Source organism: Roseburia sp. TF10-5 (assembly GCF_003462365.1).
Taxonomy (GTDB): Bacteria; Bacillota; Clostridia; order Lachnospirales; family Lachnospiraceae; genus Roseburia; species Roseburia faecis.
This window is the reverse complement of record NZ_QTYW01000001.1, coordinates 1-115,343: the sequence shown is the minus strand read 5'-3', so window position 1 is coordinate 115,343 and position 115,343 is coordinate 1. Positions and strand designations below refer to the sequence as shown.

The window sequence follows — 115,343 nt, the reverse complement described above, 5'->3', positions numbered from 1 at the left end:
TTATACCCACAAATGCTGGTATCCTCCGTGGTATTTTCCGAAACCGCTTCTTTTGTCTGCGTATCTTCGATTCCCTGTGCAACCATCTGCTTTTCATTCGCAGCCACCGCAACATCTGTTTTATCATACAGCTGACTGGTTACTCCTGCCGTCACATCCAGCGCCTCCACTTCGCTTGCATTCAAAGATGCGGAAACACCGGCTGTGAGCGATCCGGCCGCCTCTGTTTTATCTGTATTTCCCTGCTGTATCCCGATATAGGCTGCCGCACCGGTCAATGTCAGAGAAAAAGCAAGTACCATTCCAACTCTCTTTTTTGTCATACGATTCATTTCACAGATTCCTCCCTCATGTCTCATGAAATCTCATAACAAAACGAGTATAACAACAAATAATTACAATGTCAACATATTTTTGTAATATTTATGTAATATATTTACATGTCGCCGTTTATCGACATCATACGGCTGCGGCTCGTTTCAATGTCTCTTTCCATCTGTTCTTTTAACATCTCTACAGACGAGAATCTCTGTTCCGGACGTATAAAAGAATAAAAGCTGACCTTTAGTTCATATCCGTACAGATCACCGGAAAAATCCAGTATATGCGTCTCCACATTTACTTTATTGGAGTGATTAACGGTCGGTTTGCATCCGACATTTGTCACACCTGTGTAATATTTTCCACCAATCTCTACCGCAGTTGCATATACACCTTTCGGCGGAAGAAGTTTTTCGGCCACAAGTTCCATATTGATCGTCGGGATTCCGAGCGTTCTTCCAAGCTGCCTTCCATGAATCACTTCACTCTTTACAAAAAACGGATACCCAAGCAGATCATTTGCCTTTTCAATATTGCCTTTTATGATCTGTTCCCGCACAAACGTACTGCTGATGTCCCGTCCCTCATACTGGATCTTGTCTACCACCCTAAGGGTATAGCCATATGTCGCGGACAATTTTTCCAGCAGAATATGATCCCCTTTCCGGTTATGGCCAAACCGGAAATCCGATCCGACTACCATGCTCTTTACATGCAGACTTTTTACAATCCATGCAACAAAAGCCTCCGGCTCCATGCACATGACTTCTTTGGTAAACGGACATTCCAACAGGTAATCAATTCCACGTTCTTTGAGAATTTCCTGCTTTTCTTTATTGGTCGAAAGGACACGGTAATTATTATTCTCCGTAAGTTTTTTCGGTGGAATATCAAACGTAAAAACAACGGCCTTTAACCCTTCTTTTTTCTTTTCCAGAAGGTGTTCAATCAGTGCTTCGTGTCCACGGTGTACTCCGTCAAATTTTCCCAGCGACAATGCCGTTGGTTCTTCTATATGAAAATCTTCTATCTTATTCCAGCAAATCATATTTATGCACCAAACATTTTCCGGACTTTATAGTCCTTTGTTTCTCTCTCATACTGATATACAGCGTAAAAATGTCCCATCGGATCATAAACCAGTACCTGCTCACCATCCGCAATTTTTTCCGGAACATCCGTAAAATTTCCATCGTTTAAACGGTTTCCATTCTGAAGAAAACGAAACGCTTCCAGTACAACCGTCAGTTTCGTCTTTCCCTCAAACACGCGGTCCACCGGAAGAATCAGTTCTTCCAGCGTTCCTTCATCCCTTATCTTTTCAATTTCTGCCAACGTGTGTGCCTCTTCCAGAGGAAAAACACTCACTCTTGTCCGGACCAGGGATTCCATACACGCGCCTACGCCAAGCACCTCTCCGATATCCGCACACAGCGTACGGATATAAGTTCCCTTGGAACAGTGCACCTGCATCGTCACATAAGGAAGATTGATTTTTTCAATTTCTATGGAAAAAATTTTAACCGTGCGGGCTTTCCGTTCTACCTCAATTCCGGCGCGGGCCAGATCACATAACTTCTTTCCGTTGACTTTGAGTGCCGAGTACATTGGCGGAATCTGCTCATAATCTCCAACGAACTGCGAAATAGCCGCTTCCACGGTCTGTTCTTTCAGCAATGCAGCCTCTCTGGAACGATCTTCTTTCACCGTTCCGGTCATATCCTGTGTATCGGTTGTAATGCCAAGATGCATCACCGTACGATACACTTTATCCTTATCCGTCAGAAGTTCACATACCTTTGTTGCATTTCCGATGCATACGGGAAGTACTCCGGTCGCTTCCGGATCGAGCGTTCCGGTATGTCCAATTTTACGCTCATGTAAAATGCCGCGGAGCTTTGCTACCACGTCAAAGGAAGTAAAGCCCCGCTCTTTATAAACATTTATAATTCCGTTTATCATATTATAATCTCTTCTCAACCTCGGCAAGAATACTCTCAATTGCCTCTTCTGCCGGTCCTTCCACGGTACATCCGGCAGCCTTGACATGTCCGCCGCCGCCAAAATGCATCGCAAGCGATGCCGCATCAAACGCACCGTTTACACGAAAACTTACTTTAAACGTATGATCCTCATTCTCATAAAGGAATACTGCAAGTTCCACATCTTTGGTATTGCGCATCTGCTCCACGATTCCTTCCATATGTTTTGGAAGAACTTCCAGTGCATGCATCTCTTCGAGCGTCAGAAAAGAAGTCACTACTCTGCCACCCAGACGAAGTCTGCTGGAAAGCAGCGCCTGTCCCATGGCACGGTTCTGGTTGTATGTTTTCTGATTAAAAGCTTCATCCACAATTTTTGTGAAATCAATTCCTTTATCCATCAGCATGCCCGCCATATTCATCGTGGAGGAAGACGTGCAGGAATACTGAAACACTCCGGTATCGGTAACCATTCCGGTATACAGACATTCCGCGATTTCTTTTGTGATCTTCTCCGTATCTAACAGTTCACAGATCAGCTCACAAGTGGAACTTGCATCCGGGAAAATATAATTTTCCTCTGCAAAACTCTGGTTACTGACATGGTGGTCAATACAGGCTGTATGCTTTGCTTCCTGAAAATAACGTGCAGCATTCCCCAGACGTTTCTCATCCCCGCAGTCCATGGCGATAAACAAATCAAACACCACGGATTCCTCATAGTCACTGCGGATTTCCGATGAAAAATTCAGGAATTTAAAGATATTGGGAATCGGCTCAAGATACAATCGCACATCCACATCCGGATAATATTTCCGGATATAGTTGTAAACTCCGAGTGTGGAGCCCACACAATCCCCATCCGGACGTACATGTCCGGCAAGACCTACCGATTTTTTCCCTGCAAGAATCTCATCAAGCTTCTTCATCCGGTTTCTCCTTTATATCTTTGGTCACTTCATCAATCATTTTTGACATATGGATTCCATATTCAATGGACTGGTCCAATACAAATTTGATCTCCGGTGTATTGCGCAGATTTACGGACTTTGCCAGGCTCCTGCGAATAAATCCTTCTGCGGAGCGAAGTCCTGCAATCGTATCCTGCTGTGATTTTTCATCCCCAAGCACACTGATATAGGCCTTTGCCGTTTTCAGATCCGGAGCGACCTCCACTGCAACTACACTGGTCATCGGATTGATCCGCGGGTCTTTGATTTCCCCGCGGATAATATTGGAAAGCTCACGCATCACTTCCTCATTGATCCGAATATTTTTAATACTGTTTTTTCTCATATTCTATCCTATCTTGGTACTTCTACCATCTTATAAGCTTCTACCTGATCAAGTTCCTGAATGTCATTAAAGCCTTCGAATACAAGACCACATTCATATCCGGCCTTAACTTCCTTGACATCATCCTTGAAACGCTTCAGGGATGCTAAATCTCCCTCGAAGATCTGCTCGCCTTCTCTGGAAATACGAACTTTACATCCGCGTTCCATCACACCGTCAAGTACATAAGAACCGGCAATATTACCGACACCGGATGCCTTAAAGATCTGACGGATTTCTGCATGACCGATAACTTTCTCCTCAAATACAGGATCAAGCATACCCTTCATGGCAGCCTCTACATCCTCGATCGCATTGTAAATAACCTTGTACAGACGGATATCTACACCCTCATTGTCTGCGGTAACTTTTGCAATCGGGTCCGGACGGACATTAAATCCGATGATGATCGCATTGGATGCGGAAGCAAGAATAACATCAGATTCGTTGATTGCGCCGACACCACCATGGATCACTTTTACAACCACTTCTTCATTGGACAGTTTCACAAGTGACTGTTTCACTGCCTCAACAGAACCCTGTACATCCGCTTTTACAATAATATCAAGTTCCTTCATATTTCCGGACTGGATCTGGGAGAACAGATCATCCAGTGACATCTTTGCCTTGGTATCTTCGATCAGGCGGTTCTTTTCCTCTGAAATATAAGTATCTGCAAATGATTTTGCTTCCTTATCGGAATCGCAGACAACAAATGTCTCTCCGGCTGCCGGTACACTGTTTAATCCAAGGATCTCTACCGGTGTGGAAGGAGTTGCCTTCTTCACGCGCTGTCCCTTGTCGTCGATCATGGCACGGACTTTACCGTAGCTGCTTCCACAGGCAATGGAATCTCCGACATGAAGTGTTCCTTTCTGAACCAGAACCGTTGCTACCGCACCGCGTCCCTTATCCAGCTGTGCCTCAATGACCAGACCTCTTGCATTACGGTTTGGATTTGCTTTCAGTTCCATCACTTCTGCAGTCAGAAGGATCATTTCCAGAAGATTGTCGATACCTTCCTTAGTATGTGCAGAAACCGGACAGAAAATCGTACTTCCACCCCAGTCTTCCGGAATCAGTTCGTATTCGGAAAGCTCCTGCTTTACTTTTTCAATGTTTGCACTCGGCTTATCAATCTTGTTGACAGCAACGATGATTTCTACACCGGCAGCCTTTGCATGGTTGATTGCCTCGATGGTCTGTGGCATAACACCATCATCTGCAGCGACAACCAGGATTGCAATATCGGTAGAATTTGCACCACGCATACGCATTGCGGTAAATGCCTCATGACCAGGAGTATCCAAAAATGTGATCTTCTGTCCATTGATGGACACCACAGATGCACCGATATGCTGGGTAATACCACCGGCCTCGCGGTCTGTCACACGTGTGGAACGGATCGCATCCAGCAGGGATGTTTTACCATGATCGACATGACCCATAACACAGACAACCGGTGGACGTGGAACCAGATTCTTCGGATCTTCTTCATCCTCTTTTAAGAGTTCCGCGATGACATCAATCTTCTCCTCCGGCTCGCAGATAAAGTTAAACTCCAGTGCGATTTCTTCCGCTGTCTCAAAATCTACTTCCTGATTTACCGTTACCATTTCACCCTTCATAAAGAGTTTCTTTACAATGGCAGATGGCTGCAGTTTCATCTTGTCTGCCAGATCACGGATTGTCATCTTTTCCGGAAGTGTGATCGTCTTGATTACATTTTCATCTTCCTTCGGCTTCGGCTGCTGCTGTGGTTTCTTTCTGCCGCCGTGCTTCTCAAGGTTTACATAATTTTCCTGTTTCTTTCCGCCGAGTTTATCATGATCTTTCCGATGATTATTGTTGTTATTGCGGCGGTCATTATTTCCACGGGAGTCCTTTCCGCGGATTTCTTCCGGTGCTGCAACTGCTGCCGGCTCTTTACTGAAACGGTTCTTTCTGCCGTTATTGTTTCTGTCGTTTTGTGGACGGCTGTTGTTTCTGTCTCCGTTCGGACGATTGTTATTGTTTCTATCTCCCTGATGACGGTTATTATTTCTCTCCCCGCCTCTGTCATTGTTTCTGTCATTCTGCGGTCTGTTGTTTCTCTCGCCACCGGAATGATTGTTGTTTCCGCGGTTTTCCTGGCTGTTGCGGGTATTTGTGTTTTCTACCGGTTTATTGTTTGCCGGCTTACTTACTTCAAGATCCGCTGTCGGCGAAGGCGTACGCTCACTGATCGGACGCATAGCACGCTCCCCGACAGGACGCGGACGAATGATGCTGTGCTGTGCCGGACGCTTATTGTCCTCCCGTCTTCTGTTATTACCGTTTCCATTTCCGTTTCCACGGTTGTTGTTATTTCCGTTTGCCGGCTTTCTGGACTGTTTGCTGTACTGTGCATTAAATACGGCTGTGATGCTGGATTTCTTCTTTGGACGTTCCTTTCCATCCGCTGGTTTTCCTGCACCAGTCTTTGCAGCTTCCGGTTTTTTTGCATCTGCTGCCGATTTTGTCTCTTTTGCAAAAGCTCCGCGGATCAGTGCCTGTGCTTCATCTTCCATATTGCTGGATGCACTTTTTCCGTCAAACTTTGTATTTTTTAATTTATCCAAAATATCCTGTGATTTTATATTTAACTCTTTCGCGAGTTCATGAACTCTCATTTTTGCCATAAATGAATTTACCTCCGTTATTCAGTTTTATATTTTTATACGGTGTGCTCTTTGAGCTTCTTTTCTACGGCCTTCGCCAGATTTTCATCTGTCACGGCAAGTGATGCACGGAATTCTTTTCCGATGCAGCGTCCAAGTGCTTCCTTACTTCCGTAACAGTAGCATGGCACATGGTAAAAATCCGTCATATTACAAAAACTCTTTTTTGTGTTCCCGGATGCCTCCGCAGAGACAATCACGAGATATGCATGACCTGTTTTTACTGCTTTTTCTGTAGAAAACTCACCGCTTACAACATTTCCAGACTTTGCTGCTATTCCAAGCATGGATAATACGGGATCATTATGCAAGTGTACTCATCTCCTTTTCCAGACTTTCATACACATCCTGCGGAATTGCAGTCTTTAAGGAGCGCTCAAGTCCCTTGTTTTTTCTTGCCAGGCGAAGACACCCAGGATCTGCACAGATGTATGCTCCACGGCCGTTTTTGCGACCGGTGGCATCCAGCATAATCTCATTTTCCGGTGTTTTGATTACCCGGATCATTTCCTTCTTTTCTTTCATTTCATTACAGGCGACACACTTGCGCAATGGAATTTTTTTATTTGCCATAATTACTCCTCAGAGGAAGTTTCTTCTACCGGTATTTCTTCTACAGGTGCTTCTTCTGCCGGCTCTTCATCGGAAGAAGTCTCCTCTGCTGCATCCGGATCTTTGTAATAGCCTTCCTCATCATACTCATAATTATCGTCATATTCATCGTCTTCATAATCGTTCTCATAATCAAGGAAATCCCCGGACTCTCTTGCCTGTGTCTCACTCTTGATATCGATCTTGAATCCGGTCAGACGGGCAGCCAGACGGGCATTCTGTCCTTCTTTGCCGATTGCAAGAGATAACTGGTAGTCCGGAACAACAACCTTTGCTGCTTTTTCATCCGCATCTGCAATAACGGAAATCACCTTTGCAGGACTTAATGCATTCTGGATCAGGATGGCAGGATTCTCATCCCAGGTAATAATATCGATTTTCTCTCCGCGCAGCTCATTGACGATCGCGTTAACACGTGCACCGTTTAATCCGACACAGGCACCAACCGGATCAACATCCGGATCATTGGACCATACAGCAATCTTGGTACGGCTTCCTGCCTCACGTGAAATTGCCTTGATCTCAACAATGCCATCACGTACTTCGGAAACTTCGGACTCAAACAGTCTCTTGACCAATTCCGGATGGGTTCTTGATACAAGAATCTTCGGTCCCTTGGAAGTAGCCTTTACTTCCAGAATATACACTTTGATACGTTCGGTCGGCTGGAATGTTTCGCCCTTGATCTGCTCGCTTTCGGTCAGAAGTGCATCTGCTTTTCCCAGATTAATGCTGACATTGCGTCCGACATAACGCTGAACAACACCTGTTACGACTTCTTTTTCCATGCTGAAATACTCATCGTAAATCACTTTTCGTTCTTCTTCACGAATCTTCTGTAAGATCACGTTCTTAGCATTCTGTGTTGCAATACGGCCAAATTCCTTGGATTTTACTTCTACCTGAACGATATCGCCCAATGTATATTTTCCATTGATCATCTGGGCATTCTGCAAAGAGATCTGCTCAATCGGATCTTCCACGGTCTCTACCACTGTTTTTTCCTGATAACAATGATATTCGCAGGTATCCGGATCAATCACAACTTTTACGTTGTCAGCCTTTCCAAAGTGATTTTTGCAGGCAGTTAAAAGGGAATTTTCAATTGCCTCCAGCAGCGTTTCTTTACTGATGTTTTTCTCCTTCTCCAGTATCGTTAACGCATCCAATAACTCATTATTCATGATTTTTATCCTCCATATATATTTATCGTGTTTTCCACATATGAGGTATCGCATAAGCGATATCTCCTGCGCAGTTTACCTCCGCAAAACGGGCTTTTCTATAAACTGCTCTATAAGTCATTGTCCTAAAAATCAATTGCCTGTCGGATCAGTGCAATATCTGTCTTTAAAAAGGTGGTCTCTTTGTCGTTCTCATCTGCAATCGTCACAGATGTATCATCATACGCTTTTAAAATTCCTGTGAATTCCTTGCAGCGGTCGATTGCACGGTAGGTACGGATCTCAATTTCTTTGCCCATATTTCGGACATAATCTTTTTCTTTCTTTAAAGGTCTGCCAAGTCCCGGAGAACTTACCTCAAATGTATAGGAATCCGGAATAAAATCTTCACGGTCGAGCAGTTCATTCATCTCACGTGCCACCGCCTCACAATCGTTGATTGTAATGCCCCCTTCTTTGTCAATATACGCCCGCAGATAATACGTGCTGCCTTCCTTGACATATTCTACATCTACCAGTTCAAACTGCATACGCTCCAGAATCGGAAGAATCAGTTGTTCTGTCTTTGCCTCATAAGTACTTGCCTTTGACATATTACCACCTCTTTTCTTTGACATAAAACACATTTTCACAAAAATTTGAGAGAGGACATCTGCCCTCTCTCAACCTTAGTTTCTATGTTACTTTTGTTATCATATCACTCTTTTTCCCTGATTTCAAGGGATTTTGTGTATTTCTTTCATAAAACAAAAAGTTCTTACCCAATCAGGTAAGAACTTCAGCAGTCCGTACGGGAATCGAACCCGTGTTTCCGCCGTGAGAGGGCGGCGTCTTAACCGCTTGACCAACGAACCGTGTATTATACTATCATAGCACAGGCCATGCGTCAAGTACTTTTTTCAGAAGCCTGGTTATTGTTCCCCGGTTCCCCTGCAAGCAGTAACAAGACTTGTACTTTCTTTCCCATATGTATATAATTTGTATAAAAGCAACTCAGGAGGACATCAGAAATGAAACTTATCTCATGGAACGTTAACGGGCTGCGCGCCTGTGTACAAAAAGGATTTCTCGATTATTTTCATGCCGCAGATGCCGATTTTTTCTGCATCCAGGAATCCAAGCTGCAGGAAGGACAGATCGCACTTGATCTGCCGGGCTACCACCAGTACTGGAATTACGCCGAGAAAAAAGGCTACTCCGGCACGGCAATCTTTGCAAAACACGAACCTCTTCAGGTCACACGCGGCATCGGCACCGCAATCTGCGATACCGAAGGCCGGGTGATCACCCTCGAATATGACAGCTTCTACCTTGTCACCTGTTACACTCCAAACTCCCAGAACGAACTGGCGCGGCTTCCCTACCGCATGGAATGGGAAGATGCTTTCCGCGCTTATCTTCTTCAGCTCGACAGCAAAAAGCCGGTCATTCTCTGCGGCGATTTAAATGTTGCACACACGGAGATCGATCTGAAAAATCCAAAGACCAACCGCAAAAATGCCGGTTTTTCCGATGAAGAACGAGAAAAAATGACCGAACTTTTAAGCGCCGGTTTTACGGATACCTTCCGTTACTTTTATCCGGATGCCGAGGGCATTTATTCCTGGTGGTCCTACCGCTTTAAAGCCCGCGAGAAAAACGCCGGATGGCGGATCGATTATTTCATCACTTCAAAGCGGTTAGATTCCAGTCTCACCGGAGCAGCTATCCATACCGATGTGTTCGGTTCGGATCACTGTCCGGTAGAACTGACCATTGAATTGTAAAGAAGTTCATTTCGTAAAAAATCCAGTGTTTTCACGGACGATTCCATGAAAACACTGGATTTTTCATTATGCGTACATCAATTTTCCTTTTGGCACTAGAATTTCCCGCCCAATAGCCTTTGCCGTCTCTATCCATTCGGAAATAACTGTTTCCACATTTTCCAAAGCCTCTGCCGCCGTTTCTCCGTCCGCCATACAACCAGCCAACTCTGGTACTTCAACAATAAATTTTTGATCCTGTTCTGACCAGTATATTATCCTCTCATATTTATGCATTTATCTACACCTCCAATCCATATTTTAATATTAAATTTCTAATCTGTTTCACCTGATAAGGCTTAGCTTTACTTCCATCTGGCTGAATATTTATAATTTGTAAAAAAAAAATGTTGTCGTATGACAACATTTTCTCGGGTTGGGCTATTATATTTATAATAGAGCAGTCCGTACGGGAATCGAACCCGTGTTTCCGCCGTGAGAGGGCGGCGTCTTAACCGCTTGACCAACGAACCGTGTATTATATTATCATACGCAATACCCTTTGTCAAATACTTTTTTCATGTTTTTAACTTTATACTGTACATTAGTCAATGATGCAACTCCAACCCCGACTAACGTACACATATTGTATGATCGTATAAAAAACAAAAATCCAGTGTCTACAACAGTTTCGCAAGAATCTGTATAAACACTGGATTTATATCTCAGCAGTCCGTACGGGAATCGAACCCGTGTTTCCGCCGTGAGAGGGCGGCGTCTTAACCGCTTGACCAACGAACCGTGTATTATAATAGCATACACCCCACGCTTCGTCAAGCATATTTTTCATATTTTTCAAAAATATTCAAACAAATTCGAAAATAAGACTTTTCCCTCTTTTTTAATTAATCCTCATAACCGTTTGGATTGTTCTTCTGCCATCTCCAGGAATCCGCACACATTTCCTTAATTCCATACTGCGCTTTCCAGCCAAGTTCACGTTCTGCCTTACCCGGGTCACAGTAACAGGTTGCAATATCGCCAGGACGGCGAGGCTTGATGCTGTATGGAATCTTAATGCCGTTTGCTTCCTCAAAATTCTTTACGATATCAAGCACGCTGTAGCCGTGTCCGGTACCAAGGTTGTAAATGCAAAGTCCGGCGTTCTCTTCGATCTTCTTTAATGCCTTTACATGTCCGTTTGCCAGATCAACAACGTGGATATAATCGCGCACACCGGTTCCATCCGGAGTATCATAATCGTTTCCGAATACACCAAGTTCTTTTAACTTGCCAACTGCAACCTGTGTAATGTAAGGCATCAGGTTGTTCGGGATGCCGTTTGGATTCTCCCCCATGGTTCCGCTTGGATGTGCTCCGATTGGATTGAAGTAGCGAAGCAGGATCACATTCCACTCATTATCTGCCTTGTAGATATCTGATAAAATCTGCTCCAGCATGGACTTTGTCCATCCGTAAGGATTGGTACACTGTCCCTTCGGGCAGTTCTCGGTAATCGGAATTTCTGCCGGATCGCCGTATACGGTTGCAGATGAAGAGAAAATGATGTTCTTGCATCCGTTCTGACGCATAACATCAACCAGTGTTAAAGTTCCTGCAATGTTGTTGTTGTAATACTCCCAAGGCTTTGCCACAGACTCTCCGACAGCCTTCAGTCCTGCAAAATGAATACAGCTGTCAATCTTCTGCTCTGCAAAAATTTTATTTAAGATGTCACGATCAAGGATATCTCCTTTATAAAATGTAACTTTCTTTCCGGTCAGTGCCTCCACACGATCCAGTGACTTTTCTGAAGCGTTTGACAGATTATCCAGAACAACGACATCATATCCCGCATTCTGCAGTTCCACACAGGTATGACTTCCGATATAGCCTGCTCCACCAGTAACTAAAATTGCCATAATTCCACTCTCCCTTTCTGTGCTTTTGTTTTCTTCTGATACCCCTATTCTATCGCTCCCGGCTCTTAATGTACAGAACCAAATGTAGAAAAAACATGTAAAAATGTTGCATGTGCATAAAAAAACGTATAAACTCAATACTAGAATCGTGTAAGGAGCATTTCCAATGAATGATCAATATAAAAATTCCTACAAAGCAACTGCAAAAGAACTTGTTTCCCTGTCTGTCTATAATGTCGGATACCAGCTATGCGATGCCGGCTATCAGTGGGGACCCGGAATCCGCGACCACTACCTGATTCACTATGTGATCTCGGGAAAAGGCACATACGAAGTCAACAACGAAACCCATTTTCTTTCTGCCGAAGATGCCTTTCTTGTGTATCCGAATACGGAGATCATCTACCGTGCCGATGCAAAAACGCCATGGGAATATGCATGGGTCGGATTTACCGGAAGTGACGCTGCCACAATTCTGCAGGCAACCGATTTTTCCCGCAAACATCCATGTATTCATGCAGTTCCCAACGGCGAAGAAGTCAAACGTCAGCTTCTGCATATCTATGATGCCAGAGGAAACGGATTTGAACATGCCGTTGAAATGACCGGCCGGCTCTATACCACGCTGGCGCTCTTTCTAAAATCTTCCACCCAAAAAGAAACGCAGCTGACAGCCGCAACCTACGTCCAGAAAAGTATCGAATATATCAGCGCCAATTACTCCTACCCGATCACAGTGGAAGATATTGCCGCCTACGTCGGTTTAAGCCGCAGCCATCTGTTCCGTTCCTTTGAACTGGTGCTGCAGCAGTCCCCAAAAGAATACCTCACGGATTTTCGCATGAAACAGGCATGCTATCTGTTGGAACACTCAAATCTTTCGATCACCGCCATTGCAAATTCCGTCGGATTTGATAATGGGCTGTATTTTTCAAAAACCTTTCATAAGAAAAAAGGGGCCTCTCCCAAAGCTTATCGCATAAAAATAAGAGGGACAGAATAATTTTTGCCCCTCTTTTCTTCTAATGCCACGGAAACGTGAACATTCCATAAATATAAATAAATAAAATCCCTACAGGCACAAAATAACAGAACAGCGGTTTCATCCATGCCTTGATTTTTAAGCCTTTTCCCGCATTGGCCTCCTGCAGGAAATTGTTCCACCCCCATCCCCGGCGTGTACAGCAAAACAGCGCCAGTATCAGTGAGCCGAGCGGCATCGCATTGTTAGACACAATAAAATCCCACAAATCCAGCCATGCCGTGCCTTTTGCAAACGGCTGAAAACGAATCAGACTGTACCCCAGCGCCGTTGGCAATGCCACAAGAAACGTCCCAATCCCGCAGACAATACATCCCACCGGACGTGACCAGCCCGTCAGTTCCCGGATCATGGCAAGCAGATTCTCACATACTCCAAATACCGTTGACATGGCGGCAAACACCATGAACAGGAAAAACAGCGCACCCCACCAGCGTCCGCCCTGCATATGGTTAAACACACTCGCCATCGTATCAAACAAAAGGCTTGGTCCCGCAGTCACTTCAAGATTATAGGTATCGCAGGCAGGAAACATAATCATGCCTGCAACAACTGCTACAAACGTATCTAAAACAATGATATTTACGGATTCTCCCAAAAGGGAACGCTCTTTCCCGATGTAGCTTCCAAAGATCGCCATGCCACCCATACCGACCGACAACGTGAAAAACGCCTGATTCATTGCTTTTACAATCATTGTACCTGATATTTTGGAAAGGTCCGGAATCAGATAAAAAGCCAGCCCATCCTTTGCGCCGGAAAGCGTAAAACTGTGGATCGCCAACACCAGCATCAGCACCAGAAGCGCCGACATCATATATTTGGTAATGCGTTCAAGGCCTCCCTGCAGCCGGAAACTCAAAATCACAAATGTAATCACAACCGTGATCAACAGGTAACCAACATTTACGGATGGTGTTGTGATCATTTTTTCAAATCCCAAATCCGCATTCTGACCGGTAAGAAACTTCACAAAATAATAAATAATCCAGCCTGCAACAACGGAATAAAACGCGATCAGTGCAATATTTCCAATCAGACACACAATCCCCGGAATTTTCCATTTGCGTTTTCCGGAAAGTTTCTCATACATATACAAGGGACTTGTCTGTGCCGCACGTCCTACGGAAAGTTCCATCACCATTGCCGGAAGCCCTAAAATGAGCAGACAGATCACATAGACAAGCATGAAACTGCCACCGCCGTTTTGTCCGCACATCCAGGGAAACTTCCATACATTTCCGCATCCGATTGCACATCCTGCCGAGAGCATAATAAACCCAAGTCTGCTTCCGAGCTGTTCTCTTTTTTCCATTGTTTCCAATACCTTTCCCCGTATATTTTTCAAAAAACTCCGGACAAACAACTTGTCCGGAGTTTTCTACCCAACATTTTTCCGATGACTAAGCTAATGCTTTCTTTGCAACTTCTGCAAGCTTTGCAAAACCTGCTGCATCTGTAACAGCCATGTCAGCTAATACCTTACGGTTTAAATCAGCTCCAGCTACCTTTAATCCGTGCATGAACTGGCTGTAAGAAAGTCCGTTCATACGAGCTGCTGCGTTGATACGAGCAATCCATAACTGACGGAACTGTCTCTTTCTCTCTTTACGTCCAGAATAAGAACTTGTTAAGGCTCTCATTACGGACTGCTTAGCTACACGATACTGCTTGGAACGAGCTCCTCTGTATCCCTTTGCTAACTTTAAAGTTCTGTTATGTCTTTTCTTAGCGCCTAATCCGCCTTTAACTCTTGCCATTTCCTATATCCTCCTTAACAAATCTTAGATGTATGGTAAAATCTTCTTCATGTTCTTGATGTTTGTCTGATCCATCATTGCTGCTTTTCTGAGATTTCTCTTATTCTTTGTTGTTTTCTTTGTTAAGATATGTCTTCTGTAAGCCTTGTTTCTCTTTAACTTTCCGGTTCCGGTTGCTTTGAAACGCTTTGCTGCTGCTCTGTTTGTCTTAATTTTTGGCATTGTGTATTCCTCCTTAATAAATGTTATCTTTTCTCTGCCAACACCATACCGATGCTTCTTCCCTCGATCTTCGGTGCTTTTTCCACTACTGCAATATCGGAAAGCTGCTCAGCAAGATCATCTAAGATGTGCTTACTGCTGTTCATATGTGCCATCTCGCGACCACGGAAACGAAGTGTGATCTTGACTTTATTGCCTTTTGCGAGGAACTTCTTTGCAGCGTTCATCTTGGTGTTCAAATCATTGGTGTCAATGTTTGGTGACAGGCGGATTTCTTTTAATTCCACTGTCTTCTGCTTCTTCTTTGCATCCTTTTCCTTACGTGCAAGATCATAACGATACTTACCGTAATCAATTACCTTGCATACAGGCGGCTTTGCATTCGGAGCAATCTTGACAAGGTCAAGACCGGCTTCATCTGCAATTTTCTGTGCCTCTCTGGATGAGACAACACCAATCTGCTCGCCATCCGGTCCGATCAGACGAACCTCTCTGTCTCTGATCTGTTCGTTAATCATTAATTCGCTAATGGTTTTGTACCTCCAATAAAAAATAGTGGATAGGCAGACTATCCACTATTACATCTAACATTCATATAACATGCTAAAAGTATGAACACTAAGTCGCCCGATTGCGCTTAGGTGAGAGTGGATACTCTACTTGTTTCTTAACAACCATTTGACTATACCACCTGATTACGGTATTGTCAACTGTTTTCTGTAAATTTATTCCGCCGGTTCTGCCGGAATAAACAGCCGCTGGTTGTTTCCCGGATTCTGATCCGGCACTGCTGCTTTTGCCTCCGCACAAAACTGCTCCTGTGAGTTTATCAGGACCTTGCCCCGCTTGTCAAGTTTTTCATACGTACCATCCGGCTGCATCACACGCGCTTTCACATTATCTTCCAGTTCCACATGCAGAATATGCAGTGCTTTTTCTTTGAGTTCCTCCTCAATCACCGGGAAAACAATCTCTACACGCCGGTCAAGATTTCGCGGCATCCAGTCCGCACTTCCCATAAATACTTCCGGATTGCCGTCATTATAAAAATAGAAAATACGGCTGTGCTCCAGAAAATTTCCCACAATGGAACGCACGGAAATATTCTCACTCACTTCTGGAATTCCAACGCGCAGACAGCAGATTCCGCGCACGATCAGATCAATCTTTACACCGCTTGCAGATGCCTCATACAGTGCCGCAATAATGCCCGGATCACAGAGGGAATTCATTTTTGCCACGATACGGGCTTCCCTTCCCTGCTGCGCGTTTTTTGTTTCCCTTCCAATCAGCCGCAAAAACTTATCCCGCAGCCAGTATGGTGCCAGCACCAGCTCATTCCATGCCAGCGGCTCGGAATATCCGGATAACATATTAAACACCGCTGTGGCATCCTCCCCGATCGACTCTTTGCAGGTAAAGATTCCGCAGTCCGTATATAACTTTGCCGTCGAATCGTTATAATTTCCGGTTCCCAGATGAACATAGCGGCGGATTCCGTCCTCCTCCCGGCGGACCACCAGTGCGATCTTGCTGTGTGTTTTAAGGCCAACGAGACCATAGATCACATGACAGCCTGCCTGTTCCAGTTTTTTCGCCCATACAATGTTGTGCTCCTCATCGAAACGGGCTTTCAGCTCAACCAGAACCGACACCTGCTTGCCGTTTTCCGCTGCCTGTGCCAGACTGCTGATAATCGGGGAATTTCCACTGACTCGATACAGTGTCTGTTTAATCGCCAGGACATCCGGATCTTTGGATGCCTGCCGGATGAAATCCACAACCGGATCAAAGGTTTCGTATGGATGATGCAGAAAAATATCCCCTTTGCGGATTGCGGCAAAAATGTCACTTCCCGGTGTAATTTCCGGCACCTGCTGCGGCGTATACGGTTTATAGCGGAGATGGTCATATCCGTCAATCCCATACATTTTCATTAAAAAAGTCAGATCAATCGGTCCTGCAATCTGAAAAATATCCTCATCCGATACTTTCAGCTCCGTCTTTAAAAATTTCAGAAGTTTTTTGTCTACCTTCTCTTCAATTTCCAGACGGATAACTTCTCCCCACTGACGCATCTTTAATTTGTTTTCAATCTCTTTCAGCAAATCTGATGCCTCATCCTCATCAATTGTCAGATCTGCGTTTCGCATGATCCGGTACGGATATGCACACAATACGTTGTAATTGGAAAACAATATGCCGATGTTGCGTTCTATGATCTGCTCAAGGAGAATAAACGATTTTGTCTCCCCTTCGCTTGGAATCTGTACCAGACGCGGCAGAACACTTGGCACCTGCACGGTCGCAAACACGGTCTCATCCTCCGTTTTCTTTCCGGTCAAAAGTGCTGCAATATTCAGTGTTTTATTGCGGATCAGCGGGAACGGACGCGATGCATCCACCGCCATCGGGGTGAGTACCGGATATACATTTTCCATAAAATAGCGATCCACAAAACGCGCCTGTTCCTCATTCAGATCCTCATGTGCATCCAGAAGATATATTCCTTCTTTGCGCAGAAGCGGCATCAGGGAACGACTGAATGTACTGTACTGGATATTGACCAGTTCCCGCGCCTGTTTATTGATGGCGGAAAGCTGCTCCGTTGCGGTCATTCCGGCGATATCACGCTTTTTATATTTTGCATGTACCATATCCTTTAAGGATGCCACCCTTACCATAAAAAATTCATCCAGATTGGAAGAAGTAATACTGACAAATTTCAACCGCTCCAAAAGCGGAATGGATTTATCTCTTGCTTCACTTAATACACGCTGGTCAAACTTAATCCAGCTGAGCTCACGGTTTTCATAATATGCCGGATCTTTAAAATCTATTTTTGTGTCCATAAAAGCCCTCCGATCTAATAGTTATAAATACGCTTCTCTTTTAAAACAGGTTTCATGCTGTATACATTTTCAAAATAAGAGGTCTTTGCGTCAAACAATGCCTGTTCCAGTGCAATATCCTCAAATGCCTCGACCGTAATCACGAGTTTTCTCTCCCTTACCGCGATCCGGATATTTTTAAACTTCTGTTTATGACTCTGATCCAGCGCATTTGCCACACGAAGAATTGCCGAAAGTTTTGCCACGCAAAGATACTCTTCCTGACTCAGCACATCGGCGACTTCCTCATACGGGTCCAGAGGAAGGGTATTGTAACGCACGATCTGTGCAACAATCTCCCGCTCCTGATGGGTCAGACCGATAATCTCTGAGGACATGATAATATGATACGTACTCTCCGACGCTTCCGCAAAGCTGACATACTTTCCACAGTCATGCAGGATTGTAGCCACCTGAAGCAGCAGACGCGCTCGCTTTCCAAGTCCGTGTTCCTGTTTCATCGCATCAAAAATCTTAATGGATAGCTTGGAAAGTGTCTGAATGTGTGGAGAAAAACTGTGGTAATGCTCCGATAAAAATGTGGCCGCCGAAATGACATCCGCATCAAAATCATGTGTCGATGCCAGCAGTTTATTGTGCTGTGCATAATCAAATGCCATACCATCCTGAATATTTGCGCCCGGAACCCATACCTCTTTCGGATTCACATTCTGTGCCATCATTTTATACAGCACAAGTGCCGGAATAATTAACGGTTCCCTCTCATCCGAAAGATTCAGTTCCGCTGTAATTTCCTCCAGTGTTTTTTTGAGCAGTTTATCGATAAATTTAGAGAATTTATCCAGCTTTACCTGCCGGCTTTTTCCGCCTTTTTCCTCAATCTTTTTGACCAGGCCGTCGGCATAGTCACTGATCAGGATCAGATAATCCACCGGCGTATTCATATACATGGCACGGAATCCCTCGAGTTTTTTATTGACATATTCCTCAATCTGGTTTTCATACATTTTCAGGGAATATCCGCGGTCTCCAAGCAGATTCCGCAAGCGCATGATGCCCGCTTCCATGTGCTGTGTCGTGATCATCTTTCCGTTGCGGAATAACGTAATCTGTACGCTCGCTCCGCCGACATCCACGACTGCTGCACTCGTCTTTATCATCTCCTCAAACACCGGACTTCCCGCCACCGCTTTATAACTGATAAAACGGTGTTCCGAATTGCTGAGCACCTTTACCCGGAATCCGGTTCTAAGATAAATCTGGTCGAGAACAAATATCTCATTCGTGGTATCCCGGAGTGCGGCTGCGGCACAGACTTCATAAATGTCTACCTTGTAGCTTTCCATAATCTCTTTAAACTGCGCCAGTGTTTCACAGAGTTCTTCCACCTGCTCATATCCGATTGTCCCGGTGCCGTAAGCACCTTTCCCCAGTTCCTGCCGGGACCGGATGTGATCCACCTCATGAAACTTTTTTCTGTTTGTAAACTCAAATACCTTCAGGCTCACATCGTATGTGCCAATATAAATTGCTGCAAATGTGTGAATTGCCATACGCCCACCTTCTTTCACCAATTCTGACTAATACGTACCAAGAATCCGGAATGCAATTGTTTCCTCCCGAAGTCCGCGCAGCGCATTCTGCACTGCATGATCCTCAAATCTTCCCTCAAAATCAACAAAGAAACGATATTCCCAGTTTTTATTTTGTAACGGACGTGACTGGATATTTGTCATATTCAGTCCATTATAAATAAAATGCGACAGTGCATGATATAAAGCACCGCTTTCGTGATTGATCTCAAAACAGATGCTGATCCGGTCTGCCTGATCGGTATATACTTTTTTCCCTGTCACAACAATAAACCGGGTCGAATTATTTTTATTATTCTGAATGGAATTGCGTAATACTTTCAACCCATAAATCTGGGCATTTTTTGCACTGGCAATCGCCGCATGGGAAATCTCCCCATCCTCTTTGACCTTCTTGGCTGCAACGGCATTATTGCTGACACTGAATTTTTCCCAGTCCGCATGACTGTCCAGAAATTCACTGCACTGCATCAGTGACTGTTTGTGCGAATACACGGTACGGATATCTCTCTCATCCGCATCTTCCAGTCCTAAAAGTGCATGATCAATACGGATGATCTGCTCCCCGACAATATAATTATCATATTCCACCAGAAGATCATAATTTTCCGAGACAATTCCTGCCGAAGAATTCTCGATCGGGAGTACCGCATAATCCGCTTCCCCGTTCTTAATGGCCTCCATGGCATCTTTCCAGCTCTCCACATGGAAATTATTGCAGTTTTCTCCAAAAAACTGTTCCATGGCAAGCTGGCTGTAGGCACCTTCGAGTCCCTGAAAAACAATCCTTGCATTGGAATAATCCAGCGTGTGAATCGGCTCAAACTCCTGCGGAGGCATAATTCCATGCTCCGTCAGCAGTTTATACTGTTTCTTACGGCTCATTGCCATGATCTGCTCAAAAAGTTCACGGATTCCGTGTCTGGTAAAATCACTTTCCGCTTTTTTCTGCAGCGTTGCCAGCTTGGATTCCTCCCTCTCTTTGTCAAAAACCTGCTTGCCGGTATTTATTTTGTATTCAGCCACATCCGAGGTCAGTTTCATCCGTTCCTCATAGAGTTTTACGATCTGTTCGTCAATTTTATCAATATCTTTTCGGATATCTAGTAAATCTTTCATATAGCGCTCCTTCATGATTTATGATAAAATTTTATAACACAAAGGTATAAAAGGCAAGATACAACTTACCAAGGAGGACTCGATATTATGAAAAAACGTTTGCCCATAATTATAATTGCTGTTCTGGTCGTAGTATTTGCAGGACTTGGCTTTTACAGCCATCAGAAAAGTAAGATCAAATACAACACAAGCTATGTCAACGGAAATACTGCCGGAAACCTTTACAATGCCGGCTTGTTTTGTGAGAAAAACGGAACCGTTTATTTTGCCAATCCGGATGACGATTACCGGCTGTATTCCATGGATACAAACGGCAATCATCTGAAAAAACTCAGTTATGACCGTGTCATGTATATCAACGCCGATGACCATTATGTATACTATGTACGCAATAATGAAAATAATGGAACCGGATTTGATTTCTTCTCCTACGCAAGAAACAGTCTGTGCAGAATTGACCAGAATGGAGAAAACACTAAAATTTTAGACAAAGATCCCTGCCTGTATGCCTCGCTTGTCGGAAACTACATTTATTATCTGCACTATGATGACAAGGATGCTACAACGCTTTACAAGATCGGAATCGATGGCGAAGGACGCAAAAAAGTATATTCGCCTTACATTTTTACATGCAGCACGCTGGGTCAGTATATTTATACCAGCGGAACCGAAAGTGACGGTGCCATCTATCAGCTGGATACCGCCAGTGACAGTTTAAGCAAAGTCTATGAATGTAATTCTTTCAAACCGATCGTAACCAGTGATGACAATGTTTATTATATGGATGTGGATCAGAACAACGCCCTGGTACATACCAATATGAAATCCGGTCATCCGGTTACACTTACCAAGGACAGTCTGGATCTCTACAATGTATACGGAAGCAGTATTTTTTATCAGCGCTATTCCGAAGACCATCCGGCCCTTTGTATGATCAAAAATGACGGCAGTGGATATCAGGAACTGGCACAGGGCAATTACTCCAATATCAACGTCACTTCCAGTTACATCTATTTTACCGATTTTAAGACAAAAGAAATGTTCTGTACACCGACCGATCATCCGGGAACACTCACCGCTTTCCATCCCGGCGTTATCAAAAAATAAATGTATAAGACTGTAAAAGAGGAGGAACCCAAACATGCGGTTCCTCCTCTTTTGTTTTTCAAAACTTCCATAACATTACGCGCCAAAATCAAACAGGGAAAGCTGATTGGATTCCGGCATATCGCCAAACAATCCCAGATCACTCATCAGTTCTATGGTTGTCTTTGATACTTTTGTCCGTTCCCTAAAATCATCCTTGGAAAGAAAAATTCCGTCTTTTGCCGCTTCTGCAATCGCAACTGCCGCATTATCGCCAAGTCCGTCAATCGTATTGAGCGCCGGCAGCAGTTTTCCATCCACAATCTGAAAATGATGCGGTTCTGACTTATAGATATCCAGCGGAAGAAATTCAAATCCTCTGGCATACATTTCCTGTACCAGACGCATATCTTTGTAGGTATCCTGCTCTTTTTTGGAGAGCTCGTCCTTGCGCTTTTCGTACTCATGCATATATCCTTCCAGTTTTTCTTTTCCCTGACACATCAGCTCATAACTGAACGCGGTCGCACGGATAGAAAAATATGCTGCATAGTAAGCCAGCGGATAAAACACTTTACAGTAGGCAATGCGCCATGCCATCATAACATACGCGGCTGCATGGGCTTTCGGGAACATGTACTTAATCTTCTCACAGGACCAGATATACCAGTCCGGTACATTGTGATCGATCATATCCTGCTTCCATTCCGGCCATTTGTCACATTTTCCTTTTGCCACAATTCCCTTCCGGACATTCTCCATAATCTTAAACGATTCCTCGGAATCCAGTCCCATACTGATCAGATAGATCATGATATCATCCCTTGTACAGATGGCGGTAGAAATCGTTGCCTTCTTTTCCTGAATCAGTGTCTGTGCATTGCCAAGCCATACGTCCGTACCATGGGACAGCCCTGCAATACGCACCAGATCCGAAAATTCTTTTGGCTGTGTGTCTATTAACATGCCCATGGCAAAGTCTGTACCAAACTCCGGGATACCCAATGCCCCCAGCTGGCAGTTCACCAGATCGTCCGGCGTGATGCCAAGTGCGGAAGTATCCTGAAACAGCGACATGACAGCCTTATCATCCAGTGGAATCTGCGTCGGATCTACGCCCGTCAGATCCTGCAGCATACGGATCATGGTAGGATCATCGTGCCCGAGAATGTCAAGTTTTAAAAGATTATGGTCAATCGAGTGATAATCAAAATGTGTGGTCGTAATATCGACCGTCATATCATTTGCTGGATGCTGAACCGGGGTAAATGTATAAATCTGTTCCCCCATCGGAAGAACAACGATACCACCCGGATGCTGTCCCGTAGTACGACGCACCCCGACACATCCAAGCACGATCCGGTCAATTTCACAGTTTCTCTTATGTACGCCGCGCTCTTCATAATAATTTTTGACATAACCGAATGCCGTCTTATCCGCCAGCGTACCGATCGTTCCTGCCTTAAAGGTCTGTCCCTCCCCGAAGATAACTTCGGTGTATTTATGTGCCTTACTCTGGTACTCTCCGGAAAAGTTCAAGTCGATATCCGGCTCTTTATTTCCCTTAAATCCCAGGAACGTCTCAAACGGAATATCAAACCCTTCTTTGGAAAGCGGTTTTCCGCAGCGCGGACAGAGCTTATCCGGCATATCACATCCGCTTCGGCCGGAAAAAGATTTTACCAGATCCGAATCAAAATCGCTGTACTGGCAATGTTTGCACAGATAATGCGCATGCAGCGGGTTCACCTCCGTAATACCGGACATTGTCGCAACGAAAGAACTTCCGACCGATCCACGCGATCCGACCAGGTAGCCGTCTTCGTTGGATTTCCAAACCAGCTTCTGCGCAATGATATACATCACAGCATACCCATTGCTGATAATGGAATTTAATTCCCGGTCTAAACGTTCCTGCACAATTTCCGGCAGTGGATCTCCATACATTTTATGTGCTTTGTTGTAACAGATGTCACGCAGCATCTGGTCCGAATTTTCAATGACCGGCGGACACTTATCCGGACGAACGGGAGAAATTTTTTCGCACATATCCGCAATCCGGTTTGTATTTGTAATAACAACCTCTTCTGCTTTTTCACTTCCAAGATAGGCAAATTCTTTCAGCATCTCTTCCGTCGTCCGCAGAAAAAGGGGAGCCTGCTCATCCGCATCTTTAAATCCCTGCCCTGCCATGATAATTCTCCGGTAAATTTCATCCTCCGGATCTAAAAAATGCACATCACAGGTTGCCACCACCGGCTTATGGAACTGTTCCCCGAGCCGGACAATCTTTTTATTGATCTCAATCAGATCGTCATTGGACGCAACCGGAGAATCTTCATCTCTTACAAGGAATGCATTGTTTCCGAGCGGCTGGATTTCCAGATAATCATAAAAGTTTACCAGTCTAGAAATTTCTTCCTCCGGACGGCCATTTAAAATTGCCCGGTACAACTCTCCCGCTTCGCAGGCAGACCCGATCAGAAGTCCATCCCGGTACCTGATAAATTCACTCTTCGGAATCCTCGGACGCCGGTGATAATATTTGATATGCGCCAGCGAAATCAGCTTATAGAGGTTTGTCCGCCCCTGATCGCAGGTGGCAAGAATGATCGCATGATAAGTCGGCATCTTTTGTACATTCTGCACCGATGAGGTTCCCATTGCATTCACTTCGTCTAAGGTAGACATACCGCGCTCCCGGAGCATCTCAATAAACTTCACAAAAATCTCTGCCGTACATCCGGCATCATCCACTGCACGATGGTGATTTTCCAGGGATACTCCCAGCGCTTTTGCAACCGTATCCAGCTTAAAACGGTTCAGATTCGGAAGCAGGACACGCGCCAGGGCAACCGTATCCACAATCGTCGGCTTGCATGGAATATCCAGCCTCTGGCAGTTTTTCTTGATAAAACTCATATCGAAATCGGCATTATGGGCAACCATAACACATCCCTCGCAGAATTTCATAAATTCCGGAAGAATGTCTGCAATGACAGGTGCATCAATCACCATGGAATCATTGATCGACGTCAGCTGCTCAATCCGAAACGGAATCGGCACTTGTGGATTGACAAACGTTGAGAATTTGTCCACGATCTTTCCGTTCTGCACCTTCACCGCCCCGATCTCTATAATGCGGTTGGTCTCCGGACTAAATCCGGTTGTCTCCAAATCAAATACCACATAATCTGCATCCAGATCCTGGTTCTGGCTGTCCGTCACCATCCCCTTTAAATCATCGACCAGATATGCCTCCACGCCGTAAATGACTTTAAAATCCGAATCGGACGGTACGGTATGATTGGCATCCGGGAACGCCTGCACATCCCCGTGATCGGTAATGGCAATCGCCTTATGCCCCCATTTCATTGCACGCTTGACAATATCCTTGACATCTGAAACGCCATCCATATCACTCATTTTGGTATGGCAGTGCAGCTCTACGCGTTTTTCTACGCTGGTATCCATACGGACCGTTGTAAAATCGGCGCATTTCTTGATTCCGACGATAGAACCGATGGTAAGTTCACTGTCGAACTTATCAATGGTTGCAACACCTTTGACACGCACAAACTTTCCCCCGCTGATTTCTTTTAACAGCTCCGGTACATCATCATTTCTCGCAAAAATTTTAAGAACAATCGTATCGGTAAAATCCGTCACGGAAAAAATAATGATGGTCTTTTCATTGCGGATCTCACGGGTATCTACCGACAGAATCTTTCCGCGGATCACAACCTCTCCGATCGGTCCGTCAATCTTCTCAATCTCCATGCTCTCTTCTTCGAAGTCTCTTCCGTATATTACATCCGGATTCATGGATTTTTTGCCGTTATCCGACTCGAATTTCCGGCGGAACTCTCCCCGCTTTTCAAACTTCTGCTTTGGTTTTGCATAATTTGTACCATTTTTTGAAGTGTCTGCACGATTTCCTGCCGTTTTTGCAATTGTCTTTGTTTTTTCTTCTGTTTCGACAGTTTTCTCTTTTTCTTCCGTTTCCTGGGATTTTCCTTCCATAACCAGCTTCGTCCGCGCAACAATTCCTGCCACTTCCTGCCGGATCTGTTCTTCGGAATTTTTCCGGTATTTGCTCTCCTGCGGTTTCCGGTATTGTGGAAATATTTTCAGATTCATTCCACAGCGCTCACAGATCACTTTCTCTAAAAATTCGATAATCTCATCCGTACGGGTTTTGGCAATAATAGTCTCATCCATCGTCAGAATCAGACGGTCCTCTTCCGGAAATTCCATGTCCGCCGTCCGCAACAGATTGTATTCGAGCACACTGTAGGCATTCAGTTCATCTAAAATACTGTCCTTATACACCTCTATCAGAGACTTCGGGGTATACTGTTCGGAAAGCTCATAAGACTCTATGATCTTTACCTGTATGGCCCGGTTCTGAAAAATCTGTTCGGTAATCGCTTTTTCAAGTTTCCATATGTTTTTTTTGAAAATAAGTCTTTTTGCACGCAAATAAATGCGAATATGAGTATGTTCATGATTCGCACTTATTTTTGTCACTTCAGTTGTATCTAACAGCCCTTCGAGTTCTTCCTCCAGTTTCAGTGTCGGAAAGGCTTCACGAAATGCTTTTGACATCAGTCTTCACTCCAATGTTCCAATTCATAACGCAGTGCCGGCAGAAGTTCTGCTTCCGGTACCTTTTTGTAAATTTCTCCATGTTTGATAATCAGACCCTCGCCGACACCTCCGGCAATCCCGATATCGGCTTCCTTTGCCTCTCCCGGTCCGTTTACCACACATCCCATTACCGCCACTTTGATATCAAGCGGAAATTCCGAAACCATCGTTTCTACCTGATTGGCAAGCCCGATCAGATCAATGCGGGTTCTTCCGCAGGTCGGACAGGAAACCACTTCCACGCCCCCTTTGCGAAGTCCGAGGGTACGAAGAATCAGTTTTGCGGATTTAATCTCTTCCAACGGGTCCCCGGTCAGAGAAACACGGATGGTATCCCCGATTCCCTGGTTTAAAATCAGTCCCAGACCGATTGCGGATTTGATATTCCCGCTGATCAGTGTTCCCGCCTCTGTGATTCCCACATGCAGCGGATGATCCGTCTGTTTTGCGATCAGCTCATGTGCTTTGACACACATCATGACATCCGAGGATTTGATACTGATCACAAGATTATCATAGCCCATATCTTCGATCAGTTTCACTTTATCCATTGCGCTCTCCACAATTCCCTCTGCGGTCACACCATGGTATTTTTCCACGAGACCCTTCTCTAAAGATCCGCTGTTGACGCCCACACGGATAGGAATCCGGCGCTCTTTTGCCACATCCACAACCGCTTTTACACGCTCACGACTTCCAATGTTTCCGGGATTGATACGAATTTTATCCGCACCGTGCTCCATGGCTGCAATCGCAAGCCGGTAATCAAAATGGATATCCGCAACCAGCGGGATGGTAATCTGTTTTTTGATTTCCGTCAGCGCCGCAGCTGCCTCCTGGGTGGGAACCGCGCAGCGGATAATTTCACAACCGACTTTTGTCAGCTGCTTAATCTGTGCCACCGTTGCCGCAACATCCTCTGTCTTTGTATTTGTCATAGACTGAATCGCAATCGGATGATTTCCGCCAATCCATCTGTTTCCAATCTGTACTTCCTTTGTGATATGTCTCTCCATCATAACGCCTCTAGCCTCTTAGATAAATAGTTTTCGAATGTCATTGAACATAACAATAAACATCAGTCCAAACAACAATACAATACCAACCAGATTTACCATGCCTTCTTTGTTTGGATCAATCCGCTTTCTGCGGATCGCCTCAATAATCAGAAATAACAGCCGGCCTCCGTCTAGTGCCGGAAGCGGCAGCAGATTCATAACGCCCAGATTCGCAGATAAAAGAATCGTCCAGTTGAGCATATTCAAAAGTGCATAGTAATACCCGTCATTTTTTACAGACTGCTGATAGGTGTCTCCGATTGATTTTACGATACCGACCGGTCCGCTCAGTTCGTTTGGAGATACCTGACGTGTCACAAGCATTTTCAGACTCTGGATAGTGGTATAAATCCAGTATCGCACCTCATAAAAACTGTTTTTTAGGTTTGTGAGCACGTTTCCCTTTACCCGGACATTTCCCATGGTCTGAAATCCGTACAGATATCTTCCGGTCTCTTTATCCAGTTTCGGAACCAGTGTTGTCGTATGTTTCTGCCCATCCCTTGCATAAGTGACTTTAATGGTTTCCCCGGAATGAAATGTTCCGTATGCAGTGATTTCTCTGCTGAAATGAACCGAAAAATGATTCATCCGGATAATCTCATCCCCTTCCTGAAGACCTGCCTCTTCTGCGGCATATCCTTCCATTACCCCGGAAAGAACCGGCTTATCATATCCCACACAGCTCATCAGGATAAACGCGAAAATAAATGCAAGAATAAAATTAAAAAAAGGTCCTGCAAATACGACGCTCATACGTCCCCATACCGGCTTTTTACCAAATGCACGATTGTCCGTCGAATCTTCGTCTTCCCCTTCCATCATGCAGGCTCCTCCAAACGGAAATGCCTTAATGCAGTATTTGGTTTCGCCTTTTTGTATCCCACAGATAGTCGGTCCAAGGCCGAAACAAAATTCATTTACCCGGATTCCGTTTGCCTTTGCAAGCAAAAAATGCCCCAGTTCATGAAATAAAATTACAATACTAAATATTACAAATGCGATAAGAAATGATACAATTTTCATTTTTTTTACCACCTGCCCCCTATATATTCATATGTTGCCTGCTCTGTCTCTAAGATCTGCTCTAAATCCGGATGTGCGATATAGCTGACTTCTTCCATTGCAGCTTCAATCATTTCCGTAATTTCCGGATAAGCGATTTTTCTGTCCAGAAACATTGCCACTGCCTTTTCATTTGCGGCATTAAAAACCGTTGGGATATTTCCTCCCCGTCTGGCAGCATCATATGCCAGGGAAAGCCCACGGAAGGTATCCGTATCCGGGCGCTCAAACGTAAGGTCACGAAGAGCAAAAAGATCCAGACGCTTCCCGGATAAATGTTTCCGCTTTGGGTAATACAGTGCATACTGAATCGGCAGACGCATATCCGGCGTTCCAAGCTGCGCAATCACTGCACCATCCTCATATTCTACAGCAGAATGAATGACACTCTGCGGATGCACGACAACTTCAATCTGTTCGAGTTCCACACCAAACAGCCATTTTGCTTCCATAACCTCAAGCCCTTTGTTCACAAGTGTCGAAGAATCAATGGTCACCTTGTGTCCCATGGACCAATTCGGATGCTTTAATGCATCTTCCACCTGTATATGGAGCAGATCCTGCTTCTTTCTGCCCCGGAACGGTCCTCCGGATGCGGTAAGAAGGATTTTACTGATCGGATTTTCTTCGTTTCCCTGCAAAGACTGGAAAATGGCACTATGTTCACTGTCTACCGGAAGAATAGACACTCCATACTCCGCTGCAAGCGGAATAATGAGATGTCCTGCCGTAACTAACGTTTCTTTGTTTGCCAGGGCAATCGTTTTCTTTGCCTTTATGGCTGCAATGGTCGGCCGGATTCCGAGCATCCCGACAATCGCCGTTACCAAAATTTCCGACTCTTCATAAGTTGCAACCGCAAGTAATCCATCCATTCCGGTTTCCACAGGAATGCCCAGATCCGCCGTGCGGACCCGAAGGGAAGCTGCTGCCTCTTTGCTCCACACAGCAACAAGCTTTGGGCGAAATTTCCGCATTTGTTCTTCCAGCAGACGGATATTGTTTCCACAGGCAAGTGCGGTCACTTCAAAATCATCTGCATGTTCTTCAATCACAGAAAGTGTCTGTGTTCCAATGGACCCTGTCGATCCCAAAATTGCTATCTTTTTCATCGTTCACCTCTTACAGCATATGAAGCGCCAGGAAATAAATGATTGGTGCAGTAATAATCATGCTGTCAAACCGGTCGAGAATTCCTCCATGACCGGGAATCAGCTTTCCGTAATCCTTGATATCATAATTTCTTTTGATGGCAGAAGCTGTCAGATCCCCTACCATGGAAATCAGTCCGGCAATTGCCGCAATCACAGCAAGAATTACAATTTCTCCACGTTCCAGATGCATCGGGCTACGGAAAATAAAACAATATAAAGCGGTCAGAAGCGCAGCACCTGCCACCCCTCCCACTGCACCCTCTACCGATTTTTTCGGACTGAGTTTCGGCGACATCTTGTGCTTTCCGATCAGCATTCCGACGCAATATGCACAGGTATCGCATCCCCACGAACATAAAAATACAAGAAAGGCAAGATATAACCCTCTCTCCAGCGTACGGATCTGATATACATAAGAAAGCATGACCGCTACATAGAAGAATCCAAAAAATGCTGCCATCACCTGATCTGCATGAAATTTCGGATATGCAAATACAAATACAAACATTAACAGAATCAAAAATGCCATAAATAAAATCATAAGATCCGGCAGAAACTTCCACTGTAAATTACAGTAATAAACGATTGCCGCCAGATATCCAACGCCTGCCAGAACGGTCTTTTCCATCTTGAACACTCGATATAATTCAAACATTCCGATACAGGAAATGGCAAGTGTTGCAAATAATAAAATTTCATGGCCTGAAATAATCAAAAACAGAGCCAGAATTACCAGCACGATTCCGCTTAACAGTCTCGTTTTAAACATCCTATTCTTCCTCCTTAAGTCCGCCAAAGCGTCTGTCTCGTTTATTATACGCTTCCACAGCTAATTCCAATTCTTTTTTATGAAAATCCGGCCACGGAACATCCGTAAAATAAAATTCGCTATACGCAAGCTGCCACAGCAGATAATTGGAAAGCCGCTGCTCTCCACTTGTACGAATCAGTAAATCCGGGTCTGGAAGTTCCCTTGTATCCAGATATCCGGAAAAGGTTTTCTCATTGATTTCCTCCTCCGTGATTCTGCCATTCTTTATATCAGTAAACATATGCTTCATGGCCCGAAGCATCTCATCCCGGCTTCCATAATTGATGGCAATGGTCAGATTCAGTCCCGTATTTGCCGCGGAAACTTCTTCCAGTTCCTGAATCTTTTTCTGAAAACTTTCGGATAATCTGGAAAGTTCCCCAATCACACGTACCCGCATATTATTTTTATTTGCCGTGCGGATACAGTTTTTCAAATAACTCTCCAGCAGTTTCATCAGTGCAGCCACTTCGCTGTCCGGACGATTCCAGTTTTCCGTGGAAAATGCATACAGTGTCAGGTACTCAATTCCAAGCTCATCTGCAGCCTGACAAACCGTTTCTACATTCTTTGCGCCAACGGTATGTCCGTAATTGCGTGGCATACCCTTGCTTTTTGCCCATCTTCCATTCCCATCGAGTATAATCGCCACATGTTTTGGAATTTTCATCAATCTTGTTCCCCTCTTTCCTGCAAGTGAAAAAGGGACATAGCCACAGGCTTATGTCCCTTAAACATCTTATACTGTAAGAATTTCATCCGACTTGGCATCCACAGCCTTGTCAATCTGTGCAACATACTGATCGGTCAGTTTCTGGATTCCGTCTTCGAGATCCTTGATCTCGTCCTCGGAAATATCCTCCGCCTTGCCTACTTTTTTGAAATGATCCATCGCATCTCTGCGGATATTTCTCACAGCGACCTTGGCACCCTCACCTTTTTTCTTAATATCTTTTGCCAGCTCTTTTCTTCGCTCTTCGGTCAGTTCCGGAAATACCAGACGAATCAGTTTTCCGTCATTCGTCGGGTTAATTCCCAGATCCGAACTGAGAATGGCTTTTTCAATTTCTTTTACCATAGATGCTTCCCATGGCTGAATCTGAATCATTCTCGGCTCCGGAACACTGACATTTGCAACGCTCTGAATCGGAGACGGTGTTCCGTAATAATCAACACGAAGTTTGTCCAACACATGCGGATTCGCACGTCCTGCACGGATTCCCGCGAACTCCTCATTTAAATTGGCAAGGGATTTCTCCATTTTATCCTGAAAAATCTGTAATCTCTCGTCCATATACTATATCCTCCTAGTCCACAGTAACGACGGTTCCGTTGAACTGGCCGTTTACCGCGTTTACAATGCTGTTCGTTTCACCAAGTCCGAATACATACATTGGAATGTGGTTTTCCATGCACATTACGGATGCTGTCAGATCAACGACCGCAAGTTTTTTATCAATGACTTCCTGAATGGAAACCTGATCATATTTTTTAGCGGATGGATTTACTTTCGGATCGCTGTCATATACACCATCGATTGCCTTGGCAAGATAAATTCCATCTGCTTCAATCTCTACCGCACGAAGTACCGTTGCCGTATCTGTTGAGAAATATGGATGTCCGGTACCACCTGCAAAAAATACAACCATGTTATGTGCAAAATATTTATTTGCACGATCCTTGGAATATAACTTTGTGATAGATCCGCACTCAAACGGAGTAAGCACGGAAGTCATCATTCCAACGGAACGGAAAATTTCTGACACATAAATACAGTTCATAACCGTAGCAAGCATACCGATCTGATCGGCTTTTGTACGGTCGATCGTCTCACTGGTACGTCCTCTCCAGAAGTTGCCTCCTCCGATGACAATACCAACCTGTACACCTGCATCTACCAATTGCTTTACCTGCTTTGCAACAACCGTAACTGTCGGCTCATCAAATCCATGATGCTTGTCCCCGGCCAATGCCTCTCCACTGAGTTTTAATAAAATACGTTTCATCGTATCTGTCTCCTATGATTGATTTTACTTTCCGTCAAAAAGTCCCTGCACATCAATATCAGCATAGCACTGAGAGCAGAAACCTTCGATTACTGCACCGTTATTAATCTGTACGGAACGGGATTTGATATTTCCCATTACCACTGCAGATGTATCAACAACAACAGGTCCCTGTACATCAATATCACCCTTGATCGCACCAGCAATAACTGCAGAAGCTGCTGAAATATTACCAATGATCACAGAACCGGCTCCGATCTTAACCGTACCGGAACTTACAACTTCTCCCTCTACTTTTGCCACATCAGCAAAAAACTCTGAAGCTGCACTATTTCCGTTAATCGTTCCGGTTACAACCAGCTTACCATTGCAGGTTACATTTCCATTGATGGTTCCCTGAATATCAAATGATCCGTCAGACGCGATATCACCGGTCAGAACGGTTCCTGCTGTTATAACAGATGTCTCATCTGAGATTGCATCCGGATTCACTTTGCTTTCCATTACTGGTGCTACTGGTGCTGTTGGCTTTGGGGTTTCCATTGTTGTGTCGCTCATAATTTTTTTCTCCTCATTAAATGTATTGATTACCGGATCCACAGTTGGTGTGATCACCGGTTTTTTATCCTCTTTGTGAATTGGTGGAAGCTCCGACTCTAACTTTTGTGTATCAGACCCGTCATCCTTTTGTACCTGCTCCAGTAAACCATCCAGTTTGGATAATTCGGATTTTACATCCACATCTTCTCCCAGAGTGTTAACTACCAGATCTTCTGTCTTGTTTTCTTTTCCCGGAACGTCTGCTCCCGGCATCATTTCATTGACTGCCTGGGAAAAATCATCCTTAAAATCTTTAAATAATCCCATCGTGCTTCCTCCACTCATATTTATTCAACACTATCTGCCTTGATATATTGAATGACTTTTGTATTTTCATCAATCGGCAGAATTTCTGTTTTCATCTGCTGCAGTTTCTGAATCAAAGGTTCCAGAGCCTCTACCGTTGTTGACTTGTCATCCCCGTCGTGCAATAACACGACTGAGGTTTTGTATCTTTTTACTCCTTCTGTCACATTTGTCACAACATCATCCACCGTATAATCCGATGAAGAATCTCCTGCAGAAACATTCCAGTCAAAGTATGTAATTCCCTTTTCATTTAAGACACGAACGAATTCAGCCATATTTACATTGCTGATCTCATTGCTGCTTCCTCCTGGAAAACGATAATAGAGACTATTGACTCCCGTAACGTCTTTCAGATATGAGGAAATCTTATCAAAATCCTGTTCAAATGCCTCTGTGGAGGCATATATTGTACTGTATTTGTTGGAAAAGGAATGCATTCCAAGTGTATGTCCGTCTTTTACAATCCTCTTATAGACCTCCTGCATATCCTTGGAATCATCCCCTACTACGAAAAAAGTTGCTTTTACTCCGTATTTACCCAATACGTCGAGAATCTTGTCCGTATTTTCATCCGGTCCGCCGTCAAAAGTAAGATATACTTTATGTGCATCTCCCTCTTTTGCCATATTGTCCTCGGAATCAATCCCCGTCACAACTTTATCGTAAGCAGATTTCTGTGTCTCCTGCCCACTGCTTTCTGTATCCGCAGCCTGCACATTTTCAGAATCCGGAATATTTTGCGAAACGGTTGTCTGTCCCGCTTTCTCCAGTCTCTTTACATGGCTGCTCAAACGTGCTACCTGCACCGTCAGAAGGATAATTGCCAACAGTGAGACAAGCATCCATACCGTAATCGTCACAATGATTCCCGTTTTCATACGGTTGATGCGATTTCTCCTCTGGCGCTGCTGCTCCAGAGCTTCTGAATCTTTTGTACTCATCCTGTTCCTCCACCGGGAAATATCCTTTTCTATTTTAACATATTTTGAAAACTTGTAAAGATTTAATTCCCTGTTGTTGTAAAATTGTTATAAAAAAGGAGCCACGGTTTCTTTATTTTTCCAAAACCACGACTCCTTTTGTGTTTTCACACAGCTTGACTCTGTGAACGGATTATGCGTTCATCTGTGCAGCAACTTCTGCTGCGAAATCTTCCTGTTTCTTTTCCATACCCTCGCCAACTTCGAAACGAATCATCTTGGTGATTTTAAGATCCTTGGAAACAGACTCAAGATACTTAGCTACGGACTGCTTGCCATCTTCCGCCTTAACGTATGTCTGATCAAGAAGGCAGATCTCCTTTAACTGCTTAGATACACGACCTTCTACAAGACCGCCGAACATCTTCTCAGCAGTGATAGATGCCTTATCTGCCATAGCCAGCTCACCCAGCTGAACCTTTGCAGCATCGGAAAGGAAATTCCAGACATAATTCATATTGCTCTTATGCTCTTCGAAGTTATTGATATCCTCATCACTCCATACCTTCTCGCCGATTGCCTTGTCCAGTAATTTGTTTAAGATAGGCTTTGGAAGAGTTGTTGCATCATTTAATGCGCTGTCAATTGTGATCTCTTTGATCTTTGCAAGTTCCTCAGCGGAAATATCGTTTCTGCTGATATACTGTGGGTTCATTGCAGCAACCTGCATAGCAATGTTTGTAAGAGCCTCTTTTGCAGCATCATCAGATGCACCGTCTGCAGCGATAACAACACCGATTCTTCCGCCACCGTGAATATAAGAAGCAACAGCATCACCGGTTACCTTTGCGAATCTGCGCACAGATAACTTCTCTCCGATTGTTGCTGTCTTCTCAACAAGCAGATCACTGAGTCCGTTTGTTGCAAGAAGTGCCTCGATATCTTCGCCGTTTGCTCCACCGTTTAAATCAGAAGCAAGTGCTGTATCTGCAACTGTCTGAACAAACTCCTGGAATGTTTCATTTTTAGCAACGAAATCTGTCTCTGAGTTAACCTCAGCTACAACAGCAACATTTCCGTTTACTGCAACTCTTGCGATACCTTCCGCAGCGATTCTGCTCTGCTTCTTTTCCATCTTGGCTGCACCGCTTTTTTTCAAAACGTCAACAGCGGCATCCATATCTCCGTTTGTCTCTGTCAGAGCTTTCTTACAATCCATCATGCCTGCGCCTGTCATCTCACGCAGTTCCTTAACCATAGCAGCAGTAATTGCCATCTTTTTTTCCTCCAATTCTCGAATGATTATGCAAAAATTATTCTTCTACTGTCTCCTCAGCAGCTTCTGCAGCAACTTCCTCAGTTCCCTGCTTTGCCTCGATAACAGCATCTGCCATCTTGGAAACGATAAGCTTAACGGCTCTGATTGCATCATCATTACCTGGGATTACATAATCTAACTCGTCCGGATCACAGTTTGTATCAGCGATACCGATCAGTGTGATTCCTAAAGACTGTGCTTCCTGTACGCAGATTCTCTCCTTCTTAGGATCTACGATAAAGATAGCGTCAGGAATTCTCTTCATATCCTTGATTCCGCCAAGGTTCTTCTCTAACTTATCCCACTCTTTTTTCAGTGCAATAACTTCCTTCTTTGGCAGAACATCAAATGTTCCATCTTCAGACATGGTCTCGATTTCTTTCAGACGTGCAATACGGCTCTGGATGGTTCTGAAGTTTGTAAGCATTCCACCTAACCATCTCTCATTTACATAGTACATTCCGCAACGCTCTGCCTCAGTCTTAATAGCATCCTGTGCCTGCTTCTTTGTACCAACGAAAAGAATGGTACCTCCCTGAGCAGCGATATCGGAAATTGCATCATATGCCTCATCTACCTTGCCAACAGACTTCTGTAAGTCAATGATGTAGATACCGTTACGCTCTGTGTAGATGTATGGAGCCATTTTAGGGTTCCATCTTCTTGTCTGATGTCCGAAATGAACACCTGCCTCAAGTAACTGTTTCATAGAAATTACGCTCATTTTAATTACCTCCGTTTGGTTGATTTCTTCCATGTACTTCCTATTAGTCTGCCACCGGAAAAGCGTAGATCCGGCACCGGCAGCTTCCATACATGTGTTTAATAAAATTTAAAGCCTTTGGCATTATATCATACCAAAGGCTTTCATGCAAGCTTTATTATACTATTTTTTTGTCAGTACTTTCGCAATCTCGCTATAGTTCATTCCCTTTTCCAGCGTAAATGTCCCCACACGGATATATCTTGCATAATTGTGATCCTGCATATATTTGCGGAAATCTTCCGCATCCTTGACAAGTCCTTTCTCCTGCAGATCCTGTGCAATCTCCCTGCACACTTCTCCGCCTTTTATTGTAATGGAGACTTTTTCCTTTTTTGTTTCTTCCTTCTCGGTCTCCTGCGCTTTTTTCTTCTCTTCTTCTTTCTTTTGAGAGTCCTGTGTTTTTTTCTTTTCTTCCGCCTTTTTCTCCGACTCTTTTGGTGTGTCATTCTGTTCCGAAGAAGTATCACGCTCCGTCTGTTTTTGTGTATCGTTCTGCGGAACCTTCTGTGTCACTGCCTGTGTCGTTCTTTGTGTATCCGGAAGATTCGTTTCCTTTACCGGAAGTTCTGTTGTCTGCGTTTCTGCTTCCTGCGTCTGTGTGTCATCCGGCATGATCATTCCAAGTTCCGAAGCTCTCTGCATAGCTTTTTCATCCGACATTGCTCCGCCGTGTGCATGTAACGATACAATAAATACCAGCGAGGCAACCAGAATTCCAAGTCCGCAGCCACGTAAATAATATTTAAATCTCACTGACATCTTCCCCTTTGTATAATCCGATCACCAGCTTCACTTCTCCAAGCCCCCGTCCCAGCTTACGGGCAATTTCCACATCAGACACTCCGTTTTGATGAAGTGCAAGTACCTGATCGTTGAAGCTTCCGTTATCGGTTTCCTCTGCCACAGATGCTTTTGGTGAAATCTGCTGCGGCTGTTCCTCCACAGGCTCTGACACTTCCGTTCTTGCCGGTTCAGGCTCTTTTACTGTTTCCGTCAGATGTGTCATCATTTCATCCTGTGTATGTTTTACCTGCTCCGAAAACTGTTGTAGCTGCGATGCAAGCCCGGTCAGTTCCGTATGCTTGTCATTGAGCATATTATATAAAAAGAGAATTTCATTATGCGTTTTATTCATTGATTCAATCACCGTATTGGAATATTCGTTGATTGCCATAATTTTCTCATTCGTTTCTTTTTCCATCAGACGCTTGGCATTCTCCTGGGACTGTTCTACCACTGCATCGATTGCATCTTCTACCTTGTCATTTGCATTTTTCAGTTCCCGCTCGACAATAATCTTTAATTCCTTCTCACTTAATCTGGTTATCTCCTGTACATCTTTCGGGGTAAGTTTTTCCTGAACAAAAAAGCTTACGAGAACAAAAATGATTCCAACCAGAATCAGTGTAATTTCCACACCCGTCATATATTTTCCCTCAGATTTTCATATCAAAACTGCCGCCAACCGGATTGCCACCCGTCCGCTTCGTTTCTTTGTTTGTTTTTTTTCTCACAGATCCCTGTTTTTTATATTTGTTTTTTCCTTCTTCCCTGGCATCTGTGTGATTATCCAGCTGCTCATTTTCTTCCGGATGGATGACCTGATGATGCAGAACATCCTCCCTGTGATCCACCTGCACCTGAATATTCTGCTGATCCACCATCGGTTTTGTATCCTGCTGGTTTTTAAATGTCTCGATGTCTGCGGTACGCTGTATCGTAGCATAATTGATTGGTGCAATTGCCATAGATCCGCTCCTACTCCGTCAGAATATTCATATAAACACCCATTTTTTTACGCATCTTGTTTAATGCTTTGGTATGTAACTGGGAAATACGTGATTCTGACACTTCCAATATTTTACTGATTTCTTTTAGGGTCATATCTTCATAATAATAAAGTTCAATAACGCGCCGCTCTTTCTCCGTCAGAAGTTCCAGGGATTCCGCCAGTTTTTCTTTTAATTCTGCTTCCTCCACCACTTCTTCCGGCTGTGAAAACCGGACCGGATGCGCCGAATCAATCATTGGCTCCGGACCGTTTTCTTCAAATTCATTCAAAGACACAACATTGGTCACCTTAAGCTGTGTCTGCCAGCTGCACAGTTCCTCATCCGTCAGCCCCAGCTGCTTTGCAAGTTCTTCATCCGAAGCTGTTTTACCGGTCCTCATCTCGATCTGTTTCATCGCTTCATCAATTTTGCGCTGTCGCTGTCTTACGCTTCTTGGAATCCAGTCCATTTTACGAATCTGGTCTAAAATAGCACCACGAATCCGCAAACTCGCATATGTTTCAAATTTTACATTTTTTTCCAGATCAAATTTATCAATTGCGTCAATCAGTCCGAAAATCCCATAACTGACCAAATCATCATATTCCACATTGTGTCCAAGATACATGCTGAGTCTTCCCGCTACGAGTTTTACAAGCTGCGCATATTCAATTATCAGCTGTTCTCTAGTCTCCTGCGTTTTCTTCTGACGATACGCATCCCAGAGTTTTTCTTTATCCGCAGTTTTCATCTACATCATTCCGCCCCGGTTAATTACTTTGTTTGTTGTTCCTCCTGAACCTCCGGCTGCTCCTGCGACTGCTCCTGTGCATCTTGGGCCTGTTCAGTATTTTCCTGTTCCTCAGAGCCTTCCGCTTCCTGCTCCTCTTTAGACTCTTCCGTTTCTTCCCCGTTCTGGTCATCTTCCATATCCTTGAAGTTTCGGTCAATGATCATTTTTACCACACAACCGATCACATAAAACAGGACAAGTACCAGTAACAGCTGTCTTGTAAAATTCCAAAGTGACATGTGCGTAAGAATTGCAATCACACAGTCAATAAACCCTGCCGCCAACATAATAATAGCCGGTACACCATTGGTTTTCATCTTCTGCCCCTCTATATTACTTTAATTTCTTTTCCCACCGATTTAATTCTGAAATCTCCGGTCTCACAATCCAGTTCTACCGTACGTCCGTAATTTAAACCGGTATCCTCCGCGATCAGCGGGATCCTTAATTCTTTCAAAATAATTTTTGCTTCTTCCGCATTGCGTGCGCCTACATTTCCCACAGACGAAAGTCCGCTCATTTCAAACATGCATGCGCCCCCCGCGATCTTTGCCACAAGTCTTCTCTGATTTGCTCCCAAAGCCAGAACCTGTCTTAAAAGTTCACGGATTCCGGTATCCCCGAATTTTGCAATATTGGTATTATTTTTTAATTTTGTGCTGTCTGGCAGCATATAATGTACCAATCCACCGATTTTCGTCACCGGATCATAAAGTGTTAATCCGATACAAGAGCCCAACCCCAGTGTCGTGAGTGTATTCGGAGCTTTTGCGGTTTTCAGGTCTGCCATTCCAACCTTGATCACTTCTCCCATATTCTACGATCTCCTCTATAGCTGAATTCCAAGAGAGGATAAAATCTTTGCATAGGACTCTTCCTCAGGCATCAGGATAAAATATCCATTAATCATACGTTCATCGCCAAATTCTGTTTCAATCAGCAGCGCATTATTTCCGTACTGTCCAAACTGAATTGCCGGAACACTAAGAATCGCTCCCGCCATATCCACCGCAATATATGGAACGGATGGTAAAATCGTAAGATTTGTCATACTTGAAAGTGCAGACAGATACGAAGCCGTAATAATATTTCCGATTTCCTTCATGGCAGATAAATCCATCTCATCAAAAGGTGCATCGTTTTCCGGGTCTCTTCCCATCAGTTTGTTCACAAGATAATGGGCGGAATCCATGCGCATTAAAAACATCATGCTTCCTGTAATATCATGTGTTACTTCCAGAAAAATTCCGACAATAATCTCGTCTTCCGGACAAATTGCGGAACTCAGCTTAGAAGCTTCCATCAATTCTACTTTCGGAACATTCATATCAATCTGTTCATTGATCATGCTTGCCAGAGAAGTTGTTGCATTTCCCGCTCCGATATTTCCAATTTCGCGCAGTACGTCAATATACATTTCATTTACATTATCCAATGTAAAATCGTTCATCTTTTTCCTCCAATAACCATGTATAGTGAGGCATAGCCTCACTATACTCAGTTGTCTTATGTGTTATCTTTTTCGTCTACAATCGCATTGATTTCAAACAGGGAAATCAGCTGATCTCCGCTTGTTCCAATACCATTGATAAAAGTATCTTTTACATGATTTGAATTGATATTGTTATTTTCGATCTGATCCTCAGAAAGATTTACAACCTCACAAACCTCATCTACAATCACACCTAAAGACCCTTTATCTTCGATCTTTAAAATAATGATCCGGGATGCCGAAGTAAAGGTATCATCCTCAAGTCCCATTTTCAGACGGATACTCATAACCGGCACAATTTCGCCTCGAAGATTGATGATTCCCTTGAAATACTCCTGTGCCTTTGGCACACGGGTAATTTTCTGCATACGCACAATATTATCGACATAGCTGATATCAATTCCGTACTTTTCAGAACCGATCTGAACTACGATATACTGCTTTACTTCTTTTTCTTTATTTTTATTCTCATTTGTTTCAATCTGATTGTTTGCAATAGCCATCGTCATTCACCCCCATTACATCAGTGTGTTTGCATCCAGAATCAACGCAACTTCACCATCACCGAGGATTGTTGCACCGCTGATCAGCTTATTTCCATTGATATACTTGCCTAAAGACTTAATAACGATCTCCTGCTGTCCCATCAGATCGTCAACAACAAGTCCTACCTGACTGTCGCCTTTCTTTACAATAACAACGGTAAGGCTTTCCGGTTCTTCTTCTCTTGGTTCAATATCCAGAAGTTTGTCCAGACGAACAAGCGGAATAACGCTTCCACGCAGATGAATAACCTCTTTTGCTTCCACATACTTGATGCTGCTGACCGGTACACTCTCAATATTTGCAATGGACCCAAGGGCAATGGCATATTTTTCATCGCGGACTTCAACCATCAATGCCTGAATAATGGCAAGTGTCAGAGGAAGACGAACGGTAAATGTTGTTCCTTCCCCAAGTTTTGTCTTAACTTCCACATCACCGCCAAGCTGCTCAATGTTAGATTTTACAACGTCAAGGCCAACGCCTCTTCCGGAAATATCCGTAATCTTCTTTGCCATGGAAAAACTTGGCATAAACAGGAGATTTATGATCTCTTTCTGTGTCATGACTTCGGCCTGTTCCGGTGTAATAATATTTCGCTCGATTGCCTTTGCTTTTACCGCTTCGGTATCAATTCCGTTACCGTCATCACCCACCTGGATAATAACGTTATTTCCTTCCTGATATGCATTCAGGAAAATATTTCCGACTTCCGGCTTTCCTCTCTGGATACGAAGCTCGGTGTCTTCCAGACCATGATCCGCAGAATTACGAAGCAAATGCTGTAATGGATCACCGATCTGATCCACTACGGTACGATCCAGCTCGGTATCTTCACCGGTCATAACCAGTTCCATCTTCTTATTCAATGTACGGGACAGATCACGAATCATACGTGGGAATTTATTTACAACGCTCTCAATTGGCACCATCCGGACTTTCATAACAGATTCATGAAGGCTTGTGGTGATTCGCTCCAGATATTCAATCTGTTCATGGAATCCCTGATTGGTAAATCCTCCCTCTTCCGTTGAGCTGATGGATACCAGACTGTTCTTTGCAATGATAAGCTCGGATACCTGGTTCATAAGAGCATCCAGCTTTTCAATATCCACACGGACCGTACGGCTTGTCGCCGGTTTTCCTACACCGTTTTTCTTTGCCGGAGCCTTTTTCTTTTCCGGCGCTTTCTTTGGTGCAGCCTGTACTTCCGGTTTTGTCTCTGCCGGTTTTTCTTCTTTCTTTTCTTCCGTCTCAGTTTCTGTTACGCGTGGTGAAAAATCAGTCAGTTCTTCTCCAACGGCATCTTCAATCTCGGAAACATTCTTTGCAGCGTTCTGGATCTTGTCAAAGCTTTCCGGTGATGCGACATAAAAGCTGAATTCCTGTTCAAACTTTTCATCTTCAATATCCTGAGAGCTCGGACGATATACAAGAATCTCTCCAAAAGCCTCCACTTCGCGGAATACCAAAAAAGCTCTGGCCGCTTTTAAAAGGCACTCTTTCTGGATCATAACCGTCATGCCGTAAATATGCATTCCACTGTCTTTTGCAGTCATAACGGCATCCCGCTCCTGATCCGTCAGATCAATCTGAAGATACAGTTTGTGGTCTCCATTGTCTGTCGGCGCCGCTGCTTCTTTTTCTGTTTCTGCAGGTGCTGCCTCTGCGGCAGCAGCCTCTCCGTTTGCTTTTGCGAGGAAATTGTTCAGTTCCTTGATAATGACTTCATTGTCTTCCTCACCTTCATCAGAGGTTGCCTTAATATTTTCAAGATATCCGTCAATTGCATCCAGACACTTGAACAGCAGATCAATCATCTGACTGTCTACCTGGATTTTCTCGCTGCGGACTTCCTGGAACACATTTTCCATATCATGTGTCAGGTGCTGCATTCTCTTAAATCCCATTGTACCGGCCATTCCTTTTAAAGAATGGGCTGCACGGAAGATTTCATTGATAACGTCCTTGTTATCCGGTTCTTTTTCCAGTTCCATGATGCAGTCACTTAACGTCTGTAAATGTTCTGCACTTTCATCGATAAAGATTTCAAGGTATTGGCTTACATCCATGTTATTTTACCCCCACATTTTTTGTGATTGTCTGTGCAACTTCATCCAGTGGTACAACTTCATCTACCACACCTGCTTCATAGATTGCCTTCGGCATTCCGTATACCACACAGGTTTCTTCGTTTTGTGCAATTACGCGAATCGGTTTTGATCTTCCCAGCGAAAGAATTCCATTGGTTCCATCCGCTCCCATTCCTGTCAGGACAACACATACGATTTCATCATAGCTGCTTCCCGTCAGTGAATCATACATAAGATTTGCACACGGCTTCAGTCCTCCGATTGCCGGTGTTGCATCATCGAGTACAATGCTGTTGTTTCCGTCTGCGGTTTTTGCAACTTTCAAATGTTTTCCGCCCGGAGCAATATAAACACATCCCTTTTGCAGCCGCTCTCCATGTTCTGCTTCCTTCACCCTGATTTTGCTCAGATCATCAAGTCTGTCAGCCATGGATTTGGTAAATCCCGGCGGCATATGCTGTACAAGTACAACCGGGGCATCCAGTTCTTTCGGAAGAAACGGAATCACACTCTGTAACGCTTTCGGTCCGCCTGTGGAACAAGCCAGTGCAACCAGTTTGTTCTTTCCGCCTGTCGCTTTGCGCATCATCGGTGCTTTTGCAGCCGGTTTTACTGCCGGACGGACACTTTCTGCTGCCTTTTGTGTTGCAAGAACAGCATTCAATACGCCAAGAAGCTGTCTTTTGAATGCCTCTCCTTTTGCCTCTATGATGTTTGTCGGTTTCGCCACAAAATCAATTGCTCCGCGCTCCATGGCTAAAATGGTAACATCTGCTTCCCTGCTGTCGGTAAGTGTACTTACCATAACCACATTTGCACGTATGCCTTCTTTTTGTAACTTTTCGAGTAACTGCAGTCCATCCATGCGTGGCATATTCACATCCAGAACCACACCGTCATAGCTGGTATGCTTCAGTTTCTCATATGCCTCAAGACCATCTCTGCAATAGTCCGTTGCCTGAAATTTACTGTCTGAATTGATTATATCACACATGACCCTTCTCATGAGTGCAGAATCATCAACTACTAAAATGTTTTTTTTCATATGAGTCACCCAACTTCTTTCCTGCGAATTCTTCTCTCTTCCTCAAAAACGAAGCGTACGATTTTTTCACGGTCCCGGAGATCCCGGAACAGAAATTTTACCCGGTGAATGTACATTTCCTCTATCGCTGGATGTTTTTCTGTTGCAATCACCTGTCCCGGAAGATAAAAAGTTTCATCCGAATATTCATTTGTCAGTCTGATCACCAGAAGAATATTTTGGTTCTGTTTTATCCATTGTCCAGAGACAAAGCGGATTCCACCGCCACTGATATTCTGAATCGTTCCCTCACGTACCTGATCAATATATTCCGGCTTTTGAATTTCCGTAAACAATTCTTCCGTTGTCTGCATCTGTGCCGTCTGTTCCGATATTTCGTAATATTTTAACGGTGTCGTATAAGGAATCCGGAAAAATTCCCGGCGCTGAAATTTCTGTAATCCGGAAGTAATCACAATTTTGAGCAGATACAGATTTTCTTTGCGATAACGTTTCTTCACAACTGCTGTGCAGTTATACATACCGCCTTTTGTATAAAAAACAATGCTGCACTCCCTCTCCAGTTGAAATAACACCATTCTTCCACCACTTGTCGGCATAGAAATTTCCAATTCCTGATCCGAAAAAATGTCGCTGACCGCACTTTGATAGATTTTCGCGATCTCTCCTCCATTATCTTCCTGGTTCGCTTCATGCAGCATTTTAATATCAATTTTGTCTCCCGGAGTAATCACATCTGAAAGTTTCATAATTATTCATCTCCCTATTTTCGGTTTGATAAAAAACTGGAAAACATCTGTGCTATTCCCCACCGTACCGGTGTCTTCTGCCGGGTGCCGTTTAACAGATGATCTGCAAGTTCTGAAATCGCCCTGGCAGATTTTGCATTCGGGTCACTCATGGTAACTGTCTTTTGCTGCCTTACCGCCCGTTCCAAAGCAGCATCCTGTGGAATCATCCCCAGATAATTCAGACTTCCATGTAAAAACTTAGACACTACGGAATTCACTTTCTCATAAATTGCCTGTCCCTCGTCCCGGGAATTTACCCGGTTGGTTACTATGTGGATGGTTGTCTCTTCCTCCACAAAATCGGGATTGCGGTACAATGCTTTCAAAAGCGAATACGCATCCGTCAGGGAACTTGGTTCCGGTGTGGATACCAGTAATACCTCCGGACTTGCCATGACAAATTCCAGAACCTGATCCGAGATTCCTGCCCCCGTATCAATCAGGATAAAATCTGCCAGTTCATTCAATGTGTCAATCGAATTTACGATATATAAAATCTGTTCTTTTGTAAGATTGTTCAATCCGATAATTCCTGAGCCACCGGATATAAACCCGATATCCATGGGTCCAGGTGTGATTATTTCACGAATTGACTTTCCACGGTATATAAAATCAGACAAATTATACTGTGGGATTGCACCAAACATTACCTCAACGTTTGCGAGACCAAAATCAGCATCAAAAATAATCACCCTCTTGCCTGCTTTTCTGAGACATACCGCAAGATTTACTGCGAGATTCGACTTTCCGACCCCGCCTTTTCCGCTGGTAATCGTCACCACCCGTGCATTATTCTGATTATTCTGATTGTGCAGTTTTATTACATTTCGCAATTGTTCTGCCTGATCCATTACGAATTGCCCCCTAATAATTGTTTCACGATCTTTTGTGTATCAAATAATTCAATATCATCCGGTACATTCTGTCCATTTGTCGTATAAGACAGTTCCGCATCTGAATACAGCTTAATATTGAGCAAATTTCCATACGTTGATGTCTCATCCAGTTTTGTAAAAATCAGTTTAAACTCAGATATTGTGTGATAGGTATCTACAATATCAAGCAAATCTCTGTATTTCGTTGTAGCGCTGAGAACTAAATATACTTCACTTGTATATTCAGGGTCAACTCCCTGAATCAGGTTTCTGATATCCTCTTTCTGTTCCTCATTTTTATGGGAAAATCCGGCAGTATCAACGAAAACAAGATCGTATTCCGCATATTTTCCAATTGCTTCATTCAGTTCCTCTTTAGAATACACGATAGACATAGGTGCGTCAAGAATATTTGCATACACCTGTAGCTGTTCTGTTGCTGCGATCCGGTAGGTATCTGCAGTAATAAACGCTACTTTTTTTTCATAATCCACCTTATATTTGGACGCAATTTTAGCGATTGTTGTGGTTTTGCCAACACCGGTAGGTCCGATAAAAAATACAACATGCGGTTTTGCCCCACTTAAATCCAGTGATTTTGGCTGACCGAAACGCAAAATCAGCTTCTGGTAAACATTGGAAAGAATTGTATCCACACTGTGTCCCGGACGGATAAATTTTTCAATTTCACCAAGAATCTGATTGACATACTGTTCGCTCACCTCGTTTTTTAACAGCGTACTGTAGAGAATCCGGACAAAATTAAGTTCTTCCGAAGACGGTCCCTTTGGTGCTTCCGGCTCCTTTGGATTTTTCCCACCAAGGGATTTTTCCAGACGGTCAGATAAAACCTCAAGCCTTTCTTCTAATTTTTTTTCATCATTATCCTGTGTCATGTTCTGTGATTGTGGCATACGTGCTGGCTCCTGTCTGGTCGCTTGTGCGTTACCTTCCTGTTCCTGCAGTTTCGGAATGGTAATCGGTTCATCCGCCGCAAGATTGATCATGTCGTGCAGTTTTCCTTCTTTTGCCATACTCTGTGTCATCTGTGCTGCCTGCATGGCATTGGAAAAATGTTCTTTTTCCTCCATTGCCGCAGTCACTTCAAATGTTGAATTCTTAAACGCACGAAACAGCCCCTTCGGTTTTACCTCACGGATGTTCATAATGACCGCACGTTCTCCAAATTCTTCTTTTGCCTTTGCAATGGCTTCTTCCTGTGTTTTTCCCTGAAATTTATTAATTGTCATTTATGCTGTCACCATCCCTACCGATTGCAGCTCCACATCAGATTCTACTTCATTATAAGAGACAACAATCAGATCTTTGAAATAATCTTCTGTAAGTTTTTTAAAATACATACGCACAATTGGCGATGTAATAATGATCGGATTCTTTCCGAGGCTTTCGAGTTTCTCGGTTTCTGTCCGCACGGAATCCATAATTGCTTTTGTTTTCTCCGGGTCCATCGTCAGATATGCACCCTGCTCTGTCTGCTTGACCGAAGACATGATTTCCTGTTCCACTTTCGGATCAAGCGTAATGACACTGGTCGTTTCGTTCGACGGGAAATATTTGCTCGAAATTGCACGCTTCAGGCTCTGCCTTACATATTCCGTCAGCACATCCGTATCCCTCGATGTCTGTGCATGGTCTGCCAGCGATTCGAAAATAGACAAAAGATCCCGGATCGAAATGCCTTCCCGCAAAAGATTCTGCAGTACTTTCTGAATCTCTCCAAGGCCAAGAAGTTTCGGCGTGAGTTCGTCCACAAGAACCGGATTGGATTCTTTTAAGTTGTTGACCAGGTTTTGTACATCCTGTCTGGTCAGAAGCTCTGCGATGTGGCTTCGGATTACTTCTGTCAAATGCGTCGCAATGATAGACGGTGCATCAACTACCGTATATCCAAGACTCTCTGCACGTTCCCTCTGTGCTTCCGTAATCCAGATGGCCGGAAGATGGAAAGACGGTTCAAATGTAGGAATACCCGTAATTTCTTCCTCCACATATCCCGGATTCATTGCCATATAATGGTCAAAAAGGATTTCTCCTTCCGTTACCTGTACGCCTTTGATCTTGATAATATACTGATTCGGATTTAACTGGATATTATCCCTCAGACGGATAATCGGAACAACCGTACCAAGTTCCAGTGCAATCTGCCGCCGGATCATTACCACACGATCCAGAAGATCTCCACCCTGGTTTACATCTGCCAGCGGAATAATACCATATCCGAATTCGAGTTCGATCGGATCGACCTGAAGCAGGGAAACCACATTCTCCGGTTTCCGGATCTCTTCCGCCTCCGTCTCCGCCTGCTGTACTTCTTCCTCAATATTTTCTTCGCCGATATTCTTGCTGATATTTTTGCCGGCGATGATAAACACCAGACCAAGTGCAATAAATAAAACCGGATTTAACGGAGTAAAAATTCCGAGGAAAACCAGCACGGAACCTACAATATAAAGTACCCTCGGAATTCCAAAAAGCTGCTTGACCAGAATTCCGGAAAAGTCTGCCTCGTTTGATCCCTTGGTAACAAGTATACCGGTTGCAAGAGAAATCAGAAGAGACGGAATCTGGGACACCAGACCATCACCGATTGTCAGCAGACCATACTGCTGGATGGCATCTGCAAATCCAAGTCCCTGATTCATAACTCCCATAATGGTTCCGCCGATCAGGTTAATAAAGGTGATGATCAGACCTGCCGTAGCATCTCCCTTTACATACTTTGTGGCACCATCCATCGCGCCGAAGAAACTGGATTCTCTCTGAATCTTTTCCCGTCGTTCCTTTGCCTCCGCATCGGTGATCGCACCGGTATTTAAGTCCGCATCAATCGCCATCTGTTTACCAGGCATGGCATCGAGTGTAAATCTGGCGGTTACTTCGGATACACGTTCCGAACCTTTATTGATAACAATAAACTGAATCAATACGAGGACAATAAATACAATGGAACCGACCACCATATTTCCTCCGCCGACGAACGAACCGAATGTCTTAACAACGTTACCAGGATCTCCCGTCAGAAGAATCAGACGGGTGGAAGATACGTTCAGAGAAATTCGAAAAATAGTCGTAAACAAAAGTAATGTCGGGAAGAAAGACATATCCAGTACTTCCCGAACAAACAATACATTAAATACAATGATTAAGGCGATGGAAATGTTAAATGCAAGCATCACATCCAGCAATACAGATGGAATTGGAACAATGAAGAAAACTACTGCCGCCAAAAGATATAAACCTACACCGATATCCGCTTTCTTCAGCATCCTGCACAACCTCCTTTCGCACCTGTTTGTTGTATAACTGCACTACTGTATATTTTTGGCCTTGTATACGGCAGCAAGAACTTCTGCCACAGCCTGGTAAAGCTCCGGCGGAATTTCTGCTCCCACATCAACATTGTGATAGAGCATACGTGCCAGAGGCTTATTTTCAACAATTTCAATTTTATTCTCCCTCGCCACTTCCTTAATCTTTTGCGCAAGGTAATCTTCTCCTTTTGCAAGGACAACCGGGGCAGAACTGACTTTTGCCTCATATTTCAATGCTACGGCAAAATGCGTCGGGTTTGTGATGACCACATCCGCCTTGGGCACATCCTGCATCATTCGCTTCTGGGATACCTCCTGCATTTTACGGCGCTGCCGTCCTTTGATCTGCGGATCTCCCTCTGTATTTTTGTATTCATCTTTTACTTCCTGCTTGGTCATCTTCATATCTTCATTAAACTTATGTTTCTGATATATAAAGTCAGCCAGACCAATCACAAGATAAACAATACTGATTTTTATTCCCGTATTGATAATCAGAGTCCCCACAAGCGCAACCGCCTGATTCAGTCCCAGATCATACAACGCAAACAGATCATTTGCATTATCTTTTATGGAAGTATACGCGATATATATGATGATCACAATCTTTAAAATGGATTTCACCAATTCAAAGAGCGAATCTTTCGAAAAGATACGTTTGAATCCGTTCAATGGATTCAGCTTGGAAAGTTCCGGTTTCATGGGTTTTGTGGAAACTTTCCATCCTACCTGCACAATGCTGACCAGAAGCGTAACAACAAATCCAAACGCCATAAACGGAAGCATAATGAGCAGGCTTTTCAAGGTGACGGAGGCAATCAGGCCTGCCACAGCCTGTACCGACAATCCGCCCTCATTTATTTTAACAAAATCCGGCATATTTTCATAGATATAAGAAAAAATATCTATGAATTTCCCTCCCACAAAGGAAACAAAAATTTTCAGGCATAGAAACAAAACGATCAGGTCAAATGCCGAATTCAGTTCGCGGCTTTTTGCAACCTTACCTTCATCTCTGGCATCTTTTAATTTCTTGGCGGTTGCAGGTTCTGTCTTCTCGCCGCCTTCGCCGTCTTTTGCAAACCATTGCAGATTATAATGCAATATTCGATTCTGATTTTTTTCGTCAATACAAACCTTCTGCAACAAGCTTCACCATCGTCTTTATTTCATCAAAAATATAATTTGCCACATTCGGCAACAGGAACACGATCAGATACAAAACAACAAATCCAACCAGAATCTTCAGCTGCATACCGATCGAAAACATATTCATCTGCGGTGCCACACGTGCCATAATTCCAAGTACACAGTTCAAAACCATAATGCAGGCAAAAAACGGAAGAAAAATCCGAAACCCTATGATGAATGAATCTCCCATATAGCGTGTGATTGCAGATAACAGATGATCCCATGCAAATTTCTGGTGGGCAATCGGAATTACGGAAAAAGAATCCGTAACCGCACGTACCAGATAGGTATAAAAATCAGATGTAATCAAAAGAAGCAGAACCAGATAATAATACAGATTTCCTGTCAGTGTGGTTTCTGTTCCCATGTCCTGATTAAATTCGGTAGACATGGACAGACCAATATCCATATCTATAATATTTCCTGCAAACAAAACAATGGAATTACAGATGCTTGCCGCATACCCAATCAGCAGTCCCGTAATTCCCTCTTTGATCACAACTACCGCATACCCGACAACACTTGCGTATGTCAGCTCCGGCCGATCTACTACATTGTATAAAAGCAATGAGACAAAAAATGAAAATCCGATTTTAATCTGATTGGGAATTCCCTGCTGCCCCAATAACGGGGCCACATACACAAAACAGGTAACTCTTACCAGAATCAGCAGAAAATATTCAAAATTTTCAAGTGTAAATACATAATTAACCATATCTTTTTATCAAATCACATACTCAGATAGGTACTGAAATTCGACCACAGACGCTCCACCAGTTCGGTCATGTTATTTAACATCCAGGAGCCGCAAAGGATCATTGCAGCAAATACCGCAATAATCTTTGGAACAAACGTAAGTGTCTGCTCCTGAATGGATGTAACCGTCTGAAAAATACTGATAATCAGACCAACCACCAGGGAAACCAGAAGCAGCGGTGCCGACGTGATCAGAATGGTATAAATTGCATCTCTTGCAATATCAAGAACTGCACCCTGTGAAATCATACGGTATCCTCCTAATAAAATGTCTGGACGAGGGATTTTATGACAAGATCCCATCCATCCGCCAGAACAAACAACAAAATCTTAAACGGCAACGAAATGGTTGTCGGAGGAAGCATCATCATACCCATGGACATCAGTACGGATGACACCACCATATCAATTACAATAAACGGAATATAAATCAAAAATCCCATAATGAATGCTTTCCGAAGCTCGCTCAGAATGAATGCCGGAACCAGTGTGGTAAACGGAACATCCGACAATTCCTTTGTATCTTTATACGTTTCTCCGGAAATCTCCGCAAAAAGATTCACATCCCTTATCTGGATCTTTGCATCTTTGATCATAAATTCACGAATCGGTCCTTCTGCTTTTTCAAAAAATTCCGACTGTGTGATTTCTCCCTTATCGAGCGGCTGAATTGCCTCTTTGTTGATCTGCTGGAACGTTGGCCACATGATAAAAAATGTCAGAAACAATGCCAGACCGATCAAAACCTGGTTGGGTGGTGTCGTCTGCGTTCCGATCGCAGTCCTAAGGAAATGAAGTACAATGATAATTCGTGTAAACGAAGTCATCATAATCAGAATCGATGGTGCAAGTGATAGAATTGTCAACACCAGAAGCATCTTGATCGGTGTGGAAACCGATCCGGAATCATTGTTATATGTAATTGACAATCCATTGGCATTGTCTGTATTATGATCTGCTCCCTGTGTATCTTTCTGTGTAATCTTTGTAATACTGTCCGGGTCCATGGAACTTGCATAGACACGTCCCGGATGCATCATGCATAATGTAATTGTAAGTATTAAAACCGCACACGCAAACGCAAAACTTGCAATGCAGTATATCTTTTTCCCTTTGCTCATCTTTATCCTTGCTTCTTTGGTAACTTGTCTTTTAACTGGTTGAGAATTTCCGCAAAAGAATCCTGCTTTTTCCCACTCTGTTCCAGCTCAAAAGAGAAATCTTTTAATTGATCCCTCGTAAGCTGTGCCAGAAGATGTACTTCCTCTTTTCCAACAGAAACAACCAGATAGACACTGCCGGCTTCCACAATACTGATCGTCTTGTTATTGCCGACACTGATTGTCTCTATCACATGCAGATTCTTATTATTCTGGCGTCCACGCTGCATACCTCCCATCCATCTGGTGGTAAGATATGTAGCAGCCAGAACAACAGCAAAAATAAACAGTGCACCCAAAAGTTGTATAAAGCTTTCCAGAGAACCTGTCAGTAACACATTTGTCATGTCTGTTTCTACTTTCCGCCTGTTCTTGAAGCATTGACAATTTCCGTGATTCGAACACCGAAACTTTCTTCAATGACAACAACTTCGCCCTTTGCGACATATTTTCCATTGACAAGCACATCAATCGGCTCGCCTGCCAGTTTATTCAACTCAATAATTTTTCCCGGTCCCAGATCCAGAATATCTGAAATGGATTTTGTTGTCCTTCCAAGCTCAACTGTCACCTGAAGCGGAACATCCATAATCAGATCAATATTTTCCGGCTGGTAATTTCCAAGATTTCCACCCGCAAATGCGCTAAATTGTGCCGGCTGAACATTAACCGGCTGTCCCATGTTCTGATTCATCATAGTATTTCCCATCATCGCCTGTCCCATTGGCTGCCCCATTGGCTGCCCCATTTGTGCTGTATTCTGTGAAGCCATCTGCTGTGACTGCTGTGCTGCGGCAGCTGCTGCTGGCTGTGCCCCTGCCGGATTGCCGGAATTTGCTGCTGAGGAATCGGCCGTCACACTCTGACTGTCCATTTCCATCGTTTTTGCCACTCCATCACACATATCCTTTGCAAATGAAATCGGATACAGCTGCATAATTGTACTGTCAACCAGATCCCCGATTTCCATACGGAAAGAGATCTTAACAAACTTTCCGGTAAGGAAGGAATCAATCTCCGCTTCATCGATGTCTTCCTGCAGATTGATCACCGTTGCATTTGGCGGACTGATATCAATCTTGCGGTTTAACATGGAAGAAAGAGAAGTTGCCGCGGAACCCATCATCTGATTCATGGCTTCACTGATTGCGGACAAATGCAGTTCTCCAAGTTCGCCATCTGTATTGGTTCCGTCTCCTCCCATCATCAGATCCGTGATGACTTTTACATCATGTTCTCTTAAGACAAGAATATTGCTTCCATCCAGTCCTACGGTATATGCAATCCGGATAAACACACAGGGTTTTTCATACTCCTGTACAATGTCATCCCATGTGCCGTAAGAAACAACCGGAGTTGAAATTTCCACCTTATGATTAACGAGCGAAAACAACGTTGTCGCCGCAGTTCCCATACTTATATTGGCAATCTCTCCGATCGCGTCTTTTTGTGCATCAGACAGTTCATTTTCCGCAGAATCACTCGCTTCTGCTCCAGGTTCATTCAGCAGTGCGTTAATTTCTTCCTGCGATAATACTCCATCCATAGTTTATTGCTCCTCTCTGATCACCGAAGTGACCCTGACTGCATATTTATCCCCCGATGATCCGGGAAGTGCAGTAAATTTACGAATATTTCCAACATAAATATCCAATTCATCTTCTACCTTGCGATTCAGCCGGATAATATCTCCCGGTTGCAGCATGGCAAAATCATTTACCGATATCATACTGTTTCCAAGAACAGCTTTGATCGGTATCTGTGCGCGCCGAATCAAGGTCTCAATGGATTCCGTGTAATCGGTATTGTCCTGATTCTGCAAATTTGAATACCAGTATTTCGTATTCAGTTTATCAATCACATCCTCAAGAGTCAGGTACGGAAGACAGACATTCATCAGGCCTTCCACTTCCCCGATCTTAAGGTTAATTGTCACAATCGCAATCATTTCACTCGGAGAAATAATCTGTGCATACTGGGAATTGGTTTCAATTCTCTCTAACCGGGGATGAATATCCGCCACGTTTTCCCATGGTTCCCGTAAAAGGTTGACGCACACAATCATTATCCGCTCGATAATCAGAAGTTCAATTTCTGAGAACTCACGAACCTTGTCCATAGGATCTCCTCTGCCACCGAGCATACGGTCAACAATCGTATACCCCAGATTTGATGCCATTTCCAAAATAATATTTCCCTTGAGGGGTGCAAAATTCACAATTCCCAAAAGAACCGGATTCGACAGCGCATTGGAAAATTCAGAATACGTAACCGCTTCTGAATTCACCACCTCTACCTGAACATTTTTCCGTAAATACACGGGCAGGTTCGTAGATAAAAGTCTGCCATAATGTTCGAATATCATTTCCATGGTACGCAGATGTTCCTTGGAAAATTTGGAAGGACGGGCAAAATCGTACTCTTTTACCTTTTTTTCATTATTGTCTTTTATTTCATCCACATCCAGCTCACCGGTACTAAGTGCTGCCAGCAAGTTGTCTATCTCATTTTGGGATAATACGTCACCCATCAGTCTTTCACCACCTGTAAAAATCCTATTGTGCTGTCAGTTTGGAGAAGTTTACTCCGATCACATAATCTTTGCCGAATAAATTCTGCATATCTTCAAGGATCGTGTCCTTAATTACATCTGAATTCTGGTTAAACTGCTCAAATGTATATCCGCTTACCACTTTGATAATATCATCTTTGATTGTATCATCCTGATTTGTCAGGAAATCCTGTGTGTATTTCTTGTAATTATCGCTCTTCTTGTTCAGAACAAGTGATACATTCAGTACTGCATAATGAGTCTTTCCATCTTTTCCTTCTGCAAGGTTTGTTGTCAGGTCTTCCCCTGTGCTGACTTTATAAATTTCCTGATCATCAATGGAAACATTGCTGGTTCCGGTAGCCGCACCACTGTTTAAATCCAGATCAATTGCGGAACACACTTTTTCGATCAGGGTGTTCGCTTTTTTTGTCTCCGGTAATACCGAAAACATCAAAAGTGCTGTCAAAACAAAATTTGCAAATACAAGTGCCAGAATGACAACTGAAATTAAATTCTTCTTCATTGCTTACTCCTCTTAGTTATTTTCTTTCACATCTGAATTGAATGAGTTATAAATTTTTATCTCTACGCGTCGGTTTTGTGCACGCCCCTCTGCCGTACTGTTGTCAGCAACCGGTATGTAATCTCCTCTTCCCGCAAACTTAATGTACTTGGGATTTAAGTTTTTATTTTTTCTGAGCTGATCCGTGACAGCAAGTGCACGGTACACCGAAAGAACCTCGTTATTTTCATATTTTGCAGAATAGCGGATCGGAACATTATCGGTATGTCCTTCTACCTCTATCACATTCTTGTTATATTTTTCAAGAATCTTTCCAAGCTTGTTTACAATCGGGACTGCCTGTTTAACGAGATCAGCCTTACCGGATGCAAACAAAATAGAACCATTCAGATTCAGTTTTACATACTCTGCATTGAAATCCACATCCACCTTTCCGGACAGCTGTGAATTATCAAGTTCCTGTTGGATTTCATCTGCCATCTTTTCAGATTCCGCAAGTTCCTGCTGTTCGTACTGTTCCTGTGCAGACAGTTTGCCATCTGTCTGCTCATCGGTATTCTCTGCTTTGGAATTTGCCATCTCATTGTAGTAGGAATCCAGAAATTCCAGCTGGCGGACACCGGCAGAAATCATCTCTCCCTCTCCAATGCTTGTGCCGCCGGTCGGAAGGATGCTGATGGCGTTCTGCAGTGATGCAACAACCGCCTCTAACTTGTCAGTATCTACTGTCGACATGGAAAACAATAGTACGAAGAAGCAGAGCAAAAGATTCATCAGATCCGAGAAAGTATTCATCCATGCCGGCGCTCCTTTTGGCGGATCTTCCTGTTTCTTTTTTGCCACTACTCTTCACCTCCTCCGCCGTTTTCAAGAACACCCTCTCTTACAGACGGTGAAAGGAATGACTTTAATTTTTCCTCAATAACGCGTGGATTTTCTCCTGCCTGAATGGACAACAAACCTTCAATGGTGATCTGACGGTTTACCACTTCCATATCATTGTTTACGGAAAGTTTTCCGGCAATCGGGGTACATAACCAGTTTGCAATCAGAGAACCGTACAGTGTCGTAACCAGTGCTACAGACATCTGTGGTCCGATCGCAGACGGATCGGAAAGTTTATTTAACATGGCGATCAGTCCGAGCAGGGTACCAATCATACCCCAGGCAGGACCCATCTCGCCCCATTTTTCCCAAAACTTAATCACATCCTTGTGACGGGTTTCCAGACACATCATATCCGTTTCCAGAATCCCACGGACCAGCTCCGGATCGGTACCATCTACTACAAGCATGATTCCTTTTTTCAGGAATTCGTCTTCAATTCCGTTTGCAGCTTCTTCAAGTGCAAGCAGACCTTCTTTTCTTCCGACATTTGACATGTCAATAATTGTCCGGATGGTCTGTGACGGATCATATGTTTTATCCTTGAACGGGAGTGAAATTGACTTGAATCCGTTGATTCCATCTGCAAGTTTGAAACACCCGAGTGTACTGCAGATTGATCCGCCAAACGTGATAACAACCGACGCTGGATCAATGTACATCTGCATCGCAGTGATGTCAAAACTGTTACTACTGAGGACGCCAAAGATAACCATGGCAATTCCGCCGATAATTGAAAGCAGTGATGCTATATCCATGAACTACACCTTCCATTTTCTAAAATTAGGAATTCCGATGGATCTTCCGACAAAATCCATCAAAATACCCTTTTATATGATTTTACTAAACTTTCTCTCTCTTGTCTACTTCCTTTTTGTTAAAAAGGGTGTAAAATCACAAAAAAATGTTGGGAAACAGTCAAAAAACCATTTCCCAACTATTTTTCAAACTATCTCTTTAAGTTGATTAATTCTTCCAATAATGTGTCGGAAACTGTGATAACACGCGAATTTGCCTGAAATCCACGCTGCGTAATGATCATATCGGTAAACTGTCCAGAAAGGTCAACGTTTGACATTTCCAGCTGTCCGGAATTGATCTTGCTTCCATCCGCATCCACAGCTACACCCACACCATCAAACTCGCCGGAGTTTAAGGTTGTCTGATAGCAGTTATCACCAATTTTTTCAAGACCGGAAGCATTGGCAAACTGTGCCACTGCGATCTGTCCGAGAAGTTCGGTGTTACCATTGTCATAGCTTGCATAAATCTTACCGCTCTGGTCTACGGCAAGTCCGATCATTGCACCATTCTTCTTACCGGTTTCTTTTCCGACAGAAGTTCCTTTTTCTACTTTCAGTGTTGACTTTCCGCCATGGCCTACATTGGTGGAAGTAGAAAAATCTACATTGATGTCCTTAAAATTGGATGTCTGTTTTGTACCATCTGCATTATTTGTTGTAAACTTTGTTCCAAGAGCAGAAAGTTTTAAGGACTGCGCTGTTACTGCATTCGCACCAGCTGCTGGCACTGCTCCGTCTGCGCTGATATTTACAAATGTACCTTTATTGGCATCGTATTTCATATAATAGCCCTTTGGTGCATTTGTCGCCGTATCATCTGCCTTTCCGTCAGCCCCCCAGATTTCATCTAACTTTTTTCGTTTTGCATCATCTGACAGTGCTTTCCCGGCATCATCCGTAATAATGGACTTACCATCGGAATCAAGAATATCCGTCAGGCTGATAAAATAGTTATTTCCAGCACCAAGCCCGTTCGCTTTCGGTGTCGATACCGCAAACTTTGCTGTATAAGAATATCCCAGATCATCATAAAATCCAAGAGTCATAACATAGCCGTCTTTTCCGGTGACATCGGTATCTTGCTTATCCAGAATTCCATGCACATGAGCCTTTGTCGTTGCCTCCGGAGCGGATGTCGTGTTGGACGGTGACATCACCTGCAAGGGAGAAACCGTATCTTTGTGGATCTCACCTGTCGTTTTGTCTACCTGCCATCCCTGTACCGTATATCCGGTAGAACTCATACACAGATAGCCGTTTCCATCTACATAGAACGAACCTGCACGGGTAAACATGGTATTTGTTCCATCGCTGACAATAAAGAAGTTTGTGGTCTGGCTGTCGCTGAGTTTTAAATCAAACGGGTTTCCGGTTGTCTCGGAAGAACCTGCCCCGGTAATATTGATCATGGTAGATGCCGTGCTTACACCAAGACCAACCTGCTTGGCATTGACACCACCCGTTCCGGTTGACGCATCCCCACCGGATGCGGTGGACATGGTCTGGTACATCAGTTCACTGAATCTTACGTTGGAAGCTTTGAACGCTTCGGTATTTACATTGGCAATATTGTTACCAATTACATCCATTCTCGTCTGGTGTGTCTTAAGACCTGACACAGCAGAGAATAATGATCTCATCATAGTACATTGACCTCCTTAGATGGCAATATGGTTTTGAAATCCTTCTGTCATTCGGGATTCCTGTAACCTCCATAAGGTCCGGTTACATAATAACTGCGCCATCTATATTTGTAAAAGTATTTGATTGTGTTTCCGTCTGATCCATTGCGGTAACAACGGTTTTGCTTGGCACATTCACAATAAAAGCAAGCGAATCTACCAAAACAAGGGTATCCTTAATCCCCTTGGCATGTGCCTGTTCCACTCCGTCTTCGAGTCTGGCATTCTGTTCCTCGGATAGGCTGATATTTCTGCTTTCTAACCGCTGCGAGGCATGCTTTGAAAACTTTAACTGTTGCTGTTGCCGTAAGACATCTTCGAATGAAACATCCGACGTCTTTGACGGACTGGTTACATTTTTCTGTTTTAAATACTGACCGGTTACCTGTTCGATCGACGAAAACTGTTTGCTGATCGGGTTCATCTCTTTTCTCCCCTTTCCTATGCACCTGTTGTCTCGTCACTCTTCTGACCGGAACCATTCTCTGTCTTCGAGTCATCCGTTTTTGTGTCATCGGTCTTGGTATCCGTATCCGTCTTGGTATCATCGGTTTTTGTATCCGTATCTGTTTTGGTATCATCCGTCTTTTTATCGTCTGCGGCATCTTTACCCAGATCTTTGATCTTCTGCTCATACTTTTTAAGTTTTGCAAGATCGTCCTCGCTCACAAAGCGCTTCTGATAATCCGTCATTCCATCATATACCTTGCGGATCTCGCCTATGGCACCGGAAAACTTGGTCGTAATATTTTCAATATCCGGAAGCTGATCCAACATATTTGTGATGGTTTTTGCATATCCTATTGCTTCGTAATATGCACTGTCAGCCACCGTATCGAGTGTATCAATGGAATACAGTTTATTGTTTACACTAAGCATCTGTGATCCGTCTTCCTGATACATGACATAATCTACTTTACCATCTACATAAGAAGTTTTTCCGGTTGTTTCATCCGAAACCTTTAAGATTACATACTTTCCAACCAGATTGTTTGCCATCTCATTTTTCTGTGTATCCTGCATGCCAAGCATTGCCTCTAACTGTGAGAACGTTGCAAGCTGTGCCACATATTCGGTATTGCTGGTAGGTTCAAGTGGATCCTGGTACTGCATTTCCGCACAAAGTAATGTAAGGAACTGGTCGTATCCCATGGTTCCGTTGTTGGACTCATCGCTTTTTTTCGATGTTGTTGTTTTTACTTTTCCGTTTTCCACACTCGCCCAATTCAGTGCGGAAGTTGTCGTATCTGCCATTTTTTCTCCTTTCTATGCGGTTACATCCATGGAGTTTCCATTCTCCCGCATCATCTGTGCCGCAAGAGTTTCTTCTTCTGTCATCAATCCTGACACTCCATCCAGTGAGGAAAGATTTAAATTTCTTCTTCTGCCTCCGGACTGCTCCTGCTGCCGTTCTCCCTGCTGCTTTTCATTCTCCTGGTTCTGTTCCAGATTCTTTTCGAATTCATGGGAAGCAACGGTTACTTCTATGGCGTCAACTTTGACACCTGCCTGATTTAAATTCTGCCGCAGATCTGCCACCTGCGTTTCAAGGGCTGCGCGGACTGCTTCATTAGAAGCTGCCAGCTGTGCATGGATCATGCCTTCTTTCGAAGAAATATTTACATACACTTTCCCGAGATTTTCCGGATTCAGCTGCATCTCCATCGATGAAGTTCCTTGCGAAACATTCACACGGATCTGCTCTGCCACCTGTTCCAGCAACTCCATGGTATCCACAGAAATATACGATGTCTCGGATGTTACATCCGCCGCATGCGCCATCGTCTGTACCCCGGCGGTATCCTGCATCTGCACGGCAGTCTGTGTCTTTGCCACATCAGAGTTGTTCCGGTCTGCCGTCATTTTTTCCGGCTGCGCCGACTTCACCTGATCCCCTGTCTGCGAATCTGCATCTGCATCTCCGGCATCCGTCTGCTGTTCCATCGTCTGTTGTTCTGCTGTCTGCTTTGTCTCCTTTGTCTGTGGCTGCTGTGTGCGTACTTCATCCGATTTTGGTTCTTTCTGAAATACATCCGCCTGTTCATCCATCGGCTGTACCTCATCGGTCTGTGCAAGCTCCGGCATCACATCTGCCGAAACAGTATCTGCTGTTGTCTGCTGTCCTGCCACATCGGTCAATACCTGCATTTCTTCATCGGTCAGAGTTTCCGGTGTCTGCAGAATATCCATCTGCGCAATCAGTTCCTCCATCTGTGCCGGCTGAAGATTTAGTTCATTTGCAAGCTGCCCTCCCAGCTGGTCCATTTGCTGCATCAGCCCCTGAAACTGGTCATTCATCAGTAAATCCATTGGAGAAGTTTCTCCTGTCAGCTGCATTGCAAGCTGTGCAAGTTTTTCCGGATTCAGGAGATCAAAAGCTGTAAGTCCCAGCGACTCCATCATATCTTTTACAGAATCTTCCGAAACACCCAATTGTTCGGCCACCGTCCTGACAACATCGCCCTGGAACTGATCCAGAGTATCTGTCGAATTGTCGATCACGTCTGTGACAACATCTCTGGCTGCCTGACGGATGGTATTATCCTGATACTGATACCGGTCGTAATTATCTGCCGCATTTGTCTGCTGTAATACATTGTTGTTTATTTTTGTATTCACGGACGGCATATTAAAATTTGTAGAGTAGTTACTGCCCATCAGTGAAGCAAACACGCCTGCCGCATCCGGATTTTCAGCTTTTGATCTGCCTTTTGCAGCATTTGCATTTAATACCTGACCCTGCTTTACAGAATTCAAATTAAATACATTTGCACTTGTCAAACACGTTCCTCCTTTCTGTTATTTACAGATTTCCTACTTTTTCTTGGTAGGTTCCATGATCTCTGTCAGCTTCGCCGCAGTCGTTGCATCCATCTTGCCAAGAATATCCGCCCTCTGCTGTGTTCCCATATTCATGAGAATGTCAGCCACAAGCCCCAGATTGTCCGTCATCGTATCAAAGATGCTGGCCGCCTCCTGAGGCTTCATGTTGGAATATGTCTTTGCGTAATCTTCAACCTGACTATCGTAGGTAATCTGTTCAACCACTTGTTTGTATAAGACTTCGGCATTTTCTGGATCAATGCTCTCATAATATGTCTTATACTGCTGTATATCGGGTGCCTGATCGGAAAAAACAACCTCCTCGTAGTATTTTTCCTTCTCCTTTTCAAAGGCAGCCTCATCCTCTTTGTATTTTGAAAGATCCTTGATCTGTGCCTTCAGATCCTTGATCTTTTTTTTGTCATTTTTATTTGTACTGCTGGCTTCATCGAGTTCTTTTTCCAGTTCTTTAATCTGGCTGATGGCCTCGCTTAAAGACCCATACTGATGCTCTGTGCCCTCGGTCTGCTCCACCGTTTCTTCCGGCTGTGGGAGGATTTTATTAACATAAGGGACATCTTTCAAAAGCGGATATAACACCGTTGATCCAAATCCTCCGACATCGGTTTTAATCAAAATTCCTATAATTCCCATCCATATCGCAATGATTAAAATGGTTGTAAGGACAAGAATCAGCCTGCCGCCTCCCTTTTCATCCTCATCTTCTTCCGGTTCCGATGCGTTTCCTTTGGCATTCTTTTTTTCTTTTTTTTCTTTCTTTTCCCGTTTTTTCTTTTCTCTTTGATTTTTTGTGCTGTTTTCCTTTACCGCGTCTTCCTCGTCGACAAGGTTTCTTTCGTCTGCCATATCATTCTCCCTGTTCACCCTTGTTATAGGTATAACTTACAAGTTCATCGATTTCTTTCGTTTCTGCTTCTGCAAGTTCCTGCTTAAATTCTTCAAATGCCTTTTCCCTCAATTTTTCCTGAACCTTTCGTTCCTGCATCACGGTTTTTAAGCGGTTTCTGGCATCTTCCAGTTCTTTTTCCGCCTTGTGGACTTCTACCATCTGTCGTCTGACAATCGTTTTCATGGCATTTACATCTGCCCGCGCATGTTCGACTTCCTGCAGATTTAAATTTCCCTGCATCAGTTTCTTCCAGTGCTGCTCATATCCGACTCTGCGCACCATATATTCCTGCAGAATCTTCTGCTGCTCCAGATATTTCTGGTTTGCCAGGCTGTATGTCATTTTCGCCTGTGTCTCCAGTTTCTGTTTAATGTTCAGTATGTTCTGCATACGATAAACAAATTTTGCCATTTAAAACCTCTGTCCATTGATCAGTCGTCAAACACCTTTTTTAAGAGTTCCACTTCTTCATCAAAAGCAAACTTTTCTTCCGTATCCTGACACAGAAATTCATTTACTTCTTTATTCTTTCGGATTGCATAATCGATATCCGGATTCGATCCGTTTTTGTAGGCTCCGATATTAATCAGATCCTCTGCTTCACTGTATGTGGCAAGCACCTGTTTTAATTTTCCAGCAAGTGCCTTATGTTCCTTTGTTACGATGGAATTCATAACACGGGAAATACTCTGTAAAATATCAATTGCCGGATAATGATTTTTATGTCCCAGCTTACGGTCGAGAACAATATGTCCATCCAGAATGCCCCGCGCCGTATCCGTGATTGGCTCATTAAAATCATCTCCATCTACCAGAACCGTATATAGTCCGGTGATCGATCCTTTTTCATTTGTACCGGCACGTTCCAGAAGTTTTGGCATCTGTGCGTACACACTCGGCGGATACCCTCTGGTAACCGGTGGTTCCCCGGATGCAAGTCCGATTTCTCTTTGTGCCTGGGAAAATCGTGTCATGGAATCCATCATAAGCAGTACATCTTTTCCCTGATCACGGAAATATTCCGCCACAGCCGTTGCAGTCTTTGCACACTTATTACGGATCAGTGCCGGTTTATCTGACGTTGCGACCACGACAACAGACCGTGCCATTCCCTCCGGACCAAGGTCACGTTCAATAAATTCCCGGACCTCCCTACCGCGCTCACCGATCAGTGCGATTACATTGATGTCTGCCTTCGTATTTCTTGCAAACATGCCAAGCAGGGTACTTTTCCCGACACCGGAACCGGCAAACACACCGATACGCTGTCCTTTTCCAACCGTAATCAGTCCGTCCACCGCTTTTACGCCAAGCGGCAGTACCTCGCTGATAATCCGGCGATCCATCGGATCCGGCGGCGTATTTTCCAACGGATAATACGAACCGTGAATTTCTTCCGTTCCATCCGTCATGCGTCCGATTCCATCCAGCGTATGCCCAAGCAGTTCTTCTCCAACCAGAACTGACAGGGGATGTCCGGTATTTTCCACAATGCATCCGGTTCCAACCCCTTCCACGCTGTCAACCGGCATCAGTATCAGTCTGGAATCCTGAAAACCGACCACTTCCGCGATAACATATTCCTCTTCCTTCTCGTTCGGGTAAATTTTACACAAATCTCCCATACGTGCCTTTGGTCCGACAGATTCAATGGTAAGACCTACTACCTTGACTACTTTTCCATAACTCTTATAATACTGGCGGTCCATCAGCTGTAAATACTTTTCCGCTTCTTTAACCAAATTCGTCTCCCGTTTATACCAGTGAACGTATATCCTTCAGCAGTGCAGACAACTGTGTGTCTACCCCACAGTCAACCACGCCATACGGTGTTTCTATTTTGCACTGTCCATCCGATAATTTATTATCCTTTACAAATTCAATGGCAACATCTTTTCCTACAATATCCTGCATCTGTGCAAGATGTTCTTTAAGGATTCCCTCATCGCTCCGGTTCGTGTGAATCCGTATTTTATCTCCCGGGTCAATGTCAAGTAATGCTCCATTTACCAGCTGAAGTAAAAGTTCACGTTTCTCTTCAAACTGAATCTTAAACACTTTATCAAATACCTGAATCACAGCGTCCACAATGTCTTTTTCCATCACCGACATTTTTTCATGATACTGTTCTTCCAGTTGTTTTTTCTGTGCATGAAGAGACTCCATCGCCTTCTCATGTTCCCTGTTTAATTCTTCTTCCCGGCATCTGGCACCCTCTTCGTATCCGAGTTTCTTTTGTTCTTCATACAGGGTACGGGCTTTTTCTTCCGCTTCCCCACGGATACGTTCTGCATCTTCTTTTGCCGTGGAAGTAATCTCATCTGCCTCCACAGCTGCCTTTTCAAGTGCTTCCCTGCGCAGGGCTTCCACATCAATCTGCACGGCTTTTGCCTGAATCCCCTGCGAGAAACCAGCCGATGCATTCTCCTGTCCGTCCCCTGCTGATACATCTACCTGTTCCGGAGCCTGTTCCTGTTGCAGTTCTTTTAATTTCTGGCGTACCCCGTCATTGGAATTGATAATTCTTGTACCAGTTCCCGAACTGACGACATAACATTGTTTCAGTAAATTAGACAACGATATCGTCACCTCCGCCACGTGAAATTACAATCTCTCCGGCATCTTCGAGCTTACGGATCACAGCAACAATCTTCTGCTGTGCCTCCTCAACATCCTTCATACGAACAGGACCCATAAAGTCCATATCCTCCTTGATCATTGCAGCCAGACGTTTTGACAGGTTCTTGTAGATCACATTCTGTACTTCTTCCGTTGTATTCTTAAGCGCAAGCTCCAGATCTGCATTTTCCACATCACGCAGCACACGCTGGATCGCACGGTCGTCGAGCAGAAGAATATCCTCGAACACGAACATCTTTTTGCGGATCTCGTCTGCAAGTTCCGGCTCTTCGATTTCCAGGGATTCCATAATATGTTTCTCTGTTCCACGGTCGACACTGTTCAAAATGCCAACAATTGCATCAATACCACCAACGATGGTGTAATCCTGATTTACAAGAGATGCAAGTTTCCGCTCCAGTACGCGTTCTACCTCCTTGATCACATCCGGAGAAGTACGATCCATAGTTGCAATACGTTTTGCAACATCAGCCTGTTTTTCCGGTGGCAGAGCTCCCAGTACCTGGGACGCCTGTGCCGGAGCCAGATACGAAAGGATCATCGCAATCGTCTGCGGATGTTCATCCTGTATAAAGTTCAGCAGCTGTGCCGGATCTGTCTTTCGGATAAATTCGAACGGACGAACCTGAAGAGATGCTGTAAGTTTTGCAATAACTCCCTGTGCCTTGTCGTTTCCGAGTGCTTTTTCCAGAAGTTCTTTTGCGTATCCGATACCGCCTTCCGCAATATACTGCTGTGCGAGGCATACCTGATAAAACTCTTCCAGCACTTCCTCCTTGGTCTGTGGCGATACGCTTCTTGTATTCGCTATTTCCAGCGTTAATTCTTCAATCTCATCTTCCTTTAAATGTTTGAAAATGGTTGCCGCCTTTTCCGGTCCCAGCGTAATCAAAAGAATCGCTGCTTTCTGTACTCCAGTATATGAGTCGTTGTTCATAAATTACTCCCAATCGTCATTTAACCAGTTGCGAAGCAGAAGTGCTGCCGCATCCGGATTTTCATCCACAAATTTTTCAATAAGTTTCCGGGTTTCTGATTTTTCCGAATACCCGATATCTTCCAGATTTTCATCGTCTTTATCTGAAGTAGCCGCCAGCAGGGCATCGACAGACAGTTCCGGCTCCGGCTCTTCCACTTTCTGTTTTCTGGTACTGCGGAATACAACATACCCCAGCAACGCAAAAATCAGCACCGCAAGCAGAATCTGTAAAATGTCGGTGAGTCCGAATCCCTTCTTCTGGGATTCCACAAACTGCGGTCTCTCATAACACACCAGTTTGATTGCACTAGACTGAATTCCGGTAGCTTTTGCGATAAGGTCAATTTCATCCTGCGTTGCATCCACCTGTACCGGATCACTGTGTGCGCTCTTAAACTTTTCAAACGTTGTCCCTTTCAGCTGCCCGGAATCTTTCAATTCGTCCTCATCATAAACAACCCAGCGTGTGGCAGTCACGGCAATGGAACTGTTATCATAGTTGATCGCTCCACCGTTTGAAATAGTTTTTATAATTTCCTCATTCGGCGAATATTTTTTATCCACATCCGACACGGAAGATTCTGTAATCTCGCCATCCGGTGTCACATAGGTTGGCGTATCATCATTGGAATCCGTTCCCGGAGTTGCAGCCTGTCCACCTTTTGCCTCTGAATTATACTCAGAGCTTTCTGTCAGTTCTCCCTGATCCTGTCCATCATTGTGTGAATAATTGTGAACCGCCTTTTCCACCTTAGACATATCAATATCAAGGTTCGGTGCAACCTGCACGTCCGAATACATACCGGACTTGACCATTACATCCTTGATACCATTGACCACGGAATTCTTAATGCGGTCTTTGATGTCCAGACTGTCGGAAACAACCGTGGCATCATCATCCTGGTCTGCTCCCGAAAACAAGATTTTGGATGTCTTCTGATCCAGAATGGTAATCTTGTCTGTCGAATCATTTCCAAGGGCGGTTGCCACAAGGCGCGCCACCGAATACGCCTGATCCGAATCCATAGAACCATTCAGGGCAAGCGAAACGCTGGCAGAACTTTCCTGCATCCGCGAAATCAGTGTACCGTCATCGTCCGGAATATCCAGTGTGACCTTTGCGGAATCAATCAGGTCATTCGCAGCAAGCACATTCTCCAGTTTATCTTCCATATAGCTTTTGGCAAGTTTCTGTTTATCTGCCTCCGTGGTAGAAAAGCTTCCGTCGATATAATCCTTGATGTTCGGATCTGACAGGTCAAATCCCGTTGTATCAATATTATTGGATCCCAAAAGCCAGTTTGCCTTGTTCTCATCTTTTTTGTTTACTTCAAAATGTGTGGTATCCGTTACCTTATAATCAATATCACCTTCGCCGTCTAACAGATCTTTTACCTGACTGGCTTCTTTTGCGTTCTGGCAGTCAATCAGTGTTGTATAACTCGGTCTTGATACAACAACTCCCAGTATCACCAGCGCAAGGATCACCACTGCGGTAAGGCTGATCAGCAGCATTCTTTGTTTATTGGAAAATTTTTTCCACCACTCAACCACACGGTCAAGGATTTTCTGTAACTGTTCTGGCATGTTTTCGTTCCTCACTTACTAGATTGACATCTGCATAATCTCTTTGTATCCGTCAATCAGTTTATCCCGCACTGCAACCGTATACTGCAGTGCTACATTTGCTTTCGTCTCTGCAATCAGCAGATCATGTGGATTTTCGGCTTCCCCAAGTGCGAACCGTACTTCTTCCGACTCCGCGGTATTTTGCAGGTCATTGGTTTCATCTACTGATTTCATTGCTGTCGAAAGCACCGCGCTGAAACTGTCATCGTCCCCCGGAACAAGTGCCTCTTTTTTTGCGAATGTATTCAGATAGTCAGAAGAAACTCCAGACAATTGTGTGATATCCATGCTTTTGTCCTCTCTCGTAAAACTTACTTTTTATTATTGTTTTCCTATGGAAAGTCCCGTGGTTGCCATACTCTTTGTGGCATCAAATGCAGTCGCATTTGCTTCATATGCACGGGTAGAATCGATCAGATTGGTCATTTCCGTGACCGTGTTTACATTTGGATAGGATACATATCCGTCCGCATCCGCATCCGGATTGGAAGGATCATATTCTTTCACGAAATCTGTTTCCGTATCTTCCTTTACGGAAGTTACTTTTACACCGTTTCCGATTGCCGGATTCTGCGATGCAGTTGCGTAATATTGGGAAAACGGGGTAACTTTCCGTTCTGCAAAATTTACAATTTTGCGTCGGTACGGACCGCCACTCTCTGTCGATGTTGTATTTACATTTGCAATGTTCTCCGCAATGATATCGGTACGAAACCGTTCTGCGGTCATGCCTGACGCGCTGATATTAAACGCCTGAAATAAAGCCATTTATCTTTCCCCCTTACTTAATCACGGAACGCATACGGTCAAACTGTCCGTTAATTCCGGCTGTAATTCCCTGATAGCGGATCTGTTCGGATGCCAGCTCCACTTCTTCTGTGTCAATATCTACATTACTTCCATCCAGCCGATAGGAGTAATTGGAACTGTCCACATAAACCGATGGATTCAGTCTGGAAAGATCCACGTCTTTCATTTTTGAATCCAGGGACTCATGCTTGCAGCGGCCCAGTTCTGTTTTTAATGTATTTTCAAAATTTAAGTCTTTTCTCTTATATCCCGGAGTGTTTACATTTGCAATATTGTTAGTCAGAATGTTCTCCCTGCTCCAGCTCGCATCGGCAGCTTTATCCAGAACATTCACATAATTGAAAGCATCTGTACTTAGCAATTTTGTGCCTCCTTATCTAGTATTCCCAATTATCGTATCACACTAATTATAGTATAAATCAAGCAAAATACAAGTAGTTTTTTACATAAAATGACAAAAAAGGACTTATATTTACATACAAGTCCTTTTGCTGTCCTCTCGGTTTCCTCCTTTATTTTGCATTTTTTCTTTTCAGTTCTGCAAGTTCATCGAAAACCACATCATTAACAACCTTTATGTAAGTTCCTTTCATGCCGGAAGAACGCGATTCGATCACGCCCGCACTCTCAAACTTACGAAGTGCATTTACAATCACGGAACGGGTAATTCCCACGCGATCCGCAATTCTGCTTGCAACAAGAATTCCCTCATTGCCATCCAGTTCATCAAAAATGTGGGTGATTGCCTCAAGTTCCGAGAAAGAAAGTGTGCTGATCGCAGATTTTACGATTGCAACCTTTCTCGCTTCCTCTGCACTCTCTTCGTTTACAGAACGCATCATTTCCAGCCCTACCACCGTTGTTCCGTACTCTGTCAGAATAATGTCATCAATGTCATATTCCGTTTCGCACCGGTATTCAAATAAGGTTCCCAGCCGCTCCCCGGCAATGTCAATCGGGGTAATGATGGCCCGGTACTTTTTGGATTCATCTCCGAATCCGAGTGTTTCCAGATTTACGTTCTCTTTTGTGGAAAGGATTCCCAGAAGACGCTCATTGAGTTCTGCATCAATATATCCGCCGACTTCATCCACGATCAGTTCCTGCAGTTCCTCAACCCCTTTGCATACACTGGAACCTAAAACCTTTCCCTTCTTGCTTATTACAAGGATGTTGGAATCAAGAATTTCTGTCAGGACTTCACAGATATCGTTAAATACCACCTTGGACGAATTATTGTTATGAAGCAGTTTATTTATTTTTCTTGTCTTGTCTAGAAGTTGAACACTCATGTTTTTCCTCCTGTCTTTATCACAGATACCATGAGTGTAGCACTATTTATCAGACAATTCAATATTTTTCGAAAAATTTACGACTATTCTGTTTCTTTTTCTTTTGCTTCCGTGTAACCGCAATGTTCATCCGCACATGCAAGCTTGTTTCCTTTTTCTACCATATAGCCTCCACAGCGCGGACATTTCTTTTCTACCGGGCGTCCCCAGCTCATGAAATCACATTCCGGATAATCAATGCATCCATAGTATCTTCTGCCCTTGCGTGTCATTTTGATGACCACGTCTTTTCCGCATTTCGGACATGCGACACCAATCTTTTCATAATATGGCTTGGTATTCCGGCACTCCGGGAATCCCGGACATGCCAGAAACTTTCCATGCGGTCCATACTTGATTACCATATTGCGGCCACACACTTCACAGATTTCATCCGTCACTTCATCTTCAATGGTAATCTTTTCGAGATCTTTTTCCGCGGCCTCCACAGCCTCTTCCAGATCCGGATAAAAATTCGCAACAACCGTCTTCCAGTTTAAATGACCTTCCGCAACACTGTCTAAAAGAGATTCCATATTTGCAGTAAAATGTTCGTCTACAATAGTCGGGAAAGATTCTTTCATAATGGAATTGACAACGGAACCGATCTCTGTCACATAAAGGTTCTTATTTTCCTTTGTGATATAACGTCTGGCAATGATCGTTGTGATGGTCGGGGAATAGGTGCTTGGGCGTCCGATTCCGAGTTCTTCGAGTGTTTTTACCAGCGAAGCTTCCGTATAATGTGCCGGTGGCTGTGTAAAATGCTGCTTCGGATCGAATTCTTCGAGTTTTAATTTTGTATCTTTATCAATCGATTTTAAAAGTACCTGTTTTTCCTGCTTTTCATCATCTGCTTCCGTATAGGCCAGCATAAATCCGTCAAAAGCTACTTTGGAAGTAGAAACGCGGAATGTATAATCTCCCGCTGCAATGTTAACGGTTGTTGTCTCATACTTTGCGTTTGCCATACGGCTTGCGGCAAAGCGTTTCCAGATCAGCTGGTATAAACGGAACTGATCCCGGCTTAACGACTCTTTAATCTCGGACGGAATACGGTTAATATCGGTCGGACGGATCGCTTCGTGCGCATCCTGAATCTTTGCATTGCTCTTCTTGCTTCCTTCTCCGTCAGACAGATATTCCTCTCCGTAGCTTTCGGAAATAAAGGCACGCGCTGCTTCATCCGCCTCTTCCGAAATACGAACGGAATCCGTACGCAGATAAGTGATGATACCGACCGTTCCCTGTCCTTTGATATCCACACCTTCATACAGCTGCTGTGCAATCCGCATCGTCTTCGAGATCGGGAAATTCAGCGCTTTGGAAGCTTCCTGCTGCAAAGTACTGGTTGTAAACGGAAGCGGCGCTTTTTTTGTGCGCTCTCCCTTTTTCATATCGCAGACTTTAAATTCTTTGCCTTTTAATTCCGCAAGCACCTGATTCATCTGTTCCCCGGAAGAAATCTCAAACTTTTCGCCGCCTTTGTCCAGCAGCTTTGCTGTAATCGGTTTTTTCTCACCTTCCGGCAGGAGGCTTGCCTCTAAAGACCAGTACTCCTCCGGAATAAATGCATCAATTTCTTCCTCACGGTCACACACAATCCGTAAAGCAACGGATTGTACACGACCAGCACTCAGCCCTCTTTTTACTTTTGCCCATAACAATGGGCTGATCCGGTAACCAACCATACGGTCCAGCATACGTCTCGCCTGCTGTGCATCAACCAGATCCATATCAATCTCACGCGGTGTCTTTAAGGATGCTTTTACCGCTGTTTTTGTAATTTCGTTAAAACTGATTCTGCTGACATCTTTATCGTCCAGTTTCAACGCCTTGGTTAAATGCCAGGAAATTGCCTCTCCTTCACGGTCCGGGTCAGTTGCGAGATAAATTTTATCCGCTTTCTTTACTTCTTTTCTTAACTTTGCAAGAATCTCTCCCTTTCCACGAATCGTAATATATTTCGGTTCAAAATCATTTTCCGGAGAAAATCCGAGCTGACTCTTCGGAAGATCTCTCACATGCCCGTTACTTGCCATGACCTCATAATTTTTTCCCAGAAATTTTTTAATCGTCTTCACCTTTGCCGGTGACTCCACGATTACCAGATACTTTGCCATTTGGTGCTCCTTATATCATCTAAATTGTTTTTATATAATAATTCGGAATGGTCTCCTGAATGAACCCTTTCTGTTCCAGCCTCTCTAAAACCGGCAGAATTTCTACCAGACCATAGGGACTTTTTTCGATCAGGGTTCCAAGACCCACCGGATAAAAATCTAATAAAGCATACACCAACGATTCGTCTTTTTCAAGAAGATTTTTTCTAAAGTCTATTTGTGTCGTTATATTTTGGGGCTGTAATTGCAGTTCCTGCAGGAAATCTTCCACACTTACAAAAATGCCGGCGCCCTGCTGGATCAGATGGTTGGTTCCTTCGCTCAGGGCATCCGTAACTCTCCCGGGAAGGGCATACACTTCCTTTCCCTGTTCCATGGCATAGTCCGCAGTAATCAGCGATCCGCTCTTTTTTCTTGCCTCCATCACAATCACGTAATCCGCAAGTCCGGCTATGATACGGTTTCTTTGCGGAAAATATCCCGGCAGCGGCGGTGTGCCCGGCGGATATTCCGACAAAATGCCTCCCCGATCCTGCATTTTTTCATATAAATACCGGTTTCTTTTCGGATAACACACATCCACGCCACAGCCTAGTACCGCATAGGTATCCCCGTTTTCTTCCAGTGCTCCGCTATGCGCATCAGCATCAATCCCCATCGCCATGCCGCTGATGATATCCATCCGGTTCTGCGCAAGTGCCCTCGCCAGTTTCCCCGTAATCAGGCTTCCATAGGCACTTCTTGTCCGCGCCCCGACAATTGCCACACTCTTTCGTGTTTCTTCTGGCAGCCTGCCAATATAATACAGCGCATAAGGTGTTGCAGAAATCCGGCGGAGCTTTTGCGGGTACCGCGCTTCTTCCACGCAGACAAAACCGATTCCTTCCCCCTGCAGTTTTCCCCAGTGCTCCTGTACATCCCAGTGCCGTCTGGATTGTGTGATTTTTTCCACATCCTTTTCATCCAGAACCCGGATTTTTTTCATTTGGGACTCCTGCAATGCATACAGTTCTTCCGCACCGATCCCTTCTGTCATAAGCCCCGTCAGTTTATGTACGGTCAGTCCGGTATTTGCAAGCCAGTACGCATACATACTCATTCTTCCATACCTCCCCAGAATTTATCCCCGATACTCCGGTAACACACAGCTTCTGTCAGATCACAGACACGGATGTTTTCCGCCTTTTGTGTATCGGCAATTGTTCGTGCCACCCGGAGAATTTTATGGTAGGTGCGCGCAGTAAGTGACAGTTTATGGAACATGTTTTCCATATACCGCTGTTCCTTTTCCCCCAGCTTACAGAACTGGTTTAATTTTGCTGCCGGAATTCCACTGTTATGGGAAAAGATTTCATCTTTAAACCGGAAAATCTGGCGTTCCTGACACTCGCACACCCGGTCCCGGATGATCTTTGAACTCTCATTATTACCGTTTCCCGTCAGTTCTTCATACGTAACCATCGGCGCTTCCACACAAAGATCCATGCGGTCAATCAGCGGCTGGGAAATCCGGTCAAAATACCGCTGCAGGGATGCCTGTGTGCATCTGCACCGATTCCGGTCCGGATAATATCCGCAATTGCATGGATTCATAGATGCCAGAAGTAAAAAATCCGATGGATAGGTCACACTGCCGACCGCGCGCGTCAAATGAATCTGATGTTCCTCCAACGGTTGACGCAGCACTTCCATCGTTGATTTGGAAAATTCCGGGAGTTCATCCAGAAAAAGCACACCATGATGTGCCAGTGAAATCTCTCCCGGCCGGATACTTCGTCCACCGCCGGCAAGCCCTGCCATGCTGACCGTATGATGCGGACTGCGAAACGGTCGTTCCTGCAACAGTGTCCGGGAGTCTGCCAGCAGACCGCAGACACTGTATATTTTTGAAACCTCCAGCTGCTCTTTTTTTGTAAGTGGCGGCAGGATTGTAGCCATTCGCTCGGAGATCATGGTTTTTCCGGCTCCCGGCGGCCCGACCATAAGCATATTGTGCATTCCGGACGCTGCGATTTCCGCTGCCCGTTTCAAAAACTGCTGCCCGTTTACTTCGGAAAAATCCGGCACCCCATGGGATCTGTTCTGCCGCCGGCCTGCATATGCAGGCTCTTTATAACCGCCATCCTGCAGATAGCCGATCACCGATTCCAATGCAGGAAATCCGCAGACATCCGCCCCCTGCACCAGACGGCTTTCCATAAGATTATCCGCCGGAACAACAAATTTATGAATTCCTTCCTTTACTCCATCCGAAACCATCGGCAGAATTCCCCGGACCGGCAGTAACTGTCCACTTAAATTCAACTCCCCGGAAAAAATCGTGTCCGCGCACTTCTCCGGTTTTACCAGCCCCATGGCAACCAGCAGTGCAACCGCAATCGGCAGGTCAAATCCGGTTCCGGTTTTCCTTATATTTGCCGGAGAAAGATTTACGGTAATCCGCTTTGCAGGCAGAAGAATTCCGCAATTGTGAAGCGCCGTACGCACTCGTTCCTTCGCCTCCCGCACCTCCGGAGAAAGATATCCTACCATATCAAACACCGGCATTCCCATGCTGATATCCACCTCTACCTGTACCGGCATTGCGCAGATTCCATCCAGCATGGATGTCCTGATTTGGCTATACATATTCACCTCATTCCAACAAATGGGAATTTTGCACAGACACATGCATGAAAAAAGATGCATTTACCTTATCATAAAATGCATCTTTTTGCAACGACTTTATTCGCTTATCACTTTTTTAAGTTTTTCCAGTGCTCTCTTTTCAATCCTGGAAACATAGGAACGGGAAATTCCAAGTGCCCGCGCGATTTCTCTCTGGGTCAGTTCCTGATTTCCTCCGATTCCATATCTTCGCCGAATGATAAATGCTTCTCTCTCGCTTAACACATCATTCATAAAGGTACAGATTTTTTTCATCTGCTCCCTTTTTGTCACTTCATCTGCTACATTTTTATCATGAAACTCCAGCACATCAACAAGCTGAATCTGGTTTCCTTCTTTGTCTGTACCAATCGGTTCAAACATAGAAACTTCTTTGCGCTGTTTTTTCTTTGATCGCAGATGCATCAGCAATTCATTGTCCACACACCGGATGGCATACGTTGCAAATTTATTTCCGTATTCCGGCCGGAAACTGTCTACTGCTTTCATCAGTCCGATCGTACCGATGGAAATCAGATCCTCCTGTTCTTCTTCCGAACTGACATATTTTTTTGCGACATGGGCTACCAGGCGCATGTTGTGCAACACCAGTTCTTCCTTTGCCCCTTGCTCGCCGTTTTTTAATCTGCACAGACAGTCTGTTTCCTCTTCCGGTGTCAGGGGAACCAAAAATGTTTTCACACAGCACCTTTTCCAACAGCTTTCTAATATTCTATGTCAGCAGAAGGCATTCTGTGCTTTTCCCTTTTATATTTTTTCTTCCGGTGCCAGTTCCTGTATGCGCCGGATCAGGCTTTCCCTCTCATAAGGAACGTTTCCTTTCAGTACCTCATTCTTTACAAATGCAAATGTTTCCTTCTCCCCCCGCACTGCCAGCATCAGTAAAAGATAGTGGATCAGTGCCTCGGTATCCGGATGGATCAGATAATGCGATCTGCCGTGCATATAGTAATCGAGTGCACTCCGGTTCGTGTATTTGTCTTTCTGGTAGTTTTTGGATGCACTGATCCTGTCAACGAACATTTCCGCCACGTAGCACACCGGCATTTTCATTCCTGCCATCCCCGAATGTTCTTTCCCCGGTTCTTTTGAAATATCATAATCAATCCAGTACTCGAGATGGTGTTTATTGCGTCCTTTGTGATGCAGCCACGCCAGGGAATACCCCTTTTCCTTCCGCTCTGCATTGTTCGGACTCATGGTTCCCTGATAATATTTGCAACCGACCAGAAATTCCGTCGGAGAATATTTTGAAAGATCATGCAGCAGCCCCTGCCTGTATAGTCCGATCTTAAAGCAACCGACAAGCACCAGATTTTTGTGATGTGTAATTGTGCAAAAATGTTTCCATGCATTACCCATGTTTTTTCATCTCCCTGCTCTCCAGCACACAGATGGTCTGTGGCCGGAGAATGATTTTTCCTCCGCTTACGGGCTTTGGTGCGTCCAAAAACGCAGCATCCTCTTCTCCGCTGTCAATACAGACAACCCATTGTTTCCCTTTTCGCGGTTTAGGCAAAGCCAGTTCCGTTGCCGCGGCAAGAAAATTATAGGCGACATAGACATCCGGCTCTTTTTCGTTTTGGGCATAAGCCCCGCAATAAAGCATTCCCAGGCATAGATGATCCGGTGTCGGTTCTAACATCCACGCACTTGTCCCGTGATAGGAAAGATCCGGATACCCCAGCGATTTATAATCCGAAAACTGGAATGGCATCGGATTTGAAAGCACGGTATGTTCTTTTCGAAACGCAATTACCTGCTGCAGAAATTCGATCTGTCTGCGATGAGACTTCTCATTCTTCCAGTTCACCCAGCCGGTGGGATTATCCTGACAGTATGCATTATTATTTCCGTTCTGGGAATTTCCCATCTCATCACCGCTCCACAACAGAGGAACCCCCTGCGCCAGCATAAGCATAAGAACCGCATTTCTCCAGTTTAATTTCCGCAGCGCATTGATATAACGCTTTCTGGTCGGTCCCTCCACGCCGTAATTATTGCTGAAATTCCAGGAACTCCCATCGAGATTCTGCTCTCCATTTTCCTCATTGTGTTTATCGTTGTACATAAACAGATCTGCAAGCGTAAACCCGTTGTTGCTTGCTATATAATTGATATAGCCTAAAAAAGCCCCCTGTTTTCTCTGCTGATCGGCAAAATCACGCATATTTCCATTGATATGGTTTAAGACCTGCCGGATCGGATACTGATACTCCTCTTTGTAAATATACAGATTCGGATATTTCCGGCTTGCCGCACATGCTTTTTCCTCAAAATCCACATAAAAAATCTTGGTACGGCTGAGCATGCCATCCTGCACGATCGCTGTAATGGGCAGATGTTCTCCAAGCAGATGGATTCCGTCCACATGGTATTCCCGCACCCAGTAACGAAGCGCTTCTAAAATCAGATTATGATTCACTTTCTCCGGAAAATACATCTCCATCACACATTCCATGCCGTTTTCATGCAGCCGGTGGATCAGCATCCTGAATTCCCGGGAAGCATGCAGCGGATCGGCAGCATACGATGCCTTCACCGCAAAATAATTTCCGGGCTCATATCCCCAGTAATTCACTTTGCTCGGAGCCTCTTTTATTTCTTCTGCCGGGCGGATCTGATCCGTCTGTTTTTCTTTCCAACGGATATATTCCGGAAGTTTCTGCTGCTTTGGCAGTTCAATTTCCTCAAACTCATATACCGGCATAAGTTCGATCGTTGTCACACCGAGTTTCTTCAGATAGGGAATCCGGTTCATAAGCGCACGAAATGTCCCCGGAACACTTCTGGTACCGGAATCCATCGTAAAACCACGCACATGCAGCTTGTACATAATCATCTGTTCTCTCGGTATTTCCGGACATACATCCTCCCCCCAATCAAACTCCTGCACATCAAATGCCCCATGCACCTCATACTGCTGCCTGCTGCGTGAACTGTCATTCCAGACCTGACGCCCCATGATGGCATGTGCGCACGGATCCATTACCTTTTTTCCATTGATCTCAAAATCGTAAATCAGATGTTCCAGATGCAGATCTGCCACTGCGACAGAGCGCACCGATCCCATGCAGTATTCTGCCGGAACAGCTATCTTTTCTTCTTTTTGGGTCTGTATATCCTTAAGTACCACAAAACAGCTGTCCTCTTTTTCCGCATCAAACGTAAAAGTGGTCCATTCTCCCTGAATCGTCACTCCCGGTTTTGCGTAATCCCCTTCCCTGATCCTTCTATTGTCTGTTCGTTTTTTCGTATCTCGTATTTTCATGTTTTTCATTATACCCTTTTTAAAAAACTTTGTATATCACTTTTTCGAATTGACAAGCTCCTTACTCCTCGCTTATAATGATATAAGGCACAAAAAACGATTAAGAAAAGAGGTATCTTATGGCAGATAAAGAAAAAGCAACACCCGTTACCCCGGATGAGATTGACGATATTCGTGTAACACTTGATTTGGATGAAGGCGAAGTAGAATGCAAAATCCTTACCATTTTTGACGTAAATGAACAGGACTACATTGCACTGATGCCGCTCAATCCGGACGGCTCTGATCCGGATGAAGGCACCGTTTATCTCTACCGCTATGCGGAGGATGAGGATGGCATTCCACAGATCGACAGCATCACGGATGACGACGAGTACGAAGCCGCTGCCGACCGCTTCGATGAAATGCTCGATGATGACTACTTCAATGCACTCGAAGACGAAGAGTAACTTTTTTAAACCTGCATCGAATACCCGATGCAGGTTTTTTACGGCTCTTTACCGGCTTCTTTGATAAAACGCGACAGTTCCACCTCTTTGCCACGCATTTTTTTTACCGAACAGATGGTCAGGGATTCCTTTGCTCTGGTCATTCCCACATAAAACAAACGCCGTTCTTCCTCGACATCCTGCTTTAATACTGCTTTCTTATAAGGCATTACGCCCTCGTTGACGTCAATCAGATACACTTTTGTAAATTCCAGCCCCTTGGCGCTGTGCAGTGTTGCAAATGTCACAGCATTCTGATTCCTGCGCTTTTCCTGCGCCAGTCTCTTTAACTCCTGCCGGTATTCTTCTATATGTGCAAACCATTCCTCAAATGTACGGTACCCTTTGGCACTCGCAAGGATTTCATCTGCCACTTCATAAAAATCTTCTTTATTCGCATTCCGGTATTCGGCATACTCTGCCAGATAATCATCGTACCCGATTCCCCGCCGGATATAGTTGATTGCCGCATAAGGACTCAGACGGGACAAATGTTTCAGATCATACCACAGCTTTTCAATCCGCTCCGCGATCCACGGCTGCTCCTCATATAATTTCATCCACTCATCAAAACATACCGTTTCATCGGGCAGGCTGTCCCTGCCGATATACCGCTTCGGCCGGTTCATAATAGAAAGGAAATCGGCCCTGCTGTCACTTCCCTGTGCGATGCGGATATAAGTGAAAAAATCACGGGCAATCCAGTGCTCATAGATATCCGGAATCCGGTCTTTCGTCTGAAATGCCAGATTGGCAGAAACCATATATTCCATCAGGGCACGCGGCTGCATGTTTGTCCGAAACAGTACTGCGATTTCCGAAAGCGGAACCCCATTTTGCACAGTCTGCCGGATATCTTCTGCCAAAAATGCATTCTCTTTATAGCAGTCCTCAAAGTACTGAAAACGCACCTTCTGTTTCCCGGCTTTTCCGGCACGGATCTTTTTCGGAAAACGTTCTTCATTGTGTGCGATCAGGCGCATAGCTGCCTCCACAATCGGCGGCTCACACCGGTAATTTACTTCAAGATTCACAATCTTTGCCTGCGGGTATATCTTTTGAAATCCCAGCATAATTTCCGGCTTCGAACCGCGGAACCGATAGATGGACTGATCATCATCTCCCACTACAAAGAGATTATTTTCCGGTGCGGCAAGCATACACATGATCTTCCACTGGATCAGATTGATATCCTGAAATTCGTCGATCAGAATATAACGGTACTTTTTCTGCCATGCCGAAAGAATATCCTTCCGCTGGGAAAACAACTCATATGTGTATGTCAGCATATCATCAAAATCAATCAGGCGGTTCCTTTTGAGCCGCTCATCATATTCCCGGTAAATCTTCCGGAAAACCTCCTCCCCACAGCTGGAAGAATAAAAATGTTCCAGCGGAATCTGCTCATTTTTCACACGGCTGATCTCCGTTAAAACATCCCCGATAAATTCCCCTTCATCCCGGTATTCCAGATGATGATAAGACAGAATCTCCCGCATAAACTGATATCGCTGCTCCTCCGATATAATATTTCCGGAATCAAAATGATACGCCAGCTTCAACACCATGAAAAATATGGCGTGGAACGTACCGAAGGTCACTTTCGTTCTCTCTTCTCCTGTCGCTGCAAGAAAACGCTGCTTCATCTCCTGTGCCGCCGCCCGCGTAAATGTAATCACAAGAATATTGGACGGATCTATGTTCTCATATTCAATTAACTGTTTCGTTCTTTGGGTAATTACCGCAGTTTTCCCGGAACCGGGACCTGCCAGAACAAGCATCGGGCCATCCTTATGGCGGATGGCCTGCTGCTGGGATTTATTATAGTTCATTCGTTCTCCCGTGAGAATGTTCTACTGTGCCTGAGAAAGGAGCTCGATTCCTTTACGGATACGGGCAAGAGACTCTTCTTTTCCAAGAACCTCCATAAGCTCGGTGGCACCGCCTGGTGTCATCTGCTTGCCGGATACTGCCGTACGGATCGGCCACATAACATATCCGTTCTTGCAGCCTTTCTGCTCTACATACTTAAGAAGTGTCTGATACAATGCATCGTTGCTGTAATCTTCCTGAGCCTCTAAGACCGGAAGGATCTCCTGCAACACTTCAAGAGAAGTCTGTGCATTTGTCTTCATTTTCTTGTGCGTGTACATTGCCACATCATATTCCGGAAGTTCCTCAAAGAAATCAATGTGATCCCTGATATCCGGGAAGATCTCGATACGGGTCTGTACCATATGTGCAATCTTCTTCAGATCATAATCTTTGGTGATCACTTCTTTGATATACGGAAGTGCCATCTCGTAGAACTTGTCAAAGTCCATTTTTTTGATGTATTCCCCGTTCATCCATTTTAACTTGGTATAGTCAAAGACTGCCGGTGATTTATTCATATGATGGTAATCAAACTTTTCTACCAGTTCTTCGAGTGTCATGATCTCCTGGTTATCTGCCGGGCTCCATCCAAGCAATGCAACAAAGTTCACGATCGCCTCTGTCAGAAATCCCTGCTCTACCAGATCTTCAAACGAAGAATGTCCGCATCGTTTTGACAGCTTCTGATGATTTTCATCCGTAATCAGCGGACAATGGATATATACCGGTACTTCCCAGCCAAATGCCTCATACAGACGATTGTACTTCGGGGAAGAGGAAAGATACTCGTTTCCACGGACAACATGGGTAATTCCCATCAGATGATCGTCTACCACATTTGCAAAATTGTAAGTCGGATATCCATCGGACTTGATCAGAATCATATCGTCCAGCTCCGCATTGTCAACGGTAATATCCCCGTAAATCTCATCCTCGAACGTTGTCGTTCCCTCCGTCGGGTTATTCTGGCGAATGACATACGGTACGCCTGCGGCAAGTTTTTCTTCTACTTCTTCCTTGGAAAGATGCAGACAGTGCTTGTCATATACATGAATTTCTTTTCCTGCAACTACTTTTTTGAGTCCCTCTAAGCGTTCCTTGTCACAGAAACAATAATAGGCCTCGCCTTTATCGATCAGCTCTTTGGCGTATTTTAAATAAATGCCCTGTGCCTGACGCTCACTCTGTACATATGGTCCACAGCCGCCATCCTTGTCCGGTCCCTCGTCATGGATCAGGCCTGTTTTCTGCAGGGTTCGGTAAATAATATCTACAGCGCCTTCCACATAACGCTCCTGATCGGTATCTTCTATTCTTAAGATGAAATCTCCGCCCTCATGCTTTGCTACGAGGTATGCATACAATGCCGTACGAAGATTTCCCACATGCATTCTTCCTGTCGGACTTGGTGCAAATCTTGTTCTTACTTTACTCATTGCGTTTCTCTCCTTATTCTGTCATGTGTTTTATTATATAACAAATACACACATAACGCAAACGAAACATATCATACAGTATATGCTGATCAGAAAGGAAAAAGAAATCCATGAATGCAACTATTAATACTATGCCGGAAACAGACAATGGCAGCCATCAGGTACCTGGCATGTGCTACGTTCCCTGGCAGACATTCGGCAAAACCTACGATCCCATGCGCGGGCTTGCCGCAGGCACAATTTTTCCGGAACTGGATAAACCTTTTACCGGAAAATGCAATATGAATATGATGCAGGGAGGGCGGCGGCGATGACAAGACCATCTTCTCAGCCAATGAACCGGTCGGAATTGTACCGCTGGGTTATGGCACTGGGCTTTTGTGCCTATGATATGCTTCTTTATCTGGACACCCATCCGGATGACGCACAGGCACTCTCTTATTACAATCAGTGCAACGAATTATACAATTCAGCTAAAAAGACATACGAGGAACGTTTCGAACCGTTGTCCGCATTTGGCAGCCAGCCGCTGGAGGACTGGGACTGGAATGACGGTCCAATGCCATGGGAAGGAGTGAAATAAGCTATGTGGAATTATGAAAAAAGACTGCAATATCCGATTTCCATTTCAACACCAAATGCTAAGATGGCATCTTTTATTATAAGTCAGTACGGTGGTCCCGATGGCGAAATGGGAGCTTCCATGCGCTATCTGGCCCAGCGGTTTTCTTTTGCAAATCCGCGGATTGCCGGTGTACTTACTGACATCGGAACCGAGGAACTTGCTCACCTCGAAATGATTGGTGCGATTGTCCGCCAGCTGACACGCGGACTTTCCGCCAAAGAACTGGAAGCTTCCGGATTTGCACCATATTATATTGATCACACCGCAGGTGTCTGGCCACAGGCTGCGGGTGGAGTTCCATTTTCCGCTACCGAATTTCAGTCAAGTGGTGATGCCATTGCTGATCTGGTGGAAGATATGGCAGCAGAACAAAAAGCAAGAAAAACGTATGACAATATACTGCGTCTGGCAAAAGATCAGGAAGTTGCTGATCCGATCCGCTTTTTGCGCGAGCGTGAAATTGTGCATTTTCAGCGTTTTGGCGAGGCTCTTCGTCTGCTGCAGGAAGAACTGGACAGCAAAAACTACTATGCTTTCAATCCCAATTTTGACTGTATGCAAAACACTACACGATAAGACAAAAGATAGCCGCCCCTTTCACATTGGGCGGCTATCTCAAAAGAAAACGTAATAAATCACTATTATTTTTACTTAAATACCGGATTCATCGCCTCAATCTTGCGGATGATCTGCTCCAGCTGATAAGCATTGTTTCCGAGCTTGCTCATATTTTTGAGAGCCTCACCCTTCATCTCATGGATACTTCCCACACTGTACTCCATACGTGCGCGCAGTTTCTGCCGCCTTGTCAGCAGTTCATGCTTCAGCTCTACCATCTCCCGGCTGTCGACCAGCGCATTTGCATGTGTCAGCCATACACGGGTATCATACATCCGCAGCCGTGTCAGATACTGCAGAAGATTCTGCGTATAATAATCCAGATCATCACTGGTTTTACGGAATGTTTCCTTTTCCCGCGCTTCCTCCTGATACTGTCCATATAAAAATTCCAGTTCTTTCGCATTGCGGACATGATATTTTTCACAGATGAAATCCACCGCGTTTTTCGTATTGACATAGCGGATCTTTACCCGGTTCTCCAAAGTAATCGCCTGATTGCGGTTGACATCCGCCTGACGGATCTCTCTTGTGGAATCCTGATAACGGATCAAAATAAACGCGCCCGCTCCCACAGCTGCAAATCCCATAATGGTGAAAACCAGCTGCAGATCCCTGTTCAGATACCAGGAAAGTATTCCCACAAAAGCAAACAACGTAATAAATACAGCTAACAGATAGCATGCTGCGGTACGAGTTACTTTCTGTACCTTTGCGGAATCTGACCGCTGCATGGACCATTCCAGTTTTTTTCCTTCCAGATATGCCATATTTCTCTTGATCGCATCCAGATCTGCCTCATTGGCTTTCAGCCGGCGGATCACTCCCGGAAGATTCTCTTCTTCCTCCTGCATCTGCGCAAACTGCGTATCTGTCAGCCGGCGTTTGGTTTTCAGAAAATCGGTTCTTTGCTTTTCCAGCTTTGCGACCTGTGTGGCACACTCAAGAATCGGTTTACGCTCTGCGTCCGTCAGGTCTTCGAGAATCTGAATATCTGTCAGATAATTTGTCACCAGCTGATATTCCGATTTACTGTCTTCAATATCCTTAGACGCCTGAATCATCTGCTTACACAAATCCACTACATATTTCTTTGCCTGCGCCGCGTCCGACAGATTCAATTCTTTTACAATGTTTTTTGTCTCAAGTTTTGCATACTCGCTCTGATCATATTGTGAGAAACTTCCTGTCTCACTTTCTTTATTCTTTTTTCTATGAAATAAATTTGAAAAAATCATATGTTATACCTTGCAGCTCCTTCGATAATCTTTCTTCCACTGAACAATCACATCCATTGCTTCTTTCCTTGCCTTCCCCTTTTGGGCACCCCCGGTCAGCTGCGCTAATTCTTCCAGATGGGATTCAATCTGTTCGAGTTTTTCGCTCTTACATGCGATGGAAATTTCATTTCTGATTTCCTGCTGCTTTCTCTCCTCCACCTGATATTTTTTTGCAATTTCCGCAAACGCATCCTCATCATGCCGGCAGCGGCAGCACATCAGGCACTCCCGGAGAGATTCCTTTTGTTTATTAAATGCATATGCCTTCTCAAAGCAGCGCCCCGCCTCTTCAAACAAAAAGAGACGTGCATACGCCGTTCCGAGGTTATGCCAGATATTTCCCCGCAGAACCTCACCGGTTTCTTTCGTATCTGCTTCGTCTAACAGATGTTTATACCGGTAAATAGCTGCCAGATATTTTTCCTTCTCCATCAGCTGGTCTGCCCGGATCTTGTCACATTCAAAATCCGACTTCTGTTCCATTTGCCGGACCGCAAAAACGATCTCCTGCATTTCTTTCATGGTACAGTATGCCGTATCCTGCAATATGGCAAAAACAAAATCGGACAATTTTCCTTCCGTGCGGATATTCTCCCTGAGTTTTTGTGCGAGTTCGACACGATGCATCTGTTTTTCCACCCATGTACATAAACTCTCGCACATGAAAGAATGATCCAGAAGATACACATTTCCGGAAATATAATAGCTGAGTTCTTCCATGGAATATATGTTTATCCCGGTTTCCTCTATATAATAGGGCAGAGCCGCAATTGTTTCATGACAAAGTAATAATTCACCCATACGTTTATCCCATCATTATGATACTTTTCCATGCCCGGCCGGTAGCCGGGAAAAATTCACCAAATCCCAGATCCCGGATTTCCACTTCAATCTTATCATTTGCCACCGGACTGGCCGTAATCCGGAGTCTTGTCGTGCGGTCCGGACGAACCGGAAGATCCTCAAGTTCCACCGTCTGTATCTGGGGAGTACTGCTGCTTGGAAGCTGCTTTAAAAATTCCACCTGCGGCGTGCCGCTTAGGATCACCTCACATGTATTTTTTATCTCAAACCAGTTTTTCCCGGCACTGACAAGATTTAAAACCTTCTTTTTTTCTTTTTCCACGACACTTAAACTCAGATTAAATTTCATCTCGTTTTCGCCCATGTAAATGAATGGCCAGTTTTCTCCCATTTCACGGATGCGAGCCATATAGCATGCCCCTTTGGAAAAAAGATTCTGTCCCAAAAACGCGCGCCGTCCCCGGCAGAGAACTGCCAGTGACTGTTTCATCCATTCTCCGTCAAACCCGTCCCCGACCAGATAAACCGAAGATACCGGACGGTTTGCAAAACAGTTAGTCAGAAGCCTTGCAAACGCCTCATCTTTCTCCTCTCCCAGTTCCTGTGCCCCGGTTGCGTGAATTGTGATCATCTGCGGCTTCGTATGCATATCCCTCGAAAGGTCATAGGAACTGACGGCATTCTTCCCGCAGGAAAACAAAAACACATCGTGCATCCACAAAGATTTCTCCTGGTTCATGGCAAACGCATAGAAACTCTCTTTGTCATCGATCACCGCAAATGTTTCCTGCGACAATCCTAAAAGTTCTGCCACATGCCGGAAAATGCCGATCAACTCTTTCGTCAGATGATCCACCGTCAGGACAATTCCGGTCACATGCGAAGTATTTCCCAGTTTCTGCGGAAGTTCAATCACTTTTTTAATAAACAGTGCCAGCAGATCTACTGCATCATAACTCTCTTTTGCAATGGTAATCACTTCCGATGCAGCGGCACGGCGAAGAAGGGAATCCACACAAATCACCTCACTGGTTTTTGCCATCCTTCCGGCATCTTCCCCATAATACCACATGCCGACATTTTTGCGTCGGGCAAGCAGCGTGGGAATCCGGTAATTTTCACTGCCGGCAATCGTGCTGACCGTCTCCGGTTCTTCCATATTCGGTTGCATATAACTTACCATGGCATACGAGTCGTTCAGTTCGATGCCAAGATAACAGGTATTGGCTTCCATCTCTTCTCCCATCCTGCTTACAAAAGCTTAAATACTTTTTTCGTCACCTCATCATATCCTGCGTACTGTTTCATCGTCTGAAACATGGAAACTTCATCGGATAAAGTCTCTGAAATCAGCATCTGGTTGATCAGATTGTACCTGCTTTCATCTTTCTGTGCATAGATATCGTTACAGGTCAGACGATTGCTTTCCGTCGAGACGACCTTATTTTTATATTCTTCGGTGATGTAATACTGGATCTCCTCCCCGAAAAATACCACAAATGTTTCCACAAAAATACCGGCATAGACATTCGGCATATCCACTTCGTGAAACTGCTCCCCGTCCTCATCCCGGCTGTAGTGCAGCACGACATGTTTCTTTGGGTTTGTCCGGTGTTCCACATAAATTTTGTCATACAAATGATATTTCTGTACCAGCCGCCGGTCCAGTCTTTTATAAAATGAAAAATTCATATTTCTTCCGGTGAACTCTGCCAGCAGCACATCTGCGGCTTCATACTGTGCCTCCTGCAGAGAGGACATCCCGGAAAACGATTTGAGCAGGGCAAGTTTACAGGCATCATTTAGTTTCTTTCCGCTCTGATACCGTCTCCGTATTATGGCAAGGATTTGTTTTGGCAGCGCGGCTTCTTTTACAAAATAGTTCTGCGCAAATACCGTAATAACCGCAAGAACAATCAGTTCCTGCCCACCGCTTTCATAATAATGCGCAAATACCTCCAGTGCCTGCATAAGATCCATATCCGTATACAGCATCTGCTCAAGAATCCGTTCTTCCAGATCTCTTGTCCGAAGTTCAAAATCCTGTGCTGCTCTCCATAAACGAAGCATGGTCTCAACCGGTCCGGAATAAAAATCACTCAGATACTGCAGAATCCTGTCATTGTATTTTTTGTTTAAAAACGCACTTGTACACAAAAGCAGCAGTTCCTCGTCCTGCTCCCTCTCTTCCATCGCATCCAGCAGATAGGTGGCAACTGCAACCTTTGCCGATGATCCGATCTGATCCAGCCCATATTCCTGCATCTGTTCATACAACCGGTCATACATCCGCCAGTCCGCAAGGGATTCCATCATATACTGACGCACCGCCTGCGGCATCTGCTCATAATCTGCCTGTTCCAGATATTGTTCCACCAGGGGTTTTTGCTCTTTTTTCTGATAATAACGCACAATCTCCCTGGAAAAATACGACTGGTATTCCGTATCCAGCTCCTGTGCAAACAGCACTCTCCGGAAAAATTTTTCCTCTTTGGCATCAAACATATGATGATCCGGCTTTTCCCCAAAATGGGAAACAATATACGGAAGTTCCTCCGGTGCCAGTGCCGTACATTTCTCCAGATACGATCCGGCATCCATCAGGGAATCCAGCCGGTACGGGACACTGTGGATATATCTTTGGCCTTTCCCATCTTCAAACAAAATGGCATATTCCCTGCAGAAAAGGGACACGTAGGCACATCCGTTTACAATCGGAACGATCTGCGGATCTTTCATCTGCTTCTGGTATACAATCGCGCGGACCATATGCGGCTGCATAATTACCAGCTTATGCGCAAACAGAATATTGGAAAGACATTTTGCAAGTTCTTCATTCACCAGCCCCAGTTCGAGCATGTCCTCATAAACCACCGCCAGATTATCGTCCACATGTTCCTGCTCGATCTGTTCCATGGCAAAACGGCTCATCACCCGGCGATACTGTTCATAAATTTCCGGTTCGCTTTCCTTTGACGCAATGATATTGTTGTAAAGAATTGCCATCTTCCGATAGGGAAGATTACTGTCATACTGAAAGTACATCCGGATAATTTTCGGAACCGATGCAATCTCCCGTTCATCCAGTGACATCAGATAAGCCTCGTATAATCCGGTAATCCGAAGTTCAAGCCCGATTCCCTTTTCATACCAGTGGTGAAATTTTGTATCAAACTGCTGGGTTCTTATCAGGTAACTGCAGATCTGTCCCACATATTCCGGTTTTTCCTCTGTCCCGTAAGCTGCCTGCATCAGTTCAAAATGAACCGGATGAAATCCCTGATTCATTTCCACCACTTCAAAAATCTGTGCTGCCAGTTCCTTCGTCAAAACCTGATGACGGATTGCCCAGCGCAGAATCCGCACTTCAAATCTTCCCAGTTTTGTGAGCAGATACGGGTCATGGCTGATCAGATCGTATGCCTCCAGATACAGGTACGGGGAAACACAGCCACTCATCACCCAGTGCACAATTGCACGCAGTTTGTGCGCACTGTTGTTGTAATATTCCTCTTCCAGAAACGAAAGAATCCAGAATAACAAAGCAGAATCCGGATTTTCATGAAAAATCATTTCAATCTCATGCGTCATGCGGTCCACATATGCCGGTTCCCGTTCCAGAAGCGTCATAATATAAAGATAATACCCCCACTCCGGTGTATGGTGATCGGGCCATTCCCGTTTAAATTCCTCAAGAATCCACTCCGCTTCCTGTTTCTGGTGATTGATCACCAGTGCCTGTGCTTTCATCAGCGGATACATCACCTGATCCGGAAGCATGGCATGCAGCTGGTTTAAACGTTCTACCGACTCATTTGCCCACACACCTGTCACAATTTTTTTCAGGCGGAATGCCTCATACAGTTCTACCAGCCCGGACTGACATTCCCTGATTTTGGCATGTTCTTTTTGTTCTTTTGACTTTTGTTTTTCCCCTTTGTGCGCATAAATCTCCAGAACCTTTGTCTCATATACCGAGGAAAAAGTAATTTTGGCATAATTGTTTCCGGCATGCATCCGGTCATAGTCCACGATGTATTTCAGGACAAACGTACTCCCCAGAAAATCCTCCGAAGTAATCTGCGTCTGTGCCGGCTGTACAAACGCGGCATCGGAGGTGATGGCAAGTTCCAAATATCCCCATTCGCTCTTTTTGATTTCGATCTTCTGCTGCTGGCTTTCGGTAAGCGCATCAAACCGGCAGTCTGTCTCAGAAATTGTAAAATGGATCTGTTCTTTTCTGCCGGCTGCCACCAAAAATTCTTCCAGATTCTGCGACGATGGTTTTGCCGCAAGAATCCCCTGATAGTACATCTTTTCTTTTGTCTCTTTTGCTTTTAGAATATTGGGAAAACTCTTGTGATAAAAGAGCTGATATGCTTCCTGCCAGTTTTCCTTTGCAAGTGCCGTAAAATCCGAAAGACTGCGAATCGCACCTGTGGCAGTCTGCGCATATAAACGGGATATGGATACACAAAAAGAAAGGCTGTGTACACTCTGATTGCAAAGAATCACAAACGCACCCTTTTCCTCCTGCCCCTCAACGAGACCCTTACTATGAAACTGATACCGAATCCGTATATTTTCGCCTTCAAACTGGGGAGTCAGGCACTCCATCCTTGGGTGGGTGGAGTAGACAATGCCCCTCACCGGAATATGGTTTTCACTGGTAATTTCAAATTCCCCGGTATATTCCTGTCCTTCTGTAACCGTAAGAAACAGTTCCTCGTCCGAAATAGAAAGCGAAGGCTGATCCGATTCGAATTTTCCTGCGGCTATCTGCCTGATTCTCTTCTGCACATCCACACCTGCTTTTCTACTAGTATGTTTTTTATTATATACGATTCCTTATATGCATGCAAGAACCAGCCCCACTTTTACGCCCTCGAAAAACGGGCATGGATCATGCGGCATCTCGCAGAAATCCACTCAACAATCAGACTCAGATACCGAAGAACCGGTTCCGTAATAATTGCAAAAATTACCATCAGCATTTCACACTGTTTGGAAATTTCCGTAATTCCGAAAAAACTTCTGCCAAACAGCATGCAAAGAATCCATCCTGCAATCACGCCGACCAGCATTACAATATGTCCGGTATTCATCGGTCTTGCAATGCGGTGCAGAATCATAAAACCAACGATTGCAACCAGAATGGTACATGATGTAGACAGACAATCCAGATCTACCTGAAATTCCCGGCAGAAAATCACCAGACCACTTACTACGATAAAATCCGTCAGTCCTGCCGGAAGTGCCCGCACGAGTACGTTGGTCAGGAAATGTCCGCGGATCAGATCCTTATTCGGCTCCAGTGCCAGAACAAACGACGGAATACCAATCGTAAACATACTGATCAGCGATACCTGTGATGGTTCCAGTGGATAATCCAGCATCAGAATCACGGAGAAAATGGCAAGCAGCATGGAGAAAATGTTTTTTACAATATACAATGCGGCGGTCCGCTCAATGTTATTTACCACACGGCGTCCCTCTGCGACCACCGATGGCATTCTGGAAAAATCGGAATCTAAAAGTACCAGCTGTGCCACATTAGAAGCGGCTTCGCTGCCGGAGGCCATCGCCACGCTGCAGTCTGCATCTTTAAGTGCCAGCACATCATTTACACCATCTCCGGTCATGGCAACCGTTTTTTTATGTTCTTTCAGTGCCTGTACCAGCATCCGCTTCTGGCTCGGGGTCACACGGCCGAATACCGTATATTCTTCCACCGCGCGATCATAATCTTCTTTTTCTTTCAGAGTCGATGCATCGACAAAACGCTCCGCACCCACAATCCCCGCCTCTGCCGCAATGACGGAAACCGTCAGCGGATTGTCACCGGAAATCACCTTGATATCAACATCATTTTCCGCAAAATAAGTAAAGGTTTCCTTTGCCCCTTTGCGGATCGGATTGGCAAGCATCACAAAACAAAGCGGAAGTACCGGCTCTGTCAGCGGTTTCCGGTCAAGCGTCCCTTCATATTGCGCAAATACAAGCACACGGTAGCCTTTGCTGCTGTAGGTGGCAATCTGTTCCTGATACTGGGCAAACTGCCCCCGCAGAACAAATTCCGGTGCTCCGATCACATAAGATTTTCCATCGTTCATCACGGCTCCGGAATACTTCGTTTCCGAAGAAAACGAATACACTTCCCTTGCCCGCATACCACTTCCGTTTGAGAAATGCGCTTTGAGTGCTTCCATCGTCGCATTGTCTTTTTCCTGCGCTGCCACAAAATCTGCCAGCAGCTGGGAAATTTCCAGCTGATCTGCCCCATCCAGAACAGAAAAATCATAGACATGCATCCCCGGCTCGGTGATCGTGCCTGTTTTATCCACACAAAGAACATTGACTCTCGCCAGCGTCTCAATACATTTCATATCGTGGATCAATACCTTCTTCTGTGCCAGCCGCACGGAACTGACCGCAAGTGCCACACTTGTCAGCAGATACAGTCCCTCCGGAATCATTCCGATGATAGCCGCCACCATACCGGTGATACTGTCATGAAACGTTCCCTCATTGTAAATAAACGACTGCACGAACAGGGCAATCCCGATCGGGATGATAATAATTCCCATCACCATGATCAGATAATTCAGGGAGCGGATCATTTCTGACTGCTCTCCCTTTTTGCTTTTCGTCGCCTGCAGGGTCAGCTTTGAAATATAAGAATCTTTTCCGACCTTCTCAAGACGTGCACATGCCTTTCCGGATACCACAAAACTTCCGGAAAGCAGGGAATCCCCCTCCCGTTTTTCAATTTCATCCGACTCTCCGGTGATCAGGGATTCGTTCACCTGCAGCTCTCCGGATACCACTTTCGCATCCGCCGGAATCTGGCTTCCCGCCGAAAATTCCACAATATCATCCAGCACCAGCTGATCTGCCGGAATCTCCTGCCGCTTTCCGTCACGGATTACAACTGCATGCGGCGCATTCAGAATGGATAATTTATCCAGCACCTTTTTGGAGTGTACCTCCTGGATAATACCAATACAGGTATTTGCCACAATAATCGGAAGAAACAGCATATCCGACCATGCACCCACAATAGCAAGCAAAACCGCAATCACAGCAAATACAAGATTAAAATATGTGCAGACATTTGAACGCACAATTTCCGAAACCGACAACGTGGAAGACTCTACTTTATAGTTGTTTTCTCCCTGTGCAAACCTTCTTTTTACCTGCTCTGCAGACAGCCCGGACTGTGGATCTGCTGCAATTCGTTCCATTCTGACTCTGTTTTCCTGTTCCATGATAATAATTCCATCCGCTTCCTATGTATTTTTTGTTAAATTTTCAGATGAAATTATTATAACCGATTCTTTCACAAAAGTTGTCCATTTTCCAAATATTTTTCAAACATTTAACAATTGTTTATAAATAATGCCGTAGCATGAGTTTCTGATCCCTGATCACCTATACCATTTTTACCACCCAGACGTTGCTTCGTACCATGCAGTATCCGATCACGACCTTGATCAGTTCCGTGGCCTGTACCAGAAAATAAACACTTACAATTCCAAGTCCCGTACCGTGTGCCAGCAAAAATGCAACCGGCACAACAACCACCCAGGTAAACACCGAATCAAATAAAAACGTAACCATCGTTTTTCCACCGGAACGAAGCGTAAAATAAGATGCATGACTAAACGAACAAAACGGCATGATCAGCGCAGAAACGGCGATAAACTTTGTAGCCAGATCCTTAATTTCCGCTGTCGTATTGTAAATATCAGGGAAAAATCCCCCCACGAGAAACATGATTGCTGCCATAATCACACAGCAGAAGACACTGAAAACAATCATCTTGTTGTCTGCGTCTTTTGCCTTTTCCAGTTCTCCGGCTCCCAAATACTGTCCCACAACAATACTGATACATGCCCCCAACTGTATATAGACAATGTTAAACAAATTGGTAATCGTCGTGGCAATATTCAGCCCTGCCACCACATCAAGTCCGCGCACAGAATAGCACTGGGTAACGGTGGTCATGCCCGCCGCCCATAAAACCTCATTGAACATCAGAGGAAGCCCTTTGATCAGTATCGTTTTCAGTTCGCTCACCGGGATTCCAAATCCGCGATAAGCCCCTTCCAGATACCGGTTCTTCTCCCGGTTTCTATGTGCCCAGAAGACAACAATAACCGCTTCCACATACCGGGCAATCACAGTGGCAAGTGCCGCCCCTGTCACCCCAAGTTCCGGAAATGGTCCCACACCAAAAATCAACAGATAATCCAGCACTGCATTGGTTCCCACCGCCACAAAACTTGCCAGCATCGGAACGAGCGTCTGTCCCGTTTCTTTTATATTGGTGGCATATGCCTGGTTCACTGCAAACGGAACCAGTCCCACCAGCATAATCACCAGATACTGCTTTCCATATTGAAGTGCCACATCGGTTGCTCCATTTCCCGCAGTATCCGTCAGATACAGGGAAATCAGATCCGATCCCTTCGTAAGCAGCAGCAACATGGTAAGCCCTGACACAAGCAGCGTCGCATAAAGCTTAAAACGAAACGAATGCATATGTCCCCTGTGATCCCCATTGCCAAAATACTGCGCACCAAAAATACTTGCCGCCGACACCGCTCCAAAAATTGCCAGATTGTACACAAAAATCAGCTGGTTTACGATTGCAACACCGGACATCTGTTCCGTTCCCAGCTGTCCCACCATAATGTTGTCCAAAAAGCTGACCAGGTTCGTGATGGCATTCTGCAGGATCATTGGCACTGCCAGCAATAAATAATGGCGGTAAAACGCACGATCCCCCATATACTTCTTTTTAAATTTTTTCCAATAACTCATAAAAAACCTCTTTCATATTATTTTTCAATCCTCTTTTTGAAATCCCTGGTTTAAAAATTCATTCCATTTCGCATTTGTATTCTCCCATTCATGCTTCTGCATAATCCGGTTCCGGTCACTTAGAATTGCCAGCATCTCGTCCACGATTTCCGCCATCGGAAGTTTCCTGTAATGTGACAAATAGCCAAGCATCCTCTGTGCCGTCCAGTCTGTGTTCAGATTCAGTGAAATCTGCTCACAAAACTCCTGTGGAAAGCCACGGTTCAGGAGGGTGTTATATAATTCCATTGATTTTTGTGTTCTGGGTTTCATGTCTTCTCCATTCTGCAGTAATCTTTTACGTCAATTCAATTAAAAACATCTCGTACAGATCATCTTCTCCCTGCAACAGCGGAGAATTCTCGCCGCCTCCATTCGTGGAGCGACGCATTGCTGCGTAAGAATCCTCACCGGCAGAGACCAGATCCATAGCGGAAAAGGTGCATCCATGCTCCTGCGCAATACGGCAGAATGCGGAAACCGGATTTTTCATTTCCCGGGTAGCTAACAACGCCTGCGCAAGTTCCGGATTGGATCGAGCCCTGGCTTTTAAATTTTCCAATTCATCATATATGTTCATCGTGTTTTCCTTTCTCATCCATCTGTAACCTTGTTATGTCACACATCTTTCCTGCCTATTCTTTTAAACTCACAAAAAATGCTCTCCTGCCGGTCAGATTACCTCTGCGCCAAATGGCATCAGGGATAATTTTGCAATTTTGAAAAACTGCTTTCCAAAGTATGTTTCCTAATATGCTCATATCAATACTCCTTTTCTATCTCACCATCTATTCCATACATTTTCTTGAATTCATCAAGATCCGCCTGACTTTTAATCAGCATAACCTCTTCGATCTTACCTGTATGGATGTCCTTAAAACCGGCAACCTGCTCACCGTTACAGATGCTTGCCTTAATTACCGGCTTCTTATTTTCTTTATCATAAGTCTTTATAACTGTCTTTTTCTTAAATAGTCCCACTCTGAGCACCTTCTTTTGCTTTTGCCATCTGTATGAGTTTTTCAAAAGACTGAGCAAAGCGTACATCATCTTCCTCTGTACGCTTTCTTGGTCCCTTCATATGATTCTTATGCGAGCTGCGTCTTGCCTTCTTGTTAAGATGCCGCTCCATAAGCATCTGGTCAATATTTTCATTTGTGTACCACTTACCGGATTGGTGAATGGCATACGCTTCTTTTCCAAGTGCCATAGCAGCGACACCATAATCCTGAGATACTACGACATCCCCTTTATGACAAATGCTAATCAGCTTGTAATCTACAGCATCTGCTCCTGCACCAACTACGATCACTTCGCTATAGTCTGAATATAATACGTGATTCGTATCACACAGCAATGTGGCTGGAATACTATATTTCTTTGCTATTTCTTCTACAATGCCTACTACAGGACACGCATCTGCATCTACAAATATCTGCATTTTCATAATTTCTTTTTCTGCCTTTCCAGTTCTTTTTGAATCCATGTCATAATTATATCTACAAGATAATCCTGCTGCACCTGACTCAGTTCCCTGCCCGGCTGCATTTTGTGCCACTTCCGGATACACTCTCTGCAGCATGTTGCAGTTGCATGTTGGGCAATAAATACCGGATGGCCCCTCATAGGAGTCTGTTTGCCATCATTTGCTATAAATGCGGGAGCTTCTCTCTTTGCAATAAAGTCCTTTGCATGTTGTCTGATCGTATCAAGTCCCTTTTGGTTTATGTAATCTATGTCTTTCTGCTTCAAATGAAAGCTGCTTCGAAATTTGGAATTGTCCAGTCTCTCGAACAACTGCCTGTACCACTCGTCCTTTGTCATCAGAATTTCACTACTTCCGGATCATGCGTAAATGATGAAAATGTTGCTGTAGCATTTTTAAAATAAAATACCTCTGTGTTTCCATCGTCTGCTGAATACATCTTCTGTAATAATGGGTAAGCATCAAGCATCGACTGTCTGGCTTCTCTTCTGTCATCTTCCACAAGTTCTCCTGCTACACGAAGCCACTCTCCATTTTTAAATGCACAGATTTCTACCTTTGGATTTGCATGAATCTGTTTTGATACCTCTTTCACCTTACCTGTCTGAATATAAAGTTTTCCTTCAAAAATGTGTGCTGTACCAAAAGGTCTGACTCTTGGCTGGTCGCCTTCTACGGTTGCTAAATAATATGTTTCTGCTTCTTTTAAGAATTTTTCTACTCGTTCCATGATGTAAGCCTCCTGGTATTTATCTAATAATGTAATTTTTATTTCCAGTATAACCTATAAATAATTCCCAAATCAATGCCTTCCGGAATGGTTCTAATCCATCTATGCAAAGAGTCTGCATAAATTACTTTTTATCTTAAATTAGCCACTGGAGAAATACGATCAAGAAGATAAACTTCCTCTCCTGTTTTCTCTGGATTATCTGTGCCCAGTTCTTTTGCAATCGAACGGAATTTTTGCAAATCCTTTCGCTCCGTTGCACCTGGCATCATATCTGGAACGCCTTTCAGTAATCCGAGCAAATTCAGTATCGTATTCAAATAAGATCCAAAATTTAAGAAACCGGTAGTTCCAAGCATGAAATCGACAATACTTGTCGATTTCGCAGTTCGTTCCGAAGCCTCTGCCAAAATATTATTATACTCCCGAATCTTTTGTCTTCGATCTGTTTCTTCCATCTTCTCCAGATTTTCCAAAATAGCCCGGAACTTCATAGGTGTCTGGTACTTGTCTGCCATGTTTGCAGTACGCAAAATATCAATATTTTCTTTTGTGTCAAAGAATTCCAGCATATTTCTTTCCGTATAATTTGTATTCCAAATCGACTGCATCCGCTTCACTTGCTCTGGTGCATACCAATATACCTTCATCATTCCTTCCATCATAGAAGTCTCTGCCTCATCCGTATATATTTTATTATCATTTTCTGCACGAAACGGAAAATATGTTGCATCCAAAGCCATGGCTAAATGTGCCGATTCCGCCTTTGAAATAAATTCAAATTCAATTGCACTCTTCTGATCATGCTCTCTGAAAAAATTATATGCCAACTGATTAATGCCGAAATTACTGACTGCCATAGGACTCGAATTTTGCAAAATGCCAAAACTTTCTCCCACTACTCTATATGGCCATGCCAACAGTTCTGATATATGAAGTGCCACTTCATCCTGTTTCTGATTTCCATATTTTGCAAGTTGCGATGCCATCTCATAAGCCATCGGATAATTGGCAGCATACTGATTTTTCATCTCAACCAACTGTGCAATCATCATCGCATTCATAGCTCTTCTTCCAATTACAGAATCCGGTGACTCTTTGTAAGCATCCAAAATAACCTGCCGATCATACCTCGTCTCATCATTTCCTAACAAAAGAACTACTTTCCCCATTGAAACAAGTTGAACCAGCTCTTTCTTTTTCATGCCCTGCATTTCCAAAAACTCATCCAAAAAATTTTCAATTGGCAAAGCAAGATACACCGTATCATATAATAATAAAAGGCTGCGTAGATTGATCACTGGAAAAACAGACGCATTCACAAAGCATTTCAGTTCTCCATCTCTGCAAAAAGATAAATCCTTTCTCTTTACAGAGCCATCATAAATTGCCTCTATATTGTCATACCAGAAATCTGTCTCAGCAACTGTAAACGGATAACTCTTGTTCGTATTTAACCACATAACACTGTCCTGCGGATTTAATTTTGTTTTATCTTCCGGAGGGTCCGTTGTACGAAGTACCTGAATCTGATCCGTTCCAAAGTCAACTTCTGTCAGTTCCTTTTGCAACCTTGCGATCTGTTTGTCACTCACATCACTTCCAACATAAATATCCATATGAAAATTTATGCCGCCTTCACTCGGAACAATTTTTCTAATGTCAAAATCATGGTATCTTCCATAAATATATTCTTCTATCTCAGCTCTGGTCCTCGCTGTTGCCCGAAAATCATCCACCGGATGTTCCATATCAATTGGAGAGAGTTCCTCTATATAATGTTCCGGCACCTGATCCGATAATGATATCTGCAAAGTAACATACCTTATGGAGCGATCAAAATATGTCTTTATTTTTTCAAAATCGTCTGGTATATTGGAACATAAAATCACATACTTAAAGGGAGCTATTTTAAATATTCTGGTTTTGATACCTATGTATTTTAGGCGTAATGATAAGTCATTGCGCCTGACATTATTGTCATTTGTTAACATGAGATCACCACCTTTGTATATGCTGTCGAAATCAGTTGCCTCATTTACTGTGGAAATGTTAAAACACCAGCAAAAAAGCCAACGATAAGTATAACAATCGCACCCCACTTAGGTATGCTAAATACTTTTTTCCCAATAAGTTCTTCCGCAAAAGGATTAATCATAACTGCCGTAATTACAAACAAAATTCCACTTAATATTCCAGAACTTGAAAATGAAACGATAGCAAAAAACAACATAAAAATAGAAAATGCCCAAAATATTATCTTATATATTACCAAACCAACTTTTTTTATCTTACCTGCATAATCTGCATCAGCCATATTCTGTGCTCTCTGATGTCGCCTTACGATTCGTCTCTCTGCTTTCTTAGCTTTTTCAGCAGCCTTACGCTCAGCCTGTTCCTTTTTAAATGCAGCTTCATCAGCAGTCCTTTTCGCCGTTCTCTGTGCATCAGTATTATATAAATATTGTAGATATTCCTCATCAGACATTCCACTTTGTTCATTGGTTCTGTACATAGCAGGAATCGTATATGTAGGTTTGTCGCTAATCGCCTGCTGAAGTTCCATCTGTTTGTTATTGATCTGACTATCAATTGCCCTTACTGATGATTCCTCCTCTGGCTTTAAGAATTGAGTTGGCACAGGTGTTTTAGATAGAACTCCTAACTGCGCAATAATATTTTGAGCATCACTTTGAGCTTTCGAAAAGGAAAAGCTCGATTGATCCACCTGATTTGCTATCAATATAACCTCAGAAACAAATCCATCAATATTAACCATAACACCTAAATGAGTACATGTTGGAATCTGATTAGATACTGTCGTTCCTGTTGTTTTTCCCTTGGTTTTACCTAGACCTACACCTCCAACTACTGCTCCAACTGGTCCAAGAATCAATCCTCCTGCAACAGCACCACCTAAGGAAGCATGTTTTTTTGATGTTGTTTGCGTATTTTCAGTTGTAACAATACGACTTCCTACCATCATGTTCAATTCAGCCCCTTGGATACTTGAAAATAAGGCGATAGAATTATTAATTTGAATTTTACCTTCAGTTCTATTTACCATAATTTTTCCATCAGCTAATTTTTCCCATCTGGCATTGGCAATTCTAATAATTTCTTTCGTCCTGCTTTTTGAGAGGACATCTCTCTCTTTTTCAATTTGCTTGATTCTTTTGTTGTATGCATTATCATCGTTCTTATGAATTTTGGCAATTACCTTATCTCTGTATTTTGAATCATTCACAAACTTATATAATTCTCTTTCCTCATTAGCCATTTTTATAGCCTCCTTTATTTCGTGAACTTACACAAAATTATCACTATAAACTACCGTAATACTTCTCCAAATCCTCTTCCATCTGCATCTTCACTTTTTCAAAATCTTGCTTACTCATTTTAATAAAAAGCGCATGATTCATAGAAATCACATTCAAATCCTTTGAATAATACAGGAACCGTTTACGCTCAAATTTTTCAAAAGGATTTGTCAGCATATTGCTTTTAATATATTTCCGATCTTTCAATCGTTCTGCATTATATGGACAACTTGACCGATCTACCGGAAGTCCCTTATCAATCCTGTCTTGGTAAAAAGCAATATAATCTGTGAGCACATTATCAATTTTTGCATCTCCAATTTCATTCATATTTTTTAGGAATGAAAGAAGAAACGGCATCTTGTAAGAAAGACTGTAATCACGTTCTTCCAGGAAATCAAAGAAGTCCGTTTTGATCGTTTCCTCTGTATGTTCTGGAATATTATTTTCCTCACGAATCTGCTTCACATGTTCTGGTGCAAAAAGATAAATTTTTCTACTTCCAAAAGTAATCATTTCATCCGGAGAAATTTTTCCTTTGGTAACCCAGCTGGTAATAGTTCCCGTACTTAAATAAAATTCTCTCGCCAGCTGTTCCTGATTTAAGTAATCACCATATTTTTCTTCGAAAGTTTCAATGTCCACCTGCACAATACGTTCTACTGTTTCATGCAGACCATCTACTTCTATCATATCTCCCACGGAATAATCTCTTTTTAAAATACTTCCAAATGCAGTGTAAAATGGATTAGAAAAAATTGAATGCATGGAACACGGTTTTGCCATGGCACCATACTCATCTACCACATCAATAACAAACACATTTGTTTTTGTATTTGTTCGTCGAAGTCCTCTGCCAACCTGCTGCATATAAAGAACCTTGGAAAGTGTTGGACGCGCCATTACCAGAATTCCAAGTTCCGGATAATCCCATCCCTCCGAAATCATTTCACAAGCACACAAAAAACGTATTTTTTTCTCTCGAAACTGCTGCATAACTTCATCTGGATTTTTTGTTTTTCTGGTATATGCCTTTGCCGAAAGACCTTTCACATTTAAAATACGCTCCATCTCCTGTGCATGATTTGTATTTACACAAAACACGACTCCCTGCAACTGCCCAGCTTTTCCTTCCGAAAAATAGTTGTATAACACATCTGCAATCAATTCATTTCTGGACTTTACACAAATACTCTTTTCCAAATCAGCATTAATATAATCTTTGCCATTGAATCGAATATGACTCAAATCCAGATTGGTTTCAATACGACATACATTTGCCTCTGCAACAATTTTCTTTTTCATCGCATCAACCAAAGATAAGCCTGTCTTATAATTACCAAATATTGTCTCCAACTTCTTTTTGTCTGGTCGTTGATCTGTTGCTGTAAGACCAATCAAAAAATCAGGCGTAAAATACTGAATAACTCGTTTTAAAACTGGTGAAACTGCGTGATGAGCTTCTGCCCGTGTCAAGTAAGAAACAAAAAAAATTATTTTTTCAAAAATATTGGGGAACCTTTAGCAAGATTCCCCAGTATTACTTCTTTTCGATATAATGCCTTACTAACGCTAACATTATACCATTATTCAATGTGAAAGTCATCAAAGTTCCATTTGATTTCTATATGCTCGTTATCGTATATGAGCACATAGTCTATGATATTTCGGATTACATCTTCATCAAACTTATCAAGCTTGCTGAGCTTTGTCAATTGCTCCTGTTTTGCATCAACAAACAAATCCTTCTGAAGATCAAACAGCTCCTGTTTTTCAGCTATCATTTTATCAAGCTCTGCTATTTTATTTTTTACTTCAGCAGTCTTTTTTGCCATCTGCTCACGGGTTATGTTTGTCCTAGTATAATCATCATAAATCTCAAACTTTAGTTTCGCATAATGTGCTTTTGCTTTCTTTAATGATTCTATTTCCTGTCCGATATCATCAGAAGAAGCGTCTTTATTCATCTGTATCTCAAACTCTTCCAACCGGACTACTGCCATTTTTCTAGCCACATCCAAAACAGCCTGTTCTATTTCTTCACCACGAATACGTGATACATGACCTTCACGACACCTATATGAAGAACCATTTCCATATTTATTAAGCCCCTTGCCACACACTCCGCAGCGAAGATATGACTTACGCCACTTGCCATTGGGCTTTCTCGGCGATTTTTCACGTCTGGCTATCATCTTATGAGCAAGCTTAAAATCTTCCACAGACACCAATGGTTCGTGACAGTTTTCAACAATTATCCAGTCCTCTTTATCTCTCTGCACAACCTGATGACCGGTATCAATGTTATCGGCTGTTTTATTGTTGATTACAGAACCAATATAGACTTCATTGTACAGAATCCCCATAACGGTGCTGGGACTCCACATATGCTCACCAATATCCCTCTCATAGCATCTCCTGACACCCAACTTTTGGTAATGTTCAAATATACTGTCATATCCATTGTCATTCAGATAATTGGCTATCTCGGTATATTTCATTCCTTTCGTAGCTAGTTCAAATATCAGCCGGACAACAGGTGCCGTTACGGGATCAGGCACTAGCATATGCTTATCATCTTCACTCTTCTGATATCCAAAAGGAGCAAATGCAGCAATGTATTTTCCCTGCTTAGCAAACACTGCCTTAGCTGCTCTTACCTTTTTGGATGCATCTTTACAATACAATGCATTCACAAGGTTTTTCAGTGCAACACTCATACCTCCGGTTGAACCAAAGCTGTTTGCAGAATCATAACTATCATTCACGCTGATATATCTTACCTGAAGAACTGGAAAAATACATTCCATATAGTTACCGACTTCCAGATAATCTCGTCCAAGTCTGCTGTAATCCTTCGTCACAATCACCTGAATCTTACCAGCCTTTACCAGCTCCATCATTTTCACAAAATCAGGTCTGTTAAAGTCTGCTCCGGAATATCCGTCATCTGCAAATTCAATGATATTGCAGTCCTTTAGTTCCGGCAGTTTCTGAATATGGTCAAGCATCAGCTTTCGCTGATGGGAAATACTGTTACTTTCCTCATGAGCAGCCAAATTGTCATCTTCATCCGATAATCTCATATAAAGTACTACCGTCTTATCCATTGCTGCCCACCTCTCTCTCTTCTGCCACATCAAGCAATTCCTTGAGGAAATCATCATACAGAAGCTTTACTTCTATATTGTTATCAGTAAATACAATTTCTGATACAAACGCTTCCACAAGTTCAGCAATACTAATCAACGTATCTATTTTTGCTCCATTTACACCAGCTTCAATTTTCCGCAGAGCATCCACTGACAATCCAATCTGCTCGGCAAGCTGCTGTCTTGTCATTCTTCTTGCCGCACGCAACTCTTTTATTCTTTCTCCACTATTAACAATATCGTAGTACACCTTCCACTCTTTTCCGGCACCTTATATATTTGCTTAAGCTGTATTCATTGTACCGTAAGCGAATCTTTTGTCAGAGTGACTAAACCAGCTATTTCAAATGGAATATTGTACACCTTAATATACCAAGAATATAAATATTCGCAGATTAAAAAAAGAGATATTTCCAAACTCTCATTACATTTTGGAAATATCTCTTTACTTAATATCCTCATCCGGCACAAACTCCATGATGTCCTCTATCTTACAATCAAGTATGGAACATAATCTGTTAAGGATTACCGTTTTTACGACCATATTCTTTCGCAATCGCTGTAACTGTGCTTTATCTATTCCATAATCTTTAATTAGTGCATACTGGCTAATATTTTTCTTCTTGAGTGTAATCCATAACCTGTCATATACTATCATTACAAAGACCTCCTCCTTGTATTCTACGCAAGAGTGTCCTATAATGATATGGTGCGTGTATGCACCATGCCGTATGTATATGATAGAATAGAAAATAGCCATAATCTGCATAGAAAACAGCTCTCAAGGTTATTATGTAATATAGAACGGATTATCTGTTTTACTTTTATGGTATTCAACCGGGACAATTCAATCACCTGACAATTTGCCCGCAGATACCCTTTTCAGAAAGGATTCACAACAACACTATGAATGATAAAAACACATACTCTGTTGATAAATATTTGAAAATCATTGCCGAAAAAGAAGGAATCACAAAAGAAGAAGTCCAACAGGAAATTGGGCGGGCAGTTTCCATTGCTTTAAAAAGCCCTGATCCACAAATGCAACGCTTCTGGACAGACTTTCCATGTGAAAATGAAACTCCCACCATTGAAGAAATCATATACCATCTCGCTGAAAAATTTGCAAAAGAGTCATAGACAAAGAACAGGATAACTACCCGTCTATTCACTCAGATAATCTTCCTGTCCTCTTAATATTTGTTCAATCATATGTAATGCAAATTCTATTTTTCTTTCGTCGCACCGATTCATCATAAATGCAAAACGCTCAATGTGCTTCTTAGGGTGCTGCTGGCTCATCAGAACCATAGGCGATGACTCCAATGCATGAACAATATTCAAATATGTATCAAGACTCATTGCCCTTCTGCCATTTTCAACACTTTTGATAGTATCCAATGATACATCCGCCCGTTCTGCAAGCTCTGCCTGCGTAATTCCAAGCCTTCTTCGTTCTTTTCTGATATTCTCTGCAATAATTTTGTATATGTGCTCTCTTTTCCCCATAGCCCCATCATCCTTTCTGACTTATCGCATTATATCAGAAATTATTATGGTGTCTGGCAATCTGTAACCATTTGCCATTTTCGTGTAATACTTTGCAGATTTTACTATCTCCTGTCAATTCATGGCAATGTATTATTCAATATTTTTCTCCCATTTTCAGCATATTTTTAAATTCCAGATTATCTTTTGACAAATCATCATAGACTCCACTTCCAACAACAGCACCATCTTTCAGCATGATAATCTGATCTGCTTCTTTTAATATCTCCTGTTTGTGGGTAATGATTATGACCGTCTTTTCTTTCAGTTTCGTATGGAGCAGTCCGTTAATCTGATGTTCAGAATACACATCTGTATTAGATGTGGCTTCATCAAATATAATAACCGGACTGTTATGCACCAATGCCCTTGCCAGTGCAATTTTCTGTTTCTGTCCTCCGGAAAGCATTGCCCCATTCTGTCCTACCACATAATCCAATGACACCTCAGAAATAAAATCAGCAAGTCCACTATCTTTACAGGCTTCCATAATTGTCTTATCATCTATATTTTTATACATACAGATATTATCCCTGATAGATGAATTGAACAGATAGATCTCCTGGCTTACTACAGATACCATATTTCTGTATTCTCTCAAAACAAACTCCGAAATATCTATACCATTTAATGTTATTTTTCCGCCTGTAGGTTGGTATAATTGCAGCAACAGACTTATCAGTGTACTTTTTCCCGAACCATTCCGACCAATCAGCACCGTTTTACTTCCCTTTGGAAAAGCAATATTAATATCGGACAGTACCGCTTTATCCTTTTCATATGAAAAAGAAAGATTCTGTAATTCCAGATCACCGAAGCAAGGCTCGGTCATGCCCTCCTCATTTTCCTTTTCTTCTTCAAGTGCCATAAACTCATAATACCGCTTTGTTGAAGGAATAATTCCTGACAAAAGATACCCGATATTGAGTATTGCTGAAATAGGTCCTGTCACATACGCACTATATGTAATAAACGCAAACACACTGCCTACTGAAAGCTGCATATCAAAAACAAGATTTGCGCCAATAATATATATCAAGCTGGTCAGCAGATGTACGATAATGTTATCCGTTATGCCGTTCCACTGGGCAAGCATATTCATCTTTTTCTGTTTATTGATTACAGAAAGCTGTCTGTCAGCAAATTCGGCTCTCTTATTTTCCTGTATTCCAAAAAGCTTTACTTCCCTTACACCGCCAACAGTATCTCCAAACCATCCGGCATATTTTTCGCTTTCTGTAATAAACTCGTCCATGATTCTTTTTCGCTTCTTTGCAAAATGTTTCATAATAACCGCTTTTACCGGAATAAAAAGAAGTACCATGAGTGTCATTCTGTAATCTAAGATAAAAAGTCCGATAATTCCACCTACCATACTGAATGCCTGAGTGACAACAAAAAACACACCCTCATCTGCAACAGAAGTCATATTTCCTATATCTATATTTATGTTATTTAGGATTTCCGCATAATTTTTACTGCTGAAATAGTTTGCTTTTATCCTCATCAGATGTTGAAATGACTGTTCCGATAAAGAATATTGTATATTCGCAGATATATCTACCCGCTTCTTTTCTTTTATAATATCAATAACTGCTATCATCATATAGATAAGCAGTGAACCTATTACCTGTTTTATAAGCAGTTCTTTATCTCCGCCTATGAAACCATAATCCATAATCCCCCTGCTTAGTAACGGGATACACATATTCAATCCTGTTGAAATGAGCAGACATGCAATAATCAGAGCAATTATTTTTCTATACCCCTTTAACATTCCCAGCAGTTTCTTTACTGCTTCTTTATTCCCCATCTTCATCCTCCGTCAGGATTGTAAGCAGACAATCATATACTTCCTTTATCTGCTGCTCTCCGAGGGTTCCAAAACACATCTGCGTCTTTTTTATTTTGTCGCAATAAATTTGTATTCCTGTCTGCTTCTTCCCATTTTCTATTCTTACAAATATATCGGCTTCCACACCGATACTTTCTTTTTCCTGTATTCCACAAATAATCAAATCAGACTGGTTGTAATAAGTCTGCCAATACAGGAAATCACCAATCTTATTACTTATATTTTCATCAACAGCAAAAGGGATATATTCTAAATCATACAATACGCTCTCCTGTTCAGTGGAAATAGCATACGCATTATAGCCCTCCGCTTCAAAACTCTTTCTTAATTCCGTAAGCCACCATATCTGATCCTGTTCTTTACCACTTTTTAAAAGTATGACAGGTATATTAATATTCTCCTTCTTTATCCTTGAACATAAGATCTGTTCTTTTCTGTTTCTTCTGCTCCAGAAAAAGCACTGTGTATCCGGCTGCTCTGCTATTTCATTGCCAAGATACACAATGTGCTTCTCCCTGTATTCATTAAACTCATTTTTATCATACAAAATTACAGTGTCTGCTTCTTCCTTTGCAGCTACCTCAAAATAAACCTCTGCCTTACTCTTTAATACCTTTCCGGCAATCCATCCTTTTTCTATCCAATCCGGAATATATTGTACACATTTTCCCCTGAATTTCTGGTATAAATGCTTCTTAATCTGCCATACATTATTGATCCATGACTGTTCCATCATTAACCTTCCAGCCATTGCTGTTACATAAGGTGCCGCATAGCTGTTACTTTTCTGAAGCGTTATATCGTTTCCTCCAAACCAGATTTTGTGTTCCGATGGAGCTGCAAAATCCACACCTTTATCCCGCAAACCTTCCGCATCAATGTTAAATGTATCTTTTGCTTTTACTCCGATAACATTTGAAAAGGATGCCGGAAAAGCCGTATACCCACTATTAGCAGTTGCCGCAATTATGATAAGTCCCTTATTGGCATATTGATTTACCAACTGCCGAATTATTCCTTTGTCCTTAAAATGTGTAGTTCCAAAACTCAGATTGACAAGTCTTATATTGTTCATCAGACACCAGTCAAACGCTGATTTCAGATCATCCACATTTCCTTTTCCTGTATTATCAAGCAGTTTATAACTGTATAATTCTGCGTCGGCACAATTAAGCCCTATGATCATGGCACAATTTGTCCCATGCAGAAACAAATCCTCCTCATCACTGATATTTCCTTTGTTCTGCTGAATTATATCGGGCAGCCCACATAATGCAAGTATTTTTTCATCTGCACCATTATCCAATACTGCAATCTTTAATTTATTCATAGGTATTTATCTCAGTTCTAATCTTTTTTAATTTTTCCTGTATTGCATCAACCATATTGCATAAATAATCAAATCTTTCATCTATGACATTTCGTTCTTCAAATTTTATTCCAAAATAACTCTCAACAGCAAAATAAAGCTGTAATAAATCTCTTGGTAACATTCCATTTCTCGGATCAAGCAAACTGATTTTTTTATCCACTGTGATATGGATTGTATTTTCAATATATTCTTCAATCCATTTTTCTATTGCGTCCTTTTCCATCACTTTCTCCTTTAATACTGTTCATATTTTCCATATAATAATAACTTTTTTTCTGCCTGTTTGAATAAAATATCATTATTTAAGTCGCTGGTTGTATAAACCTTATACTCTGTTTTAGGAAGTTCCATCCGCGGCAAATATACATAACTCAATTTTTCTGACCAGATTGAATTAGACAACGGACAAAATTGTGAAACAAAATAAGCATCTATATTTACATTATATTTATACTTTGCCATTTTTGAAATTTCAGAATAAAATTCATCATTATATCCATCATTAGCCATCAGCGATGTTATGACAAAATCTGGTTGAACCGCATTAAATATTTCATACGCATACAATCCAAAGCTAAAACGATGCTTATTATTTAATGGAAGTAATGAGTCTGGAATTCCTAACAGAATAACATCTGGCTTTTCCTGCATAGAAACATCCTTCATAACTCTGTTAAACGCATACACTTTATCAACATCTGAATATTGTGTATTAAATAAAAAGTCTGGCAATGGATGTAAACCAAACAGTCCACTTATTTTTTTCGTCCCTATCTGACTTACTTTATAGCCCTTGTCAATAAATCTACTTCTAAGATACAGTTGTAAATCAAATTTTTGCACATTCTGACCAATTCCCATTACTGCAACAACCGGTATATCAATCCCTATTATCTCTGAATCATAGTTCCATTTTTTTTCAGGTGTTTCTATTGTTTCATAATTGCATTGCAACAATTTCACATTGTACCTCTTGCAAATTTTTTCAATCTGATCAAGATATTCTTCTTCTACGCATATGATATTTTTTCCATTAGAACATACAAATTCCACTATTTTATATAGTTCATTTTCATCTGGAACTTTGTCAATAATGCAAAAAGTGTCAAAATCATCAAAACTAATTTTTCCGTCCACCAAATCAGTAAAAGTACAGTAATCATCATTATCATTATCATTTTGATTATTTATCGGTAAAATATTACCATAACACATAAAACAGATAATATTGTATCTAAATAATTTTTTATACTCTTTAATATAGCTATGTTCAATCGAATATGGATAAATAACAACGTTCATCTCTTATGCTTCTCCTTCCTCAAATTTACAGCCAAAATTTTTTAGGACAATATAATTTTTTATGTATTCTTCTGCATTTTCCCTCGATTGTTTGCACCATTTCAAACGATTGGCTGCTTCTATCTTTCCATTCTCGCCAGCTTTTGCCACACATTGAGAACACATTTTGTAGCACCAACATTCCCTGCATTCTTTTTCCGTTATCTTCGCCACATTCAAAATTTTTTTCGCATTTTCTAAATCAAATCCATTTTTTAGATCTCCTATACATAATTCACTCGATTCCTCATCTACTCTTTCACATGGAAAAAATTTTCCGTCCACTGTAACAAAGAAACGCTGTATACCTGGCAGACATTGTCCTCCCGGACTGATTTTCCCCTGATATGTTTGCAATCCGACAAATCTATCTTTAACAATTTGCTTCAACGATGCTACTTCGCTACTATATAAAGTAGGCTTATAATTCGAAAAAATTTCCTTATTGCAAGCATATAAATATGTTTTAAATATTTCATAATATGATATGGCTATTAGTTCAGGATTAATCGGCTCTTCATCCTTCTTGCTAATCGGATTTATATAATTTGAAGCCACATTTATTCCCTTAACAGTTTCATAATTCAAAAAAAATTCACTTGAGCAAGCCACATTTTGCTTTAAATCTATCACAGCATTAAATCCTATATTTTTTATAAATCCCGGTAATTCTTTCCTTATCAATTCCAAATTCTGCATTACCGCATCAAATGTCCCTTTATTGCTGTTAGCGAATATACGATTACTGTCATGTGTTGCTTTTGGTCCGTCTAAACTTATTGTAACATTAAATTTTTTCTCATAAAGATACTTTGCCGTTTCGATATTTAATAAAGTGGCATTTGTCGTCATATTAAAAAGAAGTTTTTTCCCACTAAACACCCCCTCTGCATAATCTACCACTTCTCTTATCAGTGGAACTTCCAGCAATGGCTCTCCACCATAAAATCCAATGGATATTTCTTTGCTATTTTCTGAATGTTTTACCAAAAAATCAATAGCCTGCTTAGCAACTTCGACTGACATTCTCTTATTGTTATGTACTCTGTTTATATAACTTCCTGAATAAACACAATATTGACATCTCAAGTTGCAGTTTTGTGTAACCTGCAAAATAATCGTATTTAAATTATTTTCATATAAACTTTCCAATAAAGATATTTCCCCATGTTCAACGACTATTTTTTCATCAACCGGTTTCAGGCAGCCTGATTCTTTTAAATATTCAATTTCTTCTTTTAATTCATCACCAACTTCGATTTCTCCATTACTATTCAAAATAGCCATAAGAAACCTACACATTTCTTTTGTAATAGAAAATATAGCGTTTGTTCCAGCATCATACATATAATAACTGTTGTATAGTTCTAAAATATGTATATTAGGTTTTGATTTAGTCATATATACTTCTCCTTGCGTAAATAGTGCAGCAGGGCTTTACTGAACACAGTAAAGCCCTACCTTGTTGGAATAATTCATGTTCTAAGCAAGTAACAATAAAGAACCTTTACTTTTAACTTGCGTAGTTGAATTTTGTGTATTGTTTGCAACTTGTCTTCCATTTGCAGTTCCAATACTCTGGCAGTTGTTACAAGTACAAGCACACCAGCAATTGCATGAACAAGCATATGCCATAAATGTACCCGTTTCCATTGCATTCTTCTTTCCAAGCTTCATTATGCTTCCCTCCTTCCTTGCTTTTTTATATAGAAATGCTAATTGCATCACTATATCTTTTGATCAAAACTATATATTCTTAGTTCATTATCTGAATCGGACACTAAATCTTTTGAACTTCTTTCCTTTTCCATCTTGTCTTCAGTTTTCTTTTCCTCTGCTCTCTTTTCCTCTTTCCTTTTCTCGAGTCTTTCTTCAAGTTCTTTCCTTGCTTTTTCTGTTCCCGGATCAACTTCATCTTGAGTACACATTACAGAACTCATGCTATCATATCCATTTATAGTAATACTATAACTCAGTATCTTTGCTCCTCTTGCTGCCACATAAGCTCTTGACTGTTCTATTGTTTTTGGTATTAGCGATAAATTGTACTCCAACCATTGTTTTGTCTTTTCATCTCCCATAGCCTCTGACAAAAGAGAACTGTTTATATTTACGGAATAATCCCTGCTTCGTAAACAATCGTATTTTTGTGTTAAATAGTTCTTATATTCATGGGCATTCTTATATGTCCTGCCCGTTTTGTTTCCAGCATTTTGTGTATTGCCATAACTATTCGTATATGACGCATATGTTCCTATTCCTGTAACTGCCATATTAACATATCTCCTTTCATTATTCGGAGTCCTTCCAACCATGCCACATGTTGGATTTCTCTCAGAATCAATATGATATTGATCACACGCTAGCTTCAAATATACTTTGACTAATACTTTTCATCCACATATTCTGCGTTGCTCCATACCCTCTTTCCTGCCCTATATCATACAATCCACTGCTGTCAAATCCTATTTTCAATACTAAATCATTTTCTTTTTTCCAGCCATTCTTAGCATATTCCAACCATCTATTAGAATAAAGTTCATACCCTGCGCCATTTTTAGCCTTTTCCTTAAACAAAGCAAGTAAATCTGTGCTATCCTCTGCAATAAAAGTACCATTTCTATATGTCGCATTGCGTGCATCATACCCTGTTGTCTCATACACTTCATGCCATAAAGAATATTGGTTCGCCTTTGTCCTATTTGCTTGCGAATTAACAATTTCATTGTCTGAATCATGCATACAAATCCACGCATGCGTCCAAATATTTTTTGCATTATCTCCTTCATTCAGCAATTTTTCTATCTGCGATAATGTGTCTCTATCTGCATTTCCTGACACAGTTAATTGATATGTATATGGATCAATAGAAAATGTCAAATCTGCTTGTTTTGATAATGATATTCCATTTTTTGAAAACAGATTTGAAATTTGCTGATTTACAACACTTCTTGCATATTGCTTTTCCTTGTCAGTATTGCGTATATAACCTGTACTTCTTGAAGCACCTGTATATACATCCTTGTAATTTCTTAATGCATAATCATACCGGGCAAATCCAGCCGAATATTTTCCCCCTGTTTGTAACATTCTTTTCTCATTGCGGTAAGCTATGGAACGCTGATCTTCTGTCATATATGAGCAAAAATTAGGTGAGGTCACATCACAATATTTTGATTCGATATATGCCATTGGATCAGAATGAGACAAATTTTCTTTGTACACTTTATCATAATGCTCCTGCAAAACTTTTTGTACGAAACGATCTTCCTCGGTAAGTCCATCATATTGATAACCTACAGTTGTACCAGTACTGGAAGTGTTTGGCAGATTATTTAAATCCCTGCCTACTGGTATGTTGTTGTAATAATTATTTACAGTAACCATACTAGCCCCTACCTTTAGCCCCTACCTTATATAAGTCTCATAATCCGTATCATGCAAATCATACTGAAACTCTATCGTTAGTTTAACATTTCTCATTGTCGATTTAGCTGTAGCAAGAGCATTATATTTGAAGCTCCATTTCTGCTTAACAGGTATACCATCATCAATATCAATGTTATAGTGCCCACTACTTGCACTGGAAACCGTTGAAGTATACCAATTACCATTACTTGCAGGCATAACCATATGATGCACGTTTCCCTGACTAGGAGACTGTGTTCCAGAAGATGAAATCCTTGTAACTATAGCTTTGTTAGGAATTTTCGTATCATTAGTTAAATTTACCGATATAACAGATGAATCTACACCTGACATACTAATACTGCTATTTCCCTTATTAGATGCTGTACCAGAAATTGAAACATTTACTGATGATGTCTTTATTCTTTCATAAGCTGACAATGAAAAGTAGATACTTTTGTTTATGTCTACGCTGCCTCTATGTAAAACTAAATAATAATTTCTTGTAGATGTTGAATCATTGTCACAGTCCAAATATATATCTGGTGTAATACTGTCTGCGTTATAAACATTTTGAGGTGTCATCTGAGGTGTACCCAGTGTTATTCCTACCCCATTTTGTACTTCAAACCATTCACCTGCATATTCCTCTTGGTACGATGCTCTTAAATAAATGTGTTCGCCCGGACTTAATGTAAATTGCAACCAAGACTCTGTTTGTCCACTCTCTAAAATAATAGTTGCGTAGTTTGAATTTATTGATGACCATCTACCATAATTATAAGCAGTTGAACTTGTATTGTTACCTGTGATAGATGTTGCCGCTTGTGCATCAATTACATTTATGTTTAGTATGCCTAAACATAGTGCAACAACTGCCAACATTCCTACAAACCTTTTTAAGCTTTTTTTCATTTCATTTTCCACCTTTCTATGCGTTAAATAAATTGTTTACTCTTATAACATTAAACAGCCTTTCATGTCTCTAGAAAATATTTTTTTAAGCATTGTGATATATTGTTTTAGCAAATAACCTCTGAGTCGTTTCCATAAAGTTCTTATCGCTACTCATAATATCCCAAATTACACTCTTTGCAATTCCTGCTGTGTATTTCGGTTCTTCACGCATTTCTAAAAATCTTTTTTGTGCTTTCTCCATCATGGATACCGCAGTATCTATATATTCTTTTTGTTCTGCTGTATTCTTCTTCACATTAGTTGTTTGAAAGAATTTAGAACCGTCATTTGTCTGCTGACATACAATATATCCCGCCAGATTTGCTAATCGCTTATTATATGCCCTGTCTAAACCTGCCAAATCTTCATCAAGTGTTAATGAATTTTCTCCTGTGAGGTCATAAGAAACCTGACGTTCTCCATTCTCATGTTCTTTCACAATATAATTGTAACGTGTTTCATAAGCATCCATCATAGACTTCATCACATCTTCTAGATTGTATTTTCCGTCTTTTAACGTCAGTCCACTATATTCTCTCATTGAAGTATAATGTTCCCATTCAACCTCATTTGTATCTTGTATTGTTAATTCATATCCTATCGGTTCCTCAACTTTTGGCTTTACTTCTCTTAATTTTTCCCGCAATGCCCGCCTTCCTTCATTCGATATTTCTACATTGTCTATCTGCTTATTTTTATAAGCAACATTGTCATCCATACCTCTGAAATCTTTACTCTTTCTTTCCATTTCGAATAAACAAAACCTATCGTAAGAAGGTGTTTGAAATATTTTCATATCAGCACCTCCTTACCATGTAGTTGGTTCTTCACCATTATAATATGGATAATAATACTTTGTTGCAGTGCTATATGGTCTAGTAAATGTCATACTATTAGAACCAGTTGCATATTCATAAAAATAATTAATGTGTTCAATATCAACCAACTTTCCAGTATTTGGATTTATAAATACAGTGACAAAATTTAAATCTTTATAATAACGATTTGCAGCATACGCTCCACTACATATGCAATGAATATTATAAAACGAATTTGAAGAATACAAAGACAGTTCCAATACATTTCCTGTTGGACCAACCCCTTTAGAGCCTTTGATATAATCTACTGTATCCGGCATTGTCATTCCATAATATATCGCGTCTTCAACATCATCAAACATAAACTGGCTCTGATATATTTTTGCACGAAGGTCAGACGGATTAGTCATTGTAATATTGTACCTCTGCGTACCAGCAGAATTAGATGCATCAACATTGTAAGAATAACTCAAATCTATTGTATTTCCATTTACATACATATTGCTTCCATATCCATCAGATTGGAATACTATTCCTGCCTTTGCGTTAATCATATAATAAAATGAGCTCGTATCATTAGCAATATTAGCAACTTTCTTTAATTTAATGCTGTAATCTGTATCATATTTTCCATCTGTACTATAAACAACCAGATAATATTTTCCCGCATCAAATTGATACATATCTTCTTTTTCAGATATTTTATAAACACTTGTTGAACTGTTCTCTTTAATTATGCCGAAGCTGTAGGTACCTACATTCACATTAAGCTCAGTTATCATAGGTTCTGATATTGTAAAAGTATAATAATCTTTATCAAATGGATTATCTATAATTCCTTTAATAGTATCATTTACCCCTATTTCTGCTGCTGTGGCTTTAGAATCATTAACTTCATAATTTATATCCGACGTCGCATAAAATGCAAATGCGTATTGTCCACTTCCTTCGTAAGCACTAACCGCAAAATAATATATTCCTTTATCAAGGACTTCCGTACAATACTCACTTACACCTAGTTCTGATGTAGCACTGCCGCCCACTAAATTTAATTTATATGTATTCTGATCTAACTCAAATAAATATATATCTGCATCAACATTAGAAACAGTTTGCAACAATATAGAAACTTTACTTCTTTGCTCAAGACTAAAACCATACCATCTCATTTCACTTGTTTTCGTTAATTCTCCATGAATAACATCTCCGTGTTCTACAAGATATGCATAATTTGGATCAGTATTATCATTCTCCCCGGATTCTGAAACAGTAGCCGTCATATGTACTTTTAAATTTTCTCCATCATATACTCTATCTATACCATTAGGAATATAATTTTCTTCAATATCTTCCACTTGTGCTACTTCAGGATATGCATTATTTATGTCAAAAATTGACGTATCTATATCTGATTCTTCAATAGATATGTCAGAACTTTCTTCATGACTGACACCATAATTCATTTCCTGTGCATTTGCATTTATCGGTGAATACACCACACATATGCATGAAGCAACCGCCAATAAAACTGCCAATAATCTTTTTTTCATAATAAACTTTCCACCTTTCTCTTATTTTTGAACCGTGCTAATTATGCGACTCTTTATAATCACAAAATATATCAGTCATGTAAGTGCTTTTGTATTGGGATTAATATAATATGATATTGATAGCATCATCACAATCTCCAATTATTTTCATTCCTCTGCCATTCGGAATCTATTCACTCTCCATAACGGTCCAAGTGATCTATTACTTTTAT

116 protein-coding genes and 3 tRNA genes (1 of these 119 running past the window's edge) are annotated in these 115,343 nt (G+C 42.8%); 8 read left to right on the top strand and 111 right to left on the bottom strand.

Annotated elements, in window-relative coordinates; genetic code table 11:
• The 11 genes from DXD06_RS00605 to DXD06_RS00555 form a co-directional block, all read right to left on the bottom strand.
• Positions 1 to 332, bottom strand: the beginning of a protein-coding gene (locus tag DXD06_RS00605; protein WP_022046631.1) for a C40 family peptidase. It extends 823 nt beyond the left edge of the window; only the first 332 of its 1,155 coding nucleotides appear in the window; it begins with the start codon at positions 330 to 332; the stop codon falls past the left edge of the window.
• A gap of 104 nt (positions 333 to 436) precedes the next feature.
• Positions 437 to 1,369, bottom strand: a complete 933-nt coding sequence (locus tag DXD06_RS00600; RefSeq protein ID WP_117830287.1) for a bifunctional riboflavin kinase/FAD synthetase — start codon at positions 1,367 to 1,369, stop codon at positions 437 to 439.
• Between the two features lie 2 nt (positions 1,370 to 1,371).
• Complete coding sequence (gene truB / locus DXD06_RS00595; RefSeq protein ID WP_117830285.1) at positions 1,372 to 2,283, bottom strand: tRNA pseudouridine(55) synthase TruB; 912 nt, start codon at positions 2,281 to 2,283, stop codon at positions 1,372 to 1,374.
• A 1-nt stretch (position 2,284) separates the two neighbouring features.
• The gene (locus tag DXD06_RS00590; protein ID WP_117830283.1) at positions 2,285 to 3,232 is read right to left on the bottom strand and encodes a DHH family phosphoesterase; all 948 of its coding nucleotides are present in this window, start codon (positions 3,230 to 3,232) and stop codon (positions 2,285 to 2,287) included.
• Complete coding sequence (rbfA, locus tag DXD06_RS00585) at positions 3,219 to 3,599, bottom strand: 30S ribosome-binding factor RbfA (protein WP_022046635.1); 381 nt, start codon at positions 3,597 to 3,599, stop codon at positions 3,219 to 3,221. Before rbfA ends, DXD06_RS00590 begins: the two co-directional genes overlap by 14 nt.
• An 8-nt stretch (positions 3,600 to 3,607) precedes the next feature.
• Entirely contained in the window at positions 3,608 to 6,298 is a 2,691-nt protein-coding gene (gene infB / locus DXD06_RS00580; RefSeq protein WP_117830281.1) for a translation initiation factor IF-2, read from the bottom strand.
• A gap of 35 nt (positions 6,299 to 6,333) precedes the next feature.
• On the bottom strand, positions 6,334 to 6,624 hold the full coding sequence (locus tag DXD06_RS00575; RefSeq protein WP_117830465.1) for a L7Ae/L30e/S12e/Gadd45 family ribosomal protein: 291 nt from the start codon (positions 6,622 to 6,624) through the stop codon (positions 6,334 to 6,336).
• A gap of 16 nt (positions 6,625 to 6,640) precedes the next feature.
• Positions 6,641 to 6,910 carry an RNase P modulator RnpM gene (rnpM, locus tag DXD06_RS00570; RefSeq protein ID WP_117830279.1) on the bottom strand — a complete coding sequence of 90 codons (270 nt, stop codon included), beginning with the start codon at positions 6,908 to 6,910 and terminating at the stop codon, positions 6,641 to 6,643.
• 2 nt (positions 6,911 to 6,912) lie between these two features.
• Complete coding sequence (gene nusA / locus DXD06_RS00565) at positions 6,913 to 8,133, bottom strand: transcription termination factor NusA (protein WP_117830277.1); 1,221 nt, start codon at positions 8,131 to 8,133, stop codon at positions 6,913 to 6,915.
• Positions 8,134 to 8,258: 125 nt separating this feature from the next.
• Positions 8,259 to 8,726, bottom strand: a complete 468-nt coding sequence (rimP, locus tag DXD06_RS00560; protein WP_022046640.1) for a ribosome maturation factor RimP — start codon at positions 8,724 to 8,726, stop codon at positions 8,259 to 8,261.
• Positions 8,727 to 8,915: 189 nt separating this feature from the next.
• Positions 8,916 to 8,987, bottom strand: a tRNA-Glu gene (locus DXD06_RS00555).
• A gap of 156 nt (positions 8,988 to 9,143) precedes the next feature.
• Here DXD06_RS00555 and DXD06_RS00550 point away from each other — a divergent pair.
• A complete protein-coding gene (locus tag DXD06_RS00550; RefSeq protein WP_117830275.1) occupies positions 9,144 to 9,899 on the top strand; it encodes an exodeoxyribonuclease III in 756 nt (251 codons plus the stop codon).
• A 66-nt stretch (positions 9,900 to 9,965) separates the two neighbouring features.
• Here DXD06_RS00550 and DXD06_RS00545 read toward each other — a convergent pair whose 3' ends face one another.
• From DXD06_RS00545 to galE, 4 genes are all read right to left on the bottom strand, one after another.
• On the bottom strand, positions 9,966 to 10,175 hold the full coding sequence (locus DXD06_RS00545; RefSeq protein ID WP_117830272.1) for a type II toxin-antitoxin system HicB family antitoxin: 210 nt from the start codon (positions 10,173 to 10,175) through the stop codon (positions 9,966 to 9,968).
• Between the two features lie 164 nt (positions 10,176 to 10,339).
• Positions 10,340 to 10,411, bottom strand: a tRNA-Glu gene (locus DXD06_RS00535).
• A 196-nt stretch (positions 10,412 to 10,607) separates the two neighbouring features.
• Positions 10,608 to 10,679 (bottom strand) — tRNA-Glu (locus DXD06_RS00530).
• A 104-nt stretch (positions 10,680 to 10,783) separates the two neighbouring features.
• Entirely contained in the window at positions 10,784 to 11,800 is a 1,017-nt protein-coding gene (gene galE / locus DXD06_RS00525) for a UDP-glucose 4-epimerase GalE (RefSeq protein WP_022046644.1), read from the bottom strand.
• A 166-nt stretch (positions 11,801 to 11,966) separates the two neighbouring features.
• On the opposite strand from galE, the gene DXD06_RS00520 reads away from it, so the two are divergent.
• Positions 11,967 to 12,803: an AraC family transcriptional regulator gene (locus DXD06_RS00520; protein WP_022046645.1), complete on the top strand. Its 837-nt coding sequence runs from the start codon at positions 11,967 to 11,969 to the stop codon at positions 12,801 to 12,803.
• Positions 12,804 to 12,822: 19 nt separating this feature from the next.
• On the opposite strand, the gene DXD06_RS00515 is transcribed toward DXD06_RS00520, so the two are convergent.
• From DXD06_RS00515 to pheA, 7 genes are all read right to left on the bottom strand, one after another.
• Positions 12,823 to 14,157, bottom strand: coding sequence for a sodium-dependent transporter (locus tag DXD06_RS00515; protein ID WP_117830464.1), 1,335 nt, complete (start codon positions 14,155 to 14,157; stop codon positions 12,823 to 12,825).
• A gap of 88 nt (positions 14,158 to 14,245) precedes the next feature.
• Complete coding sequence (gene rplT, locus DXD06_RS00510; protein ID WP_055067893.1) at positions 14,246 to 14,602, bottom strand: 50S ribosomal protein L20; 357 nt, start codon at positions 14,600 to 14,602, stop codon at positions 14,246 to 14,248.
• A gap of 24 nt (positions 14,603 to 14,626) precedes the next feature.
• A complete protein-coding gene (gene rpmI / locus DXD06_RS00505) occupies positions 14,627 to 14,824 on the bottom strand; it encodes a 50S ribosomal protein L35 (RefSeq protein WP_022046648.1) in 198 nt (65 codons plus the stop codon).
• Between the two features lie 23 nt (positions 14,825 to 14,847).
• Positions 14,848 to 15,342 (bottom strand): translation initiation factor IF-3, encoded by a 495-nt coding sequence (gene infC / locus DXD06_RS00500; protein WP_022046649.1) that lies wholly within the window; start codon positions 15,340 to 15,342, stop codon positions 14,848 to 14,850.
• A 207-nt stretch (positions 15,343 to 15,549) separates the two neighbouring features.
• Positions 15,550 to 17,676 carry an RNA degradosome polyphosphate kinase gene (locus DXD06_RS00495; RefSeq protein WP_117830270.1) on the bottom strand — a complete coding sequence of 709 codons (2,127 nt, stop codon included), beginning with the start codon at positions 17,674 to 17,676 and terminating at the stop codon, positions 15,550 to 15,552.
• 14 nt (positions 17,677 to 17,690) lie between these two features.
• Entirely contained in the window at positions 17,691 to 19,229 is a 1,539-nt protein-coding gene (locus DXD06_RS00490; protein ID WP_117830269.1) for a Ppx/GppA phosphatase family protein, read from the bottom strand.
• 27 nt (positions 19,230 to 19,256) lie between these two features.
• On the bottom strand, positions 19,257 to 20,387 hold the full coding sequence (gene pheA, locus DXD06_RS00485) for a prephenate dehydratase (protein WP_117830267.1): 1,131 nt from the start codon (positions 20,385 to 20,387) through the stop codon (positions 19,257 to 19,259).
• An 87-nt stretch (positions 20,388 to 20,474) separates the two neighbouring features.
• Here pheA and DXD06_RS00480 point away from each other — a divergent pair, with 87 nt between their 5' ends.
• A complete protein-coding gene (locus tag DXD06_RS00480; RefSeq protein ID WP_117830265.1) occupies positions 20,475 to 21,494 on the top strand; it encodes a DUF5050 domain-containing protein in 1,020 nt (339 codons plus the stop codon).
• A 75-nt stretch (positions 21,495 to 21,569) separates the two neighbouring features.
• On the opposite strand, the gene DXD06_RS00475 is transcribed toward DXD06_RS00480, so the two are convergent.
• The 56 genes from DXD06_RS00475 to DXD06_RS00195 form a co-directional block, all read right to left on the bottom strand.
• Positions 21,570 to 26,081 (bottom strand): PolC-type DNA polymerase III, encoded by a 4,512-nt coding sequence (locus tag DXD06_RS00475; RefSeq protein WP_117830263.1) that lies wholly within the window; start codon positions 26,079 to 26,081, stop codon positions 21,570 to 21,572.
• Entirely contained in the window at positions 26,081 to 27,139 is a 1,059-nt protein-coding gene (gene ispG, locus DXD06_RS00470) for a flavodoxin-dependent (E)-4-hydroxy-3-methylbut-2-enyl-diphosphate synthase (protein ID WP_055067958.1), read from the bottom strand. Before ispG ends, DXD06_RS00475 begins: the two co-directional genes overlap by 1 nt.
• 18 nt (positions 27,140 to 27,157) lie before the next feature.
• The gene (gene rseP / locus DXD06_RS00465) at positions 27,158 to 28,207 is read right to left on the bottom strand and encodes an RIP metalloprotease RseP (RefSeq protein ID WP_055067959.1); all 1,050 of its coding nucleotides are present in this window, start codon (positions 28,205 to 28,207) and stop codon (positions 27,158 to 27,160) included.
• Between the two features lie 5 nt (positions 28,208 to 28,212).
• Complete coding sequence (locus DXD06_RS00460; protein WP_055263712.1) at positions 28,213 to 29,358, bottom strand: 1-deoxy-D-xylulose-5-phosphate reductoisomerase; 1,146 nt, start codon at positions 29,356 to 29,358, stop codon at positions 28,213 to 28,215.
• 10 nt (positions 29,359 to 29,368) lie between these two features.
• A complete protein-coding gene (locus DXD06_RS00455; protein WP_022046658.1) occupies positions 29,369 to 30,169 on the bottom strand; it encodes a phosphatidate cytidylyltransferase in 801 nt (266 codons plus the stop codon).
• 1 nt (position 30,170) lies between these two features.
• Entirely contained in the window at positions 30,171 to 30,881 is a 711-nt protein-coding gene (locus tag DXD06_RS00450) for an isoprenyl transferase (RefSeq protein ID WP_022046659.1), read from the bottom strand.
• Between the two features lie 69 nt (positions 30,882 to 30,950).
• The gene (gene frr / locus DXD06_RS00445) at positions 30,951 to 31,505 is read right to left on the bottom strand and encodes a ribosome recycling factor (protein WP_022046660.1); all 555 of its coding nucleotides are present in this window, start codon (positions 31,503 to 31,505) and stop codon (positions 30,951 to 30,953) included.
• A gap of 13 nt (positions 31,506 to 31,518) precedes the next feature.
• Positions 31,519 to 32,217 carry a UMP kinase gene (gene pyrH / locus DXD06_RS00440; RefSeq protein WP_055067900.1) on the bottom strand — a complete coding sequence of 233 codons (699 nt, stop codon included), beginning with the start codon at positions 32,215 to 32,217 and terminating at the stop codon, positions 31,519 to 31,521.
• 24 nt (positions 32,218 to 32,241) lie between these two features.
• Positions 32,242 to 33,084 (bottom strand): polymer-forming cytoskeletal protein, encoded by an 843-nt coding sequence (locus DXD06_RS00435; RefSeq protein WP_117830260.1) that lies wholly within the window; start codon positions 33,082 to 33,084, stop codon positions 32,242 to 32,244.
• Positions 33,085 to 33,104: 20 nt separating this feature from the next.
• Positions 33,105 to 34,067 (bottom strand): polysaccharide deacetylase family protein, encoded by a 963-nt coding sequence (locus DXD06_RS00430; RefSeq protein ID WP_117830258.1) that lies wholly within the window; start codon positions 34,065 to 34,067, stop codon positions 33,105 to 33,107.
• A 172-nt stretch (positions 34,068 to 34,239) separates the two neighbouring features.
• Positions 34,240 to 35,322, bottom strand: coding sequence for a translation elongation factor Ts (gene tsf / locus DXD06_RS00425; RefSeq protein ID WP_022046664.1), 1,083 nt, complete (start codon positions 35,320 to 35,322; stop codon positions 34,240 to 34,242).
• A 37-nt stretch (positions 35,323 to 35,359) separates the two neighbouring features.
• Positions 35,360 to 36,088 (bottom strand): 30S ribosomal protein S2, encoded by a 729-nt coding sequence (gene rpsB, locus DXD06_RS00420; protein ID WP_055067960.1) that lies wholly within the window; start codon positions 36,086 to 36,088, stop codon positions 35,360 to 35,362.
• Between the two features lie 162 nt (positions 36,089 to 36,250).
• A complete protein-coding gene (locus DXD06_RS00415; protein ID WP_158569449.1) occupies positions 36,251 to 36,883 on the bottom strand; it encodes an endolytic transglycosylase MltG in 633 nt (210 codons plus the stop codon).
• Positions 36,873 to 37,556 (bottom strand): DUF6115 domain-containing protein, encoded by a 684-nt coding sequence (locus DXD06_RS00410; RefSeq protein ID WP_055067905.1) that lies wholly within the window; start codon positions 37,554 to 37,556, stop codon positions 36,873 to 36,875. The genes DXD06_RS00415 and DXD06_RS00410 overlap by 11 nt, the downstream gene beginning before the upstream one ends.
• A gap of 10 nt (positions 37,557 to 37,566) precedes the next feature.
• Positions 37,567 to 37,878 (bottom strand): hypothetical protein, encoded by a 312-nt coding sequence (locus DXD06_RS00405; RefSeq protein ID WP_022046668.1) that lies wholly within the window; start codon positions 37,876 to 37,878, stop codon positions 37,567 to 37,569.
• Between the two features lie 10 nt (positions 37,879 to 37,888).
• The gene (locus DXD06_RS00400) at positions 37,889 to 38,653 is read right to left on the bottom strand and encodes a FliA/WhiG family RNA polymerase sigma factor (protein WP_022046669.1); all 765 of its coding nucleotides are present in this window, start codon (positions 38,651 to 38,653) and stop codon (positions 37,889 to 37,891) included.
• Positions 38,654 to 38,676: 23 nt separating this feature from the next.
• Complete coding sequence (locus DXD06_RS00395; protein ID WP_199535184.1) at positions 38,677 to 39,012, bottom strand: hypothetical protein; 336 nt, start codon at positions 39,010 to 39,012, stop codon at positions 38,677 to 38,679.
• An 11-nt stretch (positions 39,013 to 39,023) separates the two neighbouring features.
• Positions 39,024 to 39,509: a chemotaxis protein CheD gene (locus DXD06_RS00390; RefSeq protein ID WP_055067907.1), complete on the bottom strand. Its 486-nt coding sequence runs from the start codon at positions 39,507 to 39,509 to the stop codon at positions 39,024 to 39,026.
• Positions 39,510 to 39,524: 15 nt separating this feature from the next.
• On the bottom strand, positions 39,525 to 40,145 hold the full coding sequence (locus tag DXD06_RS00385) for a chemotaxis protein CheC (protein ID WP_022046672.1): 621 nt from the start codon (positions 40,143 to 40,145) through the stop codon (positions 39,525 to 39,527).
• A 56-nt stretch (positions 40,146 to 40,201) separates the two neighbouring features.
• Entirely contained in the window at positions 40,202 to 40,690 is a 489-nt protein-coding gene (locus DXD06_RS00380; RefSeq protein ID WP_172679179.1) for a chemotaxis protein CheW, read from the bottom strand.
• Between the two features lie 15 nt (positions 40,691 to 40,705).
• Entirely contained in the window at positions 40,706 to 42,802 is a 2,097-nt protein-coding gene (locus tag DXD06_RS00375; protein ID WP_117830256.1) for a chemotaxis protein CheA, read from the bottom strand.
• A gap of 1 nt (position 42,803) precedes the next feature.
• Positions 42,804 to 43,868 (bottom strand): chemotaxis-specific protein-glutamate methyltransferase CheB, encoded by a 1,065-nt coding sequence (gene cheB / locus DXD06_RS00370; RefSeq protein WP_055263833.1) that lies wholly within the window; start codon positions 43,866 to 43,868, stop codon positions 42,804 to 42,806.
• A gap of 5 nt (positions 43,869 to 43,873) precedes the next feature.
• The gene (locus DXD06_RS00365; protein ID WP_117830254.1) at positions 43,874 to 44,617 is read right to left on the bottom strand and encodes a flagellar brake protein; all 744 of its coding nucleotides are present in this window, start codon (positions 44,615 to 44,617) and stop codon (positions 43,874 to 43,876) included.
• Between the two features lie 14 nt (positions 44,618 to 44,631).
• Positions 44,632 to 45,510, bottom strand: coding sequence for a MinD/ParA family protein (locus tag DXD06_RS00360; RefSeq protein ID WP_055263698.1), 879 nt, complete (start codon positions 45,508 to 45,510; stop codon positions 44,632 to 44,634).
• Positions 45,510 to 46,784 carry a flagellar biosynthesis protein FlhF gene (gene flhF, locus DXD06_RS00355; protein WP_117830252.1) on the bottom strand — a complete coding sequence of 425 codons (1,275 nt, stop codon included), beginning with the start codon at positions 46,782 to 46,784 and terminating at the stop codon, positions 45,510 to 45,512. Before flhF ends, DXD06_RS00360 begins: the two co-directional genes overlap by 1 nt.
• Positions 46,785 to 48,821 carry a flagellar biosynthesis protein FlhA gene (flhA, locus tag DXD06_RS00350; RefSeq protein WP_117830250.1) on the bottom strand — a complete coding sequence of 679 codons (2,037 nt, stop codon included), beginning with the start codon at positions 48,819 to 48,821 and terminating at the stop codon, positions 46,785 to 46,787. It lies immediately after the preceding gene.
• 42 nt (positions 48,822 to 48,863) lie between these two features.
• Complete coding sequence (gene flhB, locus DXD06_RS00345) at positions 48,864 to 50,012, bottom strand: flagellar biosynthesis protein FlhB (RefSeq protein WP_243000809.1); 1,149 nt, start codon at positions 50,010 to 50,012, stop codon at positions 48,864 to 48,866.
• Positions 49,993 to 50,772, bottom strand: coding sequence for a flagellar biosynthetic protein FliR (gene fliR, locus DXD06_RS00340; RefSeq protein ID WP_022046681.1), 780 nt, complete (start codon positions 50,770 to 50,772; stop codon positions 49,993 to 49,995). Before fliR ends, flhB begins: the two co-directional genes overlap by 20 nt.
• A 14-nt stretch (positions 50,773 to 50,786) precedes the next feature.
• Positions 50,787 to 51,062 (bottom strand): flagellar biosynthesis protein FliQ, encoded by a 276-nt coding sequence (gene fliQ / locus DXD06_RS00335; protein WP_022046682.1) that lies wholly within the window; start codon positions 51,060 to 51,062, stop codon positions 50,787 to 50,789.
• A gap of 11 nt (positions 51,063 to 51,073) precedes the next feature.
• The gene (gene fliP / locus DXD06_RS00330) at positions 51,074 to 51,934 is read right to left on the bottom strand and encodes a flagellar type III secretion system pore protein FliP (RefSeq protein ID WP_022046683.1); all 861 of its coding nucleotides are present in this window, start codon (positions 51,932 to 51,934) and stop codon (positions 51,074 to 51,076) included.
• 2 nt (positions 51,935 to 51,936) lie between these two features.
• Positions 51,937 to 52,320 carry a flagellar biosynthetic protein FliO gene (locus DXD06_RS00325; protein WP_117830248.1) on the bottom strand — a complete coding sequence of 128 codons (384 nt, stop codon included), beginning with the start codon at positions 52,318 to 52,320 and terminating at the stop codon, positions 51,937 to 51,939.
• Between the two features lie 8 nt (positions 52,321 to 52,328).
• Positions 52,329 to 53,519, bottom strand: a complete 1,191-nt coding sequence (fliY, locus tag DXD06_RS00320; RefSeq protein ID WP_117830246.1) for a flagellar motor switch phosphatase FliY — start codon at positions 53,517 to 53,519, stop codon at positions 52,329 to 52,331.
• Between the two features lie 3 nt (positions 53,520 to 53,522).
• Positions 53,523 to 54,503: a flagellar motor switch protein FliM gene (fliM, locus tag DXD06_RS00315; protein WP_117830244.1), complete on the bottom strand. Its 981-nt coding sequence runs from the start codon at positions 54,501 to 54,503 to the stop codon at positions 53,523 to 53,525.
• A 25-nt stretch (positions 54,504 to 54,528) separates the two neighbouring features.
• The gene (locus tag DXD06_RS00310; protein WP_117830242.1) at positions 54,529 to 55,050 is read right to left on the bottom strand and encodes a flagellar basal body-associated FliL family protein; all 522 of its coding nucleotides are present in this window, start codon (positions 55,048 to 55,050) and stop codon (positions 54,529 to 54,531) included.
• Between the two features lie 12 nt (positions 55,051 to 55,062).
• Complete coding sequence (locus DXD06_RS00305) at positions 55,063 to 55,893, bottom strand: OmpA/MotB family protein (RefSeq protein ID WP_117830239.1); 831 nt, start codon at positions 55,891 to 55,893, stop codon at positions 55,063 to 55,065.
• On the bottom strand, positions 55,893 to 56,693 hold the full coding sequence (locus DXD06_RS00300; RefSeq protein WP_117830237.1) for a motility protein A: 801 nt from the start codon (positions 56,691 to 56,693) through the stop codon (positions 55,893 to 55,895). The genes DXD06_RS00305 and DXD06_RS00300 overlap by 1 nt, the downstream gene beginning before the upstream one ends.
• Before the next feature lie 191 nt (positions 56,694 to 56,884).
• A complete protein-coding gene (locus DXD06_RS00290) occupies positions 56,885 to 58,381 on the bottom strand; it encodes a flagellar hook protein FlgE (protein ID WP_117830233.1) in 1,497 nt (498 codons plus the stop codon).
• 82 nt (positions 58,382 to 58,463) lie between these two features.
• On the bottom strand, positions 58,464 to 58,844 hold the full coding sequence (locus tag DXD06_RS00285) for a TIGR02530 family flagellar biosynthesis protein (protein ID WP_117830231.1): 381 nt from the start codon (positions 58,842 to 58,844) through the stop codon (positions 58,464 to 58,466).
• Positions 58,845 to 58,861: 17 nt separating this feature from the next.
• The gene (locus tag DXD06_RS00280) at positions 58,862 to 59,674 is read right to left on the bottom strand and encodes a flagellar hook capping FlgD N-terminal domain-containing protein (RefSeq protein WP_117830229.1); all 813 of its coding nucleotides are present in this window, start codon (positions 59,672 to 59,674) and stop codon (positions 58,862 to 58,864) included.
• A 12-nt stretch (positions 59,675 to 59,686) separates the two neighbouring features.
• On the bottom strand, positions 59,687 to 61,201 hold the full coding sequence (locus DXD06_RS00275; RefSeq protein WP_117830227.1) for a flagellar hook-length control protein FliK: 1,515 nt from the start codon (positions 61,199 to 61,201) through the stop codon (positions 59,687 to 59,689).
• Positions 61,202 to 61,234: 33 nt separating this feature from the next.
• On the bottom strand, positions 61,235 to 62,110 hold the full coding sequence (locus DXD06_RS00270; RefSeq protein WP_117830225.1) for a MotE family protein: 876 nt from the start codon (positions 62,108 to 62,110) through the stop codon (positions 61,235 to 61,237).
• Between the two features lies 1 nt (position 62,111).
• Positions 62,112 to 62,564 carry a flagellar export protein FliJ gene (fliJ, locus tag DXD06_RS00265; RefSeq protein WP_022046694.1) on the bottom strand — a complete coding sequence of 151 codons (453 nt, stop codon included), beginning with the start codon at positions 62,562 to 62,564 and terminating at the stop codon, positions 62,112 to 62,114.
• 20 nt (positions 62,565 to 62,584) lie between these two features.
• A complete protein-coding gene (gene fliI / locus DXD06_RS00260) occupies positions 62,585 to 63,895 on the bottom strand; it encodes a flagellar protein export ATPase FliI (protein WP_022046695.1) in 1,311 nt (436 codons plus the stop codon).
• Between the two features lie 13 nt (positions 63,896 to 63,908).
• Entirely contained in the window at positions 63,909 to 64,730 is an 822-nt protein-coding gene (locus DXD06_RS00255) for a FliH/SctL family protein (protein ID WP_158569448.1), read from the bottom strand.
• Positions 64,723 to 65,730: a flagellar motor switch protein FliG gene (fliG, locus tag DXD06_RS00250; protein ID WP_022046697.1), complete on the bottom strand. Its 1,008-nt coding sequence runs from the start codon at positions 65,728 to 65,730 to the stop codon at positions 64,723 to 64,725. The genes DXD06_RS00255 and fliG overlap by 8 nt, the downstream gene beginning before the upstream one ends.
• A gap of 3 nt (positions 65,731 to 65,733) precedes the next feature.
• A complete protein-coding gene (locus tag DXD06_RS00245; RefSeq protein ID WP_117830220.1) occupies positions 65,734 to 67,359 on the bottom strand; it encodes a flagellar M-ring protein FliF C-terminal domain-containing protein in 1,626 nt (541 codons plus the stop codon).
• A gap of 18 nt (positions 67,360 to 67,377) precedes the next feature.
• Positions 67,378 to 67,689, bottom strand: a complete 312-nt coding sequence (fliE, locus tag DXD06_RS00240) for a flagellar hook-basal body complex protein FliE (protein ID WP_022046699.1) — start codon at positions 67,687 to 67,689, stop codon at positions 67,378 to 67,380.
• A gap of 33 nt (positions 67,690 to 67,722) precedes the next feature.
• The gene (flgC, locus tag DXD06_RS00235) at positions 67,723 to 68,169 is read right to left on the bottom strand and encodes a flagellar basal body rod protein FlgC (RefSeq protein ID WP_022046700.1); all 447 of its coding nucleotides are present in this window, start codon (positions 68,167 to 68,169) and stop codon (positions 67,723 to 67,725) included.
• A gap of 13 nt (positions 68,170 to 68,182) precedes the next feature.
• Entirely contained in the window at positions 68,183 to 68,572 is a 390-nt protein-coding gene (flgB, locus tag DXD06_RS00230) for a flagellar basal body rod protein FlgB (RefSeq protein WP_022046701.1), read from the bottom strand.
• 151 nt (positions 68,573 to 68,723) lie between these two features.
• Positions 68,724 to 69,503, bottom strand: coding sequence for a GTP-sensing pleiotropic transcriptional regulator CodY (codY, locus tag DXD06_RS00225; RefSeq protein WP_117830217.1), 780 nt, complete (start codon positions 69,501 to 69,503; stop codon positions 68,724 to 68,726).
• 83 nt (positions 69,504 to 69,586) lie between these two features.
• A complete protein-coding gene (gene topA, locus DXD06_RS00220) occupies positions 69,587 to 71,665 on the bottom strand; it encodes a type I DNA topoisomerase (RefSeq protein WP_117830215.1) in 2,079 nt (692 codons plus the stop codon).
• Between the two features lie 19 nt (positions 71,666 to 71,684).
• Positions 71,685 to 72,764, bottom strand: a complete 1,080-nt coding sequence (dprA, locus tag DXD06_RS00215; protein WP_117830213.1) for a DNA-processing protein DprA — start codon at positions 72,762 to 72,764, stop codon at positions 71,685 to 71,687.
• A complete protein-coding gene (locus DXD06_RS00210) occupies positions 72,761 to 74,293 on the bottom strand; it encodes a YifB family Mg chelatase-like AAA ATPase (RefSeq protein WP_117830211.1) in 1,533 nt (510 codons plus the stop codon). The genes dprA and DXD06_RS00210 overlap by 4 nt, the downstream gene beginning before the upstream one ends.
• 96 nt (positions 74,294 to 74,389) lie before the next feature.
• A complete protein-coding gene (gene sigK, locus DXD06_RS00205; protein ID WP_022046706.1) occupies positions 74,390 to 75,013 on the bottom strand; it encodes an RNA polymerase sporulation sigma factor SigK in 624 nt (207 codons plus the stop codon).
• Positions 75,014 to 75,079: 66 nt separating this feature from the next.
• Complete coding sequence (locus DXD06_RS00200) at positions 75,080 to 75,694, bottom strand: DUF5662 family protein (RefSeq protein ID WP_117830209.1); 615 nt, start codon at positions 75,692 to 75,694, stop codon at positions 75,080 to 75,082.
• Entirely contained in the window at positions 75,687 to 77,603 is a 1,917-nt protein-coding gene (locus tag DXD06_RS00195; protein WP_158569447.1) for an alpha-amylase family glycosyl hydrolase, read from the bottom strand. Before DXD06_RS00195 ends, DXD06_RS00200 begins: the two co-directional genes overlap by 8 nt.
• Before the next feature lie 119 nt (positions 77,604 to 77,722).
• On the opposite strand from DXD06_RS00195, the gene DXD06_RS00190 reads away from it, so the two are divergent.
• Positions 77,723 to 78,052 (top strand): DUF1292 domain-containing protein, encoded by a 330-nt coding sequence (locus DXD06_RS00190; protein WP_117830205.1) that lies wholly within the window; start codon positions 77,723 to 77,725, stop codon positions 78,050 to 78,052.
• Positions 78,053 to 78,090: 38 nt separating this feature from the next.
• Here the strand turns inward: DXD06_RS00190 and DXD06_RS00185 are convergent, their stop codons facing one another.
• Complete coding sequence (locus tag DXD06_RS00185; RefSeq protein ID WP_117830203.1) at positions 78,091 to 79,923, bottom strand: ATP-dependent helicase; 1,833 nt, start codon at positions 79,921 to 79,923, stop codon at positions 78,091 to 78,093.
• A 21-nt stretch (positions 79,924 to 79,944) separates the two neighbouring features.
• Positions 79,945 to 81,402 carry a glutamate--tRNA ligase gene (gene gltX / locus DXD06_RS00180; RefSeq protein WP_022046711.1) on the bottom strand — a complete coding sequence of 486 codons (1,458 nt, stop codon included), beginning with the start codon at positions 81,400 to 81,402 and terminating at the stop codon, positions 79,945 to 79,947.
• 110 nt (positions 81,403 to 81,512) lie between these two features.
• Between gltX and DXD06_RS00175 the strand changes: the two genes are divergently transcribed.
• Genes DXD06_RS00175 through DXD06_RS00165 form a run of 3 tightly spaced genes read left to right on the top strand, consistent with a single transcriptional unit; the run spans position 81,513 to position 82,603 of the window.
• Complete coding sequence (locus DXD06_RS00175; RefSeq protein WP_082413849.1) at positions 81,513 to 81,716, top strand: spore coat associated protein CotJA; 204 nt, start codon at positions 81,513 to 81,515, stop codon at positions 81,714 to 81,716.
• On the top strand, positions 81,713 to 81,985 hold the full coding sequence (locus DXD06_RS00170) for a spore coat protein CotJB (protein ID WP_022046713.1): 273 nt from the start codon (positions 81,713 to 81,715) through the stop codon (positions 81,983 to 81,985). The genes DXD06_RS00175 and DXD06_RS00170 overlap by 4 nt, the downstream gene beginning before the upstream one ends.
• Positions 81,986 to 81,988: 3 nt before the next feature.
• Positions 81,989 to 82,603, top strand: a complete 615-nt coding sequence (locus DXD06_RS00165; RefSeq protein ID WP_022046714.1) for a manganese catalase family protein — start codon at positions 81,989 to 81,991, stop codon at positions 82,601 to 82,603.
• Between the two features lie 71 nt (positions 82,604 to 82,674).
• On the opposite strand, the gene DXD06_RS00160 is transcribed toward DXD06_RS00165, so the two are convergent.
• The 19 genes from DXD06_RS00160 to DXD06_RS00070 all read right to left on the bottom strand — a co-directional run bounded on the left by DXD06_RS00160 (position 82,675) and on the right by DXD06_RS00070 (position 102,940).
• Positions 82,675 to 83,883, bottom strand: a complete 1,209-nt coding sequence (locus DXD06_RS00160) for a hypothetical protein (protein WP_055067933.1) — start codon at positions 83,881 to 83,883, stop codon at positions 82,675 to 82,677.
• A gap of 3 nt (positions 83,884 to 83,886) precedes the next feature.
• Positions 83,887 to 84,726, bottom strand: coding sequence for a hypothetical protein (locus tag DXD06_RS00155; RefSeq protein WP_117830201.1), 840 nt, complete (start codon positions 84,724 to 84,726; stop codon positions 83,887 to 83,889).
• 4 nt (positions 84,727 to 84,730) lie between these two features.
• Entirely contained in the window at positions 84,731 to 85,975 is a 1,245-nt protein-coding gene (locus DXD06_RS00150) for a DUF5716 family protein (RefSeq protein ID WP_226947843.1), read from the bottom strand.
• Between the two features lie 5 nt (positions 85,976 to 85,980).
• Positions 85,981 to 89,529, bottom strand: a complete 3,549-nt coding sequence (locus tag DXD06_RS00145) for a DUF5717 family protein (RefSeq protein ID WP_117830198.1) — start codon at positions 89,527 to 89,529, stop codon at positions 85,981 to 85,983.
• A gap of 77 nt (positions 89,530 to 89,606) precedes the next feature.
• Complete coding sequence (locus tag DXD06_RS00140) at positions 89,607 to 91,997, bottom strand: cation-translocating P-type ATPase (RefSeq protein WP_117830196.1); 2,391 nt, start codon at positions 91,995 to 91,997, stop codon at positions 89,607 to 89,609.
• A 163-nt stretch (positions 91,998 to 92,160) separates the two neighbouring features.
• The gene (locus DXD06_RS00135) at positions 92,161 to 93,555 is read right to left on the bottom strand and encodes an MATE family efflux transporter (RefSeq protein WP_117830194.1); all 1,395 of its coding nucleotides are present in this window, start codon (positions 93,553 to 93,555) and stop codon (positions 92,161 to 92,163) included.
• A 24-nt stretch (positions 93,556 to 93,579) separates the two neighbouring features.
• Entirely contained in the window at positions 93,580 to 93,867 is a 288-nt protein-coding gene (locus DXD06_RS00130) for a hypothetical protein (RefSeq protein WP_195286948.1), read from the bottom strand.
• Positions 93,868 to 93,892: 25 nt separating this feature from the next.
• Positions 93,893 to 94,174: a Nif11-like leader peptide family natural product precursor gene (locus DXD06_RS00125; RefSeq protein ID WP_117830189.1), complete on the bottom strand. Its 282-nt coding sequence runs from the start codon at positions 94,172 to 94,174 to the stop codon at positions 93,893 to 93,895.
• Positions 94,175 to 94,229: 55 nt separating this feature from the next.
• Positions 94,230 to 94,355 carry a hypothetical protein gene (locus DXD06_RS17750; RefSeq protein ID WP_330418124.1) on the bottom strand — a complete coding sequence of 42 codons (126 nt, stop codon included), beginning with the start codon at positions 94,353 to 94,355 and terminating at the stop codon, positions 94,230 to 94,232.
• 1 nt (position 94,356) lies between these two features.
• Positions 94,357 to 94,575, bottom strand: a complete 219-nt coding sequence (locus DXD06_RS00115) for a hypothetical protein (RefSeq protein WP_055261978.1) — start codon at positions 94,573 to 94,575, stop codon at positions 94,357 to 94,359.
• Positions 94,562 to 95,035 carry a YaiI/YqxD family protein gene (locus DXD06_RS00110; RefSeq protein ID WP_117830461.1) on the bottom strand — a complete coding sequence of 158 codons (474 nt, stop codon included), beginning with the start codon at positions 95,033 to 95,035 and terminating at the stop codon, positions 94,562 to 94,564. Before DXD06_RS00110 ends, DXD06_RS00115 begins: the two co-directional genes overlap by 14 nt.
• A gap of 2 nt (positions 95,036 to 95,037) precedes the next feature.
• Positions 95,038 to 95,418 (bottom strand): DUF4186 domain-containing protein, encoded by a 381-nt coding sequence (locus DXD06_RS00105; protein WP_055261980.1) that lies wholly within the window; start codon positions 95,416 to 95,418, stop codon positions 95,038 to 95,040.
• Complete coding sequence (locus DXD06_RS00100; RefSeq protein WP_117830187.1) at positions 95,418 to 95,810, bottom strand: pyridoxamine 5'-phosphate oxidase family protein; 393 nt, start codon at positions 95,808 to 95,810, stop codon at positions 95,418 to 95,420. The genes DXD06_RS00105 and DXD06_RS00100 overlap by 1 nt, the downstream gene beginning before the upstream one ends.
• A gap of 131 nt (positions 95,811 to 95,941) precedes the next feature.
• A complete protein-coding gene (locus DXD06_RS00095; protein WP_117830185.1) occupies positions 95,942 to 97,624 on the bottom strand; it encodes a hypothetical protein in 1,683 nt (560 codons plus the stop codon).
• Positions 97,625 to 97,848: 224 nt separating this feature from the next.
• Positions 97,849 to 99,090 (bottom strand): hypothetical protein, encoded by a 1,242-nt coding sequence (locus DXD06_RS00090; protein ID WP_117830183.1) that lies wholly within the window; start codon positions 99,088 to 99,090, stop codon positions 97,849 to 97,851.
• A 43-nt stretch (positions 99,091 to 99,133) separates the two neighbouring features.
• Positions 99,134 to 100,435, bottom strand: coding sequence for a DEAD/DEAH box helicase (locus DXD06_RS00085; RefSeq protein ID WP_147343594.1), 1,302 nt, complete (start codon positions 100,433 to 100,435; stop codon positions 99,134 to 99,136).
• 281 nt (positions 100,436 to 100,716) lie between these two features.
• Positions 100,717 to 102,240, bottom strand: a complete 1,524-nt coding sequence (locus tag DXD06_RS00080) for a recombinase family protein (RefSeq protein WP_158569446.1) — start codon at positions 102,238 to 102,240, stop codon at positions 100,717 to 100,719.
• Entirely contained in the window at positions 102,233 to 102,532 is a 300-nt protein-coding gene (locus DXD06_RS17355; protein ID WP_243000805.1) for a helix-turn-helix domain-containing protein, read from the bottom strand. The genes DXD06_RS00080 and DXD06_RS17355 overlap by 8 nt, the downstream gene beginning before the upstream one ends.
• 195 nt (positions 102,533 to 102,727) lie before the next feature.
• Positions 102,728 to 102,940, bottom strand: coding sequence for a helix-turn-helix domain-containing protein (locus DXD06_RS00070; protein ID WP_014081251.1), 213 nt, complete (start codon positions 102,938 to 102,940; stop codon positions 102,728 to 102,730).
• A gap of 248 nt (positions 102,941 to 103,188) precedes the next feature.
• Here DXD06_RS00070 and DXD06_RS00065 point away from each other — a divergent pair, with 248 nt between their 5' ends.
• Positions 103,189 to 103,422: a hypothetical protein gene (locus DXD06_RS00065; protein WP_055195970.1), complete on the top strand. Its 234-nt coding sequence runs from the start codon at positions 103,189 to 103,191 to the stop codon at positions 103,420 to 103,422.
• A gap of 24 nt (positions 103,423 to 103,446) precedes the next feature.
• Here the strand turns inward: DXD06_RS00065 and DXD06_RS00060 are convergent, their stop codons facing one another.
• The 12 genes from DXD06_RS00060 to DXD06_RS00005 all read right to left on the bottom strand — a co-directional run bounded on the left by DXD06_RS00060 (position 103,447) and on the right by DXD06_RS00005 (position 115,131).
• Positions 103,447 to 103,791 (bottom strand): helix-turn-helix domain-containing protein, encoded by a 345-nt coding sequence (locus DXD06_RS00060; protein ID WP_117830175.1) that lies wholly within the window; start codon positions 103,789 to 103,791, stop codon positions 103,447 to 103,449.
• A 136-nt stretch (positions 103,792 to 103,927) separates the two neighbouring features.
• Positions 103,928 to 105,643 (bottom strand): ABC transporter ATP-binding protein, encoded by a 1,716-nt coding sequence (locus tag DXD06_RS00055; RefSeq protein WP_117830173.1) that lies wholly within the window; start codon positions 105,641 to 105,643, stop codon positions 103,928 to 103,930.
• Positions 105,633 to 107,015, bottom strand: coding sequence for a S8 family serine peptidase (locus DXD06_RS00050; protein ID WP_117830171.1), 1,383 nt, complete (start codon positions 107,013 to 107,015; stop codon positions 105,633 to 105,635). The genes DXD06_RS00055 and DXD06_RS00050 overlap by 11 nt, the downstream gene beginning before the upstream one ends.
• The gene (locus DXD06_RS00045) at positions 107,008 to 107,280 is read right to left on the bottom strand and encodes a hypothetical protein (RefSeq protein ID WP_117830169.1); all 273 of its coding nucleotides are present in this window, start codon (positions 107,278 to 107,280) and stop codon (positions 107,008 to 107,010) included. The genes DXD06_RS00050 and DXD06_RS00045 overlap by 8 nt, the downstream gene beginning before the upstream one ends.
• A gap of 11 nt (positions 107,281 to 107,291) precedes the next feature.
• On the bottom strand, positions 107,292 to 108,359 hold the full coding sequence (locus DXD06_RS00040; protein WP_117830167.1) for a TIGR04066 family peptide maturation system protein: 1,068 nt from the start codon (positions 108,357 to 108,359) through the stop codon (positions 107,292 to 107,294).
• A gap of 3 nt (positions 108,360 to 108,362) precedes the next feature.
• Complete coding sequence (ccpM, locus tag DXD06_RS00035; RefSeq protein ID WP_117830164.1) at positions 108,363 to 109,799, bottom strand: Cys-rich peptide radical SAM maturase CcpM; 1,437 nt, start codon at positions 109,797 to 109,799, stop codon at positions 108,363 to 108,365.
• A gap of 81 nt (positions 109,800 to 109,880) precedes the next feature.
• Positions 109,881 to 110,075: a CLI_3235 family bacteriocin precursor gene (locus DXD06_RS00030; RefSeq protein WP_158569445.1), complete on the bottom strand. Its 195-nt coding sequence runs from the start codon at positions 110,073 to 110,075 to the stop codon at positions 109,881 to 109,883.
• A gap of 50 nt (positions 110,076 to 110,125) precedes the next feature.
• A complete protein-coding gene (locus DXD06_RS00025; protein WP_243000804.1) occupies positions 110,126 to 110,671 on the bottom strand; it encodes a DUF6033 family protein in 546 nt (181 codons plus the stop codon).
• 82 nt (positions 110,672 to 110,753) lie between these two features.
• Positions 110,754 to 111,785 (bottom strand): DUF4885 family protein, encoded by a 1,032-nt coding sequence (locus DXD06_RS00020; RefSeq protein ID WP_117830160.1) that lies wholly within the window; start codon positions 111,783 to 111,785, stop codon positions 110,754 to 110,756.
• A 21-nt stretch (positions 111,786 to 111,806) separates the two neighbouring features.
• The gene (locus DXD06_RS00015) at positions 111,807 to 112,721 is read right to left on the bottom strand and encodes a hypothetical protein (RefSeq protein WP_243000803.1); all 915 of its coding nucleotides are present in this window, start codon (positions 112,719 to 112,721) and stop codon (positions 111,807 to 111,809) included.
• Between the two features lie 85 nt (positions 112,722 to 112,806).
• Complete coding sequence (locus tag DXD06_RS00010; protein WP_117830157.1) at positions 112,807 to 113,559, bottom strand: hypothetical protein; 753 nt, start codon at positions 113,557 to 113,559, stop codon at positions 112,807 to 112,809.
• A 12-nt stretch (positions 113,560 to 113,571) separates the two neighbouring features.
• Positions 113,572 to 115,131 carry a hypothetical protein gene (locus DXD06_RS00005; RefSeq protein ID WP_117830155.1) on the bottom strand — a complete coding sequence of 520 codons (1,560 nt, stop codon included), beginning with the start codon at positions 115,129 to 115,131 and terminating at the stop codon, positions 113,572 to 113,574.
• Positions 115,132 to 115,343 lie beyond the last annotated feature (212 nt).

What these genes read in the sequence shown, in the direction of transcription:
- DXD06_RS00600 (WP_117830287.1), bottom strand. Translation starts at nt 1,369, where the DNA reads ATGATTTGCTGGAATAAGATAGAAGATTTTCATATAGAAGAACCAACG.
- truB (WP_117830285.1), bottom strand. Translation starts at nt 2,283, where the DNA reads ATGATAAACGGAATTATAAATGTTTATAAAGAGCGGGGCTTTACTTCC.
- DXD06_RS00590 (WP_117830283.1), bottom strand. Translation starts at nt 3,232, where the DNA reads ATGAAGAAGCTTGATGAGATTCTTGCAGGGAAAAAATCGGTAGGTCTT.
- rbfA (WP_022046635.1), bottom strand. Translation starts at nt 3,599, where the DNA reads ATGAGAAAAAACAGTATTAAAAATATTCGGATCAATGAGGAAGTGATG.
- infB (WP_117830281.1), bottom strand. Translation starts at nt 6,298, where the DNA reads ATGGCAAAAATGAGAGTTCATGAACTCGCGAAAGAGTTAAATATAAAA.
- DXD06_RS00575 (WP_117830465.1), bottom strand. Translation starts at nt 6,624, where the DNA reads ATGCTTGGAATAGCAGCAAAGTCTGGAAATGTTGTAAGCGGTGAGTTT.
- rnpM (WP_117830279.1), bottom strand. Translation starts at nt 6,910, where the DNA reads ATGGCAAATAAAAAAATTCCATTGCGCAAGTGTGTCGCCTGTAATGAA.
- nusA (WP_117830277.1), bottom strand. Translation starts at nt 8,133, where the DNA reads ATGAATAATGAGTTATTGGATGCGTTAACGATACTGGAGAAGGAGAAA.
- rimP (WP_022046640.1), bottom strand. Translation starts at nt 8,726, where the DNA reads ATGTCAAAGGCAAGTACTTATGAGGCAAAGACAGAACAACTGATTCTT.
- DXD06_RS00550 (WP_117830275.1), top strand. Translation starts at nt 9,144, where the DNA reads ATGAAACTTATCTCATGGAACGTTAACGGGCTGCGCGCCTGTGTACAA.
- DXD06_RS00545 (WP_117830272.1), bottom strand. Translation starts at nt 10,175, where the DNA reads ATGCATAAATATGAGAGGATAATATACTGGTCAGAACAGGATCAAAAA.
- galE (WP_022046644.1), bottom strand. Translation starts at nt 11,800, where the DNA reads ATGGCAATTTTAGTTACTGGTGGAGCAGGCTATATCGGAAGTCATACC.
- DXD06_RS00520 (WP_022046645.1), top strand. Translation starts at nt 11,967, where the DNA reads ATGAATGATCAATATAAAAATTCCTACAAAGCAACTGCAAAAGAACTT.
- DXD06_RS00515 (WP_117830464.1), bottom strand. Translation starts at nt 14,157, where the DNA reads ATGGAAAAAAGAGAACAGCTCGGAAGCAGACTTGGGTTTATTATGCTC.
- rplT (WP_055067893.1), bottom strand. Translation starts at nt 14,602, where the DNA reads ATGGCAAGAGTTAAAGGCGGATTAGGCGCTAAGAAAAGACATAACAGA.
- rpmI (WP_022046648.1), bottom strand. Translation starts at nt 14,824, where the DNA reads ATGCCAAAAATTAAGACAAACAGAGCAGCAGCAAAGCGTTTCAAAGCA.
- infC (WP_022046649.1), bottom strand. Translation starts at nt 15,342, where the DNA reads ATGATTAACGAACAGATCAGAGACAGAGAGGTTCGTCTGATCGGACCG.
- DXD06_RS00495 (WP_117830270.1), bottom strand. Translation starts at nt 17,676, where the DNA reads ATGGACACAAAAATAGATTTTAAAGATCCGGCATATTATGAAAACCGT.
- DXD06_RS00490 (WP_117830269.1), bottom strand. Translation starts at nt 19,229, where the DNA reads ATGGCAATTCACACATTTGCAGCAATTTATATTGGCACATACGATGTG.
- pheA (WP_117830267.1), bottom strand. Translation starts at nt 20,387, where the DNA reads ATGAAAGATTTACTAGATATCCGAAAAGATATTGATAAAATTGACGAA.
- DXD06_RS00480 (WP_117830265.1), top strand. Translation starts at nt 20,475, where the DNA reads ATGAAAAAACGTTTGCCCATAATTATAATTGCTGTTCTGGTCGTAGTA.
- DXD06_RS00475 (WP_117830263.1), bottom strand. Translation starts at nt 26,081, where the DNA reads ATGTCAAAAGCATTTCGTGAAGCCTTTCCGACACTGAAACTGGAGGAA.
- ispG (WP_055067958.1), bottom strand. Translation starts at nt 27,139, where the DNA reads ATGGAGAGACATATCACAAAGGAAGTACAGATTGGAAACAGATGGATT.
- rseP (WP_055067959.1), bottom strand. Translation starts at nt 28,207, where the DNA reads ATGAAAATTGTATCATTTCTTATCGCATTTGTAATATTTAGTATTGTA.
- DXD06_RS00460 (WP_055263712.1), bottom strand. Translation starts at nt 29,358, where the DNA reads ATGAAAAAGATAGCAATTTTGGGATCGACAGGGTCCATTGGAACACAG.
- DXD06_RS00455 (WP_022046658.1), bottom strand. Translation starts at nt 30,169, where the DNA reads ATGTTTAAAACGAGACTGTTAAGCGGAATCGTGCTGGTAATTCTGGCT.
- DXD06_RS00450 (WP_022046659.1), bottom strand. Translation starts at nt 30,881, where the DNA reads ATGAAAATTCCAAAACATGTGGCGATTATACTCGATGGGAATGGAAGA.
- frr (WP_022046660.1), bottom strand. Translation starts at nt 31,505, where the DNA reads ATGGACGAGAGATTACAGATTTTTCAGGATAAAATGGAGAAATCCCTT.
- pyrH (WP_055067900.1), bottom strand. Translation starts at nt 32,217, where the DNA reads ATGAAACGTATTTTATTAAAACTCAGTGGAGAGGCATTGGCCGGGGAC.
- DXD06_RS00435 (WP_117830260.1), bottom strand. Translation starts at nt 33,084, where the DNA reads ATGGGATTATTTAAAGATTTTAAGGATGATTTTTCCCAGGCAGTCAAT.
- DXD06_RS00430 (WP_117830258.1), bottom strand. Translation starts at nt 34,067, where the DNA reads ATGAGTACAAAAGATTCAGAAGCTCTGGAGCAGCAGCGCCAGAGGAGA.
- tsf (WP_022046664.1), bottom strand. Translation starts at nt 35,322, where the DNA reads ATGGCAATTACTGCTGCTATGGTTAAGGAACTGCGTGAGATGACAGGC.
- rpsB (WP_055067960.1), bottom strand. Translation starts at nt 36,088, where the DNA reads ATGAGCGTAATTTCTATGAAACAGTTACTTGAGGCAGGTGTTCATTTC.
- DXD06_RS00410 (WP_055067905.1), bottom strand. Translation starts at nt 37,556, where the DNA reads ATGACGGGTGTGGAAATTACACTGATTCTGGTTGGAATCATTTTTGTT.
- DXD06_RS00405 (WP_022046668.1), bottom strand. Translation starts at nt 37,878, where the DNA reads ATGGCAATTGCACCAATCAATTATGCTACGATACAGCGTACCGCAGAC.
- DXD06_RS00400 (WP_022046669.1), bottom strand. Translation starts at nt 38,653, where the DNA reads ATGAAAACTGCGGATAAAGAAAAACTCTGGGATGCGTATCGTCAGAAG.
- DXD06_RS00395 (WP_199535184.1), bottom strand. Translation starts at nt 39,012, where the DNA reads ATGAAAACCAATGGTGTACCGGCTATTATTATGTTGGCGGCAGGGTTT.
- DXD06_RS00390 (WP_055067907.1), bottom strand. Translation starts at nt 39,509, where the DNA reads ATGGGAGAAGTGATCAAGGTTGGAATGGCAGACCTGAAAACCGCAAAA.
- DXD06_RS00385 (WP_022046672.1), bottom strand. Translation starts at nt 40,145, where the DNA reads ATGAACGATTTTACATTGGATAATGTAAATGAAATGTATATTGACGTA.
- DXD06_RS00380 (WP_172679179.1), bottom strand. Translation starts at nt 40,690, where the DNA reads ATGGCTATTGCAAACAATCAGATTGAAACAAATGAGAATAAAAATAAA.
- DXD06_RS00375 (WP_117830256.1), bottom strand. Translation starts at nt 42,802, where the DNA reads ATGGATGTAAGCCAATACCTTGAAATCTTTATCGATGAAAGTGCAGAA.
- cheB (WP_055263833.1), bottom strand. Translation starts at nt 43,868, where the DNA reads ATGAAAAAAAACATTTTAGTAGTTGATGATTCTGCACTCATGAGAAGG.
- DXD06_RS00365 (WP_117830254.1), bottom strand. Translation starts at nt 44,617, where the DNA reads ATGAAACTTTCAGATGTGATTACTCCGGGAGACAAAATTGATATTAAA.
- DXD06_RS00360 (WP_055263698.1), bottom strand. Translation starts at nt 45,510, where the DNA reads ATGGATCAGGCAGAACAATTGCGAAATGTAATAAAACTGCACAATCAG.
- flhF (WP_117830252.1), bottom strand. Translation starts at nt 46,784, where the DNA reads ATGACAATTAATAAATTTCAGGGAAAAACACAGGAAGAAGCCATTGCA.
- flhA (WP_117830250.1), bottom strand. Translation starts at nt 48,821, where the DNA reads ATGCTGAAGAAAGCGGATATCGGTGTAGGTTTATATCTTTTGGCGGCA.
- fliR (WP_022046681.1), bottom strand. Translation starts at nt 50,772, where the DNA reads ATGGTTAATTATGTATTTACACTTGAAAATTTTGAATATTTTCTGCTG.
- fliQ (WP_022046682.1), bottom strand. Translation starts at nt 51,062, where the DNA reads ATGATTTCACAGGGTGCAGTTCTTGATATTGCAAGAGATGCAATTTAT.
- fliP (WP_022046683.1), bottom strand. Translation starts at nt 51,934, where the DNA reads ATGAGCAAAGGGAAAAAGATATACTGCATTGCAAGTTTTGCGTTTGCG.
- DXD06_RS00325 (WP_117830248.1), bottom strand. Translation starts at nt 52,320, where the DNA reads ATGACAAATGTGTTACTGACAGGTTCTCTGGAAAGCTTTATACAACTT.
- fliY (WP_117830246.1), bottom strand. Translation starts at nt 53,519, where the DNA reads ATGGATGGAGTATTATCGCAGGAAGAAATTAACGCACTGCTGAATGAA.
- fliM (WP_117830244.1), bottom strand. Translation starts at nt 54,503, where the DNA reads ATGGGTGACGTATTATCCCAAAATGAGATAGACAACTTGCTGGCAGCA.
- DXD06_RS00310 (WP_117830242.1), bottom strand. Translation starts at nt 55,050, where the DNA reads ATGAAGAAGAATTTAATTTCAGTTGTCATTCTGGCACTTGTATTTGCA.
- DXD06_RS00300 (WP_117830237.1), bottom strand. Translation starts at nt 56,693, where the DNA reads ATGGATATAGCATCACTGCTTTCAATTATCGGCGGAATTGCCATGGTT.
- DXD06_RS00290 (WP_117830233.1), bottom strand. Translation starts at nt 58,381, where the DNA reads ATGATGAGATCATTATTCTCTGCTGTGTCAGGTCTTAAGACACACCAG.
- DXD06_RS00285 (WP_117830231.1), bottom strand. Translation starts at nt 58,844, where the DNA reads ATGAACCCGATCAGCAAACAGTTTTCGTCGATCGAACAGGTAACCGGT.
- DXD06_RS00280 (WP_117830229.1), bottom strand. Translation starts at nt 59,674, where the DNA reads ATGGCAGATACGACAACTTCCGCACTGAATTGGGCGAGTGTGGAAAAC.
- DXD06_RS00270 (WP_117830225.1), bottom strand. Translation starts at nt 62,110, where the DNA reads ATGGCAGACGAAAGAAACCTTGTCGACGAGGAAGACGCGGTAAAGGAA.
- fliJ (WP_022046694.1), bottom strand. Translation starts at nt 62,564, where the DNA reads ATGGCAAAATTTGTTTATCGTATGCAGAACATACTGAACATTAAACAG.
- fliG (WP_022046697.1), bottom strand. Translation starts at nt 65,730, where the DNA reads ATGAACAACGACTCATATACTGGAGTACAGAAAGCAGCGATTCTTTTG.
- DXD06_RS00245 (WP_117830220.1), bottom strand. Translation starts at nt 67,359, where the DNA reads ATGCCAGAACAGTTACAGAAAATCCTTGACCGTGTGGTTGAGTGGTGG.
- fliE (WP_022046699.1), bottom strand. Translation starts at nt 67,689, where the DNA reads ATGGATATCACACAATTGTCTGGAGTTTCTTCTGACTATCTGAATACA.
- flgC (WP_022046700.1), bottom strand. Translation starts at nt 68,169, where the DNA reads ATGGCTTTATTTCAGGCGTTTAATATCAGCGCGTCAGGCATGACCGCA.
- codY (WP_117830217.1), bottom strand. Translation starts at nt 69,503, where the DNA reads ATGAGTGTTCAACTTCTAGACAAGACAAGAAAAATAAATAAACTGCTT.
- topA (WP_117830215.1), bottom strand. Translation starts at nt 71,665, where the DNA reads ATGGCAAAGTATCTGGTAATCGTGGAGTCACCGGCAAAGGTGAAGACG.
- dprA (WP_117830213.1), bottom strand. Translation starts at nt 72,764, where the DNA reads ATGAGTATGTATGCGTACTGGCTTGCAAATACCGGACTGACCGTACAT.
- DXD06_RS00210 (WP_117830211.1), bottom strand. Translation starts at nt 74,293, where the DNA reads ATGTATAGCCAAATCAGGACATCCATGCTGGATGGAATCTGCGCAATG.
- DXD06_RS00200 (WP_117830209.1), bottom strand. Translation starts at nt 75,694, where the DNA reads ATGGGTAATGCATGGAAACATTTTTGCACAATTACACATCACAAAAAT.
- DXD06_RS00195 (WP_158569447.1), bottom strand. Translation starts at nt 77,603, where the DNA reads ATGAAAATACGAGATACGAAAAAACGAACAGACAATAGAAGGATCAGG.
- DXD06_RS00190 (WP_117830205.1), top strand. Translation starts at nt 77,723, where the DNA reads ATGGCAGATAAAGAAAAAGCAACACCCGTTACCCCGGATGAGATTGAC.
- DXD06_RS00185 (WP_117830203.1), bottom strand. Translation starts at nt 79,923, where the DNA reads ATGAACTATAATAAATCCCAGCAGCAGGCCATCCGCCATAAGGATGGC.
- gltX (WP_022046711.1), bottom strand. Translation starts at nt 81,402, where the DNA reads ATGAGTAAAGTAAGAACAAGATTTGCACCAAGTCCGACAGGAAGAATG.
- DXD06_RS00175 (WP_082413849.1), top strand. Translation starts at nt 81,513, where the DNA reads ATGAATGCAACTATTAATACTATGCCGGAAACAGACAATGGCAGCCAT.
- DXD06_RS00170 (WP_022046713.1), top strand. Translation starts at nt 81,713, where the DNA reads ATGACAAGACCATCTTCTCAGCCAATGAACCGGTCGGAATTGTACCGC.
- DXD06_RS00165 (WP_022046714.1), top strand. Translation starts at nt 81,989, where the DNA reads ATGTGGAATTATGAAAAAAGACTGCAATATCCGATTTCCATTTCAACA.
- DXD06_RS00160 (WP_055067933.1), bottom strand. Translation starts at nt 83,883, where the DNA reads ATGATTTTTTCAAATTTATTTCATAGAAAAAAGAATAAAGAAAGTGAG.
- DXD06_RS00155 (WP_117830201.1), bottom strand. Translation starts at nt 84,726, where the DNA reads ATGGGTGAATTATTACTTTGTCATGAAACAATTGCGGCTCTGCCCTAT.
- DXD06_RS00150 (WP_226947843.1), bottom strand. Translation starts at nt 85,975, where the DNA reads ATGGGAGAAGAGATGGAAGCCAATACCTGTTATCTTGGCATCGAACTG.
- DXD06_RS00140 (WP_117830196.1), bottom strand. Translation starts at nt 91,997, where the DNA reads ATGGAACAGGAAAACAGAGTCAGAATGGAACGAATTGCAGCAGATCCA.
- DXD06_RS00135 (WP_117830194.1), bottom strand. Translation starts at nt 93,555, where the DNA reads ATGAGTTATTGGAAAAAATTTAAAAAGAAGTATATGGGGGATCGTGCG.
- DXD06_RS00130 (WP_195286948.1), bottom strand. Translation starts at nt 93,867, where the DNA reads ATGAAACCCAGAACACAAAAATCAATGGAATTATATAACACCCTCCTG.
- DXD06_RS00125 (WP_117830189.1), bottom strand. Translation starts at nt 94,174, where the DNA reads ATGAACATATATGATGAATTGGAAAATTTAAAAGCCAGGGCTCGATCC.
- DXD06_RS17750 (WP_330418124.1), bottom strand. Translation starts at nt 94,355, where the DNA reads ATGAGCATATTAGGAAACATACTTTGGAAAGCAGTTTTTCAAAATTGC.
- DXD06_RS00110 (WP_117830461.1), bottom strand. Translation starts at nt 95,035, where the DNA reads ATGCAGATATTTGTAGATGCAGATGCGTGTCCTGTAGTAGGCATTGTA.
- DXD06_RS00105 (WP_055261980.1), bottom strand. Translation starts at nt 95,418, where the DNA reads ATGACAAAGGACGAGTGGTACAGGCAGTTGTTCGAGAGACTGGACAAT.
- DXD06_RS00100 (WP_117830187.1), bottom strand. Translation starts at nt 95,810, where the DNA reads ATGGAACGAGTAGAAAAATTCTTAAAAGAAGCAGAAACATATTATTTA.
- DXD06_RS00090 (WP_117830183.1), bottom strand. Translation starts at nt 99,090, where the DNA reads ATGGCTAATGAGGAAAGAGAATTATATAAGTTTGTGAATGATTCAAAA.
- DXD06_RS00085 (WP_147343594.1), bottom strand. Translation starts at nt 100,435, where the DNA reads ATGAAAAAGAAAATTGTTGCAGAGGCAAATGTATGTCGTATTGAAACC.
- DXD06_RS00080 (WP_158569446.1), bottom strand. Translation starts at nt 102,240, where the DNA reads ATGGATAAGACGGTAGTACTTTATATGAGATTATCGGATGAAGATGAC.
- DXD06_RS00070 (WP_014081251.1), bottom strand. Translation starts at nt 102,940, where the DNA reads ATGATAGTATATGACAGGTTATGGATTACACTCAAGAAGAAAAATATT.
- DXD06_RS00065 (WP_055195970.1), top strand. Translation starts at nt 103,189, where the DNA reads ATGAATGATAAAAACACATACTCTGTTGATAAATATTTGAAAATCATT.
- DXD06_RS00060 (WP_117830175.1), bottom strand. Translation starts at nt 103,791, where the DNA reads ATGGGGAAAAGAGAGCACATATACAAAATTATTGCAGAGAATATCAGA.
- DXD06_RS00055 (WP_117830173.1), bottom strand. Translation starts at nt 105,643, where the DNA reads ATGGGGAATAAAGAAGCAGTAAAGAAACTGCTGGGAATGTTAAAGGGG.
- DXD06_RS00050 (WP_117830171.1), bottom strand. Translation starts at nt 107,015, where the DNA reads ATGAATAAATTAAAGATTGCAGTATTGGATAATGGTGCAGATGAAAAA.
- DXD06_RS00045 (WP_117830169.1), bottom strand. Translation starts at nt 107,280, where the DNA reads ATGGAAAAGGACGCAATAGAAAAATGGATTGAAGAATATATTGAAAAT.
- DXD06_RS00040 (WP_117830167.1), bottom strand. Translation starts at nt 108,359, where the DNA reads ATGAACGTTGTTATTTATCCATATTCGATTGAACATAGCTATATTAAA.
- ccpM (WP_117830164.1), bottom strand. Translation starts at nt 109,799, where the DNA reads ATGACTAAATCAAAACCTAATATACATATTTTAGAACTATACAACAGT.
- DXD06_RS00030 (WP_158569445.1), bottom strand. Translation starts at nt 110,075, where the DNA reads ATGAAGCTTGGAAAGAAGAATGCAATGGAAACGGGTACATTTATGGCA.
- DXD06_RS00025 (WP_243000804.1), bottom strand. Translation starts at nt 110,671, where the DNA reads ATGGCAGTTACAGGAATAGGAACATATGCGTCATATACGAATAGTTAT.
- DXD06_RS00020 (WP_117830160.1), bottom strand. Translation starts at nt 111,785, where the DNA reads ATGGTTACTGTAAATAATTATTACAACAACATACCAGTAGGCAGGGAT.
- DXD06_RS00015 (WP_243000803.1), bottom strand. Translation starts at nt 112,721, where the DNA reads ATGAAAAAAAGCTTAAAAAGGTTTGTAGGAATGTTGGCAGTTGTTGCA.
- DXD06_RS00010 (WP_117830157.1), bottom strand. Translation starts at nt 113,559, where the DNA reads ATGAAAATATTTCAAACACCTTCTTACGATAGGTTTTGTTTATTCGAA.
- DXD06_RS00005 (WP_117830155.1), bottom strand. Translation starts at nt 115,131, where the DNA reads ATGAAAAAAAGATTATTGGCAGTTTTATTGGCGGTTGCTTCATGCATA.